Annotated in this window: 106 protein-coding genes, 7 tRNA genes and 1 pseudogene (1 of these 114 running past the window's edge); 36 read left to right on the plus strand and 78 right to left on the minus strand. The window is 71.6% G+C overall.

Features of this window, described 5'->3' with window-relative positions; genetic code table 11:
• Positions 1-149 precede the first annotated feature (149 nt).
• The 7 genes from ACFY0K_RS25770 to pgsA form a co-directional block, all read right to left on the minus strand.
• A complete protein-coding gene (locus ACFY0K_RS25770) occupies positions 150-902 on the minus strand; it encodes a YebC/PmpR family DNA-binding transcriptional regulator (RefSeq protein WP_351960527.1) in 753 nt (250 codons plus the stop codon).
• 52 nt (positions 903-954) lie between these two features.
• Positions 955-1557: a pyridoxal 5'-phosphate synthase glutaminase subunit PdxT gene (pdxT, locus tag ACFY0K_RS25775; RefSeq protein WP_390641845.1), complete on the minus strand. Its 603-nt coding sequence runs from the start codon at positions 1555-1557 to the stop codon at positions 955-957.
• A 3-nt stretch (positions 1558-1560) separates the two neighbouring features.
• Positions 1561-2466, minus strand: coding sequence for a pyridoxal 5'-phosphate synthase lyase subunit PdxS (gene pdxS, locus ACFY0K_RS25780; protein WP_382724190.1), 906 nt, complete (start codon positions 2464-2466; stop codon positions 1561-1563).
• Positions 2467-2571: 105 nt separating this feature from the next.
• Entirely contained in the window at positions 2572-3123 is a 552-nt protein-coding gene (locus ACFY0K_RS25785; RefSeq protein WP_390641846.1) for a hypothetical protein, read from the minus strand.
• A gap of 150 nt (positions 3124-3273) precedes the next feature.
• Positions 3274-4482 (minus strand): glycosyltransferase family 4 protein, encoded by a 1209-nt coding sequence (locus ACFY0K_RS25790; RefSeq protein WP_390641847.1) that lies wholly within the window; start codon positions 4480-4482, stop codon positions 3274-3276.
• Positions 4479-5387: a phosphatidylinositol mannoside acyltransferase gene (locus tag ACFY0K_RS25795; protein WP_390641848.1), complete on the minus strand. Its 909-nt coding sequence runs from the start codon at positions 5385-5387 to the stop codon at positions 4479-4481. The genes ACFY0K_RS25790 and ACFY0K_RS25795 overlap by 4 nt, the downstream gene beginning before the upstream one ends.
• Positions 5384-6061: a phosphatidylinositol phosphate synthase gene (gene pgsA, locus ACFY0K_RS25800; protein ID WP_093505310.1), complete on the minus strand. Its 678-nt coding sequence runs from the start codon at positions 6059-6061 to the stop codon at positions 5384-5386. The genes ACFY0K_RS25795 and pgsA overlap by 4 nt, the downstream gene beginning before the upstream one ends.
• A gap of 280 nt (positions 6062-6341) precedes the next feature.
• Here pgsA and ACFY0K_RS25805 point away from each other — a divergent pair, with 280 nt between their 5' ends.
• Positions 6342-8540, plus strand: coding sequence for an elongation factor G-like protein EF-G2 (locus ACFY0K_RS25805; RefSeq protein ID WP_390641849.1), 2199 nt, complete (start codon positions 6342-6344; stop codon positions 8538-8540).
• Positions 8541-8692: 152 nt separating this feature from the next.
• On the plus strand, positions 8693-10336 hold the full coding sequence (locus tag ACFY0K_RS25810; RefSeq protein ID WP_390641850.1) for a hypothetical protein: 1644 nt from the start codon (positions 8693-8695) through the stop codon (positions 10334-10336).
• 121 nt (positions 10337-10457) lie between these two features.
• On the opposite strand, the gene ACFY0K_RS25815 is transcribed toward ACFY0K_RS25810, so the two are convergent.
• Positions 10458-11021, minus strand: coding sequence for an HIT domain-containing protein (locus tag ACFY0K_RS25815; RefSeq protein ID WP_351960534.1), 564 nt, complete (start codon positions 11019-11021; stop codon positions 10458-10460).
• A gap of 67 nt (positions 11022-11088) precedes the next feature.
• On the opposite strand from ACFY0K_RS25815, the gene ACFY0K_RS25820 reads away from it, so the two are divergent.
• Entirely contained in the window at positions 11089-11760 is a 672-nt protein-coding gene (locus ACFY0K_RS25820; RefSeq protein WP_390641851.1) for a potassium channel family protein, read from the plus strand.
• 24 nt (positions 11761-11784) lie between these two features.
• Here the strand turns inward: ACFY0K_RS25820 and thrS are convergent, their stop codons facing one another.
• The 3 genes from thrS to ACFY0K_RS25835 all read right to left on the minus strand — a co-directional run bounded on the left by thrS (position 11785) and on the right by ACFY0K_RS25835 (position 15671).
• The gene (gene thrS / locus ACFY0K_RS25825) at positions 11785-13761 is read right to left on the minus strand and encodes a threonine--tRNA ligase (RefSeq protein ID WP_390641852.1); all 1977 of its coding nucleotides are present in this window, start codon (positions 13759-13761) and stop codon (positions 11785-11787) included.
• A gap of 111 nt (positions 13762-13872) precedes the next feature.
• Complete coding sequence (locus ACFY0K_RS25830; protein ID WP_390641853.1) at positions 13873-15108, minus strand: hypothetical protein; 1236 nt, start codon at positions 15106-15108, stop codon at positions 13873-13875.
• Complete coding sequence (locus tag ACFY0K_RS25835) at positions 15105-15671, minus strand: DUF4365 domain-containing protein (RefSeq protein ID WP_390641854.1); 567 nt, start codon at positions 15669-15671, stop codon at positions 15105-15107. The genes ACFY0K_RS25830 and ACFY0K_RS25835 overlap by 4 nt, the downstream gene beginning before the upstream one ends.
• Before the next feature lie 169 nt (positions 15672-15840).
• Here ACFY0K_RS25835 and ACFY0K_RS25840 point away from each other — a divergent pair, with 169 nt between their 5' ends.
• On the plus strand, positions 15841-16566 hold the full coding sequence (locus ACFY0K_RS25840) for a 3'-5' exonuclease (protein ID WP_390641855.1): 726 nt from the start codon (positions 15841-15843) through the stop codon (positions 16564-16566).
• Between the two features lie 126 nt (positions 16567-16692).
• On the opposite strand, the gene ACFY0K_RS25845 is transcribed toward ACFY0K_RS25840, so the two are convergent.
• The 9 genes from ACFY0K_RS25845 to ACFY0K_RS25885 all read right to left on the minus strand — a co-directional run bounded on the left by ACFY0K_RS25845 (position 16693) and on the right by ACFY0K_RS25885 (position 25477).
• A tRNA-Val gene (locus ACFY0K_RS25845) sits at positions 16693-16767 on the minus strand.
• Positions 16768-16806: 39 nt separating this feature from the next.
• Positions 16807-17253 carry an SRPBCC family protein gene (locus ACFY0K_RS25850; RefSeq protein WP_390641856.1) on the minus strand — a complete coding sequence of 149 codons (447 nt, stop codon included), beginning with the start codon at positions 17251-17253 and terminating at the stop codon, positions 16807-16809.
• A 120-nt stretch (positions 17254-17373) separates the two neighbouring features.
• Complete coding sequence (locus ACFY0K_RS25855; RefSeq protein ID WP_390641857.1) at positions 17374-20112, minus strand: Tat pathway signal sequence domain protein; 2739 nt, start codon at positions 20110-20112, stop codon at positions 17374-17376.
• 113 nt (positions 20113-20225) lie between these two features.
• Complete coding sequence (locus ACFY0K_RS25860; RefSeq protein ID WP_390642066.1) at positions 20226-20804, minus strand: hypothetical protein; 579 nt, start codon at positions 20802-20804, stop codon at positions 20226-20228.
• A 16-nt stretch (positions 20805-20820) separates the two neighbouring features.
• Positions 20821-21708, minus strand: a complete 888-nt coding sequence (locus ACFY0K_RS25865; protein ID WP_390641858.1) for a carbohydrate ABC transporter permease — start codon at positions 21706-21708, stop codon at positions 20821-20823.
• Entirely contained in the window at positions 21705-22679 is a 975-nt protein-coding gene (locus tag ACFY0K_RS25870) for a carbohydrate ABC transporter permease (RefSeq protein WP_390641859.1), read from the minus strand. The genes ACFY0K_RS25865 and ACFY0K_RS25870 overlap by 4 nt, the downstream gene beginning before the upstream one ends.
• The gene (locus ACFY0K_RS25875) at positions 22679-23965 is read right to left on the minus strand and encodes an ABC transporter substrate-binding protein (protein WP_390641860.1); all 1287 of its coding nucleotides are present in this window, start codon (positions 23963-23965) and stop codon (positions 22679-22681) included. The genes ACFY0K_RS25870 and ACFY0K_RS25875 overlap by 1 nt, the downstream gene beginning before the upstream one ends.
• 894 nt (positions 23966-24859) lie before the next feature.
• A tRNA-Val gene (locus ACFY0K_RS25880) sits at positions 24860-24931 on the minus strand.
• An 81-nt stretch (positions 24932-25012) separates the two neighbouring features.
• Positions 25013-25477, minus strand: coding sequence for a TIGR02611 family protein (locus ACFY0K_RS25885; RefSeq protein ID WP_390641861.1), 465 nt, complete (start codon positions 25475-25477; stop codon positions 25013-25015).
• Positions 25478-25668: 191 nt separating this feature from the next.
• Here ACFY0K_RS25885 and ACFY0K_RS25890 point away from each other — a divergent pair, with 191 nt between their 5' ends.
• Together ACFY0K_RS25890 and ACFY0K_RS25895 are read left to right on the plus strand one after the other, a co-directional pair.
• Positions 25669-26082 (plus strand): SsgA family sporulation/cell division regulator, encoded by a 414-nt coding sequence (locus ACFY0K_RS25890; RefSeq protein ID WP_004002642.1) that lies wholly within the window; start codon positions 25669-25671, stop codon positions 26080-26082.
• 271 nt (positions 26083-26353) lie between these two features.
• A complete protein-coding gene (locus ACFY0K_RS25895; RefSeq protein WP_352366749.1) occupies positions 26354-26914 on the plus strand; it encodes a CGNR zinc finger domain-containing protein in 561 nt (186 codons plus the stop codon).
• A gap of 108 nt (positions 26915-27022) precedes the next feature.
• Here the strand turns inward: ACFY0K_RS25895 and ACFY0K_RS25900 are convergent, their stop codons facing one another.
• Positions 27023-27175, minus strand: a complete 153-nt coding sequence (locus ACFY0K_RS25900; protein ID WP_167450005.1) for a hypothetical protein — start codon at positions 27173-27175, stop codon at positions 27023-27025.
• Positions 27176-27435: 260 nt separating this feature from the next.
• On the minus strand, positions 27436-27891 hold the full coding sequence (locus tag ACFY0K_RS25905) for a hypothetical protein (RefSeq protein ID WP_390641862.1): 456 nt from the start codon (positions 27889-27891) through the stop codon (positions 27436-27438).
• A 234-nt stretch (positions 27892-28125) separates the two neighbouring features.
• Here ACFY0K_RS25905 and ACFY0K_RS25910 point away from each other — a divergent pair, with 234 nt between their 5' ends.
• Positions 28126-28644 (plus strand): DsbA family protein, encoded by a 519-nt coding sequence (locus tag ACFY0K_RS25910; RefSeq protein WP_382724173.1) that lies wholly within the window; start codon positions 28126-28128, stop codon positions 28642-28644.
• A gap of 49 nt (positions 28645-28693) precedes the next feature.
• On the opposite strand, the gene ACFY0K_RS25915 is transcribed toward ACFY0K_RS25910, so the two are convergent.
• From ACFY0K_RS25915 to ACFY0K_RS25925, 3 genes are all read right to left on the minus strand, one after another.
• On the minus strand, positions 28694-29518 hold the full coding sequence (locus tag ACFY0K_RS25915; RefSeq protein ID WP_390641863.1) for a GNAT family N-acetyltransferase: 825 nt from the start codon (positions 29516-29518) through the stop codon (positions 28694-28696).
• A 90-nt stretch (positions 29519-29608) separates the two neighbouring features.
• Positions 29609-30430 (minus strand): aminotransferase class IV, encoded by an 822-nt coding sequence (locus ACFY0K_RS25920; RefSeq protein ID WP_390641864.1) that lies wholly within the window; start codon positions 30428-30430, stop codon positions 29609-29611.
• 101 nt (positions 30431-30531) lie between these two features.
• Positions 30532-31596 (minus strand): chorismate-binding protein, encoded by a 1065-nt coding sequence (locus ACFY0K_RS25925; protein ID WP_390641865.1) that lies wholly within the window; start codon positions 31594-31596, stop codon positions 30532-30534.
• A gap of 178 nt (positions 31597-31774) precedes the next feature.
• Between ACFY0K_RS25925 and ACFY0K_RS25930 the strand changes: the two genes are divergently transcribed.
• The 5 genes from ACFY0K_RS25930 (at position 31775) to ACFY0K_RS25950 (ending at position 32244) form a co-directional block, all read left to right on the plus strand.
• Positions 31775-31847 (plus strand) — tRNA-Gly (locus tag ACFY0K_RS25930).
• A 38-nt stretch (positions 31848-31885) separates the two neighbouring features.
• Positions 31886-31959: transfer RNA gene (locus tag ACFY0K_RS25935), tRNA-Cys, on the plus strand.
• A gap of 1 nt (position 31960) precedes the next feature.
• Positions 31961-32032, plus strand: a tRNA-Val gene (locus ACFY0K_RS25940).
• A gap of 34 nt (positions 32033-32066) precedes the next feature.
• Positions 32067-32138 (plus strand) — tRNA-Val (locus ACFY0K_RS25945).
• Positions 32139-32172: 34 nt separating this feature from the next.
• Positions 32173-32244: transfer RNA gene (locus ACFY0K_RS25950), tRNA-Val, on the plus strand.
• Between the two features lie 50 nt (positions 32245-32294).
• Here ACFY0K_RS25950 and ACFY0K_RS25955 read toward each other — a convergent pair.
• The 4 genes from ACFY0K_RS25955 to ACFY0K_RS25970 form a co-directional block, all read right to left on the minus strand.
• The gene (locus ACFY0K_RS25955; RefSeq protein WP_390641866.1) at positions 32295-32600 is read right to left on the minus strand and encodes a zf-TFIIB domain-containing protein; all 306 of its coding nucleotides are present in this window, start codon (positions 32598-32600) and stop codon (positions 32295-32297) included.
• 121 nt (positions 32601-32721) lie between these two features.
• On the minus strand, positions 32722-33657 hold the full coding sequence (locus ACFY0K_RS25960) for a phosphotransferase family protein (RefSeq protein WP_390641867.1): 936 nt from the start codon (positions 33655-33657) through the stop codon (positions 32722-32724).
• A gap of 332 nt (positions 33658-33989) precedes the next feature.
• Positions 33990-34166, minus strand: coding sequence for a hypothetical protein (locus ACFY0K_RS25965; RefSeq protein ID WP_123978469.1), 177 nt, complete (start codon positions 34164-34166; stop codon positions 33990-33992).
• A gap of 207 nt (positions 34167-34373) precedes the next feature.
• Positions 34374-34649, minus strand: coding sequence for a hypothetical protein (locus ACFY0K_RS25970; protein ID WP_390641868.1), 276 nt, complete (start codon positions 34647-34649; stop codon positions 34374-34376).
• Between the two features lie 196 nt (positions 34650-34845).
• Between ACFY0K_RS25970 and ACFY0K_RS25975 the strand changes: the two genes are divergently transcribed.
• Positions 34846-36198: a protein kinase gene (locus tag ACFY0K_RS25975; protein WP_390642067.1), complete on the plus strand. Its 1353-nt coding sequence runs from the start codon at positions 34846-34848 to the stop codon at positions 36196-36198.
• A 15-nt stretch (positions 36199-36213) separates the two neighbouring features.
• On the opposite strand, the gene ACFY0K_RS25980 is transcribed toward ACFY0K_RS25975, so the two are convergent.
• The 9 genes from ACFY0K_RS25980 to ACFY0K_RS26020 form a co-directional block, all read right to left on the minus strand.
• A complete protein-coding gene (locus ACFY0K_RS25980; RefSeq protein WP_093505269.1) occupies positions 36214-37032 on the minus strand; it encodes an RNA methyltransferase in 819 nt (272 codons plus the stop codon).
• Positions 37033-37111: 79 nt separating this feature from the next.
• Positions 37112-38344, minus strand: a complete 1233-nt coding sequence (cobA, locus tag ACFY0K_RS25985) for a uroporphyrinogen-III C-methyltransferase (RefSeq protein ID WP_390641869.1) — start codon at positions 38342-38344, stop codon at positions 37112-37114.
• A 775-nt stretch (positions 38345-39119) separates the two neighbouring features.
• The gene (gene cobT / locus ACFY0K_RS25990) at positions 39120-42866 is read right to left on the minus strand and encodes a nicotinate-nucleotide--dimethylbenzimidazole phosphoribosyltransferase (RefSeq protein ID WP_390641870.1); all 3747 of its coding nucleotides are present in this window, start codon (positions 42864-42866) and stop codon (positions 39120-39122) included.
• A 344-nt stretch (positions 42867-43210) separates the two neighbouring features.
• Complete coding sequence (gene cbiE / locus ACFY0K_RS25995) at positions 43211-44437, minus strand: precorrin-6y C5,15-methyltransferase (decarboxylating) subunit CbiE (RefSeq protein WP_390641871.1); 1227 nt, start codon at positions 44435-44437, stop codon at positions 43211-43213.
• A 114-nt stretch (positions 44438-44551) separates the two neighbouring features.
• Positions 44552-45181 carry a GNAT family N-acetyltransferase gene (locus ACFY0K_RS26000; RefSeq protein ID WP_351958822.1) on the minus strand — a complete coding sequence of 210 codons (630 nt, stop codon included), beginning with the start codon at positions 45179-45181 and terminating at the stop codon, positions 44552-44554.
• Positions 45182-45322: 141 nt separating this feature from the next.
• On the minus strand, positions 45323-46159 hold the full coding sequence (locus ACFY0K_RS26005; RefSeq protein ID WP_390641872.1) for a MetQ/NlpA family ABC transporter substrate-binding protein: 837 nt from the start codon (positions 46157-46159) through the stop codon (positions 45323-45325).
• Positions 46160-46230: 71 nt separating this feature from the next.
• Positions 46231-46956 carry a methionine ABC transporter permease gene (locus tag ACFY0K_RS26010; protein WP_382724163.1) on the minus strand — a complete coding sequence of 242 codons (726 nt, stop codon included), beginning with the start codon at positions 46954-46956 and terminating at the stop codon, positions 46231-46233.
• Complete coding sequence (locus ACFY0K_RS26015; RefSeq protein ID WP_390641873.1) at positions 46953-47987, minus strand: methionine ABC transporter ATP-binding protein; 1035 nt, start codon at positions 47985-47987, stop codon at positions 46953-46955. The genes ACFY0K_RS26010 and ACFY0K_RS26015 overlap by 4 nt, the downstream gene beginning before the upstream one ends.
• A 325-nt stretch (positions 47988-48312) precedes the next feature.
• Positions 48313-48960 (minus strand): HAD family hydrolase, encoded by a 648-nt coding sequence (locus ACFY0K_RS26020; protein WP_390641874.1) that lies wholly within the window; start codon positions 48958-48960, stop codon positions 48313-48315.
• Positions 48961-49029: 69 nt separating this feature from the next.
• Here ACFY0K_RS26020 and ACFY0K_RS26025 point away from each other — a divergent pair, with 69 nt between their 5' ends.
• Both ACFY0K_RS26025 and ACFY0K_RS26030 read left to right on the plus strand, forming a co-directional pair.
• Entirely contained in the window at positions 49030-49389 is a 360-nt protein-coding gene (locus ACFY0K_RS26025) for a hypothetical protein (RefSeq protein ID WP_390641875.1), read from the plus strand.
• A 1-nt stretch (position 49390) separates the two neighbouring features.
• Positions 49391-49810: a hypothetical protein gene (locus ACFY0K_RS26030; RefSeq protein WP_352366016.1), complete on the plus strand. Its 420-nt coding sequence runs from the start codon at positions 49391-49393 to the stop codon at positions 49808-49810.
• A gap of 66 nt (positions 49811-49876) precedes the next feature.
• Here ACFY0K_RS26030 and ACFY0K_RS26035 read toward each other — a convergent pair whose 3' ends face one another.
• From ACFY0K_RS26035 to ACFY0K_RS26045, 3 genes are all read right to left on the minus strand, one after another.
• Entirely contained in the window at positions 49877-50374 is a 498-nt protein-coding gene (locus ACFY0K_RS26035; RefSeq protein ID WP_351958829.1) for a GNAT family N-acetyltransferase, read from the minus strand.
• 44 nt (positions 50375-50418) lie between these two features.
• Positions 50419-50925 (minus strand): sigma-70 family RNA polymerase sigma factor, encoded by a 507-nt coding sequence (locus ACFY0K_RS26040; protein ID WP_388715912.1) that lies wholly within the window; start codon positions 50923-50925, stop codon positions 50419-50421.
• A gap of 74 nt (positions 50926-50999) precedes the next feature.
• Entirely contained in the window at positions 51000-52181 is a 1182-nt protein-coding gene (locus ACFY0K_RS26045; protein ID WP_390641876.1) for a glycerophosphodiester phosphodiesterase, read from the minus strand.
• Positions 52182-52500: 319 nt separating this feature from the next.
• Here ACFY0K_RS26045 and ACFY0K_RS26050 point away from each other — a divergent pair, with 319 nt between their 5' ends.
• Positions 52501-53172 carry a 1-acyl-sn-glycerol-3-phosphate acyltransferase gene (locus tag ACFY0K_RS26050; protein WP_089103180.1) on the plus strand — a complete coding sequence of 224 codons (672 nt, stop codon included), beginning with the start codon at positions 52501-52503 and terminating at the stop codon, positions 53170-53172.
• A 179-nt stretch (positions 53173-53351) separates the two neighbouring features.
• Positions 53352-55016 carry a multicopper oxidase family protein gene (locus tag ACFY0K_RS26055; RefSeq protein WP_390641877.1) on the plus strand — a complete coding sequence of 555 codons (1665 nt, stop codon included), beginning with the start codon at positions 53352-53354 and terminating at the stop codon, positions 55014-55016.
• 72 nt (positions 55017-55088) lie between these two features.
• Here ACFY0K_RS26055 and ACFY0K_RS26060 read toward each other — a convergent pair whose 3' ends face one another.
• The 5 genes from ACFY0K_RS26060 to ACFY0K_RS26080 form a co-directional block, all read right to left on the minus strand.
• A complete protein-coding gene (locus tag ACFY0K_RS26060; protein ID WP_390641878.1) occupies positions 55089-56615 on the minus strand; it encodes an MFS transporter in 1527 nt (508 codons plus the stop codon).
• Positions 56612-57163 carry a TetR/AcrR family transcriptional regulator gene (locus tag ACFY0K_RS26065; protein ID WP_390641879.1) on the minus strand — a complete coding sequence of 184 codons (552 nt, stop codon included), beginning with the start codon at positions 57161-57163 and terminating at the stop codon, positions 56612-56614. Before ACFY0K_RS26065 ends, ACFY0K_RS26060 begins: the two co-directional genes overlap by 4 nt.
• Before the next feature lie 125 nt (positions 57164-57288).
• Positions 57289-58260: an aldo/keto reductase gene (locus tag ACFY0K_RS26070; RefSeq protein WP_390641880.1), complete on the minus strand. Its 972-nt coding sequence runs from the start codon at positions 58258-58260 to the stop codon at positions 57289-57291.
• Positions 58261-58521: 261 nt separating this feature from the next.
• The gene (gene argH, locus ACFY0K_RS26075; RefSeq protein WP_390641881.1) at positions 58522-59949 is read right to left on the minus strand and encodes an argininosuccinate lyase; all 1428 of its coding nucleotides are present in this window, start codon (positions 59947-59949) and stop codon (positions 58522-58524) included.
• A gap of 49 nt (positions 59950-59998) precedes the next feature.
• Positions 59999-61216 (minus strand): argininosuccinate synthase, encoded by a 1218-nt coding sequence (locus ACFY0K_RS26080; RefSeq protein WP_390641882.1) that lies wholly within the window; start codon positions 61214-61216, stop codon positions 59999-60001.
• 189 nt (positions 61217-61405) lie between these two features.
• Between ACFY0K_RS26080 and ACFY0K_RS26085 the strand changes: the two genes are divergently transcribed.
• The 3 genes from ACFY0K_RS26085 to ACFY0K_RS26095 all read left to right on the plus strand — a co-directional run bounded on the left by ACFY0K_RS26085 (position 61406) and on the right by ACFY0K_RS26095 (position 63634).
• Entirely contained in the window at positions 61406-62275 is an 870-nt protein-coding gene (locus tag ACFY0K_RS26085) for a hypothetical protein (protein WP_390641883.1), read from the plus strand.
• Positions 62276-62338: 63 nt separating this feature from the next.
• A complete protein-coding gene (locus ACFY0K_RS26090; protein ID WP_351958839.1) occupies positions 62339-62926 on the plus strand; it encodes a pyridoxamine 5'-phosphate oxidase family protein in 588 nt (195 codons plus the stop codon).
• A gap of 3 nt (positions 62927-62929) precedes the next feature.
• Entirely contained in the window at positions 62930-63634 is a 705-nt protein-coding gene (locus ACFY0K_RS26095; RefSeq protein WP_390641884.1) for a L,D-transpeptidase, read from the plus strand.
• 73 nt (positions 63635-63707) lie between these two features.
• On the opposite strand, the gene ACFY0K_RS26100 is transcribed toward ACFY0K_RS26095, so the two are convergent.
• From ACFY0K_RS26100 to ACFY0K_RS26115, 4 genes are all read right to left on the minus strand, one after another.
• Entirely contained in the window at positions 63708-64094 is a 387-nt protein-coding gene (locus tag ACFY0K_RS26100) for a TraR/DksA family transcriptional regulator (RefSeq protein WP_390642068.1), read from the minus strand.
• A gap of 58 nt (positions 64095-64152) precedes the next feature.
• The gene (locus ACFY0K_RS26105) at positions 64153-65223 is read right to left on the minus strand and encodes an NADH:flavin oxidoreductase/NADH oxidase (protein ID WP_390641885.1); all 1071 of its coding nucleotides are present in this window, start codon (positions 65221-65223) and stop codon (positions 64153-64155) included.
• A 199-nt stretch (positions 65224-65422) separates the two neighbouring features.
• Positions 65423-66904, minus strand: coding sequence for a sensor histidine kinase (locus ACFY0K_RS26110; protein WP_390641886.1), 1482 nt, complete (start codon positions 66902-66904; stop codon positions 65423-65425).
• A 4-nt stretch (positions 66905-66908) separates the two neighbouring features.
• Entirely contained in the window at positions 66909-67649 is a 741-nt protein-coding gene (locus tag ACFY0K_RS26115; protein WP_351959006.1) for a response regulator transcription factor, read from the minus strand.
• Between the two features lie 149 nt (positions 67650-67798).
• Between ACFY0K_RS26115 and ACFY0K_RS26120 the strand changes: the two genes are divergently transcribed.
• The 7 genes from ACFY0K_RS26120 to ACFY0K_RS26150 all read left to right on the plus strand — a co-directional run bounded on the left by ACFY0K_RS26120 (position 67799) and on the right by ACFY0K_RS26150 (position 74949).
• The gene (locus ACFY0K_RS26120; RefSeq protein WP_390641887.1) at positions 67799-69157 is read left to right on the plus strand and encodes a ferric reductase-like transmembrane domain-containing protein; all 1359 of its coding nucleotides are present in this window, start codon (positions 67799-67801) and stop codon (positions 69155-69157) included.
• Positions 69158-69176: 19 nt separating this feature from the next.
• Entirely contained in the window at positions 69177-69671 is a 495-nt protein-coding gene (locus ACFY0K_RS26125) for an FMN-binding protein (RefSeq protein WP_390641888.1), read from the plus strand.
• Between the two features lie 59 nt (positions 69672-69730).
• Entirely contained in the window at positions 69731-71113 is a 1383-nt protein-coding gene (locus ACFY0K_RS26130) for a ferric reductase-like transmembrane domain-containing protein (RefSeq protein ID WP_390641889.1), read from the plus strand.
• 46 nt (positions 71114-71159) lie between these two features.
• Entirely contained in the window at positions 71160-71954 is a 795-nt protein-coding gene (locus ACFY0K_RS26135) for an FMN-binding protein (protein ID WP_390641890.1), read from the plus strand.
• A 55-nt stretch (positions 71955-72009) separates the two neighbouring features.
• Positions 72010-72750: an FAD:protein FMN transferase gene (locus ACFY0K_RS26140; RefSeq protein ID WP_390642069.1), complete on the plus strand. Its 741-nt coding sequence runs from the start codon at positions 72010-72012 to the stop codon at positions 72748-72750.
• A gap of 182 nt (positions 72751-72932) precedes the next feature.
• Positions 72933-73100 carry a hypothetical protein gene (locus ACFY0K_RS26145; RefSeq protein ID WP_390641891.1) on the plus strand — a complete coding sequence of 56 codons (168 nt, stop codon included), beginning with the start codon at positions 72933-72935 and terminating at the stop codon, positions 73098-73100.
• A gap of 76 nt (positions 73101-73176) precedes the next feature.
• Entirely contained in the window at positions 73177-74949 is a 1773-nt protein-coding gene (locus ACFY0K_RS26150) for an ABC transporter ATP-binding protein (protein ID WP_390641892.1), read from the plus strand.
• On the opposite strand, the gene ACFY0K_RS26155 is transcribed toward ACFY0K_RS26150, so the two are convergent.
• From ACFY0K_RS26155 to ACFY0K_RS26205, 11 genes are all read right to left on the minus strand, one after another.
• Positions 74944-75702, minus strand: a complete 759-nt coding sequence (locus ACFY0K_RS26155; RefSeq protein ID WP_390641893.1) for a zf-HC2 domain-containing protein — start codon at positions 75700-75702, stop codon at positions 74944-74946. The genes ACFY0K_RS26150 and ACFY0K_RS26155 overlap by 6 nt on opposite strands.
• Positions 75692-76279, minus strand: coding sequence for an RNA polymerase sigma factor (locus ACFY0K_RS26160; RefSeq protein WP_390641894.1), 588 nt, complete (start codon positions 76277-76279; stop codon positions 75692-75694). The genes ACFY0K_RS26155 and ACFY0K_RS26160 overlap by 11 nt, the downstream gene beginning before the upstream one ends.
• A 151-nt stretch (positions 76280-76430) precedes the next feature.
• Positions 76431-76976 (minus strand): arginine repressor, encoded by a 546-nt coding sequence (locus tag ACFY0K_RS26165; protein ID WP_351704256.1) that lies wholly within the window; start codon positions 76974-76976, stop codon positions 76431-76433.
• A gap of 7 nt (positions 76977-76983) precedes the next feature.
• A complete protein-coding gene (locus tag ACFY0K_RS26170) occupies positions 76984-78180 on the minus strand; it encodes an acetylornithine transaminase (protein WP_390641895.1) in 1197 nt (398 codons plus the stop codon).
• Positions 78177-79079 (minus strand): acetylglutamate kinase, encoded by a 903-nt coding sequence (argB, locus tag ACFY0K_RS26175; RefSeq protein ID WP_390641896.1) that lies wholly within the window; start codon positions 79077-79079, stop codon positions 78177-78179. Before argB ends, ACFY0K_RS26170 begins: the two co-directional genes overlap by 4 nt.
• Positions 79076-80227 carry a bifunctional glutamate N-acetyltransferase/amino-acid acetyltransferase ArgJ gene (gene argJ, locus ACFY0K_RS26180; protein ID WP_390641897.1) on the minus strand — a complete coding sequence of 384 codons (1152 nt, stop codon included), beginning with the start codon at positions 80225-80227 and terminating at the stop codon, positions 79076-79078. The genes argB and argJ overlap by 4 nt, the downstream gene beginning before the upstream one ends.
• Positions 80224-81252 (minus strand): N-acetyl-gamma-glutamyl-phosphate reductase, encoded by a 1029-nt coding sequence (gene argC / locus ACFY0K_RS26185; RefSeq protein WP_390641898.1) that lies wholly within the window; start codon positions 81250-81252, stop codon positions 80224-80226. Before argC ends, argJ begins: the two co-directional genes overlap by 4 nt.
• A 45-nt stretch (positions 81253-81297) precedes the next feature.
• Positions 81298-81771 (minus strand): GtrA family protein, encoded by a 474-nt coding sequence (locus ACFY0K_RS26190; RefSeq protein ID WP_390641899.1) that lies wholly within the window; start codon positions 81769-81771, stop codon positions 81298-81300.
• Positions 81771-82745, minus strand: a complete 975-nt coding sequence (locus tag ACFY0K_RS26195; RefSeq protein ID WP_351958857.1) for a glycosyltransferase family 2 protein — start codon at positions 82743-82745, stop codon at positions 81771-81773. The genes ACFY0K_RS26190 and ACFY0K_RS26195 overlap by 1 nt, the downstream gene beginning before the upstream one ends.
• Positions 82746-82769: 24 nt before the next feature.
• A complete protein-coding gene (locus tag ACFY0K_RS26200) occupies positions 82770-85394 on the minus strand; it encodes a YfhO family protein (RefSeq protein WP_390641900.1) in 2625 nt (874 codons plus the stop codon).
• Positions 85395-85590: 196 nt separating this feature from the next.
• Positions 85591-86526, minus strand: coding sequence for a DMT family transporter (locus tag ACFY0K_RS26205; protein WP_390642070.1), 936 nt, complete (start codon positions 86524-86526; stop codon positions 85591-85593).
• Positions 86527-86607: 81 nt separating this feature from the next.
• Between ACFY0K_RS26205 and ACFY0K_RS26210 the strand changes: the two genes are divergently transcribed.
• Positions 86608-87516, plus strand: coding sequence for a LysR family transcriptional regulator (locus ACFY0K_RS26210; RefSeq protein WP_390641901.1), 909 nt, complete (start codon positions 86608-86610; stop codon positions 87514-87516).
• Between the two features lie 161 nt (positions 87517-87677).
• On the plus strand, positions 87678-88112 hold the full coding sequence (locus ACFY0K_RS26215) for a carboxymuconolactone decarboxylase family protein (RefSeq protein ID WP_352366363.1): 435 nt from the start codon (positions 87678-87680) through the stop codon (positions 88110-88112).
• Here the strand turns inward: ACFY0K_RS26215 and ACFY0K_RS26220 are convergent.
• Positions 88099-88794 (minus strand): annotated as a pseudogene (locus tag ACFY0K_RS26220) (alpha-N-arabinofuranosidase); the annotation flags it as partial. The gene ACFY0K_RS26215 and the pseudogene ACFY0K_RS26220 overlap by 14 nt on opposite strands.
• A 289-nt stretch (positions 88795-89083) precedes the next feature.
• On the opposite strand from ACFY0K_RS26220, the gene ACFY0K_RS26225 reads away from it, so the two are divergent.
• The gene (locus tag ACFY0K_RS26225; RefSeq protein WP_390641902.1) at positions 89084-89524 is read left to right on the plus strand and encodes a DUF6314 family protein; all 441 of its coding nucleotides are present in this window, start codon (positions 89084-89086) and stop codon (positions 89522-89524) included.
• A gap of 164 nt (positions 89525-89688) precedes the next feature.
• Here the strand turns inward: ACFY0K_RS26225 and ACFY0K_RS26230 are convergent, their stop codons facing one another.
• The 3 genes from ACFY0K_RS26230 to ACFY0K_RS26240 all read right to left on the minus strand — a co-directional run bounded on the left by ACFY0K_RS26230 (position 89689) and on the right by ACFY0K_RS26240 (position 92334).
• The gene (locus ACFY0K_RS26230; protein ID WP_390641903.1) at positions 89689-90282 is read right to left on the minus strand and encodes a histidine phosphatase family protein; all 594 of its coding nucleotides are present in this window, start codon (positions 90280-90282) and stop codon (positions 89689-89691) included.
• Positions 90283-90386: 104 nt separating this feature from the next.
• A complete protein-coding gene (locus ACFY0K_RS26235; protein WP_351958863.1) occupies positions 90387-90845 on the minus strand; it encodes a GNAT family N-acetyltransferase in 459 nt (152 codons plus the stop codon).
• A gap of 43 nt (positions 90846-90888) precedes the next feature.
• Positions 90889-92334 carry a PLP-dependent aminotransferase family protein gene (locus ACFY0K_RS26240; protein ID WP_390641904.1) on the minus strand — a complete coding sequence of 482 codons (1446 nt, stop codon included), beginning with the start codon at positions 92332-92334 and terminating at the stop codon, positions 90889-90891.
• Here ACFY0K_RS26240 and ACFY0K_RS26245 point away from each other — a divergent pair.
• The gene (locus tag ACFY0K_RS26245) at positions 92333-93295 is read left to right on the plus strand and encodes a DMT family transporter (RefSeq protein ID WP_390641905.1); all 963 of its coding nucleotides are present in this window, start codon (positions 92333-92335) and stop codon (positions 93293-93295) included. The genes ACFY0K_RS26240 and ACFY0K_RS26245 overlap by 2 nt on opposite strands.
• A gap of 13 nt (positions 93296-93308) precedes the next feature.
• Complete coding sequence (locus ACFY0K_RS26250) at positions 93309-93509, plus strand: DUF1918 domain-containing protein (RefSeq protein ID WP_351958866.1); 201 nt, start codon at positions 93309-93311, stop codon at positions 93507-93509.
• A 128-nt stretch (positions 93510-93637) separates the two neighbouring features.
• Here ACFY0K_RS26250 and ACFY0K_RS26255 read toward each other — a convergent pair whose 3' ends face one another.
• On the minus strand, positions 93638-94870 hold the full coding sequence (locus ACFY0K_RS26255; protein ID WP_390641906.1) for a glycoside hydrolase family 10 protein: 1233 nt from the start codon (positions 94868-94870) through the stop codon (positions 93638-93640).
• A 170-nt stretch (positions 94871-95040) separates the two neighbouring features.
• On the opposite strand from ACFY0K_RS26255, the gene ACFY0K_RS26260 reads away from it, so the two are divergent.
• Entirely contained in the window at positions 95041-95901 is an 861-nt protein-coding gene (locus ACFY0K_RS26260; RefSeq protein WP_390641907.1) for a 3-hydroxybutyryl-CoA dehydrogenase, read from the plus strand.
• Positions 95902-96122: 221 nt separating this feature from the next.
• Positions 96123-96380, plus strand: a complete 258-nt coding sequence (locus ACFY0K_RS26265; protein WP_390641908.1) for a hypothetical protein — start codon at positions 96123-96125, stop codon at positions 96378-96380.
• On the opposite strand, the gene ACFY0K_RS26270 is transcribed toward ACFY0K_RS26265, so the two are convergent.
• The 10 genes from ACFY0K_RS26270 to infC form a co-directional block, all read right to left on the minus strand.
• Positions 96352-96927: an NUDIX hydrolase gene (locus ACFY0K_RS26270; RefSeq protein ID WP_390641909.1), complete on the minus strand. Its 576-nt coding sequence runs from the start codon at positions 96925-96927 to the stop codon at positions 96352-96354. The genes ACFY0K_RS26265 and ACFY0K_RS26270 overlap by 29 nt on opposite strands.
• Before the next feature lie 65 nt (positions 96928-96992).
• Positions 96993-98333, minus strand: a complete 1341-nt coding sequence (locus ACFY0K_RS26275) for a transcriptional regulator (RefSeq protein ID WP_390641910.1) — start codon at positions 98331-98333, stop codon at positions 96993-96995.
• A 219-nt stretch (positions 98334-98552) separates the two neighbouring features.
• On the minus strand, positions 98553-99659 hold the full coding sequence (locus ACFY0K_RS26280) for a PP2C family protein-serine/threonine phosphatase (protein ID WP_390641911.1): 1107 nt from the start codon (positions 99657-99659) through the stop codon (positions 98553-98555).
• A gap of 292 nt (positions 99660-99951) precedes the next feature.
• Positions 99952-102465 carry a phenylalanine--tRNA ligase subunit beta gene (gene pheT, locus ACFY0K_RS26285; RefSeq protein ID WP_390641912.1) on the minus strand — a complete coding sequence of 838 codons (2514 nt, stop codon included), beginning with the start codon at positions 102463-102465 and terminating at the stop codon, positions 99952-99954.
• Positions 102465-103586, minus strand: coding sequence for a phenylalanine--tRNA ligase subunit alpha (gene pheS / locus ACFY0K_RS26290; protein ID WP_352366386.1), 1122 nt, complete (start codon positions 103584-103586; stop codon positions 102465-102467). Before pheS ends, pheT begins: the two co-directional genes overlap by 1 nt.
• A 126-nt stretch (positions 103587-103712) precedes the next feature.
• The gene (locus tag ACFY0K_RS26295) at positions 103713-104849 is read right to left on the minus strand and encodes a sensor histidine kinase (RefSeq protein ID WP_390641913.1); all 1137 of its coding nucleotides are present in this window, start codon (positions 104847-104849) and stop codon (positions 103713-103715) included.
• 54 nt (positions 104850-104903) lie between these two features.
• The gene (locus ACFY0K_RS26300) at positions 104904-105758 is read right to left on the minus strand and encodes a TrmH family RNA methyltransferase (protein WP_390641914.1); all 855 of its coding nucleotides are present in this window, start codon (positions 105756-105758) and stop codon (positions 104904-104906) included.
• Between the two features lie 425 nt (positions 105759-106183).
• Positions 106184-106567 carry a 50S ribosomal protein L20 gene (gene rplT / locus ACFY0K_RS26305; RefSeq protein WP_006141703.1) on the minus strand — a complete coding sequence of 128 codons (384 nt, stop codon included), beginning with the start codon at positions 106565-106567 and terminating at the stop codon, positions 106184-106186.
• A 99-nt stretch (positions 106568-106666) separates the two neighbouring features.
• On the minus strand, positions 106667-106861 hold the full coding sequence (gene rpmI / locus ACFY0K_RS26310) for a 50S ribosomal protein L35 (protein ID WP_046726698.1): 195 nt from the start codon (positions 106859-106861) through the stop codon (positions 106667-106669).
• Between the two features lie 133 nt (positions 106862-106994).
• Entirely contained in the window at positions 106995-107666 is a 672-nt protein-coding gene (infC, locus tag ACFY0K_RS26315) for a translation initiation factor IF-3 (RefSeq protein ID WP_351704168.1), read from the minus strand.
• A 376-nt stretch (positions 107667-108042) separates the two neighbouring features.
• On the opposite strand from infC, the gene ACFY0K_RS26320 reads away from it, so the two are divergent.
• A complete protein-coding gene (locus ACFY0K_RS26320; RefSeq protein ID WP_352366393.1) occupies positions 108043-108417 on the plus strand; it encodes a DUF1844 domain-containing protein in 375 nt (124 codons plus the stop codon).
• A gap of 7 nt (positions 108418-108424) precedes the next feature.
• Here the strand turns inward: ACFY0K_RS26320 and ACFY0K_RS26325 are convergent, their stop codons facing one another.
• A complete protein-coding gene (locus tag ACFY0K_RS26325) occupies positions 108425-109168 on the minus strand; it encodes an SseB family protein (RefSeq protein WP_390641915.1) in 744 nt (247 codons plus the stop codon).
• 150 nt (positions 109169-109318) lie between these two features.
• Here ACFY0K_RS26325 and ACFY0K_RS26330 point away from each other — a divergent pair, with 150 nt between their 5' ends.
• On the plus strand, positions 109319-110332 hold the full coding sequence (locus tag ACFY0K_RS26330) for a serine hydrolase (protein ID WP_390641916.1): 1014 nt from the start codon (positions 109319-109321) through the stop codon (positions 110330-110332).
• Positions 110333-110446: 114 nt separating this feature from the next.
• Here the strand turns inward: ACFY0K_RS26330 and mycP are convergent, their stop codons facing one another.
• Positions 110447-110648, minus strand: partial view of a type VII secretion-associated serine protease mycosin gene (gene mycP, locus ACFY0K_RS26335; protein ID WP_390641917.1) — the 3' portion only. Its footprint extends 962 nt past the window's final position; only the last 202 of its 1164 coding nucleotides appear in the window; its start codon lies off the right edge, out of view; it ends in the stop codon at positions 110447-110449.

A 110648-nucleotide genomic window follows, 5' to 3' on the forward strand; every position in this document is an offset into this window, starting at 1 on the left:
CCCGCCTGGGTTTTGTACACAGGGGGGGGGGGGGGGGGGGGGGGTGTTTGGGGGGGCGGGGGCCCCCCCCCCCCCCCCCGCCCCCCGGGGGGGGGGGGGGGGGGGCGCCCCCCCCCCCCCCCCCCGACTCGGCTCAGCCCGCGGCAGCGCTACGCGTCGACCTTCTCCATGACCTCGTCGCTGACGTCGAAGTTGGCGAAGACGTTCTGGACGTCGTCGCTGTCCTCCAGGGCGTCGATCAGCTTGAAGATCTTCTTGGCGCCCTCCTCGTCCAGCTCGACCTGCATGGTCGGGACGAAGTTGGCCTCGGCGGAGTCGTAGTCGATGCCGGCTTCCTGGAGGGCGGTACGGACCGCGACCAGGTCGGTGGCCTCGCTCAGCACCTCGAACGACTCGCCCAGGTCGTTGACTTCCTCGGCACCCGCGTCCAGGACGGCGCCCAGGACGTCGTCCTCGGACAGCTCGCCCTTGGGGACGATCACGACGCCCTTGCGGTTGAACAGGTACGACACCGAGCCCGGGTCGGCCATCGAGCCGCCGTTGCGGGTCATGGCGACGCGCACGTCGGAGGCGGCGCGGTTGCGGTTGTCGGTGAGGCACTCGATGAGCACCGCGACGCCGTTCGGGCCGTAGCCCTCGTACATGATCGTCTCGTAGTCGGCGCCGCCGGCCTCGAGGCCGCCACCGCGCTTGACCGCGGAGTCGATGTTCTTGTTCGGGACCGACTGCTTCTTCGCCTTCTGGATGGCGTCGTAGAGGGTCGGGTTACCGTCGATGTCGACGCCGCCCATCCGGGCCGCGACCTCGATGTTCTTGATCAGCTTCGCGAAGAGCTTGCCGCGCTTGGCATCGATCACGGCCTTCTTGTGCTTCGTCGTAGCCCATTTAGAGTGGCCGGACATCTGCCTGTCTCCTTCGCGTAACCCATCCAAACAACGAACGCCAGAGATCCTACTAGGACTCCGCCGCCCGGTTCTCGTGCACCATGTCGACGAACAGGGAGTGCACGCGGTGGTCGCCGGTGAGTTCCGGGTGGAACGACGTGGCGAGCGCGTTGCCCTGGCGGACCGCGACGATGTGGCCCTCGTGCTCGGCGAGCACCTCGGCCTCCGCGCCGACGGACTCGACCCAGGGGGCGCGGATGAAGACGCCCTCTACAGGATCGCCGCCGATCCCGCGGACGTCGACCGCCGCCTCGAACGACTCGTTCTGCCGCCCGAAGGCGTTGCGGCGCACGATCATGTCGATGCCGCCGATGGTCTCCTGGCCCGAGCGCGGGTCGAGGATCTTGTCGGCGAGCATGATCATGCCGGCGCAGGTGCCGTAGACGGGCATGCCGTCGCGCACGCGCGCGCGGAGGGGTTCCATCACGCCGAACAGGACGGCGAGCTTGGAGATGGTGGTGGACTCGCCGCCGGGGATGACGAGGCCGTCCACCTCGGCGAGCTCCTCGGGGCGCCGGACCGGCCTGGCCACGGCGTCCGCCGCGGCCAGGGCGATGAGGTGCTCCCGTACGTCGCCCTGGAGGGCCAGGACGCCTATGACAGGAGTGTTCATGGGTTACCAGCCGCGGTTGGCGTAGCGCTCGGTCTCGGGGAGGGTGTCGCAGTTGATGCCGACCATGGCCTCGCCGAGGTCGCGGGACGCGTCCGCGATGATCTTCGGGTCGTCGTAGAAGGTGGTCGCCTTGACGATGGCGGCGGCGCGCTTGGCCGGGTCGCCGGACTTGAAGATGCCCGATCCGACGAAGACGCCCTCGGCGCCGAGCTGGCGCATCAGGGCCGCGTCGGCCGGGGTGGCGACGCCACCGGCGGAGAACAGCACGACCGGCAGCTTGCCGAGCTCGGCGACCTCCTTGACCAGCTCGTAGGGGGCGCGCAGCTCCTTGGCGGCGGCGTACAGCTCGTTGTTGTCGCAGCCGCGCAGCTTGGCGATCTCGCCCTTGATCTGGCGCAGGTGACGGACGGCCTCGACGACGTTGCCGGTGCCGGCCTCGCCCTTGGAGCGGATCATGGCCGCGCCCTCGGCGATCCGGCGCAGGGCCTCGCCGAGGTTGGTGGCACCGCAGACGAAGGGGGTGGTGAAGGCCCACTTGTCGGAGTGGTTGACCTCGTCGGCCGGGGTGAGGACCTCGGACTCGTCGATGTAGTCGACGCCGAGCGACTGCAGGACCTGGGCCTCGACGAAGTGGCCGATGCGGGACTTCGCCATCACCGGGATCGACACGGCCTCGATGATGCCCTCGATCATGTCCGGGTCGGACATCCGGGCCACGCCGCCGTCCTTGCGGATGTCGGCCGGGACCCGCTCCAGGGCCATGACGGCGACGGCGCCCGCGTCCTCGGCGATCTTCGCCTGCTCCGGCGTGACGACGTCCATGATCACGCCGCCCTTGAGCTGCTCGGCCATGCCGCGCTTCACACGGGCGGTGCCGGTCTCGGGGGTCTGGTTCTCACTGGTGGACACGGGTGACCTCACTCGCTGAAAAGAGGGTTTCTGCAAACACCGAGGAAACGCGAGTGGACCAGTCCACAGCAAGGGCCAATGGGAAGGCGGTGGATCGTTTTCCGCTCAGGCCGTGCGCTCGACCAGCGCGGCGGGCGGTTCGTCGTCCATCTCGAAGGCCAGCGGGAAGGGGGCGTGCCCGGCCAGCCGGAACCAGCGGACCTTGCGGTGCTCGCGCAGCCGGCGGGCCGCGCCGACGGCGTCGTTGTGGAAGCGGCGGGCCATCGGGACCCGGCGTACGGCCTCGGCCAGCTCGCTCGCGGCTGCGTCGCCGCCGGGGGCCACCCGGACCTCCTCGACCTGCTGCGGGTGCTCGAAGACGGCCCGCAGAGCCTGGCTCAGCTCGCTCTCCGCGACCTCCCGCTGCTCCTCCTCGGCCTGCCGGGCGGCGTGCGCGGCCTCGTACAGCACGATCGAGGAGGCGGGATCCAGCACCCCCGAGGTCGCCAGTTCCTGGGCCACCGAGGCCCGCCGCAGCAACTGCGCGTCGAGCGCGGCCCGCGCCGCGTCGATGCGCGCGTGCAGCCGGTCGAGCCGGCCGGCGGTCCAGCTCAGGTAGAGGCCGATCACCACGAGGGCGGCGAGGATCCAGAGCGTCCAGACGAGCGTTGCGGTCACGGACGGAACGCTATAGGAACCGCCTACCACAGCGCCCCGTCAGGGGCGCTGGGGGCACCCCCGGCCGAAGGCTGGGGGAGGAACTGCGCGACCAGCCACGACGGCGCCGCAGCCGACCGACGACCTATCCCGGCCCTCCCAGCGAAGCGCTCAGTCCCGCGCCAGCCCGAACCGCGCCCGCAGCCCCGACCGCTCGTCGGCCGCCACCGCCGCCGCGCCCGCGGTCACCGTCTCGTAGACGGACAGGATGTCCGCACCCACGGTGGACCAGTCGAAGCGCCGCACGTGCGCGCTGCCGCGCTCGCGCAGCCCGGCCCGGCGCTCCGGGTCCTCCAGGAGCCGTACCGCCGCCTCCGCCAGCGCGTCCGCGTCCTCGTTGGCGAACAGCTCGCCCGCCGCCCCCTGGTCCAGGACCTGGGCGAAGGCGTCGAGGTCGGAGGCGAGGACGGGGGCGCCCGCGGACAGGGCCTCGACCAGGATTATCCCGAAGCTCTCGCCGCCCGTGTTGGGCGCGATGTACAGGTCGAGGCTGCGCAGGAAGCGGGCCTTGTCCGCGTCGCTGATCATGCCGAGGAACTCGACGCGGGGGCGCAGCTCGGCGGGGAGGGACTCGACCGCGGCCTCCTCGTCGCCCCGGCCGGCCACCAGGAGCCGGGTCTGCGGGCGGGCGGCGAGGATCCTGGGCAGCGCCTTCATCAGGACCGGGAGGCCCTTGCGGGGCTCGTCGATGCGGCCGATGAAGCCGATGGTGTGGCCCTCCCGTCTCCCACCACCACCCTCAACCGAGCTTCGCGCCCCTCCCGATTGCCACTCGGGGCGCGGCTCGGCCTTGGCGAAGAAGTCGACGTCGACGCCGTTGGGGATCACGACGGCGTCGCCGCCGAGGTGCTCGACCAGGGTGCGGCGGGCGTACTCGCTGACCGCGATCCGGGCGCTGATCTTCTCCAGGGCCGCCTGGAGGATCGAGTACGCGGCGATCATCGCGCGGGAGCGCGGGTTGGAGGTGTGGAAGGTGGCCACCATCGGGCCCTGCGCCGCCCAGCAGGTCAGCAGGCCGAGGGACGGGGAGGTCGGCTCGTGGATGTGGACCACGTCGAACGCGCCGTCGTGCAGCCAGCGGCGCACCCGCGCGGCGGACAGGAAGCCGAAGTTGAGGCGGGCCACCGAGCCGTTGTACGGCACCGGGACCGCGCGGCCGGCCGAGACGACGTAGGGCGGCAGCGGGGTGTCGTCGTCGGCGGGGGCGAGGACGGAGACGTCGTGGCCGAGGCGGATGAAGTACTCGGCGAGGTCGCGGATGTGGAACTGGACGCCACCCGGGACGTCCCAGGAGTAGGGGCAGACGATGCCGATCCTCACGACGGTCCCTTCGCGGGGTCGAGGTCGGCGAGCCACAAGCGCTGGAGCATGTGCCAGTCCTCCGGATGGTCGGCGATCCCGGTGGCGAAGGCGTCGGCCAGCGCCTGTGTCATGACAGACGTCTTCGCGGCCCGGTCACCTGACTCGGGTACCTCGATCGGGGCGTGCACCCGGCCCTGCAGGACGGGGGTGTCGTCGTACCAGAGCGTCACGGGCAGCAGTATCGCGCCGGTCTGCTGGGCCAGCAGGGCCGGTCCGGCGGGCATCCGCGCGGTGTCGCCGAAGAAGCCGACCTCGATGCCGGAGGCGGACAGGTCGCGGTCGGCGACCAGGCAGACCAGGCCGCCGTCGCGCAGCCTGCGGGCCAGGGTGCCGAAGGCGGAGCCGCCGCTGTGCGGCAGGACCTCCATGCCGAGGCCCTCCCGGTAGGCGACGAAGCGGTCGTACAGCGTCTCGGGCTTGAGGCGCTCGGCGACCGTGGTGAACGGCGTCCGCAGCTCGGTGGTGACCCAGGCGCCGGCCAGGTCCCAGTTGGCCAGGTGCGGCAGCGCGAGGATCACGCCGCGGCCGGAGGCGAGGCCGTCGGTGAGGTGGTGGACGTCCTTGGGGACGAAGCCGCCGCGGATCCGCTCCTCGCTCCATGACGGCAGCCGGAAGGACTCCATCCAGTAGCGCAGGTACGAGCGCATGCCCGCGCGGGAGAGTTCGCGCAGCCGCTCGGGGCTCGCGTCGGGCCGCACCCGTGCGTAGTTGGATTCGAGCCGCTGGACGCCCTTGCCGCGCTGCTTCCAGACGAGGTCCGCGATGGAGTTGCCGAGGCGCACGGCGACCGGCTCGGGGAGCTTCTTGACGGTGCTCCAGCCGAGACCGTACAGAGCGTCGGTGATCCGGTCGGCGGCGGTCACTGCCCGGCCTCGCTCCCGTGCGGGGCCTTCTCGCGCTCGGCCGCGGCCTCCGCCTCGGCGGACTCACGGCGGACCGTGACGACCCGCTGGACCAGGGTGACCAGGCTGCCCACGGCGACGATCCACAGCGCGATCGGGAGCAGGATCTGGATGCCCGGCACGCCGAACTTGTGGAAGCCGGCCAGACCGGCCGCCACCAGCGAGATCACCAGGCGCTCGGCGCGCTCCACGAGACCGTTGACGGCCACCGGCAGCCCGATCGACTCGCCGCGCGCCTTGGTGTACGACACCACCTGGCCGCTGGCCAGGCAGAAGATGGAGACCGCGCACAGGACGTCGTTGTTCCCGTTGCCCGCGTACCAGAGGGCGAAGCCGCCGAAGATCGCGCCGTCCGCGACCCGGTCCAGGGTGGAGTCGAGGAAGGCGCCCCAGCGGCTGGTGCGGCCCAGCTGGCGGGCCATGTTCCCGTCCACCAGGTCCGAGAACACGAACAGCGTGATCACGATCGTGCCCCAGAAGAACTCGCCCCGGGGGAAGAAGACCAGCGCGCCCGCGACCACTCCGGCCGTGCCGAGGAGCGTGACCGTGTCCGGGCTCACGCCCCGGCGGATGAGAAACGCGGCGAACGGTGTGAGGACACGCGTGAAGAATGCACGCGCGTACTTGTTCAGCATGGCCTTCCCGACGGTCGTTGCGCCGTGCGGCCCCTGCTGGCCACCCCGGCTGGCCCATCGTAGCCACGCGCGCGTGCGGGCGACGGGTGGGCACTCTCAGTCGGGACCGGCGGCCCGGCTGGACAGGTCCCGGGGGCGCGATCACGTCCTTCGTATGGACGCACCGTGACGGGAGTGGAAAGCTCGAATAACCGCGGGCGTCATCGGAGCCGCCACCGCACGCGGCCCGCCATGCTCGCCCGCGCCCACAGAGACCTCACCGTGCACGGGAGGCAAAACCATGGGCGACAAGGTCAAGGAACACCCCGGAGCCGCCGGCAGGGCAAGGGCGGCCGACCACCCCGCGTCTGTACGGAATGTGGTGCTGGTCGGCCACTCCGGATCGGGCAAGACCACCTTGGTGGAGGCGCTCGCGCTGACCGCGGGGGCGGTGAACCGGGCGGGCCGGGTGGAGGACGGCGGGACCGTCTCGGACTACGACGACATCGAGCACCGGCAGCAGCGCTCCGTACAGCTGTCGCTGGTACCGGTCGAATGGAACGGAATCAAGATCAACATCCTGGACACCCCGGGATACGCCGACTTCGTCGGTGAGCTGAGGGCCGGTCTGCGCGCGGCGGACGCGGCCCTCTTCGTCGTCTCGGCCTCGGACGGGGTGGACGGCTCGACCCGGATGGTGTGGGAGGAGTGCGCGGCCGTCGGCATGCCGCGGGCGATCGTCGTCACGCACCTGGAGGCCGCCCGCGCGGACTTCCAGGAGATGACCCGGGTCTGCGCCGAGGCGTTCGGCGCCGACGACCCGGACGCCGTGCTCCCCCTCTACCTGCCGCTGCACGGCCCGCAGGGTCCGGACGGGCACGCGCCCGTGACCGGCCTGGTCGGGCTGCTCACGCAGAAGCTGTTCGACTACTCCACCGGGGAGCGCAAGGAGTCCGAGCCGGGCCCCGACCAGCTGCCGGACATCGAGGACGCCCGCAACCGGCTGATCGAGGGGATCATCTCGGAGAGCGAGGACGAGACGCTCATGGACCGCTACCTGGGCGGCGAGCAGATCGACCTCAAGACGCTGATCGAGGACCTGGAGCGGGCCGTGGCACGCGGGGCCTTCTTCCCCGTCCTGGCCGCCGCACCGGCCGCCGACGGCGCCCGCCAGGGCCTCGGCACGGTCGAGCTGCTGGAACTGGTCACCGGCGGCTTCCCGACGCCGTTCGAGCACCCCACTCCGGGTGTCACCACCATCGACGGCACACCGCGCGACATCAAGCCGTGCGACACCGACGGCCCGCTGGTCGCGGAGGTCGTGAAGACCGCGTCCGACCCGTACGTCGGCCGGGTCTCCCTGGTCCGGGTCTTCTCCGGGACGCTGCGCCCCGACGAGACCGTCCACGTCTCCGGGCACGGCCTCGCCGACCGCGGCCACGAGGACCACGACGTCGACGAGAAGATCGGCGCGCTGTCCACCCCGTTCGGCAAGCAGCAGCGTCCGGTCACGCATGTCATCGCCGGTGACCTGGCGTGCGTGGCGAAGCTCGGCCGCGCGGAGACCGGCGACACGCTCTCGGGCCGGGACGATCCGCTGCTCATGGAGCCGTGGGAGATGCCCGACCCGCTGCTGCCGCTCGCCATCGAGGCGCACAGCAAGGCCGACGAGGACAAGCTCTCCCAGGGTCTCGCCCGCCTGGTCGCCGAGGACCCGACCATGCGGCTCGAACAGAACCAGGACACCCACCAGGTGGTGCTGTGGTGCCTCGGCGAGGCGCACGCGGACGTCGCCCTGGAACGGCTGCGCAGCCGGTACGGCGTCCAGGTCGACGTCGTCCCGCACAAGGTGTCCCTGCGGGAGACGTTCGCCGGGAAGTCCGCCGGGCGCGGCCGGCACGTCAAGCAGTCCGGCGGGCACGGGCAGTTCGCGATCTGCGAGATCGAGGTGGAGCCCCTGCCGGGCGGCTCCGGCATCGAGTTCGTCGACAAGGTGGTCGGCGGCGCGGTGCCCCGGCAGTTCATCCCCTCGGTCGAGAAGGGCATCAGGGCCCAGGCCGTCAAGGGGGTCGCCGCCGGCTACCAGCTGGTCGACGTGCGGGTCACCCTGCTCGACGGCAAGGCGCACTCGGTGGACTCCTCCGACGCCGCCTTCCAGACGGCGGGCGCGCTGGCGCTGCGGGAGGCCGCGGCGGACGCGAAGATCCACCTCCTGGAACCGGTGGCCGAGGTGTCCGTGCTGGTCGGCGACGAGTACGTGGGCGCGGTGATGAGCGACCTGTCCGGGCGGCGCGGCCGGGTGCTCGGCACCGAGCAGACCAGCGGCGGCCGCACCCTGATCAAGGCCGAGGTACCGGAGTTCGAGATCGGCCGGTACGCGGTCGACCTGCGCTCACTGTCGCACGGTACGGCGCGTTTCAGCCGGTCCTACGCCCGGCACGAGCCGATGCCGCCGCAGATCGCCGAGAGGATTCGCGAACAGGCCAAAGACACCTCCTGACCGGTGTCACCGGGAGTGTCCGGCGGGCGGCTTCGGCCGTCCGCCGACGGTTGTCGGTGGCTGGGGATACTCTGACTACTTGATCAACAGGTGTGCGGAGTACGGAAGTCGGGAAGGCCGCAGAAGCGGGACGGCGGCAAGTGGGGGCGGGAATGAGCTTCGAGGACTTCTTCGGGCCACAGGTGCCCAGGCCGGGCGGCGAGGCGCAGGCACCGACCTACGCCCTGGCCTCGGCGGCCTACCGGGACACGCCGATGGAGGAGATCAAGAAGGCCGACAACGAGTGGCACCGGTCCGAGGTCAAGGAAGGCCGCAAGTGGGCCAAGATATTCCGGCCCAACTTCGGTGAGGCGTACTCCCAGGCGGTCATCGACCGCATGCTGGGCGTCGGCCGCAAACCCCTCGTCCAGTCCTTCGGCAGCGAGCCCCAGGTGGTCGTCGAGCACTGCCTCGCCGCCAACCGCATCCGCCGGGAGCGCGACAACCGGCTCAGCGCCGTCATGTTCCTGTTCGGCGTGCTCTTCCTGCCCGGCCTGCTGGTCTGGCTGGGCGTCTTCCAGCTCCGGGCCACCATGCTGAAGGCCGGGAACAGGCGGGTCTCCGGGTTCGGCAGCGCCCTGCTGGCCGCCGTCGGCGTCCTCGCCGTCATCTTCCTGATCCGGATGCCCCTCGCCGGGTTCTGGGGCTGGTACGCGCGCGGCTGCGTCGTGCTCCCCGTCGTCGGCTGGTACCTGGCCAAGCGGCTGTGCGAGCGCACCGCTCGGGACCTGCGCGAGGCCTGGGACGGCCTGCTCTCCGGGGGCAGCGTCGGGGCGAAGGTCCCCGAGGCGGTGCCGACCAGCCCCGACCAGGCCGCCGCCGAGCAGCTGCGCCAGTCCCTGGCCCGGCTCAGCGCCGAGCAGCAGTCCAACTCGGTCTTCTACGCGGGCCCCAAGGGCATACTCGGCATGGGCACCCGCTGGGGCTCCTGGCACCTCGCCGAGGAGCTGGTCCCGCTCGATCCGGTCAAGGGCATCCACGAGTTCCGCGCCTGGACGGTCGTCCGGGAGATCGAGAAGGAGCTGAGCGTGCTGCACCGGCAGCACCTGAAGACCGGCGGCTTCCCGACACCGCAGGTCAAGCACTGGATCGTCACCCATGTCGGAGAGGGCGCCAAGGAGGTGTCCCGGCCCGAGGGGACCGACTACCAGGTGGGGCCCGCCGACGTGGAGCGGATCTGCAACAACAACCACTTCGACAAGGGCGAGCGGCACTACCTGGGCGTGCAGTGGCCGCACCTGTGGGACGGCGGCCTGATCATCACGATGATGACCACCGTGACCGTGCTGAAGGAGACCCTGCGGATCGAGGTCACCGGACACGCCCTCGGCCCGGTCAACGGCCTGTTCAGCGGCAAGCCCGAGGCCCCCACCAAGACGGTCGCCAAGACCGTACGGTTCTGGGAGACGCGCACGGTCAAGCTGCCCCTGGTCACCCCGGACGAGGTGGTCCGGCTCGCCGCGCGGGCGTCGATCAGCTGGTATCCGCCGCTGCTGAAGTGGCTCGGCGGCTCCATAGGCCTGCCCGAGCCGTTCGGCCTCCGGCACGCCTGGGCCGACCAGCCGTGGAAGCACCGCTTCATGGCCGACGACGCGCTGCGCGCGGCCACGCCGGTGCTCCGGGCGGTGCACCGGGCCGCGTTCACCGTGCTCAAGGAGCACGACGTCAACATGGACAAGTTCAACGCACGGGCGGGAGCGCTCAGCGGGTCGGTCCAGGAGGCGTCGCCGAAGAAGGCCGACACGTACGACGCGTGAGCCTCCGGCGGTTCGGCCGAAGGGGCGGGTGCGGGCACCGGCCCCTGGGCGCTGCCACGCCCGGACCCCGGACCCCCGCTTCGGCCTGAACGGCCTCGTCCTCAGTCGCCGGACGGGCTGCTCAATGCGACGTCGGCCAGGCCTCGGCCAGCATCTTGCGGGTGTCCGCCAGGAGCTGCGGCAGTACCCGGGTGTGGCCCACCACCGGCATGAAGTTCGTGTCGCCGCCCCAGCGCGGCACGATGTGCTGGTGGAGGTGGGCCGCGATGCCGGCGCCCGCCACCGTGCCCTGGTTCATGCCGATGTTGAAGCCGTGGGCGCCGGACGCCGTGCGCAGCGCGGTCATCGCCTGCTTGGTCAGCTCGGCCAGCTCGACCGTCTCCGGCCCGGTCAGGTCCGTGTAGTCGGCGACGTGCCGGTACGGGACCGTCATCAGGTGACCGCCGTTGTACGGGTAGAGGTTGAGCACCGCGTAGACGTGCTCGCCGCGCCGGACGATCAGCCCGTCCTCGTCGGACTTGGCCGGGATCGAGCAGAAGGGACAGCCGTCGTCGGCGCCCGGACCGGTCGGCTTGTTCTCACCCTGGATGTAGGCCATCCGGTGGGGCGTCCACAGGCGCTGGAACGCGTCCTGCGTCCCCACTCCGATCTGCTGCTCCGGCTCACTCGTCATGCTAGGCAGCATATGGCTTCGCCCGTTCGCGGCGTGTCGCCGGGGCCGCGGGAAAGCTCCCGGCGGCGAAGCTGGGCGGATGGACGACGACAGCCGGCTGAACCGCTGGGACCGCAGGACCGACCTGGTACTCGGCGTCGCGTCGCTGGTCTTCCTCGGCTCGTACGCGGTGCACGTGCTGCTGCCCCGGCTGCCCCACGCGGCACACGTCGTCTTCCTGTCGCTGATGTACACGGCCTGGGGGATGTTCGCCGTCGACTACGCGGTGCGCTGGCGGCTCAGCGGTGAGGGACCGGGGTTCGTCCGACGGCGCTGGCTGGACACGCTCGTCCTGGTGCTGCCCCTGCTGCGGCCGGTGCGGGTGGTGCGGACCTACGAGTCGATCCAGCGGCGGCGCGGGGAGCCCCGGCTCGCGTTGCACGCGCGCGTGGCCGCCTACTCGGCCCTGTCGATCTCACTGCTGGGCTTCTCCGGCGCCCTCGCCGTCTACCAGGTCGAACGCTCGGCCCCGAACGCGAACATCCGCACCTTCGGGGACTCCCTCTGGTGGACCTGTTCGACCCTCTCCACGGTCGGTTACGGAGACTACGTCCCGGTGACCACCCTGGGCCGGTTCATCGCCGCGGGGTTGATGGCCTGCGGTCTGGCACTGCTGGGCACGGTGACCGGATCTTTCTCGTCCTGGATGCTGCAACGGTTCTCGGTGAGCGAGGACGGCAGCAGGCCCCCGGGGGACTCCCCGGGGGCCTGAAACCCCGCGGTGGCGGGGAGCACCTCACACCTGTACGCGGCGCTCCACCACATCAACGATCTTCGCGATCGCTTCGTCACGCGGAATGCCGTTCTCCTGCGAACCGTCGCGGTAGCGGAACGACACCGTGCCGGCGTTCATGTCCTCGTCGCCGACGATGATCATGAACGGCACCTTCTGCTTCTGCGCGGTCCTGATCTTCTTCTGCATGCGGTCCGAGGACGCGTCCACCTCGACCCGCAGGCCCTTCTTCTTCGCCTCGGCGGCGAACTGCTGCAGGTACTCGACGTGCCCGTCGCCGATCGGGATGCCGACCGCCTGGACCGGCGCCAGCCACGCCGGGAAGGCGCCCGCGTAGTGCTCAAGGAGCACCGCGAAGAACCGCTCGATGGAGCCGAACAGGGCGCGGTGGATCATCACCGGGCGCTGCTTGGTGCCGTCGGCGGCGGTGTACTCCAGGTCGAAGCGCTCGGGCAGGTTGAAGTCGAGCTGGACGGTCGACATCTGCCAGGTGCGGCCGATCGCGTCCCGGGTCTGCACGGAGATCTTCGGGCCGTAGAAGGCGGCGCCGCCCGGGTCGGGGACGAGCGGGAGGCCCTGCTTCTCGGCCACCGCGCGGAGCGTCTCGGTCGCCTCCTCCCAGACCTCGTCGGAGCCGACGAACTTCTCCGGGTCCTTGGTGGACAGCTCCAGGTAGAAGTCGGTGAGGCCGTAGTCGCGCAGCAGGTTCAGGACGAAAGTGAGCGTCTTGTCGAGCTCCTCCGCCATCTGCTCCTTGGTGCAGTAGATGTGCGCGTCGTCCTGGGTGAAGCCGCGGGCCCGGGTCAGGCCGTGCACGACGCCCGACTTCTCGTACCGGTACACGGTCCCGAACTCGAAGAGGCGCAGGGGCAGTTCACGGTAGGACCGGCCGCGCGCGTCGAAGATCAGGTTGTGCATCGGGCAGTTCATGGGCTTGAGGTAGTAGTCCACGCCCTCGTCGAGCTGCATGGGCGGGTACATGCCGTCGGCGTACCAGTCCAGGTGCCCGGAGGTCTCGAAGAGCTTCCCCTTCGTGGCGTGCGGGGTGTAGACGAACTCGTAGCCCTCCTCCTCGTGCCGGCGGCGCGAGTAGTCCTCCATGACCCGGCGGATCACGCCGCCCTTGGGGTGGAAGACGGCGAGGCCGGAGCCGATCTGCTCCGGGATGGAGAACAGGTCGAGCTCGCTGCCCAGCTTGCGGTGGTCGCGCTTCTCGGCCTCGACGAGGAAGTCGAGGTACTCCTTCAGCTCGTCCTTGGACGGCCAGGCGGTGCCGTAGATGCGCTGGAGCATCGGGTTCTTCTCGCTGCCGCGCCAGTAGGCGGCCGCGTTGCGCATCAGCTTGAACGCCGGGATCAGGCGGGTGGAGGGCAGGTGGGGACCGCGGCAGAGGTCCTTCCAGCACAGTTCGCCGGTCTTGGCGTCCAGGTTGTCGTAGATCGTCAGCTCGCCGGCGCCGACCTCGACGTCCGCGCCGTCGTCGCTGGACGCGGAGCCCTTGAGGCCGATCAGCTCCAGCTTGTACGGCTCGTCGGCCAGCTCGGCGCGGGCCTCCTCGTCCGTGACGACCCGGCGCGCGAACTTCTGCCCGCGCTTCTGGATCTCCTGCATCTTCTTCTCGATGGCCTTGAGGTCATCGGGGTGGAAGGGCTTCTCGACGTCGAAGTCGTAGTAGAAGCCGTCCTTGACCGGCGGGCCGATGCCCAGCTTGGCCTCGGGGAAGAGCTCCTGGACGGCCTGGGCCATGACGTGGGCGGTGGAGTGGCGCAGGATGTTGAGGCCGTCCTCGGAGGAGATCTCGACACCCTCGACGGTCTCGCCGTCCTTCAGCTCGTACGCGAGGTCCCTGAGCTCGCCGCCCACCCGCGCGGCGATGATCGAGCGCTCGCCGGCGAAGAGCTCGGCGGCCGTAGTGCCCGTCGTCACCACGCGCTCTTCCCGCTCGGAATCGCGTTGGATGATCACACGGACGTCTGACACCGGTCTCTCCTGACTGAAGACGAATGCGGGCGCCGTACCAGGAGCGCACGCCATACCGGATCGTACCGACCCGGCACCGTCGATCGCTAAACGGTTACCCGCCGTCCCCGCTCAGTCGCAGTCGTCGCCGGTGCACGCCTCCTCGAAGAAGTCGAGGTTCTCCTGGAGGGACTTCATCAGCCGGTCCCGCTCGGCCTCGTCCACCTGGACCGGTGCGACCCCGAAGGCGCCGGACAGCCGCCGGAAGCCGCCCCGGCTCTCCAGCCGCCCGTGCACCCGCACCGGGAGTCCGACGAGGTGGGCCTGCCCGGCGATCCGGTAGTCCTCCTCGTCGAGGGTGACCCGGACGTACGGCACCTCGGCCCCGGCGATCACCCGCAGCCGTACGGCGCCCTCGCCGCGCGGCTCGGAGCGGCGCATGCGGACGACGGTGCCGGTGACCCGGACCGCGACCGAGGGCTCGTCGCGCAGGTAGCGGGCGCCGGCCTCGCGCAGCACGGGCAGGTCGCCGGGTGAGAACTCGATGGGCTCGGGGGTGGCCGCGCAGTCGTCGGGGACGCCGGCGCCCGGCGCCCACGCCACCGAGACGCGGGCGCCCTCCGTGCCGCGTACGAGCGTGGCGAGGGCGTCGGTCAGCTCCCGGCTCACGCCCGCCTCGACGGCGCCGTCGAAGGCGTCCATGCCGCCGGTGGCCCGCTGGTAGTCGATGGCCTCACGGGCGGCGTACAGGGCCTGGTGGAGGCGTACGGCGAGGGGCCGTCCGGTGGCGACGGGCACGAAGGCGGCGAGGCCGCGCCCGCCGTCCGCCGAGCCGACGAGGACGGACTCCAGCATCGCGGCGGCGGCGCGCTTGTGCCGGGCGCCGTAGTAACCGGCACGCGCGCGCGTGGCGAGCGCGCCGGCCAGCAGGGTCTGCCGGGCGGCGGTGCGCAGTTGCTCCTCGACCGTCCAGGGCGCGGCGTCCGCCGGTCCGCCGGGCACGTCCCGCAACCAGCGGATCTCGTCGCTGGGCACGGCGAGCCCGACCAGTACCTCACGCGCGGCGGGGGTGCCGCTGCGCACGAGAGCGGTGAGTGCCTCCCCGAGCAGGTCGTCACTGTCCGGGAAGGCGCGGCTCTCGGGTACCAGCAGGCTGGTGCCGGTGCTGCCCGGCCCGGGTGGGGTCCAGCGGCCGTAGCGCCCGGGTGCTCCCCCGCGCCGCTGCCAGCCGTGCCGGCGCAGCAGGGCGCCCAGCACGGCCGGGTCGACCTCGGCGGGCTCGGGGGGACGGTTCCAGTGCGGACCGTGGAGATCGTCGGGATGCGGCCGGACCTCCCGCAGCTGCTCCTCGTACGGACGGTGCCTCATGGCCTGCCTCCCGTCCCGACCCGCGTCATGATCTCGCAGAGCGCCCGGTCGTCGAAGATGCGCGCGGTCGGAACCCGCACGGTGGTCCGGTGCCGGCCGGTGACCGGGTGCCCTGCCAGGTTGACCCAGTAGCAGCAGTGGCGCAGATCGAGCCGGTCGTGGCTGGCGCGCAGCCAGTCGTCCTGGGAGCGCGGTACCAGCATCACCACCAGGATCTTGTGCACCGACACCGGTGTGCGGGCGAGCTTGCGCAGGTGGTCGTTGTCCAGCGTGAAGGAGAAGAAACGTCCCGGCGGGTTGGGGGCGATCTGGTACGTGCACTTGAGCTGCACCTTTATCGTCACCTCGTCGTCGACGGTGTGACCGGGCGAGCCGTGGCTGACGTGCCAGTCGATGCCGTTGTCCGGGAACGGCTGGGACAGCGAGCAGCCGGCCGCCGCCGCGACGGCATGCAGATAGCCCACCTGCAGTGTCTCCATGCAGGCGGTGGTCGCGAGTGTGCCGCGATGGGGGCCCGTACGTTCGGGCAGCAGCCCGCCCCGTTCGGGCTGCGCTATCGCCATGACCAACAGCCTTCCCAGCCAAAGAGTTTCCCCGTGGCGGGCCGCTGAACTGCAAAGACCCGCACTCCTGTTGTGTCCTTCCGGCGTACGCCGCAAACGGCCCGGGTATCACCAAACGGGCAGAAGACGGAACGTCATCTGCCGTGGGTGAACGAGGAGTTGTATTGGCATGACGTGCTGGTACGAGGGGCCCCTGGCGGCCTTCGACACGGAGACCACGGGCGTGGACGTGGAGACCGACCGCATCGTGTCCGCCGCGGTCGTCGTCCAGGACGCCCCGGGCACCCGCCCCCGGGTGACCCGCTGGCTGGTCAACCCGGGTGTGCCGGTGCCGGAAGCGGCGACGGCGGTGCACGGGCTGACGGAGGAACACCTGCAGCGCAACGGCCGCTGGCCGGCGCCGGTGATGCACGAGATAGCCGAGGAACTGGCCGAGCACGCGGCGATGCACCGCCCGCTGGTGGTGATGAACGCGCCGTTCGATCTGACGCTGCTGGACCGGGAGTTGCGCCGGCACCGGGCGTCCTCGCTGGACCGCTGGTTCGAGGCGAGCCCCCTGCTCGTCCTCGATCCCCGGGTCCTGGACAAGCATCTGGACCGCTACCGCAAGGGCCGCCGGACCCTGACCGACCTGTGCGCGCACTACGAGGTCAGCCTCGAAGGCGCGCACGACGCGGGCGCGGACGCGCTCGCGTCCCTGGAGCTCGTACGGGCGCTGGGCCGCCGTTTCGCGGCCCGCCTGGAGCGCCTGACCCCGGCCGAGCTGCACACCCTGCAGACGACCTGGCACGCGGCGCAGGCGCGTGGCCTCCAGGCGTGGTTCACCCGCAGCGGCACACCGGAGACGGTGAGCCAGGACTGGCCGCTGCGGCCGGAGCTGCCGACGGCGGCGTGACGGGCGGGGCGCCACCACCGGCGCGCGACCGGCCGCGAGACAGCTGGGCCCGGGCCGCGGAGTCCAGCGGTCGGCCGGGGACGGAACGAACAAGGCCGGTCCGCTGGTGCGGACCGGCCTTCCGGGTGGTGGGCGATACTGGGTTCGAACCAGTGACCTCTTCGGTGTGAACGAAGCGCTCTCCCACTGAGCTAATCGCCCGGGAACGGAGAGAACGATACAGGTACCGGCGGGTTTCGTTCAAACCGCTTGGAGGTGCCTGAGCAGTCCGCGCCGTCCCGCCCGCATCATCAACCGGTGGTTGGCGCGGAAGAAGGGCCGTCCGGGGACGGCGAGTCGGCGCAGCAGCGGTTTGTTCACGTCGACGACCTGGTCGTAGCGGGCGAGGGTGCCGGCGCCGTCGGCGGTGACCGTCCAGCGGGACCAGCCCTCGATGTCACCGGTCATCGCGGCCTCCAGCAGGCCGGCCCCCGGATCGCGTCGCGTCTCCCGCGCCGTGAACGTCATGTCGTACGGAAGGACGGAACGGATCGTGATGACCCCCGTCGTGTCGTTCAGCCGGATCACCGACCGCACCTGCGGCCACCAGCCCGGATAGTCCTCGACCCGCTCCAGCGCGTCGTAGACGACGGCGCACGGCACCGGCAGGGACCACAGGCTGCGGAAACGGTAGTGGGTCCAGTCCATGAGCGGAGTCTGCCCGGCCCGCCGAACTGAGTACGCGTACTCATGCCCCCATGGAGTGACCTGGACCACACTCACCGGTACGAGCGCCGCCGCCCGTGCGACGGCGCTCCCCCACCCCTCCTACGAGGGCATCCTGTCGCCGAGCAGGGCCAGGTTCTCGATGGCGGCGAGGCCGTAGAGCGCGGTGTCGTTGGAGGACACCCAGCTCGCCTCGCTGCCCGCGACGAGCGTGACCGGACCGGAGAGCGGCTCGGTCTTCCACGGCGAGGACTCCGTGTAGCCGTCCGAGCTGTAGAACTTCGTCCACGCGCGCTTGGCGAGCGTCGCGTCGCCGGTCTGTACGGCGGCGTAGGCGTCGAGGCGCGAGTGGCCCTGGAACAGCAGCAGGGTGCCGAAGTCGGAGCCGTAGCGTGCCGCCTGTTCCGCCTTGGTGGCGTCGAAGTAGCGGCAGTAGTCGAAGTACGCCTCGTTGAACTTCGGCATGTCGACCAGGTGGATGAGTTCGGCGCAGAGTTCGTTGAGGCCGAAGACGGCCGAGAGGTGGGAGACCGATACGACCGGGGTGGCCGCCGTCGCGAACGTGCCGGTGTCGAGGTCGTACAGGCCGCTGCCCTGGACGAATCCGTTGGGCTGGGCGGCGATGCCTTCCATGGTCGACAGGACGCGGGCCCTGGCCTTCTCCCACTTGGGGCCCTTGCGTTCCCACTCGGTCAGCCAGGCCGAGACCAGCCCGCTCCAGTCGGTGCCGAAGCCGATGGACAGGGCGTGCCGGTCGGGGGTGTAGGGGTCGGTGCGGACCTTGCGCTGCGGGTCGAGGACGAGGAACGTCTCGTCGGAGTCGACGTTGGCGGCCATGAGGTCGCCGACGCGTTCGTCGGCGGTGAGGAAGTAGTAGAAGCGCCGGTAGGTGGTGTTGGAGATGCGCTGCTGCTTGGCGCTGTCCGCGTAGTGCTGGATGCCGTGCCGGGTGCCGAGGCCCGCCCACTGGCCGATGTGGTAGACGTCCACCTCGCCGGTGTGCCGGGTGAGCGCCTCGGCGAACCGGAAGATGTCCGAGCGGCCGCTCCTGAGGTACGCGTACCAGAGCCAGAGGTCGGGCGAGAGCTCGGAGTTGTCCCAGGCGTAGCCTCCGACGTCGTACCGCCACTGGTGGCGCACGGTGTCGTAGGTGTGCATGAAGTCCCCGTAGTCCCAGAAGCCGTACCAACGGCGTTGCTCCACCTGGTCCTTGTAGTAGGTGAAGAGGAAGTCGAGGTGGTCCTCGATCTTCGCCTTGGCGGCGGTGGAGCGGTCGGGCTCGGAGTAGAGGCCGGGGCCGAAGACCTTGGCCTTGATGAGCTGCCGGGGCGGGGCGGTGAGTTGCGGCAGCGTCCGTACGGCCGCCGCCTGTTCGGCCAGCGCGTCCGCCGAGGGGGTCGACTCGTTGGCCCAGAAGAGGAGTTCGGAGGTGCGGGCGATGCCGTAGGGGGTGCCGAACTCGGGCTCGTAGTCCTCGTAGGTGATGTTGAGGCCTTCTAGCTGTTCGGCATACGTGTCCTGGCCCATGCCGTCGTGGTAGAAGCGCAGGTCCATCGGCTGGGCCTCGGGCGACCAGAGCCAGAGGGTGACCTCGGCCGTGTCGGTGTGGGCGTCGCGGATGTCGAGCTGGGCCGGGAACTTCTCCCAGAAGTCCCTGAGGCCGAAGGAGAGTCCGCCGCTCGCCCCGCCGACGTAGCCGAACCCGGAGGCCCGCCTGCCGCCGCCGGCCGCGATCCAGCCGTACCCCTTCTTCGTGCGCTTGCGCAGGGTGAAGCCGTCGGCGGAGAGCTGGGCGAGGGTGTAGTCGCCCCAGTGCGGGATGTACTGGAGGCGGGTGGTGACGCGCTGGTCCCAGGTGGACGGGTCGGCGAGCTTCTGCCCGGCGTACTGGGCCGCCTGGACGGTGGCACCAGGGTCGCGGCGCAGGCCGGTGATGCCCTGGACGGCCTCGCGCAGCAGGCCGGTGCCCTCGCCGCCGATCCGCACGTGCCGGTCGTACGCCTCGTCGCGCATCGGCACGCTGAAGCGGACGCCGAGCCCGCGGATGAAGTCGCCGCTCGCCCTGCCCGGCTCCTGGGTGCCGTCGTAGGTGATCGTGTGGACCATGCGGAAGGAGTCGGCGCCCGCGTAGAAGTAGAGCCGGATCGAGAACGGCAGCCGGCTCCGCTTTCCCTTGCGGTGCTTGCCGTCGACGCGGACGACGGCCCGGACCGGGCCGTCCTGTTCGACGGTGACGGAGTCGATCGCGCCGTCGAAGCGCTCGGTCCTGACCGTGCCCTGGTCCTCGTCCTCGATCTCCGGCTGGCGGACGAGGACGAGCCGTCCGTTCCTGGCGATCTCCGTCGAGCCCCGGGTGACGGACCTGACGATCGTCGGGCCGTTCTTGCCGATCTTCACGGCGATCACGCCGGTGGAGACGTCGATCGTGCCGCCGTGCTCGTCGACGGTGACCCGCTGCGCCGGGGCGGCCGGGGCGCCCGCCGCGAGGGTGAGCTTGCCGTTGCCCGAACTCACCGCGTGGGCGGTCCACTTGAGGGAACCGTCGGGCCAGTAGGCGAGCGGCCAGGACTGGACGGCCACGTCCTTGCCGTCCTCGTCGGCCAGCGCGAAGGTCTGGTCCTCCTGGAAGGCGCCCATCGGCCAGGGCACGCCGACGGTCGAGCCGGGCGCGGCACCGAGGCCGCCGTCCTCCAGCCAGTCAAGGGTCACCGGGTCCGCGTCGGCGGCCTCGGCAGCGGGCGCGGCCTGCGCGTCCTTCGCGCCCAGCGCCCAGCTGAACTGGGCGGCGGCGCCGGCCACGGCGGCCGCCTTGAGGAGGGACCTGCGGGGGATGGGAGACATGGTCCGCCTTTCCGTGCGGGTGCGGGGGAATGGAGCGTCACGAGTGGTAAGGCGATCAGGTGCATGACAGAGGAAGGTGCGGCGCCGGGGCGCCGCACCTGGTGCGTGGCCGGTCAGCCGTGCCGGCGCCGGTGCCGTTCCTCGACCGCGACGGCCGCCGCCGCCACGGCGCCCAGCACGGGTACCGCCAGCGGCGCGATGAGCAGGGCGGAACAGACCACGAGGACCGCTCCCCCGACGAGCAGGAGGGAACCGCCGGGGTCCAGGACGGTACGGCGGCCGGCCGCCGTGAGCAGCGCGCGCCAGCGGTCGCCGGGCGCCCAGACGGCGGCCGCGCGCAGCCCCGCGACCACGAGGCCGATCACCGCGAACAGACCCACGGCACCGACGAGCGGCCCGCCGGGCAGCCCGGCGCGCACCGCCTGGACGTCCATCCAGGCGGCGGCGACCGCACCCCAGCCGGCGAGCCCGAGAAGCCAGCCCCGGCGGACGGCGAGGCGGAAGTCCGCGACGAACTCCCGCCAGCCGCCCCGCACCTGACCGGTACGGCGGCGCAGGTGCCGGGCGCCGGCGGCGAAGGCGGCCGGGTAGGTGACCACTCCCAGGGACGCGACCGCGATCCACACCCCGGTGAGCAGGCACTCGGCGAAGATCCCGAACCGCTCCGCGAAGACGGACGGCCTTGCGCGCACGTCGGCCACGACGTCATCAGCCCTTCAGTCCGGAGGTCGCCATTCCGTCGATCAGATAGCGCTGGAAGGCGAGGAAGAACAGCAGCACGGGCAGCAGCGCGACGAGGGACATGGCGATCATCCCGCCGTAGTTGGCGGCGACGCCGTCGGAGTCGCGGAACATCATCAGGCCGAGCGAGACCGTGTACTTGCCGGGCTCGTTGAGATAGATCAGCGGGCCCATGAAGTCGTTCCAGGCGTTGATGAAGGTGAAGATCGCGCTGGTGATGAGGGCGGGCCTGCACAGCGGCAGCACGATCGACCAGTAGATGCGGAAGTGCCCGCAGCCGTCGAGCCTGGCCGCCTCGTCGAGTTCCCGGGGCAGGTTCCGCATGAACTGCACCATCAGGAAGACGAAGAACGCCTCGGTGGCCAGGTACTTGCCGATCAGCAGCGGGGTGTAGGTGTTGATCCAGCCCAGCTTCTGGAACATCACGTACTGCGGGATCAGCAGCACGTGGTACGGCAGGAGCAGGGTGCCGATCATCAGGGAGAAGAGCAGGTTGCGGCCGGCGAACCGGATGCGGGCGAAGGCATAGGCGGTGAGGGAACAGGAGACCAGCACGCCGACGACGGCGCCGACGGCGTAGAAGAGGGAGTTCTGGAAGAACGTCCAGATGCTGATGTCCGCTATGCCGTCGGCGAGGCCCTCGAAGTTGGACAGGATGGGGTGGGCCGGGAACAGCTGGAGGCTGTTGATGACGTCCTTGCTGGGCTTGAAGGACGCGCCGATCACCCAGACCACCGGGTAGAGGATGACCGCGAGGACCAGCAGGGCGCCGAGGTGCCAGCCGAGGGAGCCGGCCCGGCGACGGCTCGGCAGGGAGCGGCGCAGCGGGGACGGCTTGGTGGTGGTCGCGCTCATCGGGGGCCCTCCTCGTAGTGCACCCACTTCTTCTGGGACCAGAAGAGGACGGCCGTCACCAGGGCCACGGCCAGCAGCAGCATCCAGGCCATCGCGGCGGCGAAGCCCATCTGGGCGTTCTTGAAGCCCTGCTCGTAGAGGTAGCAGGTGTAGACGAGCGTGGCGTCGGCCGGTCCGCAGGCGCCGTTGGAGACGACGTACGCCGAGCCGAAGATCTGGAAGGAGTGGATGGTCTCCAGGAGCACGTTGAAGAACAGCACCGGGGAGATCATCGGCAGGGTGATGTTCCAGAACCTGCGCAGCGGTCCGGCGCCGTCCATCTCGGCCGCCTCGTAGAGCTCCTTCGGCACCTGCTTCAGGCCCGCCAGGAAGATGACCATGGGCGCGCCGAACTGCCACACGGTCAGGGCGACCAGGCTGTACAGCACCCAGTCGGCGTTGCCGACCCAGCCGCCGACGTGCCATCCGAAGAAGGACTGGGTGCGGTCCACGATTGCGTCGTCGGAGAACAGCGACCGCCAGACGAAGCCGACCGAGACGCTCGCGCCGATGAGCGAGGGGGCGTAGAAGGCGGCCCGGTAGAAGGCCTGCCCGCGGCGGCTCTGGGCGAGGAGCAGCGCCACCCCGAGGGCGAGCAGCAGCTTCAGCGGGGTGCCGATGACCACGTACTTCGCGGTCACCTCCACCGACTTCTGCCAGCGCGGGTCGTCGAACATCTTGGTGAAGTTGTCGAGCCCGACCCACTTCGGGGTGTTGAAGAGGTTGTAGTCGGTGAACGCGAAGTAGAGGGAGGCGGCCATCGGGCCCGCGGTCAGCAGCAGGAAGCCCGCGATCCACGGGGACATGAAGAGGTAGCCGGCGAGGTTCTCGCGTCGGCGGCCGGGCCGCCGCCCCGCGGAGGCGGAGGCGGCCGGACGCGCCTTGCGGGCGGCGGTCAGGGAGTCCTTGACGAGCGTCACGGCAGGTCCCATCAGGCCTGGAAGGCGGCCTCGGACTCGGTGAAGAACTGCTTCACCGCGTCGGAGACCTTGGTCTTGCCCTGGCCGAGGTCGCCGCCGATGCGCAGGAAGGCGGCCTCGATGGTGTCGGCACCGGAGGGGTGCGGGGTGATCGTGCCGAGGACGCCGGCCTTGGCGGTGCCGTCCTCGTACTGCGCGATCTCCTTGTTCACGGCGTCTGTCGGCCGGTACGCCGTGTACTGCTCGGTGCTCGCGAGGATTCCCCGGTCGTAGCCCATGATCTTGCCGACCTCGGGGTCGTGGACCATGAAGTCGATGAACTGCGCGACCTCCTTGGGGTGGGCGGTGCGGGTGGAGGCGCTCAGCATCAGGGAGGCGAGGTACTGCCCGGTGTGCTTGCCGTCCATGGTCGGGATCGGGGCGAGGCCGTAGGTGCTGTCGCCCTCGGCGGAGTAGCGGACGGTGAAGTTGTCCCAGGTGAACTCCGAGGCGCCGTGACCGGCGGAGAGGGAGGACTTGGGCGTGTCCTGCTGGACGACCTTGGGGTCGGTGACGAGGCCCGCCTTGACGCGGTTGTAGCCGTCGGTCCACCACTCCGTCAGGTCGGCCTTGTCGAAACCGAGTCCGTCGGCGGTGTAGAAGGCCTTGCCGTTCTGGCGGAGGTAGAGGTCGTACAGGTACATGATGGTGAAGTAGCCGGTGTCCCCCGCGACCTTCGTCCTGTCGTGGATGGTCTTCAACGCCTTGAAGTAGTCGTCCCAGGTCCAGCCCGTGTGCGGCTCGACGCCGGCCTTCTCGTAGACCTTCTTGTCGATGACCAGCGCCATGGTGTTGGAGCCGACGGGGATTCCGAGCTGCTTTCCGTCGACCTCGCCGACCTTGGTCACCCCGGCCCGGAAGTGATCCAGGCTCAGATTTCCTGCCTGGACCTGTGACTTGAGGTCGAGCAGAATTCCGCGCTTGTCGTACTTCCGGAGAAAGGTGACGGCATTTTGGAAAACGTCCGGGGGATTTCCGCCGGCCGCCTGGGTCTGGAACTTCTCCCAGAACGATGCATACGTCTGGAAGTCGGTCTTGACCTTGATCTTCGGGTACTTCTTCTCGAAGAGCGCGATAGTCTTGTTGATCTTCTGTGCGCGCTCCTCGGCGCCCCACCACGAGTAACGGATCGTCACGGTCCCGTCTCCGGAGCCGGTGCCGCCTCCGCACCCGGCCGTCGCGGCGAGCCCGAGCGCCGCCGCCGAGGCCCCGGCCGCCTTCAGGATGGTCCGTCTCTCCACATTCCTGCTGGTTCCCACAGTCGGGCCCCTCCCCGCAGCGTCGCCGACGCTTGCATGAATCGTTTCAAGTAAGCGCTTGCTGGCACAAGTTACGGAGGGGCCGGTGAGGCGTCAATGATTCGGACAGGAATTTCTTGCGGGCGGGGCCTGCGGGACGGGGCCGGGCGGTACGGCCGCGGGAGGGCGGAGGCCGACGACGTCGCAGGTGAGCGGCGCGTGATCGAGGGGCCGAACGTGAACTGGCGCACGGGAGGCGGCGGTTACTGGTTGGCTTCGGTGGGGGGCAGGAGGGGTGGCGGGGTGGGGTGGGCCGAGGCGAGGCGGGGCAGTGGTCGGAGGTATGAGACCTCGGCGGACGGCGCCGATGCCCCGCCGCGCGACACACGAGGGGGCCGACCGTCCACGCCCTCGCCGCACCGTCGCCCCTCGCCGTCGCCCTCGCCGTCGCCCTCGCCCTCCCCCTCGCCCGCATCGACAGCCGTCGCGCGCGCCAGGGCCGGGGACGGGACGGGTGGAGTTCCAGGAAGCCGACGGCCCGGAGGCTCGCTGGGCGGCTGCACCGCAGGCCCGTACACGCGCGGCTCCGCAGGCCTGAAAACGCGGGGCACTGCAGGCCCGCAGACCGGGGCACCGCATGCCCGCAGACCAGGGCACCGCAGGTCCGCGGACAAGGGCACCCTAAGCCCGAAAACGCAGGACTCGCAGGTGGGTGCGCCCTCACGCCCGGCCGCTCGCGGAGCCTCGCAGGGGCATCGCGCCCTCGCACGCCATGCCACCCGCCCCCGCACGGCCCTGGCCGCAGCCGCCGCCGGAGGTGGCCGCGCCGTCGCCGCCGTGAACGCAGCAGCCCTCCCCGAGGCACAGAACGACCGCGGCCCACCTGCTGTCTCGCAGGTGGGCCGCGGTTCCGGGTGGGCGATACTGGGTTCGAACCAGTGACCTCTTCGGTGTGAACGAAGCGCTCTCCCACTGAGCTAATCGCCCGGGCGCAGGAAGAACATTACCGCATGTCAGGGGGTGCCCCCGACCAGTCGCCGGGGGCCTGGGCCCGGGCCTGCGACCGGATCACTCCTCGATCTTCCAGGGCATCACGATCCCGAACCTGGAGAGGTAGACGCCGGCCCCGGCGGCCACGACCGCCAGGCCGATCGTCGTGAGCGTGATGTTGCGGCGGCGCACCTTGGGGTCGAGGGCCTTCTGGGCCGCCTCCGTGACCTTGCGCTTCGTCCAGCGCAGCACCAGCTGGGCCCAGACGAACTCGGTGGCCCATATCGCCATGCCGGCGAAGATGATCACCCAGCCGGGGCCGGGCAGCGGCAGCAGGACGATGCCCACGGCCACCACCGCCAGGCCGATCGCGAAGACCCCGACCTGCCAGCTCAGGTGCAGCATCCGGCGCGCCCTGACGAACTCGGGTGCCCGTGATCCGAGCCCGCTCTCGTCGCGCGCCCGGTCCGCCGCCGTCCCCTCCGCCCCGCTGCCGTCCGAGGCCACGGCGGTCTCGCCCGGATCGTTACTCCCCGTATTCATACGACCAAACCCTACCCGAGCGATTCCCGTCACCGGAATGGTCGTAGATCGCGTCCAGGTTTTCGGCCGGAAGAGTTACGTAAACACACGCAAAACACTCAGAGGGGTTTACAACGGCACCGTAGGTGGCATGTCGATTTCGCCGACGTGCGAATCCCCGAGCGCACACTGAGCGAAAGGCCCTGGCGCTTATGAACACCACGGTCAGCTGCGAGCTGCACCTGCGCCTCGTTGTGTCGAGCGAGTCATCCCTGCCTGTCCCCGCAGGCCTGCGGTACGACACGGCCGACCCCTACGCCGTGCACGCCACCTTCCACACCGGAGCCGAGGAAACCGTCGAGTGGGTGTTCGCCCGCGACCTCCTCGCCGAGGGACTGCACCGCCCCACCGGCACCGGAGACGTCCGCGTCTGGCCGTCCCGCAGTCACGGTCAGGGCGTCGTGTGCATCGCCCTGAGCTCCCCGGAGGGAGAAGCCCTGCTGGAAGCCCCGGCGCGGGCCCTGGAGTCCTTCCTGAAGCGGACGGACGCCGCCGTGCCCCCGGGCACGGAACACCGCCATTTCGATCTCGATCAGGAGCTCTCCCACATCCTGGCAGAGAGCTGAGGGCACGCCCCCTGCAAGCCGCCCGGCGCCGTCCACTCGGGGAGACGGCTCGGGCCTAGACAACCGCATACGGCAGCACCGGCGCCCGCCACCGTGTTCGGTCACGGGGCGGCGCCGGTGTGTCCGCGTTCCCGTGGAACCGCCGGGAGGCGGTGTGCGTGGCACCGGTCAGTCACGAGTGGGACAGGGCCCGGTGCGGGGCCGCCGTATGTCGCTACCATCGGCCACCATCGGCGGGCGCCCGCCCGACCCTCAGGCCAGGGAGCGAAACGTGCTGATCACCCACGACACCCGGTGTTCTCTCGACGCCGTGGTGGATCTGGTGAACACCGTGCCGGAGGACGACGCGGCGGCGGACGGCCTGCCCGATGTCGCGGCCCTCCAGGATTTCGTACGAAACCACGACATCAGCGATGTGGGTGTGCTGTCGGAGTTCGACCTGTCGGCGGTGCGCAAGATCCGCGGTCGGTTCGCGGGCATCTTCGCCGCCCCGGACGCCAGGACCGCCGCCGGGATGATCAACGAGCTGGTCGCGGCCGCAGGGACCACTCCCCGGCTCACGGACCACGACGGCTACGACTGGCATGTGCACTACTTCGCGCCCGGCGCCTCGGTGGCCGACCACCTCGCCGCCGACTGCGGGATGGCGCTCGCGTTCTTCGTCGTCGCCGGGGAGGAGGAGCGGCTGCGGCGCTGCGAGGCCCCGGACTGCCGACGCGCCTTCGTCGACCTTTCCCGTAACCGCTCGCGCCGTTACTGCGACAGCCGGACCTGCGGAAACCGTCTGCATGTCGCCGCGTACCGGGCACGCCGCAAGGAGGCGGCGGGCTGATCGGGCATCCGTCGGCGGCAGGGTGCCCGTGGCGGGAGTACCGACGGGGGCGCGGGGCGGATGCCGACGCCGGTCCCGGCGGGTGGCGCCGGGACGGGCGGGTACGGCTCACAGCCACAGCAGGTCGTGCAGCGCAGCCATGAGGAGCAGACACCCGATCACCGCTAGGAAGATCATCAGCGGTGGCTGGGAAAGGGCGAAGAGGCACCCGCGGGGCTCGTCCTTCGGCGGCGCGGCCTCGCTCTGTTTCGTGTCCAGCATCTCGCGGCGATGATGTCCCAGTGGGCACCCGCCACGCGATCAACACGCCCGGAATGGGCGGGAGTTCGCTGAATTCCGCGATGTCCGTTTCGCTTCCGCTCACCCTCTGAACACTTCCGCGCGGACCGTGGGCGCACCGTGTCGTTTCAATGCCTCATGCGATTGTCATATGCATGCGCCCGCAACCCGGCTGAACTGCGCCGCGCCCGGCGGGCTGCCGGGCCCCGCCCCCGGGCCCGGTCGGCCGCCGCCGCGGTGTGTCATATCCCGTGCTTCTTGAGGATGGCCTCGATGTCGCTGAAGTCGTCACCGGAGCCGGTGCCGCGGGGCGCCGCCGCGGGCCTGGACGCCGGGCGGGCGGCCGGACTCAGGGACGGCGCCGAGCCGGCGGGTGCGACGGCGTCACGCTCCGCGCCCCGCGCGGCCGCCTTCCGCTCTGCGCGGGTGGCACGGGTGCCGCCGCGCCGGCGCTCCACGGCGCGGGTCGTGGCGAACAGAGCCCAGGCCGCGCCGAGCACGCCGAAGCCCGCCCAGGCCGTGGGGCTGAAGGCGGTGTCGGCGAGCCAGCCGACCACGCCCGTCATCACCAGGCCGACGGGAACGAGGGAGTAGGCGGCGATACGGGCCGCTGCCAGGAACCGCTTGCGATAGGCGGTGACCACGGCGATGCCCAGGCCTGCCGCGGACACGGCGGAACAGACTGTCTCGGCGATCATCCGGTCCTCCTGCGGGCTGGGTCGGGCGGGCGGAGTGCGTGCGCTGCTCCGCCCCTTCCATCGTGCACCGCCCGGCCCGTGCGATCCATGTCCAGGCCCGACAATCAGGGGCATCTCGGGGTCCGCTCCGGGGCACCTCCACCCCAGGGACGAGCCGCGGCCACGCCCGGCGTCGCCGGCCGACCCCACCGTCTCGATTGGGTGGACCGAGCACGGCCTGGAAGACTGGCCGGCATGAACGACTCCCCCGCGCGCGCCGACGCCCCGGTCCTCGACGTCTGGTGTGAACTCCAGTGCTCCGACTGCCGCAGCGCCCTGGACGACCTCCGTGCCCTGCGTGCCCGGTACGGTGACCGGCTGGAGCTGCGGCTGCGGCACTTCCCGCTGGAGAAGCACAAGCACGCCTTCGCCGCCGCGCAGGCCGCCGAGGAGGCCCTGGTGCAGGGCAAGGGCTGGGAGTACGTCGAGGCGGTCCTCGGCCGGGTCGAGCGGCTGGACCGCGAGGGCGAGCCGTTCCTGGTCGAGGTGGCCGGCGAACTGGGCCTGGACGCCGAGGAGTTCGACACCGCGCTGATCGACGGCCGGCACATCCTGATCGTGGACGCCGACCAGGCCGAGGGCAAGGCCATCGGCGTGACCGGCACCCCGACGTACGTCATCGGCGGCGAACGCCTCGACGGCGGCAAGAGCCAGGAGGGCCTGCGCGAGCGCGTGACGGAGATCGCCGACCGGTTGCTGGCCGAGCAGGAGTGAACCGGCAGGACTGACCGGGCCGAAGTGACCGCGCCGCAGTGACCGGGCCTCAGATCAGGTTCTTGTAGAGGATGCAGGAGGCGGTGACGTACCCCAGCGACTCGTAGAGCCGCTCGGCCGGGGTGTTGCCGGCGAACACGTTGAGGCCGAGGACGGGTCTGCGGGCGGCGATCGCCTGCTGCTCCGCCAGCAGCATGAGGGTGCGGCCGTGTACCCGGCCGCTGTGGGCGGCGCCGGCCTCCACGTCGTACACCCAGGCCAGGTCCTTCCGGAAGGCCATCCACAGGGTGCCGACGCGTGTCCCCTCGTGTTCGAGGACGCTGAGCCGCACGTCCTCCGTGGCGAGGCCGCCCGGCAACAGCCGCTCGTGGTCGCGCCGCGACTTCTCGTGTGCCTCGGCCTCGGGCAGGCCCCGCTCCATCCACGTGCGCGCGTACGCCTCGGACTCGCGGGCGAGCCACTCCTCGAACTCGGCCTCGGTCATGGCGCGGCCGACGCTGCCCGCCGGCAGGGCCGGCGGGGTGTCGCCGAGGTGCTTCTCCATCCTGCGGTTGCGCGGGACGTACCCGAGCGCTGTGACGAGCCGCAGCGCAGGCTCCGCGACGGCCGGGACACTCACCTCGATCTGCCGGCAGCCCCAGCCCCGCGCCACCTCCTCCGCGGCCAGCGCGGCCACGGTGCCCCGGCCCCGGTGGCGGTCGGGCTCCTCGATGCGCAGGTCGGCGATCCGGGCCACGCGGGCCCCGAGATCCGGCGAGGTGCCGAGGCGGAGGGTGCCGACGGGCCTGCCGTTCACGCACACCTGGAAGTGGCGGGACGGCGCCCCGTCGGCGCCGTGCTGAAGCGGCTCGGTCGGCCGCAGGGTCGTGGTCATCAGCCGTGTTCTACCCGCCCGGGAGGGTGACGTCGGCCCAACATGGCCCCGCCGCCCAAAGCCCAGCCCGGCAAGGCCCCGTGGGGGCTCTCAGGGATCCAGATCCTCACCCGAGCGCTCGTCGAAGATGCGCATGGCCTTGGCGGTCACCGGGCCCGGGGCGCCGGGGAGTGCACGGTCGTCGACGCGGTGCACGGCCTGGACGTCGCGCAGGGTGGAGGTGAGGAAGATCTCGTCGGCCCGCTCCAGGACGTCCATGGGCAGGTCGGTCTCGCGGGCGCCGGTCCACTCGACGGTCAGGGCGCGGGTGATGCCGGCCAGGCAGCCGGAGGAGACCGGCGGGGTGTGGATCTCTCCGTCGAGGACGACGAAGACGTTGGAGCCGGTGCCCTCGCAGAGCTGCCCGACCGTGTTGGCGAACAGGGCCTCGGAGGCGTCGTTTCGGTGGGCGCGGGCCAGGGCGACGACGTTCTCGGCGTAGGAGGTGGTCTTCAGGCCGGTGAGCGCGCCGCGCTCGTTCCGGGTCCAGGGGACCGTGATCACGGCGGTGGAGTCGGGGCGGCGGCCGGTCTCGCCGAGGGCGACCACGAGGGTCGGGCCGCGGTCGCCGCGGTCGGAACCGAGGGGACCGTGGCCGCCGGTGTAGGTGATGCGCAGCCGGCCCAGCTCCATCGGGTTGGCCGCGAGGACCGCCTCGCAGGCCCGGCGGACCTCGTCGTGGTCGGGGTCGGGCAGGCCGAGGCCACGCGCCGAGCGGGTCAGCCGGTCGAGGTGGCGGGTGAGCGCGAAGGGCCGGCCCCCGGTCGCCTTCACCGTCTCGAAGATGCCGTCCCCCACGGTCAGCCCGTGGTCGAAGACGGAGACACGCGCGGACTCCACGTCCTGCAACCCACCGTCCAGCCAGATCTTCACTGCTCACTACCTCTACAAGTCAGCGTCCGGTGCGTCGGAGGCACCAGGTGCGTCCGACGCGGCGGACCGGCCGGGGTCCGAAGGTCGTCGGCCGGGCCGGCTCAGCACCCGGGATCCCCTTCGTTCACGTCGTACGTACCCGACGCTATCGCGAGCAGCCGGGCGGCCTTCAGTTCGGTCTCCCGCCACTCGCCCTCCGGGTCGGAGCCCCAGGTGATCCCGGCGCCGGTACCGAACCGGAGCACGTCACCGTCGTCGGACCGGTCGATCCAGAAGGTCCGGATGCCCACGGCCAGCTCGCCGACGCCCCGGTCCGCGTCCACCCAGCCGATGCCGCCGCAGTACGGGCCGCGCGGCGCGCTCTCCAGGGCCTCGATGATCCGCAGGGCGCTCGACTTGGGCGCGCCGGTGACCGAGCCGGGCGGGAAGGCCGCGGCGAGCAGGTCGGGCCAGCCGGCGTCGGCGCGCAGCTCGCCCCGGACCGTGGAGACGAGGTGGACCAGCCCCGGGTGTTTCTCCACGGCGCACAGGTCGGGGACGGTCACGGTGCCGGTGGCGCAGACCCGCCCGATGTCGTTGCGGACCAGGTCCACGATCATCACGTTCTCGGCGTAGTCCTTCTCCAGGAGGTCCGCCTCGGTACGGCCGGTCCCCTTGATGGGCCCGCTCTCGACGGTCCGCCCGGTCCGGCGCAGGAACAGCTCGGGCGAGGCGGTGGCTGTCTCCACCCCGTGCGCCGGGAGGCGAATCGTTCCGGCGTACGGCGCCGGGTTGCCGCGGGCCAGCAGTGCGGTCAGGGCGTCCACGTCGGCGTCCGGGTCGGCCGGCGCGGACAGCACGCGGCAGAGGTTGGCCTGGTAGACCTCGCCGGCCGCGATGTGCGCACGGATCCGCCGCACCGCCGCCGTGTACGCGGCGCGGTCGAGGGACGACGTCCAGTCACCGGCCGCCGGCCCCCGCCACCGCCCCGGGACCGGTGCGGGCACCGGCTCCTCCCGTACGTCACCGAAGCGGGCGCAGGTCAGCCGGCCCTCGAAGTCCGCGCAGACGGCCCAGAAACCGGACGAGTCGAGGGCCGCGGGATCGCTGGTCACGTCAAGGAGACCGGTGGCGACACGGCCGCCGAACCGGGCGAGAGGAGGGTGATGAGCAGGACGACGAAGCACGTGGTCGAGTCTATGGCGGGTGTCCTGGGGGTGACCCGGGCATGTCGTCAAGGGTGCCCTGACCACCACATCCGCCGGGACCGGCGCAGCACGCTGCGCAAACGCGTTTTTGTGCTGGCCCGGGAATCCGCTAGAGTTCAACACGTCGCCGGGACGCGAGAGCGGACCGAAACGACAGGCGGACGTAGCTCAGTTGGTAGAGCGCAACCTTGCCAAGGTTGAGGTCGCGAGTTCGAGCCTCGTCGTCCGCTCGAAGGAACCAGGGGTCTTCCCGATCCCCTACACTCCTGGTGGAGTGGCCGAGAGGCGAGGCAACGGCCTGCAAAGCCGTCTACACGGGTTCAAATCCCGTCTCCACCTCCAAGGACGATTAGCTCAGCGGGAGAGCGCTTCCCTGACACGGAAGAGGTCACTGGTTCAATCCCAGTATCGTCCACTGGATCTTGGCCGGAAGGCCGTGGATCTGTCCCGCGCGATTAGCTCAGCGGGAGAGCGCTTCCCTGACACGGAAGAGGTCACTGGTTCAATCCCAGTATCGCGCACGCAGTGCCCGTGATCCTCGGATCATGGACCCGAGGACGATTAGCTCAGCGGGAGAGCGCTTCCCTGACACGGAAGAGGTCACTGGTTCAATCCCAGTATCGTCCACACAGCAAAGAGCCCCGGCCGTCTCGTACGGCCGGGGCTTCTTCGTGGGTTCAGCTGGAGAAGAGCATGTGCGCCCAGCTCTTGTGGCCTTGGTGACCGTGGCCGCCGTAGTGCCCGCCGTGACCGCCGCCGTGGTGGCCGCCGCCGTGCGGGGCGCCCCAGGCGGGCGCGGGCGGGGCCGGGTACGCCTGCGGAGCCGGCGGCGGCACGGGCTTGGACCACTGCGCCTCCAGCTGGGTCAGCGCCTCCAGCTCGCCGTAGTCGAGGAAGATGCCCCGGCAGCCGCTGCACTGCTCGATCTGGACGCCGTTGCGGTTGTAGGTGTGCATCGGCGCATGGCACTTCGGACACTGCATGGTCGGCTCAACTCCTCGCCGGTAAAAACTGCTTCACGTTCTTCCAGGACAGACTCCGTCCGACCCCGGCCGGTTGCAGCCCACTTCGGGAAATCGTGCGCCAACCGGGCCGGACGAAGGGTCATTCCGGTGCCATCCGGGCACAAGCGTCGATCAGGGACTGCTCCACCTCGTCCAGGGGGCGGTCCGCCGCGATCGCCTTCGCGAGGTAGCGCGCGGCGGTCTGGACGGTGAGGGCGCGGGCCGGGACGTCCAGGGCGGGCCAGGGGTCGCCGTCCTCCGGTACGGCCGGACCGCCGGCCGCGCGGTAGGCACCGAGGAAGCGGGCCCACTCGTCGGGCGGGAGGAGGCCGCAGGCGTACCAGGACGCGGGGCGGGCGAGGTCCCAGGCGGGGTCGCCCACACCGAGATCGTCCACGTCGATGAGGCGCCACGGGCCGTCCGGCGCCGGGTACCGGACCAGCTGGCCGAGGTGCAGGTCGCCGTGGCAGAGGGCGCGGGGGCGGCCGGGCGCGGACGGCGCCTCCGCGCGGGCCCAGGCGGGCAGGACGGACCAGGCACGCAGGACGGGCGGGGCGGCGGGGTGGGCGCCCGCGGCGGCGACCGCCTGCCTGAGCCGCGCCAGCGCCTGGGCCGCCTTGGCGGGGCCGCGCATCGGGGGCGCGGCGGCGAGGGCGGGCGGCGCGCGGTGGAGCAGGGCGAGGAGGGTGGCGGCGGCTTCCCAGGGGGCGGCCTCCGGAGCGCCGGGGTCGACGGGGGCGCCGTACGGCCAGAGGGTGACGGGGCGGTCGTCGACGAAGGCGGCGGGAGCCGGGGTGAGGGGCGGAAGAAAGATCTCGGGGAGGCGGGCGGCGATGATTAGGCGGCGGGTCAGGGCGGTGGGGTCGGTGCCGGGGGCGTGGGCCTTGGCGACGGTTGCCGCGTGGCGGAGGACCGTGGTGTCGGGGCGGCGGGCGAGGGTGGTGGTGCCGCCGGTGCACTGGCAGAGGGCCGCCGGGTCGGGGTGGGCGGCGGCTATGACCTTGGCGGTCAGCTGGGGCAGTACGTCTGCGGTCATGGGGTCCCCCGGGGGTGCGGCTGCAGGGGTGAGGGTACGTGGGTGTGGAGGGCGGGGGTTCCCGGCCGGCCGGGGTCGGGCTGGGGCACCGGGGTGCCGCTCGCCCGCGCTTGCGGGGTGCCTCCCCCAGCCTTCGGCCGGAGGAGGAACTGCGCGAGCAACCCCCACCGGCCCGCAGCCGGCGACGCACGCCGTCGCCCCGCAGAAAAAGCAATGCCGGCGCAGCTCCCCAGCTGCGCCGGCATTTTGCCGTCCGCCGCACCCCCGTCCCCACGGGGTTTCATGGGTGGATGTCCCCGCCCGGACCGCTCTTCCGGGCCTGGGGTCGCCGCTCAGCGCCCCAGCATCACTCCCACGGACGACGCCTGTGTGGCCACTGTCTCCCAGCCGTCGAAGACGACGAGGAGCAGGACCGCCAGGGGAAGGGCCATCAGCGTCGCCACCAGCGGGTGGCGGCGGCCCTGTCGGCGGGGGCGGGTGGTGTGTGTCCGCTGTGCCGTAAGAGCCATGGTCCCTCTCCTGACCGTTCAGTTGTCGTTGGCAGCGGCGGGTGTCTGACCTCGGGGGACGAGTGCTGCACCCGCCGCTTGACCTCAAATCTAGGCGCGTGGCACCTCGCGGACGTCATGCCCTCGTACCGAATCGCGGGCCTCCGAGAGGATGAGCCGTGACCTGCGGTCTACTCCCCTGGGTGGAGACAGGCCCCAGGTCTCGTCCTACCCCTCGGGGTCTTCCCGGAGGGGGTGCCCGGTCCTTCCCGGATTTTCCGAACTGTCCTCTCGGGGCACCGGCTGCTCCACGAGGGCCAGGACCCGGGTCGCCATGAAGCGCGCGGTCCGGACGACGGTGCCGTTCCGCGTGACTTCGCTCACTTCCACCACCCCTCGCCGTACCGCTGTCTCCACCCGGCGGCCCGCCCGGCTCGCCACCACCTCGTACGTACGGGTCGTGTCGCCGGCGTCCACGACTATCTCCACGCGGTCACCCTTCACAGCATCAATCCCCCTTCTGTGACGGCTTGTTGGAGCAGACGGGTGCTCAAAGGCGCCGATAACGGCGCCTTCCTGACCACTCCTCAAGTCTCGCACCCGGCACTGACAATCCATCGGGCCGAGAGGGCGCGGCCTCTGCGCACGGGCGGCCCGGTAAACGTAAGCTGTGCCACGTCAGACGGACCGGGCAGCGGGGATGAACATGGCGATGATGCGCCTGAGGCGCGAGGACCCGCGCGTCGTCGGCTCGTTCAGGCTTCACAGAAGGCTCGGCGCCGGCGGCATGGGCGTGGTCTACCTCGGTTCCGACAAGAAGGGGCAGCGGGTCGCCCTGAAGGTGATCCGGCCCGATCTGGCGGAGGACCAGGAGTTCCGGTCCCGCTTCGCCCGTGAGGTCTCGGCGGCCCGGCGGATCAGGGGCGGCTGTACCGCGCGGCTGGTCGCGGCGGATCTGGACGCCGAGCGGCCTTGGTTCGCCACCCAGTACGTGCCCGGCCCCTCGCTCCACGACAAGGTCGCCGACGACGGCCCGCTGGTCGCGGCGGACGCGGCGGCGGTCGGCGCGGCGCTCTCCGAGGGCCTGGTCGCCGTACACGAGGCCGGGGTCGTGCACCGGGACCTCAAGCCTTCGAACATCCTGCTGTCCCCGAAGGGGCCGCGGATCATCGACTTCGGCATCGCCTGGGCCACCGGGGCCTCCACCCTCACCCACGTGGGTACGGCGGTGGGCTCCCCCGGGTTCCTCGCGCCCGAGCAGGTGCGCGGCGCGGCCGTCACTCCGGCGACGGACGTCTTCTCGCTCGGCGCCACCCTCGCCTACGCCTCGACCGGCGACTCGCCCTTCGGGCACGGCAGTTCCGAGGTGATGCTCTACCGGGTCGTCCACGAGGAGCCGCAGCTGCACGGCGTGCCGGACGCGCTCGCGCCGCTGGTGCGGGCCTGTCTGGCCAAGGACCCGGAGGAGCGGCCGAGCACGCTGCAGCTGTCGCTCCGGCTGAAGGAGATCGCCGCGCGCGAGGCGCAGGGGCTGGCCGACGTACGGCCGCCCGCGCCGCGTGCGGCGGAGGCGGACCGGCCCACCGGGCGGCTCGCCGACACCTACTCGACCTACCCGGATCCGCAGCGCACCCAGCGCCGGCCGCAGTCCTCGCCGGGTGCGTCGGGCGCGCAGGCGCGGGGCAACGCTCCCTCGCGCGGCGGCAGCGGTCCGCGCCCGGCGGGCGGAGTGCCGTCCCGGCCGAACGGCGCGCGCCCCACGCCCGCCCCGCGCGGCAACGGCACCCGGCCCGGGAACGGGAACGGAAGCGGGAACCGGCCCGCGTCACGGGGTGGCAACGGGCGTCCGGCGCCGCGTCCCACGGGGGTCGGACGGCGGCCGGCCAATCCCCGGCTGCTGCGCCAGCGGCTGTTCGTGTTCGTCGTGGTGACCCTGCTGGTGGCGCTGGGGATCGCGCTGGCCCAGGGCTGCTCCGGGCCCGCCCGCGGGATGGACGCGCCCGGCGCCGGCAGCGGTGCCGTGGCCGCGCAGGCCGTAGCCCTCAGGGAGTAGCGGGAGCAGCTGGTCCTACGCCTCGGGGCGGCCGGCGGTCACCGCGTAGAAGGCGACCGCGGCCGCCGCGCCCACGTTGAGGGAGTCGACGCCGTGGGACATCGGGATGCGCACCCATTCGTCGGCGGCGACCAGCGCCTGGGTGGAGAGACCGTCGCCCTCCGCGCCGAGCATCAGGGCGACCCTGTCCATCCGGTGCGGGGCGGCCTCGTCCAGGCTGCGGGCCTTCTCGTCCGGGGTGAGGGCGAGCAGCGTGAACCCTGCCTCGCGCACCGAGTCCAGCCCCTTCGGCCAGGTGTCGAGACGGGCGTACGGCACGGAGAAGACCGCTCCCATGGACACCTTCACGCTGCGCCGGTAGAGCGGGTCGGCGCAGTCCGGGGACAGCAGCACCGCGTCCATGCCGAGGGCGGCCGCCGAGCGGAAGATCGCACCGATGTTGGTGTGGTCGTTGACCGACTCCATGACGACGACCCGGCGGGTGGTGCGCAGCAGCTCGGTCGCCGTCGGCAGCGGCTTGCGCTGCATGGAGGCGAGGGCGCCGCGGTGCACGTGGTAGCCCGTGACCTTCTCGGCGAGCTCCGGGCTGACCGCGTAGACGGGGGCCGGCAGTTCGTCTATGACGTCGCGCATGACGTCGACCCACTTGGCGGACAGCAGCATCGAACGCATCTCGTAGCCCGCGTCCTTCGCCCTGCGGATGACCTTCTCGCCCTCGGCGATGAACAGTCCCTCGGCCGGTTCGCGCTTGCGGCGCAACTCGACGTCGGTCAGGCCCGTGTAGTCACGCAGGCGCGGGTCGTCGGGATCCTCAACGGTGATGAGATCGGCCACAGGGTGATACTGCCTTGTCCTGGGTGGGGTGCCAATGGTCTGGAGCGGGTTGTGTTACCCGGGGTTACGCCGATGTCCTTCAGGGCGCCGCCGACGGGCCGACGTTCACGACCTCGCCGATCACGATGACCGCGGGCGGTTTCACCTCCTCCGCGCGGACCACCTCCGCCACCGTGGCGAGGGTCGCGTCGACCCGGCGTTGAGCGGCCGTCGTGCCTTCCTGGACCAGGGCGACAGGGGTCTCCGGGGACTTCCCGTGCGCGACCAGGGTCTCGGCGATCTTCCCGATCTTGTCGACGCCCATGAGGACGACGAGGGTCCCGGTCAGCTTCGCCAGGGACGGCCAGTCGGCCAGCGAGCGCTCGTCGTCCGGGGCGACGTGGCCGCTGACCACCGTGAACTCGTGTGCGACGCCCCGGTGGGTGACCGGGATGCCCGCGGCGGACGGTACGGAGATCGAGCTGGAGATGCCCGGGACGACCGTGCAGGGGATGCCGGACTCGGCGAGCGCCTGGACCTCCTCCATGCCCCGGCCGAACACGTAGGGGTCGCCGCCCTTCAGTCGTACGACCGACTTGCCCTGCTTGGCGTGTTCGATCAGGGCGTTGTTGATGGCCTCCTGGGCCATGTAACGGCCGTACGGGATCTTCGCGGCGTCGATCACCTCGACGTGCGGCGGGAGTTCGGCGAGGAGGTCACGGGGGCCGAGGCGGTCGGCGATGACGACGTCGGCGGCGGCCAGGAGGCGGCGGCCGCGGACCGTGATCAGGTCGGGGTCGCCGGGGCCGCCGCCGACCAGGGCGACGCCGGGGGTGCGGGTGCGGTGGTGGGGGGCGACGAGGGTGCCGTCGCGCAGACCCTCGACGACGGCGTCCCTGATGGCGGCGGTGTGGCGGGGGTCGCGGCCACGGGCGTCGGTGGTGAGGACGGCGACCGTGACGCCCTCGCTGTGGCCGGTCGCCGGGGTCCAGGCGGTGGCCTGGTCGGCGTCGTCGGAACGCACGCACCAGACGCGGTGGCGCTCCGCTTCCGCGGAGGCGGCGGTGTTGGCGGCGGGGTCGCTGGTGGCGATCAGCGCGTACCAGGCTTCGCCGAGGTCGCCGTCCTGGTAGGGGCGCCTTATCCAGGTGATCTCGCCGGCGTCGGCCATGGCCTCGACGGAGGGGGTGGCCGCCGGGGAGACGAGGGTGATGTCGGCGCCTGCCGCGATGAGGGCGGGCAGACGGCGCTGGGCCACCTGGCCGCCGCCGAGGACGACCACGCGGCGGCCTGAGAGGCGGAGGCCTACGGGGTAGGCGGGGTGTTCGGCCATGAGGGGGCGGCTCCTCTTTCGGCGGCGGTGGGTGGCCCTGACGTGCAGATTTTACGGGGCGGGGGTTTTGGGCGGCTCAGGTGTCCGGTGGCTGGGCTGCGGGGCCGGGTGCAGGGTTGTGGGTGGTTGTGCCCACCCGTTCCGCCCCAGCGGAACGACTGCCCACAACCACCGGGTCGGCCGCCAGGGAACCCGGCGCAGCGGACCCGCTGCCGACAGCCGCCACAGCCGCCACAGCCAGCAGCCAGCAGCCAGCAGCCAGCAGCCAGCAGCCAGCAGCCAGCAGCCAAGGAAACACAGCCACCTCGCGGCCACCGGCAACCAGTCCGGCCACCCGCTCCCGGCCCCAGGCTGTCGGCTCCCAACCTCCGGCGATCATTCCCAGCCACCGCTCCCGGCTCCAACCAACCGCCGGTGATTGACGGCCGACCAGCGACGGCAGGCGACTCACGACTTCCGGCCGACGGCCAACTACTTCCGGTCGGGAACCGGCCACCAGCCTCCGACGACCAGCGGCCGACCAACCGCACCCGGCGACAGGCAGCCGACGACCGACCATCGGCAACCAGCAACCAACCGCCGACTTCCAGCGGCCGACCAACAGCGCCCGACGACAGGCAGCCAGCGACCGACCATCGGCAACCAGCAACCAACCGCCGACTTCCAGCGGCCGGCCGGCGGTGCCTGACGACAGGCAGTCGGCGACCGGCCGGCGGGGAACCGCGAGCGGTGGCAGGCGGCACGCGGTCGGTCGGCTGTCGTGGGAACGCCGCTCCTACTTCTCCGTGACGCCCGCCGAGTCGAAGGTCGCCACCTCGTGCATGGCCCTTGCCGTGCTCTGGACCAGGGGGAGGGCCAGCAGGGCGCCCGTGCCCTCGCCCAGGCGGAGGTCGAGGTCGACCAGGGGACGCAGGCCCAGTTTGTTCAGGGCTGCCACGTGGCCCGGTTCCGCGCTGCGGTGGCCGGCGATGCAGGCGGCGAGGACCTCGGGGGCGATGGCGCGGGCCACGAGGGCGGCGGCGCCCGCGCTGACGCCGTCGAGGATCACCGGCGTACGCAGGGACGCGCCGCCCAGCAACAGGCCGACCATCGCCGCGTGTTCGAAGCCACCGATCGCGGCCAGGACGCCGATCGGGTCGGCCGGATCCGGCTGGTGGAGTTCCAGGGCACGGCGGACCACCTCGGTCTTGCGGGCGAGGGTCTCGTCGTTGATGCCGGTGCCGCGGCCGGTGACCTCGGCGGGATCGGCGCCCGTGAAGACGGAGATCAGGGCCGCGGACGCGGTCGTGTTCGCGATGCCCATCTCGCCGGTGAGGAGCGCCTTGTTGCCGGCGGCCACCAGGTCGCGGGCCGTCTCGATGCCCACCTCGATGGCCTGCTTGGCCTCCTCGCGGGTCATCGCGGGGCCGGTGGTCATGTCGGAGGTGCCCGCACGGACCTTGCGAGGCAGCAGACCCGGCGTGGCGGGCAGTTCGGACGCGACGCCGACGTCGACCACGCACACCTCGGCGCCCACCTGGCCGGCGAACGCGTTGCAGACCGCTCCCCCGCCGAGGAAGTTCGCCACCATCTGGGCGGTGACCTCCTGCGGCCACGGCGTGACGCCCTGGGCGTGCACCCCGTGGTCGCCGGCGAAGATCGCGACGGCCGCGGGCTCCGGGATCGGCGGCGGGCACTGCCGGGACAGGCCGGAGAGCTGCGCGGAGATGATCTCCAGCATGCCGAGCGCACCGGCCGGCTTGGTCATCCGCTTCTGCCGCTCCCAGGCCTCGCCGAGCGCCTTGGCGTCCAGCGGGCGGACACTGGCGACGGTCTCGGCGAGCAGGTCGTGCGGGTCCTCGCCGGGCAGCGCACGGCGGCCGTACGTCTCCTCGTGGACGACCCACGACAGCGGGCGGCGCTTGGACCAGCCGGCCTGCATCAGCTCGGGCTCGTCCGGGAACTCGTCGACGTACCCGACGCACAGGTAGGCGATGACCTCCAGGTGCTCGGGCAGGCCGAGGGCGCGGACCATCTCGCGCTCGTCGAAGAAGCTGACCCAGCCGACGCCGAGGCCCTCGGCGCGGGCGGCGAGCCAGAGGTTCTCGACGGCGAGCGCGGCGGAGTAGGGCGCCATCTGCGGCTGGGTGTGCCGGCCGAGGGTGTGGCGTCCACCGCGGGTGGGGTCGGCGGTGACGACGATGTTCACCGGGGTGTCGAGGATGGCCTCGATCTTCAGTTCCTTGAACTGCTTCGCGCGACCCTTGGGGAGGGACTTGGCGTACGCGTCGCGCTGGCGCATGGCCAGTTCGTGCATCGAGCGGCGGGTGTCGGCCGAGCGGATGACGACGAAGTCCCAGGGCTGGGAGTGGCCGACGGAGGGCGCGGTGTGGGCGGCCTCCAGGACGCGCAGCAGCACCTCGTGCGGGATGGGGTCGCTGCGGAAGCCGTTGCGGATGTCACGGCGTTCGCGCATGACCTTGAGGACGGCCTCGCGCTCGGCGTCGTCGTAGGCGGGCGCGGCCGGGCCGGTGGACTGACGTGCTTCTGCCACGGGGGCCGTGCTCTCTTCCTGGTCGGCGGCCCTGGTGTCCAGGTCCTCCGCTTGCTGTACGACATCGGGGTGCTCCGGCAGCGGAGCGGGCTCGGCCTCACGCGGGGCGGGGACCGTCGCGGCCTGTTCGGGCAGGGACGGCCCGCCCTGGTCCTGGGTGGGGAGGACCAGCGGGTGGGGCGGGGTGGGGGCGAGGTACGGGGTGGTCGGCACCTGGCCGTCGACGGGGACGAACTCGCCGAGCGGGTGGTCCGCGGCCGGTTCCGCCAGGGCCTCCTCGGGCGCGGGCGCCGAGCCCTGGGTCTGCGGGCCCGCGAGGGGGGCGTCGACCGGCTGGACGGACTCGGCGGGGTGCGCCTCGGGCGTCTCGAACGGCGGCGGTGCGGCAGCCGCCGCGGGTGCGTCGGTGGCGGCGGCCGGGGTGACCTGTTCGCCCTCCGGGACCGCGGGCGTGGGGACCTCCGCAGGCTGGGGCGGCTGGGGGGCCTGGGTGGCGACGGCGGGCGCGGGGGGCACCGGGGCGAACCCCTGGGCTGCGGCCTCCTCGGGCTGTACCGGCACGGCGGCCACCGGCTGGACGGCCTGGACGGGCTCGGCCACGACGGGTTCGGCCACGCCGGCCTCCGCAGCCGGGACGGTCCCAGGCACAGCGGCTTCCGGTACGCCAACTTCCGGTGCGGCAGTCTCTGAGAGGACCGTCTCCGGCACGACCGCTTCGTGTACGACTGCTTCCGGTACGACCGCTTCCGGCACCACTGCCTCCGGCGCCGGACCCGCCTCGGGCACCCCGGCCTCCATGGCCTGCTCCACCCCGGCCGGCGCCACGGCCTGCTGCTCCGGCGCGGCCACCACGGCCTCGGCGACCGTCTCCGGCTCCACGAGCCGGTGCCCTGCCTGCTCCGGTACCGGCGGGACACCGCCGCCCACGGTCGCGTCGGCGGCGCCGGGAGCCTGCGCGGCCTCCGGACCCACCGCCGGCACCGGAGGCGCCACGACCGGAGCCGCCTGTACCGGCACCGCGTCCGGCCCCTGAGGAGCCTGCGCGACCTCGGCGGTCCCGGGAGCGTCCGGGAACTGCGGGACCTGCGGGACCTGGGCCGTCTGAGAACCGTCCGGCGCCTGCACGGCCTGCGGCGCCACCGGTGCGGCCACCGACGCCGGAACGCCGACGGCGACCGGCTGGACGGCGCCCTGTGGCTCGCCCGCGGTGCCCGTGGCCGTGGCCGTGGCCTCCGTGGCGAGGCGGGCGACTGCCGCCTGGGCGGCGCCGGCCGGGTCGTGAGTACCGGGTTCGTGGGCGGCCACGGGCTGCGGCTGCGGCTCGGGTTCCGCAGCAACGGGAGCGGCGGGAGCCGCGACAGCGACCGGCTCCGGTGCCGTGCCGACCGGAGCAACCGTTTCGGCAGCCGGGGCCTCTGCGGCCACCTGTGCCACCGGAGCGGCCTGCGGGACCGCCTGCGGCGCACCCCAGGGCGCGGCGGACGGCGGTACCGACTCGTGGAGCGACTGGACGTCGAGGTACTCGGGACCTGCCGCAGGCACCCCCGGCTGCCGTACCGGTGCGCCGGCCGGGCCTCGGTCGGCGAGGGAGCGGACGGGGCTGGTGGAGGCGTCGGGGATCGGCGGGCCGAGGTGCAGCGGGCGGCGCGGGGCCGGGGCGGCCGCCGGGTCGTGCGGCACGGAGAGGATCGGGGACGCCGGTACCGAGCTCGGCAGCCGGACGGCACTGAGGTCGACCGAGCCGCTGTCCCGGCCGCCCGTCTCGTGCGGGCCGGGCTCGTGGACGGTCTCGACGACCGGCTCCGGGGCCGGCGGCGGCACTTCGTTCCCCCAGGCGCCCTGGGCGCCGGGGAGCAGCAGGTCCTCTTCGTCCTCGGCAGGCGCCTCGGAGAGGTAGGTGTACGCGCCGTGCGCGGTGACGCCCGGCTGTTCCACCATGCCTGCGCTCTCCGGCAGTCCCTCGCCCGGGACCTGGCCGGTGTCCGTCATGCGTACCCCTCGCCCATCGGTTAGTGCCTTCTACGACCAGCTCGCCCGGGGCGGCGCACCGACCGCCCCACAGTGAAGAACGAGCGTGCGTGCCCAGCGGCACGAACGACCCGCCGGAAAAGGCGACAAAGCCATTCAGTGGCATTGTCCCGGCCGTTCGACCGTCGCGACAGCGTGATCCGCGACAGCCCGCTGTGGACTGCGCCACGTTGCGCGTCCCCGGTTCTGCCGTACCACACCCGCCCCAAAAGGGGCGCGTTTTCCGGACATTGACGAACAGATTTCCGGGCCACCGGTGCGGTGCAGCGATCGGCCAGCCTACCGCGCGCAGTATGACAACAGGATCACGGGGCGCGCTCGGGCAGAACACCGCTGAGCAGGAACGCGACGTTCCGCTCGGTCTCCGTCCAGGCCCTGGTGTCCAGTTCGACGGACTGCAGCAGGGCGCACTCGACCTGGTATCCGTGCTCGGTCAGGTCGCGTCCGACGAGTTCGGCCGCGTCGCGGGTGGCGGCGTGGGTGACGATGCGCTGCGGACGGCGGTCGGCGACGGCGTTGACCACGGCCGCTCCCCCGCCGCCGACCCGTACGACGTCGGGCTCGGGCAGGTTCTCCAGCACGTGCGGGGCGGCGCCGTGCACGATCTGGAGCTGCACGCCGAACTTCCTGGCGGCCGCGTCGCTGCGCACGCAGGCCGCGAGGTCCCGGTCGACGGCGATGACGGCGGCTCCGGCGCGCGCGGCCTCGGTGGCGAACGCGCCGCTGCCGCAGCCGATGTCCCAGACGAGGTCGCCGACCCGGGGCCCCAGCCGGGCGAGTTGGGCGGCCCGCAGCAGATCCGTTTCCCCTTCGCCGAGCGGGGCACCGTCGCCGTACTCCGCGTCGGGCAGCACCCAGCCGCGCGGGCCGGCGGCCGGATCGCGGCCGGCGATCCAGCCGCCGCCCTCGGGCGCCGGCACCGCTCCGGTCGTGCCGCCGATGACGATGACGACGTTGGGGTCGCGCCAGGCGTGGTCGGCGGCCTTGTCGGAGGTGACGACGTGGACCTGCTCGCGTTCGGTGCCGAGTTCCTCGCAGATGACGAAGGTGCGGTGGACGCCCTCCATGAGGAGGCCGAGTTCGGCGGGTCCGGCGCCGGGCGAGGTGAGGACGGCGACCTTGGTGTGGGCGCGGCACACATTCACCGCGCGTCGCAGGGTTCGCCGGTGTGCGACGACCACCTGTGCGTCGTCCCAGGGCATTCCGGCGCGGGCGAAGGCGGCGGCCACCGAGGAGACGGCGGGGACGACCTCGACCTCCAGGCCGAACTCGGGGGCGCGCAGGGTCCGTACGACGCCGAAGAAGCCGGGGTCGCCGTCGGCGAGCACCACGGCGGTGCCGCGGTGGCCGGCGATGCGGCGGGCGGCGAGGGCGACGCTGCCGAGGCGGATGCGTTCCGCGCCGGGCGGCACTTCGGGGAGGGCGAGGTGGTGGGCCGCGCCCGCGACGAGCGTGGCGGCGCCGAGTGCGCCGCGCCCAGCGGCGGTCAGGGGCGAGCCGTCCCAGCCGATCACCGTGACCCGGTCGGCCATCGTCGTCAGTCTCCAGGGTTTTCGCAGGTCGTCAGGGTCCGGGCCCGGAGGACGGGCACCGTGAGGGTACCTGGTGGAGGTGTACGGCGCGCGACGGGGCGAGTCCCGCCGCCGTCAGTTCCAGGAGGTGAAGCCGTCGCTGCCGGCGAGTTCCTCACCCGCGCCCTCCAGGTCCTCCGGGAGCAGGCTCCATACGATGTAGTCGCTGCGCACGTCCGCCCAGGTGCCGTCCTCGGTGCGGACGTGGACTATGCAGGCGTTGCGCAGCACGCCCTCGCTGATACAGCCGATCTTCTGTGCCACCTGCTGGGCGGCGGCGTTGTCGGCGGCGGTGCGCAGTTCGATGCGCTCCAGCTTCTGGTCGCCGAGCAGCCACTGGGCGGTGGCGAGCGCGGCCTCGGAGGCGTAGCCCTCGCCCCGGGCCCAGGGGGCGATGATGTACGACAACTCGGTCGACCGGATGTGCCAGTTGGTCCTGGCGAGCCGGACGACGCCGACCAGCCGCTGGGTGAGGAACTCCGTGACGGCGAGGTCCAGGCCCCGGCCGGCGAGCCGTTCGGCCGACGCGTGCTCGGTGATCCAGCGCCGGGCGGCATCCTCGCTGTACGGCTGCGGGACGCTGGTCCAGGCCGCCACCTGCTCGTCGTTCATCATCTCGGCCAGCGCGGGCACGTCGTCCTCGTCGAGGGGACGCAGCACCAACCGCTCCGTGCTGATGGAGATGTTGGGGAAGGTGCTAGTCATGCGCCGCTCCGTAACCTTCGGAAATCCTTCAGGGCCTGCGAACTGCCCAGCATGCAGCATGAAACCACTGAACCGCACGACGGGGTCCACCCGTGGTGACCGAGTGGACCCCGTGCGTGGCGATACGCCGTATACGTGCCGTCAGAAGGACGGGATGACCGAGCCCTGGTACTTGTCCTCGATGAACTTCTTCACCTCGGGCGAGGTGAGCAGCTTGGCGAGCTTCTTCACCCGCGGGTCCTTCTCGTTGCCCTTCTTCACCGCGAGGAAGTTGCCGTAGGGGCTGTTCTTCGCGGACTCCAGGACGAGGGCGTCCTTGGCGGGCTTGATGCCGGCCGAGATGGCGTAGTTGCCGTTGATGACCGCAGCGTCCACGTCGTCCAGGGAGCGCGCGGTCTGGGCCGCCTCGACCTCCTTGAACTGGAGGTTCTTGGGGTTCTTGGCAATGTCCTGCGGGGTCGCCTCGCTGCCGGCGCCGTCCTTGAGGGTGATGAGTCCGTTGGCGGCGAGCAGCTTGAGGGCGCGCGCCTCGTTCACGGAGTCGTTGGGGACGGCGACGGTCGCACCGCTCTTCAGCGCGTCGACGCTCTTGACCTTGTGGGAGTAGAGGCCGAGCGGCTCCAGGTGCACCGTGACGACGGGCACGATGTGAGTGCCGCGCTTCTTGTTGAAGTCGTCGAGGTACGGCTTGTTCTGGAAGTAGTTGGCGTCCACCGAGCCGTCCTCGGTCGCCGTGTTCGGCGTGATGTAGTCGGTGAACTCCTTGACCTCCAGGTCGAGTCCGGCCTTCTTCGCCAGGTTGTCCTTGATGTAGTCGAGGATCTCGGCATGCGGGGTCGGGCTCGCGGCGACGACCAGCGGTCCGCTGTAGTCGCCGGAGCCGGCGGCGGAGTCCTTGTCCGAGCCGCAGGCGGTGAGCCCGAAGGTGAGGGCTCCGGCGGCGAGGACGGCGGTGGTGAGCTTGGCGGTGTTACGCACGAAAAGTGCCTTTCCTTAAGGGTGGAGCGGCCCCGCGGTGGGTGGTGCGGGGAGTTCTGGGGGGGGTTGGCTCAGACGGTCTTGCTCGTCGCGGTGGACGCCTTGAGCAGCCGGAGCTTCGGCACCGGGCCCGACTGGCCGCCTCGGCGGTGCAGCGAGCGGGCCGCGTAGTCGCCGGCGAACTGGATGACCGAGATGACGACGGCGAGGATGGCGACCGTGATCCACATCAGTTCGGTCTCGAACCGCTGGTAGCCGTAGCGGATGGCGATGTCGCCGAGCCCGCCGGCGCCGACCGTGCCGGCCATCGCGGAGTAGCCGATGAGCGCGACGATCGTGGTCGTGGTGGAGGAGATGAGCGAGGGCAGCGACTCGGGTACGAGGACCTTCCGTACGACGGTCCAGGTGTTGCCGCCCATCGCCTGCACGGCCTCCACGAGCCCGCCGTCCACTTCGCGGACAGCCGTCTCGACGAGGCGGGCGAAGAAGGGGATCGCGCCGATGGCGAGGGGCACGATGGCGGCCTCGCGGCCGATGGTCGTCCCGGTGATCCAGCGGGTGAAGTTCATCAGCGCGACCATCAGGATGATGAACGGCATCGAGCGGGCGACGTTCACGATCTGCCCGATGACCTTGTTGGCCAGCACGTTCTGGAGCAGGCCGCCCCGGTCGGTGAGGACCAGCAGGACGCCCAGCGGAAGTCCGCCGACGACGGCGATCAGCGTGGACCAGCCGACCATGTAGAGGGTGTCCCAACACGCCTGGGACAGCAGGGGCTGCATCTCGGACCAGGTCACTTGGCACCGTCCTTCACCAGCGCGGGCTCCTGGCCCAGTACGTCGATCTGCAGGCCCTGCTCGCGCAGGAAGCCGATGGGCACCACGTTGTCCTCGTAGCGGCCGGGCAGTTCGATGCGCATCCGGCCGATCTGGAGGCCGCCGACGGTGTCGATGGCGGCACCGAGGATCGATATGTCGATGTTGTAGGTGCGGGAGAGCTGGGAGATGACCGGCCGGGTGGCGGCCTCGCCGTGGAAGGTGACGTCGAGGACGGTCCGGTCGTCGCCGGACGCCTCACCGCCCACCGGGAAGAGTGCGGCGGCCAGTTCGGAGCCGGGGGTCGCGAGCAGTTCGCTGACGGTCCCGTGCTCGACGATGCGGCCGCGTTCCATCAGCGCGGCGGAGTCGCAGACGGCCTTCACGACGTCCATCTCGTGCGTGATGAGCAGGACGGTCAGGCCCAGCTGCCGGTTCAGGTCGCGCAGCAGCTGGAGGATGGAGCGGGTGGTCTCCGGGTCGAGGGCGCTGGTGGCCTCGTCGGAGAGCAGCACCTTGGGGTCGCCGGCCAGGGCGCGGGCGATGCCGACGCGCTGCTTCTGGCCGCCGGAGAGCTGGGCGGGGTAGGACTTCGCCTTGTCGGCGAGCCCGACCAGGTCGAGCAGCTCGAGCGCCTTGCGGGAACGTTCCTTCCCCGACTTTCCGAGGATTTCCAGCGGCAGTTCGACGTTGTCCTGGACGGTCCGGGAGGACAGCAGGTTGAAGTGCTGGAACACCATGCCGATCCGGCTGCGCGCGTGCCGCAGCTCCCGGCCGGCCCGGGGGCCGCGTCCGACGAGGGCGGTGAGGTCCCGTCCGTCGACCGTCACGGTGCCGGTGGTGGGGCGTTCCAGCAGGTTGACGCAGCGGATGAGCGAGGACTTGCCGGCGCCGGACTGGCCGATGACGCCGTACACCTCGCCTTCGCGGACGTGCAGGTCGACGCCGTCGAGGGCGGTGACCTCGCGGCCGCGGGTGCGGTAGACCTTGGTCAGGCCCGATGTGGTGATCACTGGGATTCCATCGCTGTTGAGTACGCGGGCGTGGGTGTGCCCTGGTACGGGAGGAAGAATGTGCGCGGGGCAGCCGGGTCACATACGGCTCAGGGCGTACGGACATACCAACAGGCCACGGCGGCTCGCTTCGGGGCGCGAGGCTCTGGGGTGGTGCGGGGGCCCTCTAGAAGGCGCACATTCGACACATACAACGAGCACCGGGCGTCATGGTCGCCTCGGTCGCAGGGGTGCGGTCGCTCGTCGTGGTCATGCGATCAGTAAACCAGACCTACGGTCCTGACAGGCCGCCGCTGTCCGCATGCTGGACAGCGGCGGACACGTTTCAGCCGCGGGGCGATATCGCGACGCCGCGGTCGGTGACCAGCGCGGACAAGGCCGAGAGGTCCTTGACCACGAGGTCCGCGTCCAGCTCGTGCGCCTGGTGGGTTGTGGCCAACGCCACGGTGGTCATACCGGCCGCGCGGCCCGCCTGGAGGCCGGCGGGGGCGTCCTCGAAGACCACGCAGTGGGCCGGGTCGACGCCGAGCTGCCGCGCGGCGAGGAGATACGGCTCGGGGTCGGGCTTGCCGCGGGTGATGTCGTCGGCGCAGACCAGCGTCTTCGGCCGGATCCCGACCGCTTCCAGGCGGGCCTCGGCCAGGCGGCGGGTGGCGGAGGTGACGACGGCCCAGCGGTCGGCGGGGAGCGAGTCCAGGAAGGCGGCGGTGCCGGGGAGCAGGTGGACGCCGTCGTTGGGGACGTCCTCCACCTCCAGCTGTTCGACCCGGGCGACGGCTTCCGGCACGAGGTCCGCCGGGAGCAGGTCGGCGACGATGTCCGCGGCGGGCCGTCCGTGCAGTTCGACCCGGGCGAACTCCTCGGTGACGCCGTACTCCGCGGCCCAGCGCGTCCAGCAGCGCTCGACCGAGTCGAGGGAGGAGACCAGGGTGCCGTCGTTGTCGAACAGGAGGGCTCGTGCGTGGATCGTCATGGTCTAGACCCTACGGCGTACGGCAGGGGCGACGGCATCGGGCCGTTTCGGCCGTAATAAGGTCGCCGCATGCTCAATGCCCTGCTGACGGTGACCGGAGTCGCCGCGCTGCTGCTCGCCGCGTGGTGCGGCTGGGCGGCGTACCGGGACCAGCCGACGAAGGACTGGCACTTCATCGGGATGGCCGTGGTCTCGGTGCTGGCGGTGGTCCAGCTGATCGCCGGGATCGTGCTGCTGGCGCGGGGCGAGAAGCCGGACCAGGGGACGACGATCTTCGTCGCCTATCTGCTGGGTGCGTTCGCGTGCGTGCCGGCCGCGGGGTTCATGTCGCTCGCCGAGCGGACCCGGTGGGGTTCCGTGACGGTCGCCGCGGGCGGTGTGGTGCTGGCCGTGCTGGAGGTGCGGCTCTATGACATCTGGGGAGGGTGAGATGACGGCCGTGGAAGAGAGGCCGAAGCGGCTGACCAGTGGGCCGGGGACGCTGCTGGTGTGGTTCTACGGCGTGATGGTCGTCGGGGCGGTGTCGCGGTCTGCTTACCAGATCGCGACCGAGTTCGACCGGGCGCCGCTCGCGTACTCGTTGTCCGCCGTTGCCGGGGTGGTGTACGCGTTCATCACGTACACGCTGGTGCGGGGCGGCGAGACCGCGCGCAGGGTGGCGCAGGTGTGCTGCGCCGCCGAGCTTGCGGGGGTGTTGATCGTGGGTACGTGGACCGTCGTGGACTCTTCCGCGTTCCCGGATGCGACCGTGTGGTCGGATTACGGGATGGGGTACGTGTTCATTCCGGTGCTGTTGCCGATCTCCGCGTTGTACTGGTTGCGGAAGGGCGCCCAGGGGGCAGCCACTTGAGGAGCGTGCGCGACCGCGGGTAGTCCTTGGCTGGTCGCGCAGTTCCCCGCGCCCCTCGGTCAGTTGTCAGGCCGTCGTTGCATAAGTGCTGGCCGGCTTCTCCAGGACGATCATCGGGACGCCGTCCGCGCCCTTGGAGGTGCCCACCGTCTCGTAGCCGACACGGCGGTAAAGGCGGAGGTTGCCCTCGCTGCGGTGGCCGGTGAAGAGGCGGAACCGCTTGGCGCCGCGCTCCTCCTCCAACGCGGCCTCGGCCGCGCGGAGCAGGCGGGCGCCGATGCCGTGGCCCTGGAGGCGGGGGTGGACGCAGAGCTTGCCGATGGCGGCGGCGCCGTCCTCGGTGACCGACCCGCGGACCGAGCCGACGACCTCCTCGCCGAGGCGGGCGACGAAGACGCAGTCGGTGGCGAGCTCCTGGCGGACCGAGTCGAGGCTCTGGACGAGCGGGTCGATCCGGTAGTTGCCGTACAGCGCCGCCTCACTCTGGAAGCACAGGTACTGCAGCCTGAAGATCTGCTCTGCATCCTGCTCGGTCGCCACCGAGATGGTCACGCTCATGCCCATGTGCGCACGCCTCCCGCTCACCTGATCGCCTGTCGCTCTCACTCCTATCCCCGCGCTTCGCGGGGCGCAACCTCCGGCGTCAACAATCGCCGCAGACAACCCAGACATCTGGAACGTTCCGGGCCGAGACTGCCCTGTGAGATACCCAACTCCCCCGCGATTTCCCGGTATGTCAGGTCCCTCGGGGAGAGCAGGGCCTGCAGGAGGCGGGGGCAGCGGCCGGGGAGACGGGCGACCGCCTCGCGCAGGGCGTGGTGGCCGGCGGTGGTGACGACGCGCTGTTCGGGGTTGGGGTCGGCGGGGTCGGCGGGGTCGGTGGTGTAGGGGTGTTCCCGGCGGGCGGTGCGGCGGGTGCGGCGGGACTCGGTGCGCACGGCACGGCGCAGCCAGTCCTCCGGAGCCCTGGGCGGGCCGTGGGTCTCCAGGCGCTCCAGGAGGCGGAGCCAGACGGTCTGCTCCAGGTCGCGGGGGTCGCCGCCGCAGGCATGTGCCTCGGCGGCGGCCTCGGCGGTGAGCAGCGGGCGCAGGGCGGCGACCAGGTCGTTCGTCATGTGCGGAACGACGCGGCCGCCCCGGCACGGGTTGCCGGGGCGGCCGGGAGACACCCCGAACGGGGTGCGGGGGCTCAGCCGTTGACGAAGTCGGCGCGGGCCAGCAGGGCGGTGTCGGCGTTGTCGGTGAAGACGCCGTCGATGCCGGTCTCGAAGTACTTCCGGAAGACCGGGAAGACGTTGCCGTAGGCGTCCGGGGCGCTGCCGATGCGGTAGGCCGGCGGCAGGAAGGGGTTCTCGTTGCGCATGGTGTAGGGGTGCAGGATCAGGCCCACCTTGTGCGCGTCGGCGACCAGCGTGCTCGGCGTGGTGAAGTTGCCGCTCGCGTCCTTCGGGATGATCAGGTCCACGGTCGGGCCGATGCCCTGCGCGTAGCCGGCGATCTCCCGCAGGCCCTTCGGCGTGATCAGGTCGGCCACCGTGCGCGGGTCGCCCGTCGCGACGAAGTCGTAGGGCTGCGTGCCGGCGCCGGAGAGCAGCACGACCAGCGGGTTGTCTATCAGCTTGTTGAGACGCTGGATGCTGGTCGGCTCGAAGGACTGGACGATGACCGGCGAGTTCCGCTTGTCCTTGCCGTACTTGCGCAACAGCTTGGCGATCCGCTCCTCGACACCGAGGCCGAGCCTGCGGAAGTACGTGGGGTGCTTGGCCTCCGGGTAGATCCAGACCTGCTTGCCGCGCCTGCGGGTCTGCTCGTCCTGCCACTTGAGGACTTCCTCGAAGGTGGGGATCTCCCAGCGGCCGTTGTAGAGCGTGTTGTGCGGGCGGTTGGCCGGGATGCGCTCGATCGCGCGCAGCGTCTTCAGCTCGGCGAGCGTGAAGTCCTCGGTGAACCAGCCGGTGGTGGGGACGCCGTCCAGCGTCTTGGTGGTCTTGCGGTCGGCGAACTCGGGGTGGTCGGCGACGTTCGTGGTGCCGCCGATCTCCGGCTCGTGGCGGCAGACCAGGTGGCCGTCCCTGGTGGGGACGAGGTCGCCGGCCTCGACGACGTCGGCGCCGAGGTCGAGGGCGAGGTTGTAGGAGCCGAAGGTGTGCTCCGGGCGGTAGCCGCTGGTGCCGCGGTGGCCGATGATCGTCGGCTTCGGCAGGCTCTTCAGGCCGCCGCCTTGACCGGCCCGACCGGCCTCGGCCGCTCTGGCCGCACCCGGCAGCCCGAGGACCGCGCCACCGGCGCCGAGCACCGCCGCGCCGAGCAGCGCCCGTCGTCCGGTCGTACCGTTCATCTGCGTCCGCTCGTTCGAGTCATGCGCGTCCATGAGCGCCCTCCTGACCTTCGCCCTTTGATGCCGGCTGATCGTAGGACTGCACATGTGACCGAAGGGAGACGGCCGGCCCAACGGGCGGGTGACGCCGTATGGCTGATGTACGGCGAGTCATGACGGTCCGTCGGCGACATCCGTCACACCGCCCGAGCCGGTGACGACCTGGCTTCGGGGCGTCACCGCAGGTAAACCAGCGTCAACAGTACGTAAGACCTCGGTGAACCGGGCACTCCCGATGTGCGCTTCCCGTGGAGCCGCGAGTAATGTCCTCACCTGCACAGACTCATACCGCCCCTCGACATCGGAGGACCCGTTGTCCCGCTTCGCGCTCATCAAGGCAGTGCTCGGACCGATCATGCGCCTGATGTTCCGCCCCCAGGTGGAGGGCGTGGAGCACATTCCGGGGGACGGGCCGGTCATCCTCGCCGGCAATCACCTCACGTTCATCGACTCGATGATCCTGCCGCTGGTGAGCAAGCGGCAGGTGTTCTTCATCGGCAAGGACGAGTACGTCACCGGGAAGGGCTTCAAGGGCCGGCTGATGGCCTGGTTCTTCACCGGTGTCGGCATGATCCCGGTGGACCGGGACGGCGCCAGCGGCGGCGTCGCCGCGCTGATGACCGGCAAGCGGGTCCTGGACGAGGGCCGGATCTTCGGGATCTACCCGGAGGGCACCCGCTCCCCCGACGGCCGGCTGTACCGGGGCCGTACCGGCATCGCCCGGCTGACCCTGATGACCGGGGCGCCGGTGGTCCCCTTCGCGATGATCGGCACGGACAAGCTGCAGCCGGGCGGCGCGGGCATCCCGCGGCCCGGCAAGGTCACCGTCCGGTTCGGCGAGGCCATGGAGTTCTCGCGGTACGAGGGGATGGACCGGGACCGCTACGTGCTGCGGGCGGTGACCGACTCGGTGATGGCCGAGGTGATGCGGCTGTCCGGGCAGGAGTACGTGGACATGTACGCCACGAAGGCGAAGGCCGCCTGACGGGGGAACGGCGCGGCACTCGTTCGGCGCAAGGGCGTGGACCGGTGGTCCGCGCCCTTCTGTCTGCCATCCGCCTGACACCCGTTCGGCGTCCGCCTGCCGGTGGAATCTGCCCCGACACATCGTCCGTTCATCCACATTTACCGGCCATATGAGCACACAGCATGTCTTATTCAGACATGCAGAAACCTTCTCGGCGTACCCTGCTCCGTGCTCCGTTCGCTGCCGCCGGCGCCGGACTCCTCGCGGCATGTACCGACTCGGGCTCAGAACCCCGTTCCGGCCCGCAACACACGGCCGGCAGCTCGGCGTTCGTCCCGCAGGGGCCCAAGGGGTTCGTCAACCCGTCGGACCCGGAGGTCCTCGCGGCCGAGCGGAGACGCGGGTCCGGCCCCGTCCGCATGATCCGGTTCACGGCGGCCAGGAGCATGCTGGACCTGGGTGGGCGAACGGTCCACAGCTGGGCGTACAACGAGTCGGTCCCCGGGCCGCTGGTGCGCGTCACCGCCGGTGACGTCCTCAGCCTGACCCTCTCGAACCAGCTGGCCGAGAAGACCTCGCTGCACGCGCACGGGGTGCGCCTGCGCTGCGACATGGACGGCGTCCCCGACCTGACCCAGCCGGCCATCGCGCCGGGCACGGACTTCATCTACCGCTTCGTCGCCGCCCACCCGGGCACGTACCTGCTCCACTCGCACGTCGGCATGCAGCCCGACCGGGCCCTCTACGCGCCGTTCATCGTCGACGACCCGAAGGAGCCGCTCGCCTACGACCAGGAGTGGGTCGTCGTCCTGGACGACTGGGTCGACGACGTCGACGGCTCCAACCCCGATCACGTGCTCGACCAGCTCAAGCCGGGCGGGTCCATGGCGATGCACATGGGGATGGGCATGGGTCCCGGCCCCGGCAGCCCGAGCCCGCACGGCTCGGCGCACGGCTCGGCGCATGCCTCCGCGTCGCCGTCCAAGTCCGCGGCCAGGACCAAGTCGAAGTCACCGACGGGTCCCGACCGGGTGCTGCGCAACTCCCACAGCCAACTGCTGCACGGCGAGGGCGGCAACGTCGCCTACCCGTACTACCTGGCCAACGGGCGGCTGCGCACCGACCCCTCGGTCTTCCGCTGCCGTCCCGGCGACCGGGTCCGGATCCGGATCATCAACGCGGGCTCCGAGACGGCGTTCCGGGTGGCGCTCGGCGGCCACGAGATGACCGTCACCCACACCGACGGCTACCCCGTGCAGCACAAGAGGACCGACGCGCTCCTCATCGGCATGGCCGAGCGGTACGACGTCCTCGTCACCGCCAAGGACGGCGTCTTCCCGCTCGTCGCGCTCGCCGAGGGCAAGAAGGGCAAGGCGCTCGCGATCCTCCGCACCGACAAGGGGAGAAACCTTCCGGCGTCGGATGTCCGGCCGGACGAGCTGGACCGCGAGATCGTGCCGGCGCGCCGCCTGCTGCCGGCCGAGTCCGTCGCCATGGACGACCGGGTCCCCGACCGTGACCTGCTCATCCGGATCACGGGCACGATGCAGAGGTACGACTGGGGGTTCGACCACAAGCAGTACGACGTGCGGCAGCGGCATGCGGTGCGGGCCGGTGAGCGGGTGCGGCTGACGCTCGTCAACGCGACCGACATGTGGCATCCGATGCATCTGCACGGGCACACGTTCTCGGTCACCGGGATCAGCTCGGCGGGGGCGCGCAAGGACACGACGATCGTGCTGCCGCACCGCAAACTGGTGCTCGACTTCGATGCCGACAACCCCGGGTTGTGGATGCTGCACTGTCACAACCAGTACCACTCGGAGAGCGGGATGATGACGGTGCTCGGTTACCAGAAGTGATGCGGGGTGCTTCGGCGGTCCTTCGGGCGCGGGTACGTCGTGGTTGCTCGCGCAGTTCCTCCCCCAGCGCCCCTACGGGGCGCTCTCCAACCGTTGATTCCGGAGCAGGAACCAGGCTGCCGCCGCCGTTGCCAGGAGGACCACGGCGCCTGCGCCCGAGGCCAGGTGGAGGCCGTGGGTGAAGGAGTCGCGGGCCGCTGTCAGCATGTCGGCCGCCGAGGGTGCGGGCATGGTCTTCGAGGCCTCCAGGGCCGCACCCAGTGATTCGTGGGCGGCGGCCGGGGTGCCCGGCGGAGCCGTGAAGCCGCGGTAGACGCCCGTCACGATCGAGCCCAGCAGGGCGATGCCCAGCGCCGCGCCCAGTTCGTACGCCGTCTCGGAGACCGCCGAGGCGGCACCGGCCTGGTCCTTGGGGACGCTGGAGAGGATGACGTCGGCCGTGACCGTGAAGGAGAAGCCCGCGCCGACGCCGACCACCAGGAGGGCGGCGCCGAGGACCGGGTAGCCGGTGGACTGCGAGAGGGTGGTCAGGGCCGCGAGGGCTACGCCCACGGCCGCCAGGCCACCGGAGACCACCGCCCGTACCGAGTAACGGCGGGCCGCCCGGCCCGCCACCAGGCCCGCCGCCACCGCGCCGACCGCGGCCGGGACCTCGGCGAGGCCGGCCTCGAACGGGTGCCTGCCCTGGACCAGTTGCAGGAACTGGGAGAGGAAGAACACCAGCCCCGACATGCCGAGCACGGTCAGCAGGTCGGCCAGGACCGCACCGCTGAACCCACGGTTGCGGAACAGCCGCATGTCCAGCAGGGGCCTGGGCATGGTGAGCTGGCGGCGGACGAAGCCGTAGAGGGCCACGACGCCGAGGAGGGCGGCGGCCGCGGTCACGCCGGTGAGGCCGTGGGTCGCGGCCTCCTTCACCGCGTACACGACGGCGATCATGCCGACCAGTGACAGGACGACGCTGCTCAGGTCCCAGGGGCCCGGGGCCGGGTTGCGGGACTCCGGGAGCGTCCGGAGTCCGACGAGGACCAGGACCACCATCACCGGCAGGTTGATCAGGAAGACCGAGCCCCACCAGAAGTGTTCGAGCAGGAAGCCGCCCGCGATCGGGCCGACGGCCGTGCCGGCGGAGGCCGCCGCGCCCCAGATGCCGACGGCGAGGCTGCGCTCGCGCGGGTCGTGGAAGAGGTTGCGGATCAGGGCGAGGGTGGCCGGCATCAGGGTCGCGCCCGCGACGCCCAACAGGGCGCGGGCCGCGATCAGCATTCCGGGGGTGGTCGCGTACGCGTTCAGTACGGATATCGCGCCGAACGCCGCCGCGCCGACGAGCAGGGTCCGCTTGCGGCCGACGCGGTCGCCGAGGCTGCCCATCGAGACCAGCAGGCCGGCGATGACGAACGAGTAGACGTCGCCGATCCAGAGCAGCTGGGTGCCCGAGGGGCTGAGGTCTTCGCTGATGTAGGGGGTCGCCAGGCCGAGGACGGTCGCGTCGACGGCCACCAGCAGCACGGCGAGCACGAGGGCGGAGAGGGCGAGCCAGCGGCCCGGCCGCTTCTCTTCCGTCTCCGCTTCGCGCGCCGGCTGCACGGTGCTGGTCATGATTCCTCTCTTCGTCGTGCGCCGCCGAGCAACAGCTCGACGATCATGTGGGTGAAGTCCTTGGGGGCGACGCGGCCTTCGGAGACCGCCCAGGCGGCGGAGGCCAGCAGGCCGTACAGCGCCTCGGTGAGCCAGGCGGGCGTGAGATCGATACGGAACTCGCCGGTCTGCTGGCCACGTCGGAAGAGGGCCGCGATGCGGTCGTCGATCCGCGTCCAGCCCTGGTTCTGCCCGTCGCCCTCGAACAGCTGGTTCTCGGTGTAGAGGAAGGCGAGCAGACCGGCGGCCGGCTCGATCTCGCGGACCAGGCGGTGTACGGCGTCGGCCGCCGGGCCCTCGGCCAGGCGGGCCGCGTCCAGGGCCGCCTCGCACTCGGCGATGCCGAGCGCCTCCAGCGCGCGGACGAGCGCGTCCCGCCCGGCGAAGTGCCGGTGCAGGGTGGCCCGGCTGATACCGGCGGCCTTGGCGACCTCGTCCATGGTCGCGGTGGATTTCCGGGTCAGCAGGGCGGCTGCGCTGCGCAGGACGTGGTCGCGATCGAGGGCCATGAGACGAGAGTAGACCATGTGAGACACATTTGTCTCACGCGCAGCGTACACGTATCGAGAGAGGTGTCTTGTGTGCTACTTTGTGTCTTTAAGTGCATTTCTGTGAGGTTACGCCCGCTTTTGCGTCAGTGCCACGGCAGACTGCCGCGGTGCTCCCAGTAGGCGCGCGGCTCCTCGGCCAGGGTGGCGAGACGGCTCAGCTGGTCCGTGTCGAGGTCGACCACGGCCGCGTGCAGGTTGGAGGCGAGCTGGGCGACCGTCGCCGCGCCGGAGAGGACGACCCCGGCCCAGGGCTGGCGGAGTACGACCGCGAGGGCGACGGCGTCGCAGCCCAGGCCGGTCTCCTCGGCCACGGCTCGCAGGGCGTCGGGGGCGTGCGGGGCGGCCAGCCTGCCGTTGGCCATGCCCTCCTTCACGATCACCGTGAGCCCGGCGTCGCGCGCCTCGGCGAGGGCCGGGCCCGCCGAGGTCTCCAGGACGTTGTACGTCGACTGGACGGTACCGAAGAGGGGATCGCCGTCGACCGTCACGGCGAGGGCGGCGCGGATCGCGTCGGCCTGGGCGGGGCCGCTGGTGGAGAAGCCGACGGTGAGGCCGCCGGCCGCCGCTTCGGCGAGGCGGGCGTGGAGTTCCTTGTCGGTGAGAGCGGGGCTGTCCGGAGTCACCGAGTGGATCTGGTAGAGGTCGAGCCGGTCGCCGAGGAGTTCGGCGGTCTCGGCGCGCTGCCGGTCGTACGTCTGCGGGCTGTGGTCCTTGACCTCGTGCGTCTCGGCGTCCGCCGACCAGCCGGCGGTGTAGGTGTAGCCCCACTTGCTGCCTACGACGACGTCCTGGATGTCCGGGTGGGCGGTCAGCCAGCCGGCCAGGAACTCCTCGCTGCGGCCGTAGGAGCGGGCCACGTCGAAGTAGCGGACGCCCTGGGCGTAGGCGGCGTCGAGGAGTTCGTGCGTGCGCGTGCGGAGGGCGCCGACGCTGCGGTCCTCGCCGAGGTCGGTTTCACGGCCGAGGTTGATGTAGCCGGGGCGGCCGACTGCGGCCAGGCCGAGGCCGATGTGGGAGGTCGGCGTCGTTGCGGTCGCCAGGCGGGCGAAGGGCATCGCGGGCTCCGTTGGGGTCGGCTGCGTCGGGCTATTGACCAACGTAACCCGCGACGACCTCTGGTTCGCCGTTCAGCTCGGGGGGTGAGGTGCGTCGGCGGGTGCGGGTGAGCGGGGGTTGCTCGCGCAGTTCCCCACGCCCCTGAAGGGGGCGCTCCATGCCGTGGTTTTCTGCGGCGCCGTCATGGCCGGTCGCACAGTTCCTCCCCCAGCCTTTGGCCGGAGGTACCCCCAGCGCCCCTGCAGGGGCGCGGGGACGTTCTACTTCCTCGCGTCGGCCCACTCGTGCTGCCGGGCCACGTCCGCCTTGACCTCGGTCAGTTGTACCGCGACCGCGCTCGGGGCCGTGCCGCCCCTGCCGTTGCGGGAGGCGAGGGCGCCGGGGACGTTGAGGACCGTGCGGACCTCCGGGGTCAGGTGGGCGGAGATCTTGGCGAACTGGTCGTCCGTCAGCTCGTCGAGTTCCTTGTTCTCGGCCTCGGCCGCCTTGACGCACTCGCCGGCCACCTCGTGGGCGACGCGGAACGGCACCCCCTGCTTGACCAGCCACTCGGCGATGTCGGTGGCGAGGGAGAAGCCGGCCGGGGCCAGTTCCTCCATGCGCTCGCGGTTGACGGTGAGGGTGGCCATCATGCCGGTGAAGGCGGGGAGCAGGACCTCCAGCTGGTCGCAGGAGTCGAAGACCGGCTCCTTGTCCTCCTGGAGGTCGCGGTTGTAGGCGAGCGGGAGCGCCTTGAGGGTGGCCATCAGTCCGGTGAGGTTGCCGATCAGCCGGCCGGACTTGCCACGGGCCAGCTCCGCGATGTCGGGGTTCTTCTTCTGCGGCATGATCGACGAGCCCGTGGAGAACGCGTCGTGCAGGGTCACGAAGGAGAACTCCTTCGTGTTCCAGATGATGACCTCCTCGGCGATCCGGGAGAGGTTGACCCCGATCATCGCGGTGATGAAGGCGAACTCGGCGACGAAGTCGCGGGAGGCCGTGCCGTCGATGGAGTTCGCGGAGCTGCCGTGCTCGAAGCCGAGGTCCTTCGCGACCGCCTCCGGGTCCAGGCCGAGCGAGGAGCCGGCGAGGGCGCCGGAGCCGTACGGGGAGACGGCCGTGCGCTCGTCCCACTGCCGCAGCCGCTCGGCGTCCCGGGTGAGGGACTGGACGTGCGCGAGGACGTGGTGGGCGAAGAGGACCGGCTGGGCGTGCTGGAGGTGGGTACGGCCGGGCATCGCCACGTCCGGGTGGGCCTCGGCCAGGCCGATCAGGGCGTCCTGGAGGTCGGCGATCAGGCCGCCGATGATGCGGGCGTGGTCCCGCAGGTACATCCGGAAGAGGGTCGCCACCTGGTCGTTGCGGGAGCGGCCGGCGCGCAGCTTGCCCCCGAGGTCGGGGCCGAGGCGCTCCAGGAGGCCGCGCTCCAGGGCGGTGTGGACGTCCTCGTCGGCGATCGTGCCGACGAAGGAGCCGTCGGCGACGTCGGCTTCGAGCTGGTCCAGGCCGGCGATCATGCGCTGGAGTTCGTCCTCGGTGAGCAGGCCCGCCTTGTGCAGCACGCGCGCGTGGGCACGCGAACCGGCGATGTCGTAGGGCGCGAGCCGCCAGTCGAAGTGGACGGACGCGGACAGCTTCGCCAGGGCCTCGGCGGGACCGTCGGCGAAACGGCCGCCCCAGAGCCGTACGTCACCGCTGTTGCTGCTCACTTGCGTTGCTCCTAGGAAGGGTTGACGGGTAGCGCAGATCCTTGCAGATCTATGCCTGGTCTGCGTCGGGCTGTGCCCGCAGATGGCGCTGCGCGGCGATCTTCGACGACAGGCTGTAGATGTCGATGAAGCCCTTGGCCGCGGCCTGGTCGAAGGTGTCGCCGGTGTCGTAGGTGGCGAGGTTGAAGTCGTAGAGGGAGGAGCCGGAGCGGCGGCCGGTGACGACCGCGCGGCCGCCGTGGAGCGTCATGCGGATGTCTCCGGTGACGTGCTGGCTCGCCTCGTCGACGAAACCGTCCAGGGCGCGCTTGAGCGGGGAGAACCACAGGCCGTCGTAGACGAGTTCGCCCCAGCGCTGTTCCACCTGCCGCTTGTAGCGGGCGAGTTCGCGCTCGACGGTGACGTTCTCCAGCTCCTGGTGGGCCGTGATGAGCGCGATCGCGCCCGGCGCCTCGTACACCTCGCGGGACTTGATGCCGACGAGACGGTCCTCGACCATGTCGATGCGGCCCACGCCCTGGGCGCCCGCGCGCTCGTTCAGTTCCTGGACGGCCTGGAGGACGGTGACGGGCCTGCCGTCGATCGCCACCGGGGCGCCCGCCTCGAAGGTGATGACCACCTCGTCGGGTTCGCGCGGGACGGCCGGGTTCTTGGTGTACTCGTAGATGTCCTCGATCGGGCCGTTCCAGATGTCCTCGAGGAAGCCGGTCTCGACGGCGCGGCCGAAGACGTTCTGGTCGATGGAGTACGGGGACTTCTTGGTGGTCGCGATCGGGAGGTTCTTCGCCTCGCAGAAGGCGATCGCCCTGTCCCGGGTCATCGCGTAGTCACGGACCGGGGCGATGCAGGTCAGGTCGGGGGCGAGGGCGACGATGCCGGCCTCGAAGCGGACCTGGTCGTTGCCCTTGCCGGTGCAGCCGTGGGCGACCGTGCCGGCGCCGTGCTTGCGGGCGGCCGCCACCAGGTGCTTGACGATCACCGGACGGGAGAGGGCGGAGACCAGCGGGTAGCGGTCCATGTAGAGGGCGTTGGCTTTGATCGCCGGGAGGCAGTACTCGTCGGCGAACTCGTCCCTGGCGTCGGCGACCTCCGCCTCGACCGCGCCGCAGGCCAGGGCGCGCTTGCGGATGACGTCCAGGTCCTCGCCGCCCTGGCCGACGTCCACCGCGACGGCGATGACCTCGGCGCCCGTCTCCTCGGCGATCCAGCCGATGGCGACGGAGGTGTCAAGACCGCCGGAGTAGGCGAGTACGACGCGCTCGGTCATGGGTCCCTCCTCACGTACATCCGCTCGCTATGCATGAGTATGCAGAGCTCTGCATGATTCGTCAATCTGCCGGGGTTCGGCCGACCGATAGGAAAAAGGGTTGAACAAACGAAACCGCTTACCCGTACCCATCCCTGAACGTCGGCGCCGCGTTTGTAAACCCACCCCTGACCCAAGTGAGGCATCCGCATGTCCAGGGCTCTTCCGAAGTACAACAAGCGTCGTGTCGCGCTCATCGGCGGTGCCACCGCCGTGGCACTCTCCGGCGCGGTCATCGCCGGTACGGCCCTCGCCGGTACGCCCGACAAGAGCAGCGGCACGAACAACGCGCGCACCCTCGCCGCCTCCCCCGGCACCATCACCTGCCCGGACGTCGCCTCGAAGCTGCCGGCGATCCCCGCCTCCGCGAAGGCCGAGGTCGACAGAAACCTCACGCTCCTCCAGACGCAGATCCAGGAGGCCAACAAGCGGCTGGTCGACACGGTGGGCCAGGGCGGGCCGAACTTCGTGAACAACGCGATCCTCGGCCCCCTCAAGGACAAGCGGGTGGCGACCGTCAACCGGATCGCGACCGCGATCGGCCGTACGGCCGCCAAGCCGACCGGCCTGGACTCGCTGGCGCCGTGCACCCTGAACGCGAGCGGGACCGGCACGAACACCGGCAGCGGTACGGCGACGGGCGCCGCCTCGGCCACGCCGAGCACGGCGGCGACCCAGCAGCAGTCGACGGGCAGCACCGGCAGCACGAACACGAACACCGGTGCCGTCGGCACGATCACCTGCCCGGACGTCGCCTCCCGGCTCCCGGCGGTCCCCGCCTCCGCGCAGGCCGAGGTGGACCGCAACCTCACCCTGCTCCAGACTCAGATCTCCGAGGCCAACAACCGGCTCCGGACCACGGTCGGCCAGGGCGGCCCGAACTTCGTCCAGAACGCGATCCTCGGCCCCCTGGCGGACAAGCGGAAGTCGACCATCGACCGGATCGCCATCGCGATCGGCCGGACCGCGGCCAAGCCCACCGGTCTCGACTCCCTGGCCGCCTGCACGCTCACCAAGTGACGTGACAGGCAGCTGTGGCCGCCCCGTGTACAGCGCCGGCCGGGGCGGCCACAGTGGGGCCTCATGGGAAAGACCTACGAACGCATCGACGGCAGGCTCCGCACGTTCATCGAGGAACAGCCGCTGTTCTTCACCGCCACCGCCCCGCTCGCGGGCGACGGCACCGTCAACCTCTCCCCCAAGGGCCTGAAGGGCTCCTTCGCCGTACTCGACGAACTCACCCTCGCCTACCTGGACTTCGCCGGCTCGAACGCCGAGACCATCGCCCATCTGCGGGAGAACGGCCGCATCACCCTGATGTGGTGCGCGTTCCAGGGCCCGCCGAACATCGTGCGGGTGCACGGGCACGGGGAGGCGGTCTTCCGCGACGACCCGCGCTTCGCGGAACTCCTCACCCGTTTCCCGGACATCGACCCGTCCCTGCACGGCCTGCGCGCCGTCATCGTCGTCCACGCCGAACTCATTCGCGACAGCTGTGGCTACGCGGTCCCCTACATGGCCTACGAGGCCGACCGTGACCTGCACGGGAAGCGCTTCGCGCGCGAGGACGACGCCACGCTGAGCGCGTACTTCGAGAAGAAGGACCACATCGCGGTGAGCCTGGACGGCCTACCCGGGCTGCCGTTGCCGCTGCCTCCGTCTAGCGTCTGAGCCATGCGTCGAGGCGTCGTCATCACCTTTGTGTCCACGTCCCTGCTGCTGCTCGGTGCGGCGCCGGGAACCACGGATCCGCAGCCGCTGCCCGCCCAGATGGCCGACACGGGCGGCGGCAGCCAGCTGATCACCGCGGAGGCGTCCGCGCCGAGCTCGACCTCGGGGACTCTCACCTGGTGGGAGCGCAGGGACGGGCAGTGGACGCAGGTGGGGTCGGCCGCCGCGCGGTTCGGGGCGAAGGGACTGGTGGAGGGGGCCGAACGGCAGCAGGGTACGAACACGACTCCGACGGGGCTGTACGACCTTCCGTTCGGGTTCGGGCTGCAGGCGGCGCCGGCCGGGACCGCGGTCGAGTACCGGCCGGTGACGGCGAACTCGTGGTGGTGCCAGGACAACGACTCGGCCTCCTACAACCGCTGGGTCGAGCCGCTGCCGTCCGACTGCCGGGCCGCGGAGTCGGAGAAGCTGTCGTCGTACACGACGCAGTACGGGTACGCGCTGGTGATCGGGTTCAACTACGCGCAGCCGGTGCGGGGGCGGGGGGCCGGGATCTTTCTGCATGTCGACGGGGCGGGGGCCACGGCGGGGTGCGTGTCGGTGCCGGAGGATGCGATGCGGCGGATCCTTCAGTGGGCGGATCCGAAGAAGGGGCCGCACATCGCCATCGGGACGGTGGGCGGGGACACGGCTCTTACCCGGTACTGAGGTTGCCGGCACTGCTCGTGCAAGCGAGGAGGTGGTCGGGTGAGGGTCTGTCGCGCCCTCAGCTGTGCGCCCTTCAACGGGCTGCGGACGCGCAGCGCACACAGGTTTCCGCCGCCGGGCGAACTTCGAGGCGCTCCGTCGGGATCGGCTCACCGCATTGCTCGCAGCGCCCGTAGTCGCCTCGCTCCAAACGTTCCAGGGCGCGATCGAGATCGTTCAGATGCTCGCGCGCCTGGGAAAGCAGGGCGGCGACGTGTGCCCGTTCGAAGGCCGTGCTCGCCCCCTCCGGGTCGTGTTCGTCGTCAATGGCCACCAGAGCGTTCGCCTCGACGATCCCTTCGAACTCACGGCTGAGGGCGGATATCTGCTGCAGCGTGCCGACACGGTCGGCCGCGAGCAGCGCCCGCATCGACTCGCCCTGGGGTGCGGGAAAAGCGGCATTGCTGCACTGATCGCTCATATCGGGGAAAACCTCATTGTCGTGGGCCGAATTCCCGGGTGCTCGGACGGCGACGGCCTCAGCGATGATGTGGGCGGCCACGCTGGTACTGCTTCGGCCACGGGACGTCGTCACCGAGTACGCGGGCCGCGCGGAGCGGCCAGGTCGGGTTGCGCAGCAGTTCGCGCGCGAGCATGATCGCGTCGGCCGAGCGGTCCACGAGGATCTGGTCGGCCTGCTCCGGTGCGGTGATCAGGCCGACCGCGGAGACGGGCAGGGCCGCGCCCTCGCGGACGGTTCGGGCGAAGGGCACCTGGTAGCCGGGCTCCGCTTCGATACGGGCGTTGTGGACGAGGCCGCCGCTGGTGACGTCCACCAGATCGACACCGTGGGCCACCAGGTGCCGCGACACCTCGACCGTCTCCTGCGGGGTCCAGCCGCCGTCGGCCCAGTCCGTGGCCGAGAAGCGTACGAACAGGGGGCGGTCCTGCGGCCACTGCGCCCGCACGGCGTCGGTGACCTGGACCAGGAAACGGCTGCGCCCGTCGAGATCGCCGCCGTACTCGTCGCTGCGGTGGTTGGACAGCGGTGACAGGAACTGGTGCAGCAGATAGCCGTGCGCGGCGTGGATCTCCAGGACCTCGAAGCCGGCGGACAGCGCCCGCGCGGCGGCCTGGCCGAAGGCCCGGACCAGAGCGCGGATGTCGTCCGCGCCGAGCTCCCGCGGGGCCGGCCAGTCGCCGAACGGCAGCGGTGACGGCGCGACCGTCTGCCATCCTCCGGCCTCCGGTTCGACGTACACGTCACCCTCCCAGGGCGGTGCCGTCGACGCCTTGCGGCCGGCATGGGAGATCTGGATGCCGGCGATGGCTCCCTGCCCGTGGACGAAGTCGGTGATCCGCTTGTACGCGGCGGCCTGCCCGTCATCCCAGATGCCGGCGTCGGAAGGGGTGATCCGGCCCTCGGGTTCCACTGCCGTGGCCTCCTGCATGACCAGGCCGGACCCGCCGCGTGCCAGGGAGCCGAGATGGACCAGATGCCAGTCCTGCGGATAGCCGTCGACCGAGCTGTACTGGCACATGGGTGCCACCCAGGCCCGGTTCGGGAAGGTCGTGCCGCGGAGGGTGAGCGGCGAGAAGAGACGGCTCATCGGAGGCCTCGCAGGGGGGATGGGGGACGCCGAGTGCCCCGCAGCCGTCGAGCCGCGGCCTGGGTTCCTGCGGGGCGCCCCGCACAGGGTCCCCGAGTACCCCAGCCGCTCGTGGCACACACCAAGGTGTCGGGAACCAGCCGCTCCACCATGGCCCTCACGACGGTCAGCCCAGCGATCAAGCCAGTTGAGACGACCTCTAGGTGTCTCCGCCGGTCGCGAGTTCGACTGTGAACGTCGTTGATCCTGGCGTGCTCTCCAAGGCGACTGTTCCTCCGTGCGCCTCCACCACCGCCGCCACGATCGAGAGGCCCAGGCCCGCTCCGCTGCCGGAGGCGTCCGGGCGGCGGCGGTGTTCTGCCCTGGTGAAGCGTTCGAAGACGCCCGGCTGGATGTCCTTCGGGACGCCGGGGCCTTCGTCGTGGACCTGGAGGACCGCCGCCGTGCCGTCCGTCTCCAGGGTCACCGTGACCTTTGTGCCGACGGGTGTATGCAAACGGGCGTTGGCCAGCAGGTTGGCCAGCACCTGCTGGAGGCGGTGGGTGTCGCCGGTGACCGTCACCGGGTCCTCGGGGAGGTCGAGGGTCCAGCGGTGGCCGGGGCCGGCGGCGCGGGCGTCCGTGACGGCGTCCAGGACCAGGTGGGTGAGGTCGACCGGGTGCCTCTCCAGGGGGCGGCCCGCGTCCAGGCGGGCCAGGAGGAGGAGGTCGTCGACCATCTCGCCCATCCGGGAGGACTCGGCGGTGATGCGTTCCAGGGCGCGGGTGACCTCGCGGGGCACCGGGCCCGGGTGCAGCAGCGCCAGTTCCGCGTGGCCGCGGACCGAGGCGACCGGGGTCCGCAGCTCGTGGCTGGCGTCGGCCGCGAAGGTGCGCAGGCGCTCCTCGCTGGCGTGGCGCTTGGTGAGCGCGTCCTCGACGTGACCGAGCATGCGGTTGAAGGCGGTGGCCATCCGGCCGACCTCGCTGCGGGGGTCGGACTCGGGGGCGCGGGAGGGCAGGGCCACCTCGCCGCTGGCGAGCGGGAGTTCGCTGACCCGGGTGGCGGTGTCCGCGACGCGGCTCAGGGGGCGCAGGGACCAGCGGACCCAGAGCGCGCCGGCCACTCCGGCCGCGGCCAGGGCGAGGCCGAAGACGGCGGCGGCGACCAGTTCCAGGCGGTGCACGGTGGCCCGTACCGGTTCCAGGGACAGGCCGGTGACCAGGACGTCGCCGTCGCGGCCCGGCCAGGCCAGCAGCCGGTAGGCGCCGATCGAGGCGAGGTGGACCGTGTGCCCCCGGCCGTCCACCGGCAGCGCGGCGAGGGCCGTGCGGTCGCGGTTGGTGAGGGCGACGGTCAGGTCCGGGTCGGCTCCGGAGGGGATCAGGGCCGCGTTGGTGACCTGGCCCTTCAGCAGGCGGGCGCCGAAGGTGCCGGGGGCCTGGCGGCGGGTGTCGCCGTGTTCGTCGCCGTCCCGGTCGCTGGGCTTGTACGTGCCGTGTTCGAGGGACTGCGGGAAGCTCGGGCCGGTCTGCTGGAGCTGCTGGTCCAGCCGGCCGGTGAGGAAACCGTCCAGTTCCACCACGGCCGCGACGCCGACGGCCGCGCAGCTCACCGCGAGCAGCACGACCAGGCCTGCGGTGAGGCGGGCGCGGAGGGTGCGGAAGCGGGGCAGGTGCCGTAGCCGGCGTAGCAGGTTCATCCGGTCACCTGGTCACGGGTTTGAGGACGTAGCCCGCCCCGCGGACCGTGTGGATCATGGGCTCGCGGCCCGCGTCCACCTTCTTGCGCAGGTAGGAGATGTACAGCTCGACGACGTGGGCGCGGCCGCCGAAGTCGTACGACCAGACCCGGTCGAGGATCTGCGCCTTGCTGAGGACGCGGCGCGGGTTGCGCATCAGGAAGCGCAGGAGTTCGAACTCGGTCGGGGAGAGCTCGATCAGCTCGCCCGCCCGGGTCACCTCACGGGCCTCCTCGTCCATGGTGAGGTCGCCGACGACGAGGCGCGGGCCGTCCTCCTGCTGGCGGGCCATGCCGGCCCGGCGCAGCAGGCCGCGCAGCCGGGCCACCACCTCCTCCAGGCTGAAGGGCTTGGTGACGTAGTCGTCGCCGCCCGCGGTGATGCCGGCGATCCGGTCCTCGACGGCGTCGCGGGCGGTGAGGAAGAGCACACAGACGTCCGGCTTGACCCGGTGCAGCGAGCGGAGCACGGCGAAGCCGTCGGTGTCCGGGAGCATCACGTCCAGGATCACCGCGTCCGGCAGCAGCTCCCGGGCCGCGGCCAGCGCGCTCGCACCGTCGCCGGCCGCGCGGACCTCCCAGCCCTCGTAGCGCAGGGCACCGGTGAGGACCTCCGCGAGGTCGGGGTCGTCGTCGACGACGAGGACGCGGAGCTGGGTGCCGTCGGGTCTGGTGAGGGCGGGGCGGCCGGAGCGGGTCGTGTTCATCGCGTCTACCAGCATCCCTCCTCCCGGCGACGACGGGTGACCGCCGGTGCTCTGAGTTTCCTCTGAGCGGGCTCGGCGGGCCCGGTTCAGAAGGTGCTCAGAGGTTCGGGTCGCACAGTGGCGTCCTGACCGGAGAAAGGACCCGCCTCATGACGACCGTGGACGAACGGCGCACGGCCCGGGCCGCACCCGCCGTGGCCACGCGCCGCTCCCCCGCCGCCGCGGTGCTCGCCGCGCTGTGGGCCGGCGCCGGGGCCGTGCTCCTGCTGTGGTGGTCGGACACCGGCTCGGTCGTGGGCGCGGCGGGCTGGCTGACCGGGGCCGGGCGGATCGCCGGCCTGCTGTGCGGCTACTCCTGCGCGGTGCTCGTCGGCCTGATGGCCCGGGTGCCGCTGCTGGAGGTGCGGGTCGGCTCGGACCGGGTGGCCCGCTGGCACGCGATGGCCGGCCGGTACACGGTCTGCCTGCTGGTCGCGCACGTCGTGCTGATCCTCACCGGGTACGCGGCCCAGGACCACGCCTCCCTCGTCCACGAGACGCTGAACGTCGTCCTGAACTATCCCGACATGCTCAAGGCGACCGCCGGCACGGTGATCCTCTTCGCCGTCGGCATCACGTCGGTGCGCGCCGCACGCCGCCGGACCAGCTACGAGTTCTGGTACTACGTCCACCTGCTCACCTACGCGGCCGTCTTCCTCGCCTTCTTCCACCAGCTGACGCTGGGCAACGACCTCAACGGCAAGCCGGTCGCCACCGCCTTCTGGTACGCGCTGTACCTCGGGGTCGCCGCCCTGGTGATGTGGTTCCGGATCCTGGCGCCGGTGCGGCTCAACCTCCGGCACCGGCTGCGGGTGCACTCCGTGCAGCAGGAGGCGCCGGGCGTGTACTCGGTGGTCGTCCAGGGCCGGCGGATCGGGGAACTGGGCGCACAGGCCGGGCAGTTCTTCCGCTGGCGGTTCTTCGGCGGCGACGGCATGGGCTGGACCTCGACCCCGTACTCGCTCTCGGCACCGCCGCGCGGCGACCTGCTGCGGATCACGGTCAAGTCGCTCGGTGACCACAGCGCGGCCGTGTCGCTGCTGCGCTCCGGCACCAGGGTGTGGGCGGAGGGCCCGTACGGCGGCCTCACCGCGGACCGGGCCACCAGCCACCGGACCCTGCTGATCGCGGCGGGCGTCGGCGTCACCCCCCTGCGGGCGCTCTTCGAGACGCTGCCCGGAGACGTCACCCTGCTCTACCGGGCACGCACGGCCGAGGACCTGGCGCTCGGCGGCGAGCTGGAGGCGATCGCGCGCTGGCGCGGCGCCCAGCTGCTGTACGCCCTCAACGGCCCGCGGGGCGAGCGCCCCGCCCTCACGGCGGAGTCGCTGCGGGCGACCTTCCCGGGCCTCGCCGGTTACGACGTGTACATCTGCGGTCCGCACGGCTTCGCCCAGGAGCTGTACGGGGCGCTGCGCGCGGCCGGGGTGCCCGACCGCCGCATCCACCACGAGTCGTTCGAACTGTGAGAGCTGTGAGGCCCCTGTCGTGCACGCACTGAACAAGAACCGGCCACTGCGCCGCATCATGCTCGCGAGTGCCACCACCGTCTCCGGCGTGGTGATGCTGCTGGCGCTGAAGCCGCACACCGCCCCGACCGTGGTCACCGACTCCGCGGCCCCCGCCCCGTCGGTGTCCGCGAGCGCCTCCCCGGGCGCGACCGGTCACTCCGGCAAGTCCGGCACGTCCGGGAGCAGCAGCACCGGCACCAGGACCGTCACCGGGGACACCGTCCAGACCCGCTGGGGCCCGGTCCAGGTGAAGGTGACCATCAAGAACGGCAAGATCACCGACGTCACGGCGGTCCAGTACCCGTCGGACAACCCACGGGACCAGGAGATCAACCAGTACGCCCTTCCGCAGCTGCGCACCGAGGCGCTGGCGGCACAGAGCGCGAGCATCGACACCGTCTCCGGGGCCACCTACACCAGCCAGGGTTACCAGCAGTCGCTCCAGTCCGCACTGGACTCCGCGGGACTCTGAACGCTCTGGCGGTACGGCACGTACCTGTGGGCCAAGGGTCAAGTCCCTACGGAGGAACCGTGACCACCACGCTCGCAGGCGGACGTGCCGCCCGCCGCCAGACGATGCGCCGCATCCGCCCGCGCCGCTCACCGGCCGTACCGCTGCTGCTCGCCGTATGGGCGGGCGCGGCGGCCGTGCTCTGGCTGTGGTGGCACAACACCCCGTCCATCGCCGACCAGAACGGCAAGATCCTCAACGCGGGCCGGATCACCGGCCTGCTGGCCGGCTATCTGATGGCACTCGTGGTGCTCCAGATGGCCCGGGTGCCCGCGCTGGAGCGGCGGGTCGGCTCCGACCGCGTCGCCCGCTGGCACGCGATGAGCGGCCGCTACACGCTCTGCCTGGTCTTCGCGCACGTCTTCCTCATCATGTGGGGCTACGCGCTGCAGGCCGGCAAGACGCTGAACGACATCGTCCAGCAGACCATCGACTCCGTGAACCAGCTCCCCGACATGGGCAAGGCGGCCATCGGGACCGGCCTGTTCGTCGTCATCGGCCTGACCTCGATCGGACCGGTGCGGCGCCGGATGCCGTACGACACCTGGTACCACGTGCACCTGCTGACCTACGCGGCGGTGTTCCTGACGTTCTGGCACCAGATCACCACCGGCAACGACTTCGCCCTCACCCCGATGGCCAAGACCTTCTGGTACGGGCTGTACGGCGCCGTCACCGCGCTGGTGGTCTGGTACCGGATCCTCACCCCGATCCGGCTCAACCTGCGGCACCGGATGCGGGTCGAGGCGGTCATCGAGGAGACGCCGGGCATCGTGTCCGTGCTGATCGGCGGGCGCAAGCTGCACCGGATGGGCGCGGAGGCCGGCCAGTTCTTCCGCTGGCGGTTCATGGCCCCCGGGATGCGGTTCAGCTCGCACCCGTACTCCCTGTCGGCGGCTCCGCGCCCCGACATGCTGCGGATCACCGTCAAGGCGATCGGCGACCACAGCGCGCGGCTGCGCGAACTACGGCCCGGGACCAAGGTGTGGGCCGAAGGGCCGTACGGGGCGATGACCGCGTCCCGGCGCAGCCGCGGCAAGGTCCTGCTGGTGGCGGGCGGCGTCGGGATCACGCCCATGCGGGCGCTGTTCGAGACGCTGCCCGGTGCCGCGGGCGACCTGACCCTGCTCTACCGGGCCAACACCACGCAGGACCTCGCCCTGTGGGACGAGCTGGCCAAGATCGCCAAGGAGCGCGGGGCCCGGTTGATGTACGCGGTCAACAGCCCGGACGGCGAGCGTCCTGACATCTCCGCCGAGAACCTCCAGCGGAAGATCCCGGACATCGTCGACCACGACGTCTTCATGTGCGGCCCGCCCGGGTTCGCGCAGGGCGTGTACGAAGCACTGCGCGGCGCGGGGGTTCCCGCCCGCCGCATCCATCACGAGTCGTTCGAGATGTGAGCGACGGGACCACACGGGAATCCAGGGAATCGGGAGTTCGTAAGCGATGAGGAAGAGTCACCCCATCAGGCGTGTGGTGCTGGCCACCGCGGCGACCGTGTCCGGTGTCGTGCTGCTGCTGTCGCTGAAGCCGTCGTCGGACCCGGCGTCCGCGTCGGCGGCGGGCGCGGCCCCGTCGGCCGCGGCGGCCGGGCAGGAGTCGCCACAGGGCGGCACCGGGGCCGCCGGCAGCACCACGGTGGACGGGGACGCGACCCAGACGCAGTACGGGGTCGTCCAGGTCCGGCTGACCGTCGCGGGCGGCAAGATCACCCAGGCCCAGGCGATCCAGGCACCCAAGGGCGGCACCAGCGACCAGAAGACCGCGCTGTCGGTGCCGCAGCTCAACAAGGAGACGGTGGCGGCGCAGAGCGCGAACATCGACTCCGTCTCCGGGGCGACGTACACGAGCACCGGCTACAAGCAGTCGCTGCAGTCGGCGCTGGACAAGCTGAAGGCGGCGAGTGCGTCGAGCTCTGCGGGCTCCTCCGCGGGGTCCTCGTCCTCCTCCGGGTCCGCGCAGGCGCAGGCCAAGACGGTGACCGGGCAGGTCGCGCAGACCCAGTACGGGCCGGTCCAGGTCCGGATCACCGTCTCCGGCGGGAAGATCACCAAGGCGGAGGCGGTGCAGGCGCCCAAGGGCGGCACCAGCGACCAGAAGACGGCGCTCTCCGTCCCGAAGCTCAACCAGGAGGCGGTGGCGGCCCAGAGCGCCAACATCGACTCCGTCTCCGGGGCCACCTACACCAGTACCGGCTACAAGCAGTCCCTGCAGTCGGCGCTGGACCAGGCCGGTGGCTGAGGCGGTGGCCGAGTCCGCGGAGGCTCCCGCCGCGGTGCGTCATGCGGAGGAGGTCATGGGGACCGTCTTCTCCTTCGACGTCCGCGGCGGGGATCCGGGTGCCGTACGGGCGGCCCTGGACGAGGCGGTCGCCGGGCTGCACCGGGTCGACGAGGTGTTCAGCACGTACCGCGAGGACAGCCAGGTGTCCCGGCTCGCGCGGGAGGAGATCGGCGTCGGCGACTGCGATCCCGAGGTGGCCGAGGTGCTGGAACTGGCGGCCGAGGCGGAGCGGGTGAGCGACGGCTGGTTCAGCACGCGCTACCGGGGGCGGCTCGATCCCACCGGGATCGTGAAGGGCTGGTCCGCGGAGCGGGCGGCGCAGACGCTGGCGCGGGTGGCCGGGGTGCGGGGCGTGAGCGTGAACGGCGGCGGAGACGTCCAGATGTTCGGCGCGCCCGAGCCGACGCGGGCGTGGCGGGTGGGCATCGCCGATCCGTTGCGGCCCGGCGGGCTGGCGGCGGTGATCTCGGCGACGGGGGTGCCGGAACTGGCGGTCGCCACGTCCGGTACGGCGGAGCGGGGCGCCCACATCGTCGATCCGCGGACCGGGAAGTCGGCGGTGACGGATCTGGTGGCGGTGACGGTGGTGGGACCGCGGCTGACGTGGGTGGACTGCTGGGCGACGGCGGCGTTCGCGATGGGGTCGCGGGCCGGGTTGGCCTGGCTGGAGTCGCTGCCGGACGTGGAGGGGCTGTTGATCACGGCGGGGGACGAGGTGCGGTGCACCGGGGGGCTGGCCGCGCGTCTGGGCTGAGGCGGGGGGACGCTTACCGGCGCTTGCAGGGTTCCTCCCCCGGCCTTCGGCCGGGGGAGGAACTGCGCGACCAGCTCCCACCGGCCCGCAGCCGAAAATTTCTTGGGATTTGTCCGTAAAGAGCCATCCCGATCCCCTCCCCGGCCGTACCCCCTGTGACGCAAGTTTCGGGAGGAAACACCATGGCCGTCTTCAGCAACCTGATGCCGTTCAAGCACGACCACGACCACGACCACGACCACGGCGACCGGCACGGTCACCGACACGACCACGGTCACGACCACGACCGGCACGACCACGGTCACGACCACGACCGCGACCGGCACGACCACGGTCACGACCACTACTGACCACACCGAATGACGGAGCGGACCGGCTACGGGTCAGCCGGGCCGCTCCGCCGGTGTTCTCCGAGGACCCCCTCTCATGGCGCAAGTGGTCACGGCCGCTCCCCCGGTCCCCCCACGCGAGGTCTTCCGGCGGTTCTGGCCCTACACGCGAGGCGGCCGCCGCTGGCTCGTGCCGCTCGTCGTGCTGAGCCTGACCGGCCCGGCCGTCGACGCCGCGGAGCTCTGGCTCTTCAAGTTCGTCGTCGACGACGTGCTCGTCGGCCGGGAGTTGCGCCCCTTCCTGTGGATCGCGCCCGCCTACCTCGGCCTCGTCCTCTGCTCCGGCGTCCTCGGTTACGCCGACGACGTGACCTCCACCTGGGTCGGCGAACGCTTCCTGCTCGCCCTGCGCGCCGACGTCTTCCGGCATGTCCAGGGGCTCTCGCTCGGCTTCTTCGAGCGCCGGCGGCTCGGGGACGTCCTGTCGAGGGTGACGGGTGACGTCGACGCGGTGGAGACGTTCCTGCTCTCGGGTGTCGCGGACGCCCTGTACTACGTGATCAGCCTGGGCGTCTACCTCGGCATGCTGCTCTACCTGCGCTGGGACCTGACCCTGCTCGCCCTCGTCGTCGTACCGCTGTTCTGGGGCGCGGCCCGGTACTTCTCGCGGCTGGTCAGGGAGGCTTCGCGGGAGCGCAGGCGGCGCGGCGGGGCGCTCGGCGCGATCGCCGAGGAATCGCTCGGCAACGCCGTACTCGTGCAGGCGTACAACCGGCAGGCGTGGGAGGCACGCCGCTTCGAGCAGGAGAACACCGGCCGGTTCCGGGCGGCGATGGCCTCGGCGCGTATCCGCGCCGCGTACGCGCCCGCGGTCGAGTTCGTGGAGGTGACCGGCGGCCTCGCGGTGCTGGCCCTCGGCACCTGGAAGCTGGCCCAGGGTCAGCTCACGCTCGGCGGACTGCTGGTCTTCCTCGCGCTGATCGGCAAGCTGTACAGCCCGGTCCACGGGCTGTCCGGGCTCGGCACCACCTTCTACACGGCCTCCGCCGCCGCGGAACGGATCATCGAGCTGCTCGACGAGCGGCCCCAGGTGACCGAGGCGGCCGGCGCGCGCCGGCTCCGCCGGGCGCGCGGCACCCTGGAGTTCGACGGGGTGTGGTTCCGCTATCCCGGCACCGAGGCCTGGGCGCTGTCCGACGTGTCGTTCCGGGCGGCTCCCGGGGAGACGGTGGCGCTGGTCGGGGCGAGCGGGTCGGGCAAGTCCACGCTCGCGAAGCTGCAGTTGCGGTTCTACGACCCCGACCGGGGCGCGGTCCGCCTCGACGGGACCGATCTGCGCGAGCTCAGCCTGACCGACGTCCGGGAGAACGTCGCGGTGGTGCTGCAGGAGACCCTCGTCTTCCACGGCACCGTGCGCGAGAACATCGCCTACGGCCGGCCGTCGGCGACGGAGGCGGAGATCGTCGCGGCGGCGCGGGCCGCGGACGCCCACGAGTTCGTCGAGCGGCTCCCGGACGGCTACGACACGCTCGTCGGGCAGCGCGGCCGGACGCTCTCCGGGGGCCAGTGCCGTCGGCTGGCGATCGCCCGCGCGATGATCCGGGACGCCCCGGTGCTCCTGCTGGACGAGCCCACCGCCGGGCTGGACGTCCGCTCGGCGCGGCGGGTCATGGAGCCGCTGCGCAGGCTCATGGCCGGGCGGACCACCGTCGTCGTCTCGCACCAGCTGCCGACCGTCCGCGACGCCACCCGGATCGTGGTGCTCGACCACGGCCGCGTCGTCGAGTACGGCGCGCCCGCGGACCTGCTCGGGCGGCAGGGGCCGTACGCCCTGCTGCACCGGCTCGGCTCGGGAGCCGTGCTGTCATGACCCCTCCGGCGTCACCATCTCGCCCTTCTGCAGCTCGGCGGTGGCGAGGAGGGTGCCGTCGGCGGAGGTGAGTCGGGCAGCCGAGTACCTGGTGAGGTCCACGGGGACCGCCACGCCCCAGTTGCCGCGTCCGCCCCGCAGGGGGAAGTCGCCGACCCGCGTGGTCGTACCGTCGGCGCGTGCCAGGAGGCAGGTGACCCTGTCCTTGTAGGGGGTGCCGGGGAGGGCGACGGAGACGAACATCCAGGCGGGGATGCCGGGGTGGGCGTAGATCTCGCCGACGGGCTCTCCGCCGCCTGCCGGGATCATGTCCCCGGCCAGCATGGGCTCGGACGCCACCGCGGGCGGCGAGGCGGTGACTGCGCCCTCGACGGCGCTGCCGATCGCCCAGCCGGCGAAGCCGACCGCGACCGCGGCGGTGGCGGCGACCGCGGCGAGCCGCAGCCGCAGGCGCCGGACGCGGCCGCGCCGGACCTGGGCGGCGTAGGCGGGCCGCCGGGCCCCCTCGGTCCCTGCCGCCTGCTCGGCCAGGCTGCGCGCCACCCGGGTCTCGAAGCCGGGCGGCGGATCGCTCTCCGGCAGCAGGCCGATCAACCGGTCGCCGATCCCGGTGAGCCGGCGCACGTACTCCCGGCAGTCCGCGCACCCGTCCAGATGGGCGACCGCCTCGGCCCGCTCGCGGCCGGGCAGGACGCCCAGCGCCAGTTCGGCGCCGGCCTCGCGCAGCTTCGCGCAGTGCGCGTCACCGGACATGGTCGCCTCCCTTCGGGCACGCGAGCGCGGCGCGGAGTTTCTCCATCGCCGCTCTGATCCGTGTCTTGGCCGTGCCCAGCGGGATCCGCTCCGCGTCGGCGATCTGCTGGGCCGTCATGCCGTAGATGCCGGCCATCATCAGGGCCCTGGCCTGTTCCCTCGGCAGCCGGGCCAGCGCGGCCCGGAGCTGGGTGGAGGCCTCGTCGGCCAGCGCCCACCGCTCGGGGGTCTCGGTGACCGCGTCGAGCAGGGGGTCGAGGTCCTCGGGTGCCATCGGTTCCGTCCGCCGGGCCCGGACGGCGTCGACGGCGAGGTTGTGGGCGATGGTGGTGAGCCAGGTCCCGACCGAGCCGCGGCGCGAGTCGTAGATCTGGGCATGCCGCCATGCGCGCTCGAACGTCTGCTGGGCGACGTCCTCGGCAAGCTGCTGGTCCCGGGTGACGGCCATCGCGACCCCGAAGACCCGGTGCTGAAATCTCCGTACGAAGACCTCGGCGAGCTCCGGGTCTCCGGTGGCCAGCCCGGACAGCAGAGCCTCGTCCGGGAGACGGCCGACAGGGAACCGGAATCCCGACACACCCCTGTGTACGTTCGACGGCCGCCAGGGGATTGCCCACCCGCCTGACCGCTCGCCGCGGAACCTCACACGGTCATTGTCCGTCGCCGCACCGGGCCCCGCACGCGGGTCGGCCGGCGGCTCCCGGCGCCCGGCGCCCGGCGAGTGGCCGTCAGTGGCCGTTCTGGGCGAGCCGCAGCAGGTGGTCCGCGAGGGCCTGGCCGCCGGTCGGCTCCCTGCTGATCAGCAGCACCGTGTCGTCCCCGGCGATGGTGCCGAGGATGTCGTGCAGCTCGGCCTGGTCGATCGAGGACGCGAGGAACTGGGCCGCGCCGGGCGGGGTGCGCAGGACGACCAGGTTGGCCGAGGCCTCGGCCGAGATCAGGAGCTCCTGGGAGAGGCGGCGCATCCGCTCCTCCTTCGCCGACTCCCCGAGCGGGGCGCGCGGGGTGCGGAATCCGCCCTCGCTGGGTACCGCGTAGATCAGCTCGCCGTCGGTGTTGCGGATCTTCACCGCGTTCAGCTCGTCGAGGTCCCGGGAGAGCGTCGCCTGGGTCACCGTCAGCCCGTCGTCGGACAGCAGTTTCGCGAGCTGGCTCTGCGAGCGCACCGGCTGCCGGTTGAGGATGTCCACGATCCGGCGGTGCCGGGCGGTCCGGGTCTGCGGCACCGCGGGCCCCGCCCCGCCCGACTGGTCGAACTCCTGCGCCTGGCTCATCGTCGTCTCATTCTCCGGATCGTCCGTCCCCGCTCGCTGCGTCGAGGATGCCGGGCAGGGCACGCAGCAGCGCGTCCGCATCGGCGTCGCGGAGATTCAGCGGCGGCATCAGCCGTACGACGTCGGGAGCGGGCGCGTTCACCAGGAACCCGGCCTCCTGAGCCGCCTGCTGCACCTGCGCTGCCAGCGGCTCGGTGAGCACGATACCCAGGAGGAGGCCCGCGCCCCGGACATAATCGATCAACCGGTGGCCGAGACCCTCGATTCCGTCCCGCAGCCTCCCGCTCTGCCGCTTGACGTTCTCCAGCAACCCCTCGTTCTCGATGGTGTCGAGGACGGCGAGGCCGGCGGCGCAGGCGACCGGGTTGCCGCCGAAGGTGGTGCCGTGGTGGCCGGGCTGGAGCAGTTCGGCGGCGCGGCCGAAGGCCACGGTCGCGCCGAGCGGCAGCCCGCCGCCGAGCTGCTTGGCGAGGGTGACGACGTCGGGCAGCACGCCCTCGTGGGCCTGGTACTCGAACCAGGTGCCGGTGCGGCCGATCCCGGTCTGCACCTCGTCGAGGACGAGCAGCGCGCCGGTGGCGGCGGTGATCGCGCGGGCCGCCTTGAGGTAGCCGGCCGGGGGCACGACCACGCCGTTCTCACCCTGGACCGGCTCGATGACGACGAGGGCGGTCTCCTCGGTGACGGCGGCGGCCAGCGCCTGCGCGTCGCCGTAGGGCACGTGGGTGACGTCGGCGGGCAGCGGGCGGAACGGGTCCTGCTTGGCGGGCTGCCCGGTGAGCGCGAGGGCGCCCATCGTCCGGCCGTGGAAGCCGCCGTCGGTGGCGACCATGTGGGTCCGCCCGGTCAGCCGGCCGATCTTGAAGGCGGCCTCGTTGGCCTCGGCGCCGGAGTTGCAGAAGAAGACCCGGCCGTCCCGGCCGAAGAGCTGGATCAGGCGTTCGGCGAGGGCGACGGTGGGCTCGGCCATGAAGAAGTTGGAGATGTGGCCGAGGGACGCGATCTGCCCGCTGACGGCCTCGACGATCGCGGGGTGGGCGTGGCCGAGCGCGTTGGTGGCGATGCCGCCGACGAAGTCGAGGTACTCGTGGCCCTCGGTGTCCCAGACCCTGACACCCTCGCCGCGGACGAGCGGCAGGCGCGGGGTGCCGTAGTTGTTCATGAGGGCGCCCTGCCAGCGCGTGGTCAGTTCCTGGTTGCTCATGACTCCCCCTCCTGGTCCGGCACGACCATCGTGCCGATGCCTTCGTCCGTGAAGATCTCCAGCAGGATCGAGTGCTGGACCCGGCCGTCGATGACGCGGGCGGTGGTGACGCCGTTGCGTACGGCGTGCAGGCAGCCCTCCATCTTCGGCACCATGCCGGAGCTGAGGTCCGGCAGCAGCTTCTCCAGCTGGGAAGCGGTGAGGCGGCTGATCACCTCGTCGGAGTTCGGCCAGTCCTCGTAGAGGCCCTCCACGTCGGTGAGGACCATGAGGGTTTCGGCGCCCAGAGCAGCAGCGAGTGCCGCAGCCGCCGTATCAGCATTGACGTTGTAGACATGTCCGTCGTCCTGGGAGCGGGCGATCGAGGAGACGACCGGGATCCGGCCGTCGGCGAGCAGGGCCTCGATCGCGCCCGTGTCGATCGAGGTGATCTCGCCGACCCGTCCGATGTCGATCAGCTCGCCGTCGATCTCGGGCCGGTGCTTGGTGGCGGTGATGGTGTGGGCGTCCTCGCCGGTCAGTCCGACGGCGAGCGGGCCGTGCTGGTTGAGCAGGTTGACCAGCTCGCGCTGGACCTGCCCGGCGAGCACCATCCGTACGACGTCCATGGCGTCCTCGGTGGTGACCCGGAGGCCGGCCTTGAACTCGCTGACGATGCCGTGCCTGTCCAGTGCGGCGCTGATCTGCGGGCCGCCGCCGTGCACGACGACCGGCTTGAGGCCGGCGTGGTGCAGGAAGACGACGTCCTGGGCGAAGGCCGCCTTCAGGTCCTCGTCGATCATGGCGTTGCCGCCGAACTTGATCACGACGGTCTTGCCGTTGTGACGGACCAGCCAGGGCAGGGCCTCGATGAGGGTCTGGGCCTTGGGCAGCGCGGTGTGCTTGCGCGTGGTGCTCATGACGAGTACGCGCTGTTCTCGTGGACGTAGTCCGCGGTCAGGTCGTTGGTCCAGATGGTGGCGGTCTCGGAGCCGGCGGCGAGGTCGGCGACGATGTGCACCTCGCGGTAGCGCATGTCGACCTTCTCGCGGTCCTCGCCCACTCCGCCGTTCTTGCAGACCCAGACGCCGTTGATGGCGACGTTCAGCCGGTCCGGTTCGAAGGCGGCCTTCGTCGTGCCGATGGCGGACAGGACGCGGCCCCAGTTGGGGTCCTCGCCGTGGATGGCGCACTTGAGGAGGTTGTTGCGGGCGATGGAGCGGCCCACCTCGACGGCGTCGTCCTCGGAGGCGGCGTTGACCACCTCCACCTTGATGTCCTTGCTGGCGCCCTCGGCGTCCCGGATCAGCTGCTGGCCCAGGTCGTCGCAGACGGCGCGGACGGCCTCGGCGAACTCCTCGTACTCCGGGGTGACGTCTGCCGCGCCCGAGGCGAGCAGCAGCACGGTGTCGTTGGTGGACATGCAGCCGTCGGAGTCGACACGGTCGAAGGTGGTCCGGGTCGCGGCCCGCAGCGCCTTGTCGAGCACCTCGCTGTCGACGACCGCGTCCGTGGTGAGGACGACCAGCATGGTGGCGAGGCCGGGCGCGAGCATGCCGGCGCCCTTGGCCATCCCGCCGACGGTCCAGCCGTCCCTGGTGACCACGGCCGTCTTGTGCACGGTGTCGGTGGTCTTGATGGCGATGGCGGCCTTCTCCCCGCCGTGCTCGGAGAGCTGGGCGGCGGCGGTCTCGACGCCTGGAAACAGCTTGTCCATGGGGAGCAGAACACCGATCAGGCCCGTCGAGCAGACGGCGACCTCGATCGCGCCCCGCCCCAGCACCTCGGCGACCTTCTCGGCGGTCGCGTGGGTGTCCTGGAAGCCCTTGGGGCCGGTGCAGGCGTTGGCGCCGCCGGAGTTGAGGACGACGGCCGAGACCTGGCCGCTCTTGAGGACCTGCTCGGACCACAGCACCGGCGCGGCCTTCACGCGGTTGGAGGTGAAGACGCCCGCGGCGGCACGGCGGGGCCCGGTGTTGACCACGAGGGCCAGGTCCGGGTTGCCGTTCTCCTTGATCCCGGCCGCGATGCCCGCGGCCGTGAATCCCTTCGCTGCCGTCACGCTCACGGCGCAACTCCGATCGTGGTCAGCCCGGTGGTCTCGGCGAGACCCAGGGCGAGGTTCATGCTCTGGACGGCACCGCCGGCGGTGCCCTTGGTCAGGTTGTCGATGGCGCTGATCGCGATGATGCGGCCCACCGCCTCGTCGTATGCGACCTGCACCTGAACGGCGTTGGAACCGTGGACGGACGCCGTGGCGGGCCACTGCCCCTCGGGGAGCAGGTGGACGAAGGGTTCGTCGGCGTAGGCCTTCTCGTAGGCGGCACGCACGGACTCCGCCGTCACACCCGGTACGGCCTTGGCGCTGCAGGTGGCGAGGATGCCCCGGGGCATCGGCGCGAGCGTCGGCGTGAAGGAGACGGCGACCCGCTCCCCCGCCACCGCGCTCAGGTTCTGGATCATCTCGGGGGTGTGCCGGTGGCCGCCGCCGACGCCGTACGGCGACATGGAGCCCATGACCTCGCTGCCCAGCAGGTGCGGCTTGGGCGCCTTGCCCGCGCCGGAGGTGCCGGACGCGGCGACGATCAGCGCCTCGGGCTCGGCGATCTGGCCGGCGTAGGCCGGGTACAGGGCGAGGGAGACCGCGGTGGGGTAGCAACCGGGTACCGCGATGCGCTTGGACCCCTCCAGCGCGGCGCGGGCACCCGGAAGTTCGGGGAGGCCGTAGGGCCAGGTGCCGGCGTGCGGGGAGCCGTAGAAGCGCTCCCAGTCGGCCGGGTCGGCCAGCCGGAAGTCGGCGCCCATGTCGACGACGAGGACGTCCGGGCCGAGCTGCTCGGCGACGGCGGCGGACTGCCCGTGCGGGAGCGCGAGGAAGACCACGTCGTGCCCGGCGAGGGCCTCGGGGGTCGTCTCCGCCAGCACCCGGTCGGCCAGCGGGAGCAGATGGGGCTGGAGCGCGCCGAGGCGCTGGCCCGCGTTGGAGTTGCCGGTCAGGGTGCCGATCTCGACCTCGGGGTGCGCGAGGAGCAGCCGCAGGACCTCTCCGCCCGCGTATCCGCTCGCCCCGGCCACCGCCGCACGTACCGCCATGTCCATCCTCCTCCAGATGGCATGACTATACGGTCCGTTGCACTTTTATGCAACGGGATCGTTCGCGCGCGGCACCGGCGCGGCCGGCCCAGCCGTTCCTGGCGCACCTTCGGGGCGCTGCAGCATGACCCAGCGGGAGACGACGAACGTCACCGGAATCGCCGCCGCCGACGCCATCAGCGGAGCGAACCTGCTTCCCGCGTGCAGGACGTCGACGATCACGTACACCCCCACGGTGGTGATCACGAAATTCGTGGCGTTGGTCAGCGGGAACAGCAGGAATTTCCGCCAGGTGGGACGCGTCCGGTAAGTGAACTTCGCATTGAGAAAAAAGGAGCCGATCATGCTCAGGAAAAACGCGAGAATATGCGCCGCCAGATAAGGCAAACTCCTCAGAAGAAGCAGGTAAAGGCCGTAGTACGTCGCGGTGTTGACGACGCCGACCACCGCGAAGGTGATGATCTGCCCGGATATCGGGCGGGCCGGTCCGGTGGCGGTCGGCAGGGTGGCGTTCGGCATCAGGGGATGAGGTCCTTCGTCGTGCCGCGGCTGCGGTCTTCCGTTCGGTCCACGTTCGTCGCCTTCACCAGGAAGTGCGGGCGCCCCTTGACCTCGTAGTAGATCCGGCCGGTGTACTCGCCGATGACCCCGAGCATGATCATCTGTACGCCGGCCAGGGCGGTGACGGCTGTAATGATGGTGACATAGCCGGGCGTCTGGACACCGTTGATCATCGCGCCGCCGACGATCCACGCCGTGTACGCGCCGGCCAGGGCCAGCAGGGTCAGGCCGAGGTAGAGCGCGGCGCGCAGCGGGCGGTTGTTGAAGGAGAGCAGTCCGTCGAGGCCGTAGTTGAGCAGGCTGCGGAACGACCAGGAGCTGCTGCCGTGTTCGCGCACCGCGTTCTCGTACTCGAAGGTGGTGCTGGGGAAGCCGACCCAGGCGAACAGGCCCTTGGAGAAACGGTTGTACTCGGTGAGGTTCACGATCGCGTCCACCACCCGGCGCGACATCAGCCGGAAGTCGCCCACGCCGTCGACGAGTTCGACGTCGACCATGCGGTTGATGAGCCGGTAGTAGAGGCGGGCGGTGAGGGTGCGGGTGACGCGGTCGCCCTGCCGGGTGCGCTTGGCGATGACCTGGTCGTAGCCCTCGCCGCGCAGTTCGACCATGCGCTTGATCAGCGCCGGCGGGTGCTGCAGGTCGGCGTCCATGACGATCACGGCGTCGCCGGTGGCGTGCTTCAGGCCCGCCAGCAGGGCCGCTTCCTTGCCGAAGTTGCGGCTGAAGGAGACGTACCGGACGCGCGAGTCACCGTCGGCGATCTTGCTGAGGAGGGGCAGGGTGCGGTCGCGGCTGCCGTCGTCGACGTACACGAACTCCATGTCGTGGCCGAGCGGCAGCAGTTCGTTGGCGATCTTCTGGACCTGCTCGTGGAAGCGCTCTATGACGTCTTCCTCGTTGTAACAGGGCGCGACGATCGATATCAGCATGGGTTTCTTCCCCCTGGGGACGGGTCAGTGAGCGGTGGTCGTGCGCTCGCCGGGACGGGCGGCGGCTCTGCGGCGTACGGCCGAGACGGTGCCGATGAGGATCAGGGTCAGCAGCGAGGCGCCGCCGACGGCGGTGCCCAGGCGCAGGCCGGGCGGGTGGAAGGTGCAGGTCAGGCTGGTGGCGGAGGCGCCGAGCGGGACGGCGATCAGGCCGTGGAACTCACCCGCCGGGACCTCGTCGCCGCCGGCGGAGCAGCGCCAGCCGGCGATCCGCGGGGCGGCCACCACGGCGGTTCCCCTGCTCCCTGCGGGCAGTTGCGCGTGCAGGGTGCCGTCGGAGACGGTCACCTTGGTCGCGCCGGTGGACTTCAGGTGCTGTACGGCGGTGCGCAGTCTCGCGGTGTCGAGGCAGCCGACCGCGCCCTGTGCCGGGACGCGGCTGAGCGTGTTGGGCTTGAGGTCGATCCGGATCAGCCCGGTGCCGCCCACCGTGCCGAGCGGCTGCATCGCGGCGATCTTCGCGTTTTCGGCGTCGGACCGGAACAGCTTCTGCGCGCCGCCGCCGGCGAGTCGGGCGGTACCCGAGTAGTGCGGTGCCCACAGGAAGACCGAACTCCCGGGCCGGCACTGCGCGGTGATCGTCTGCGCTCCGTCGACCAGCAGGCCCCGCGCCGCGTCGCCCTTGCGCACACCGCTGAGGGTGGTGCGGGGCAGGGTGTAGACGCGGGCGCCGAGCAGGAGTTCCTGGTTGCGGTAGGGGGACGGGCCGAAGGCGGCCGGGGTGGAGTGCGCGGCGGTGGGCCGTACCGTGACCAGCGGCGGGACGTCCTCGCGGGTGACGGTGGAGGGGCCGCCGCTCTGGGGCAGCCACTTCTGGTGCGGGTCGGGCGGGTTGTGCACCCGGGCGCCCACGGCGAAGACCGCGTCGGTGACCGGGTTGTCGAGGCTCTGCAGGCTGCGGCCGCGCGAGGTCCAGCCGTCGCCGAGCGCGGTGAGGGTGCGGCTGAGGACGTCGGCGGTGAGGCTGCTGTAGTACTGGGAGCCCTGGCCGCCGACCATCATGGGGTCGTTGGACACGGTCTGGTCGCGGCCGGGTTCGGTGCGGTACGCGGGCCAGGCGTCGGCGCTCGCGACCGCTTCCGCCTCTTTCTGCTGGCGGTCGCCCCAGGGCGCGTAGTCGTCCATGTGGCCGAGCCGCATCCGGGTGGCCACGGCCGAGGTGGCGGCGGCCTCGCCGAACTGGGCGCCGATCAGCAGCGCCACGGCCAGCCCGGCCAGCACCGGCCTGCCGTGCCGCAGGCCGAGCAGGGCGAGCCCGCCGAACGTGCCCGCGGCCGCGAGCACCACCACCGGCCAGGTGTGGTGGCCGTGCTGCCGGGTCAGGGCGCTGCGGCTCGCGGCGGCGGCGACCAGGACCAGCAGGACGGCGGCCGCGCCGAGTGCCCGCCGGCCGGGCAGCCCGTAGGCGAGTGCGTGCCAGGCGGCGATGACCAGCAGGGCACAGAGCACGAAGGCCTGCCGGTAGGAACTGCCGTTCGGGGCGGCGAAGGCGTGCCAGGCCAGGCTGGTCGGCGCCCACTGGAGGGAGAGGGCGACCGCGAGCACCAGGACCGTCCAGCCGGCCCGCACCCGGACCGGGACCTTCCGGTGGAAGGGCAGCGCGAGGGCGAGCACCAGCGCGGTGATGCCGACGTAGAGGGCCGGGGAGCCGTAGCTGTAGGTCGTCGGCAGCAGCCGGGCGAGCAGGTCCTCGGTGCCGGCCGGGGCGAAGTGGCCGTCGCGGCCCGGGTACGCGTGCTTGGTGCCGGAGTACACGACGATCACCAGGGGCGCGGCCAGGCCGATGCCCAGCCCGACGGTCACCGCGGCCCGGCCCACCACCGCGAGGGCGCGCCGCCAGGGCAGCTCGGCGAGCACCAGCCGGAGCAGCAGCACCAGGGCGGCGCCGAGGGTGGCCATGTAGGCGGTGTAGAAGTTGGCGATCCAGGCGAGCGCCACGATCAGCACGCTCGGCAGCGGGCGCCGGCCGGTCATCGCCCACTCGCCGACCAGGCAGAACAGCGGCAGCGCGATCAGGCCGTCGAGCCACATCGGGTTGTACGAGGCGAGGGCGAGGCTCCAGCCGCACAGGGCGTAGGAGGCGCCCAGGACGCCCGCCGCCCACCAGCGGCCCCGGCGCAGGCTCATCAGCAGCCAGGCCATGGCGGCACCGGCGACCGCCGTCTTCAGCACGGTGACCGTGTACACCGCGAGGTCGATCTCGTCACGCGGGAAGAGGGCGACGAGGAGCGCGAACGGGCTGCTCACATAGGTGCCGAGGTCCGGCAGGAAGCTGGAGCCGTAGCCGGACTGCCAGTTGACGAGAAGCCCGCCGTCGGCCCTGCCGTGCAGCAGGTCCCAGAGGTGGGCGTGGAAGGGCACGTACTGGTTGCCGAGGTCGTTGACGCTGCGGGTTCGGGGCCCGAACGGGTAGCTGCGGGCGATCACGTCGGCGGCACAGAACGCCACGGTGGTGAGAAGTGCCGCGAGCAGCGCGGCGGCCGCTCCCGGATCGGCTCTCCGCCATTTCACCGGGCCGTTTTCCCGTCCCTCCTCGCCTCCCGCCGGTTTCGCCTCCTGTTCGCGCCCGGCCAGGACGGTGCGATTCATTCTGCGCGGCCCCCAGATAAAAAACGGGGTCGTCACTCCCCGCAGGTCGGTGTTTCGCCGACTTAGACGGGTAGAGGTTCCGGATGGTTGTGTCACGCCTGTGAAGTAATAAGCCGAATTCCGAATCCGCGTGCGCTATGGGAAAGAATTCACGACCTCAAAGGAAACAATAGCTTTCCGGAATATGTTTCGCAGGTTAACTCGCCTGTGTGACGCCTGTACCGGCGCGGTGCGGGGCCGCGTCACGAGCCGCGGCCGAGGAGCGTCCGCGATGTGTGCGTTCGAGGGCTTGACCCCAGTACGTTCCCGAGACGACGAGGGTGGCTCCGAGGACGGACAGGACGGTGAGCCGCTCACCGCCGAGGGCGGTGCCGGCCAGCAGGGCCCACACCGGTTCGGTGCCCAGCAGGAGCCCGGCCCGGGTCGCGGAGGTGCGCTGGACCGCCCAGGTCTGGGCGAGGAAGGCGAACAGACCGCAGAAGAGGGCCAGGTAGAGGAGCTGGGCCCAGGTGGCGGCGCCGGTCCGGGCGAGCGTGGGCAGTCCGGAGGCCGCGGGCAACAGGAACAGGACGGCGCCGACGGCGCACTGCACGGCGGTCAGCTGCAGCGGGCGCAGGGCCCGGCCCGTGGTCACCCGGCCGACCAGCGCCACGTGACCGGCGCGCACCACGGCCGCCGCGAGCATCAGCAGGTCACCGGCTCCGGGGGCACGCAGCCCGTTTCCCGAGACGAGCAGCCCGACACCCGCCAGACACACCCCGGCGGCGAGGAAGAACCGTCCCGGCAGACCGACTCGGTCCAGGACCGGGGTGAGGACGAGGGTGAGGCTGATGATCAGGCCCGCGTTCCCGGCGCTGGTGTGCGCGACGCCGTACGTCTCCAGGACGAGGACGGCGGCCTGTGTGAGGCCGAGCAGCCCCCCGTAGACCTTCTCGTCCCGCGTGAGGCGGCCGGTCGCACCGCGGAACCGGAGCAGCAGGGCCGCGCACGCGAGCGCGGCGACGGCGTAGCGCACGAAGAGGACGGTCGGCACGGGCAGGGCGTCCGTGGCCGTCTTCGCCGTCAGGTAGCTGGAGCCCCAGACGACGGCGACGGCCAGGAGCACCACGTCGATACGGCGGGTGGTCGGCATGCCGTTCACGATCCACGCCACGGACGTTGAAGTAAACGACGACCTTCTCAACCGATCCTTTAGCAGCGCTACACTCACGCCGTGGACGAACGTCAGCTGCGGGTCCTGCGGGAGCTGGGCGAACTGGGCAGTGTCACGGCGGTCGCCGAGGCGCTGCGGGTCACGCCCTCGGCGATCTCGCAGCAGCTGCGGCTGCTCCAGCGCTCGGTCCCGGTCCCGCTCACCGAGCGGGCGGGCCGCCGGCTGGTCCTCACACCGGCCGGGCAGGCCCTGGCGGACGCGGCGATCGGCGTGGAGGCGGCACTGGCCCGGGCCCGGCACACCATCGACGCGTACGTCGACGAACCCGCCGGCACGGTGTCGCTGGCCGCCTTCCACAGCGGAGCCGCCGCGTTCTTCCCCCTGCTGCTACGGCGGCTGCGCGGGCCGGGATCCCCCCGGCTCGCCCTCCACGACGAGGACGTGGCCCAGGCCGGCTTCCCGCCCCTGACCCGCGGCTACGACCTGGTCCTGGCCCACCGTCTGGACCACGCCCCGCCCTGGCCCCGGACCGCCACGGCCACCCCGCTGCTGCGCGAACCGCTCGACATCGCCCTGCCGGCCGGCCACCCGCTGGCCGCACGGGACGCCCTGACCGCGCACGACGTCGCCGACCAGCCCTGGATCACCGTGCACGACGGCTTCCCGCTGCTGGCTACGGTCGAGGCGATCGCTGCCGCGGCGGGGCGCCGGGTCGACGTGGTGCACCGGGTCAACGAGATCGCCGTGGTCGCCGAGGTGGTCGCCGCGGGCGGCGGCGTCGCCCTGATGCCCCGCTGGACCTCCCGACCGCACCCGGACGTCACCCTCCGCCCCCTCGCGGGCATCGAGGCCCACCGCCACATCGACGTCCTCCACCGCCCCGAGCGCACGGCCCGCAGGGCGGTGCGCACCGTTCTCGGCGAGCTCGTCGCGGCCGCGGAGGTCATCCGAAGCAGGGGTCAGGGCTGACGCCCTGTACGGCCGCTACCGACTACAGTCGGACCCACCTCGACGAACGGGCCGCCGTGCCGCGCGCGTTGGGCTGATGCCGGCACCGGCTTGACCTGGAGCACACTCCAGCTCCTAGCGTTCTTCCCGCGACCGGTTCCGAGGAGAACGGAAGAGCTGACATGACCGAGAACAGCACCCGCGAAGAGCGTTTCGCCCACGGCCTCGAGGTCCTGCGGACGGTCGACGGCGAGGCCGGGCAGCGGGTCATCGACTCGCTCTCCGACATCAGTCCCGAGCTGGGCCACCAGATCGTCGCGTGGGGCTTCGGCGAGATCTACAGCCGCCCCCAGCTGGCGCCCCGGGATCGGCAGTTGGTGACCCTGGGCATGCTCACCGCGCTGGGCGGCTGCGAGCCCCAGCTGGAGGTGCACATCAACGCGTCCCTGAACGTGGGTCTCACACCGGAGCAGATCGTCGAGACCCTGATGCACGCGGCCGGGTACTGCGGCTTCCCCAAGGCGCTGAACGCGACCTTCGTCGCCAAGAAGGTGTTCGCCGAGCGCGGGCTGCTGCCGGTCGGCGAGCAGCCCGCGCCGGACGCTACTTCCGCCTGATCCGCAGGAAGGCGACGGAGTCCGCCGGGAAGGTGTAGGTGAACCGGTCGGCGACGCCGGTGAAGGTGGACGTGACCGGGGCGAGCGCGGTGGACGTCTCGGTGTTCACCGCGCCGGGCGCCGCCGCGAGCGTGGTCACCCTGGCCTTCTTCGCGACCTCGGCGCCGCCGAGGTCGATCGCCGTACGGGCCACGGCGGACTGGGCGTTGACGACCTTCACGATCAGGTCGCCGGTCTTCCCGTCCGTGGTGACGACCTGCCGGAACGGCTCGGCCGGCTTGTCGTCGGTGAAGCCGCCCCATTCCTGCCCGTCGAGGTACAAGGTCACCTGCCGGCCCCGCACCCTGATGTCGATGCCGTGGGCGCGGCCGGTGTCGACCGAGCCGGGCTTGGCGATCAGCGTCGACTTGTTGCCGTCGACGGCCTGTTCGACCGCGGTCTGGGTGTTGTTCCAGCCGCCGATGTTCCACCAGTAGTAGTCGCCGGTGTCCTTGACGCCTAAGGCGACGAGGAAGCCCTCCTTGCCGGACTTCTTGGTGGCCTTCACCTGCAGGTCGTAGTCGTGCCAGGACGGGTCGCCGGCCTGGACCATGGTGTTCTCGGCGGTGTCGGAGGTCTCGGCGTACTGCCCGTCCTGGACCGCCCAGCTGCCGCCGCCGGTGTGCGTCCACTCTTGTCGATCCTGGCGCCCTGGCCCGCCGGGTCGACGGTGATCGTGTAGTCGGTGGTGTCGGCGGCGTGGGCGGGGGCCGGGAGAAGACCGGCGGCGAGCAGGAAGGCGCCTGCCCCCAGGCCGGGTCTCAGCCGGGTGCGCGTGGTGCGTGACATGGATATTCCGCGGCTCGTTCGACATATCGGACTACGGCCAGCACTTCGAACGGCAAGATAAAGAGGGCGTCGTGAGCGCGTCAATGGGGCGGGGGGCCTCGGACCCGGGCGGCGTAGGGTGGTGGGCCGACGAAGGGATGACCGTGGGCGAGTTCTGGCCGGTGGCGGACGTGCTGGCCCATCTGGCCGGGCGGTGGCGGGTGGACCGGACCGTGCGCGATCTGGCGGGCGGTGGCGAGGGCCGCTTCGAGGGGGCCACGCTCTTCAGCCCCCTGGACGGCGGCGGCCTGCTGTACCAGGAGGCGGGCACGTTCACCTGGCAGGGCGTGGCCCGCCCCGCCGAACGCACCCTGCGCTTCCTGCCCGGCCCGCACCCCGGCACGGCGGACGTGCGCTTCGCCGACGGCCGCCCCTTCCACGACCTGGACCTGGCATCGGGCCACCACATCGCCGACCACCCCTGCTCGGCCGACCTCTACCGCGGCGAGTTCACCGTCCAGGACGCCGACCACTGGCGCACGGCGTGGCGCGTGGCCGGCCCGGCAAAGGACCTGCTTTTGACCACCGACTACGTACGCCAGTAGCGCCCCCTAGGGGCGCGAGGAACCGCGCGACCAGCCACGACAACGCCACACCAGAACGACGACCCGCCGCACCGCACCCCGTCAGGGGCGCGGGGAACTGCGCGACCAGCCACGACGGAGCCGCAGCCGACCGGCGACCCAGGTCGGCCCTCCCAGCGGAGCGGCTACGCGCGGGAGGTCTGAGCCGACGACGGGTCGAACCGCAGGTTCCAGCGGCCGCCCCGGCCCGTCACCGTGGTCGTCGAGAGCGGGCGTACGTCGATGTTCCAGTAGGTCGCGGGCGGCGCCTTGAGGGCGTAGACGAGGGCGGCCCGGATCACCGAGGGCTCCGCGACGGCGACGATACGGTCGCCGTCGCCCACGGGGCGGGTGTCGAGCCAGCCGCCGACCCGGGTGATGAACGCCAGGAGCGACTCGCCGCCGTGCGGGGCGCCGAGCGGGTCGGAGAGCCAGGCGTCCACCTGGTCCGGCTCCCTGGCCATCGCCTCGCCCAGTGTCAGCCCGCGCCAGCGGCCCATGTCGCAGTCGCGCAGCGCGAGCTGGACCAGCGGGGCATAGCCCAGGGCGTCGCCGGTCGCGCGGCTGCGCGGCGTCGGCGAGCAGTAGCGCAGCTCGGCCGCCGCGAGGGGCAGGAGCTCACCGGCGACACGCTGCACCTCGTCCCAGCCCGCCTGGTCCAGCGGGCGGTCGTCCTGGAAGCGCTCCGCGAGCAGCGGTGAGCTGCGCGCGGCCGCGACGAACGTGACCCGAAGTGGCATGCGGCGATGGTGTGACGCACATGTGCGCAGGTCAAGGGCGATCGGGCGGTGAGTTGGCGGACGTGGAGGAAACGTTACCCAAAGGTCAGGAGGAGTCCGACAAGTCAGCCGGAATGTCCCTCGGGCGACGTGTAGTAGAGCGCCATCCACTGGTCCGGGTGTTCGAGCGGGGCAAATCCGAGCTTCGCGTAGACCCCGTGGGCGTCGTGGGTCGCCAGCAGCACGCGCCGCACGCCGGACGGCCGCAGGTGCTCGCGGACCGCGCCGACCATCGCGGTGCCGACACCCTTGCCGCGCACCGACGGGTCGACGTAGACGTCGCAGAGCCACGCGAACAGCGCCTGGTCGGTCACCACGCGCGCGTACGCCACCTGCTCCCCGGTGACGGTGTCGTAGACCCCGAAGTTCAGCGAGCCCGCCATCGCGCGCTCGTGCTGGTCCAGCGGGCGGCCGGTCGCCCAGTAGGCGTCGGTCGACAGCCAGCGGTGGACGCGCTCGACGTCCACGCGGTCGGTGTCGGCGGAGAACTCGTAGCCCTCGGGCAGGCCTGGTGTGTCGGTCATGCGGGGATCCTCACCGGTCGGCTGCCGCGGCGTCGATCGGATTTCAGGACCTGGGACGCAGCACCTCGTCGCACGCGGCCCGCAGCCGTCGTACCCCCTCCAGGATCTCCCCCGTCCCCGCGACCGCGGCGAAGCTCAGCCGGACGTGGGCGGCCGGTGCCTCGGCGCTGAAGTACGGGCGGCCCGGGGTGATGGCGACTCCGGCGCGGAGGGCGGCGGCGGTCAGGGTGGTGTCGTCGGTGCCTTCGGGCAGGCGCGGCCAGAGGTGGTAGCCGCCGGAGGGGATGTGCGGCAGGGCGAGTTCGGGGATGTGGTGGGCGAGGGCTCCGGTGAGGGCGTCGCGGCGGGTCTTCAGCTCGGCGGCGAGGTTGCGCAGGTGGCGGGGCCAGGCGGGGGAGCCGACGAGTTCGAGGGCCGCCTCCTGGAGGGGGCGGGGAACGAAGAAGGTGTCGACGATCTGGATGGCCCGCAGCCGTTCCAGGACCGGGCCGCGGGCGGCCAGGGCGGCCACCCGGAAGCTCGGCGAGGTGGCCTTGGTGAGCGAGCCGACGTGGACGACGACTCCGTCGGGGTCGTCGGCGGCCAGCGGGCGGGGCAGCGGGCCCGCGTCGGCGTGCACCAGGCGTCGTACGTAGTCGTCCTCGATCACGAACGCGCCGGCCGCGCGGGCGATGCGCAGCACCTCGGCGCGGCGGTCCGGGGCGAGGACGGCGCCGGTCGGGTTCTGGAAGAGGGGCTGGCAGACGAACACCCGGGCGCCGGTGGCCCTGAAGGCGTCGGCGAGGAGGGCGGGCCTGACGCCCTCGGGGTCGACCGGGACCGGGACCGGGCGGAGGCCGGCCGCGCGGGCGATGGCGAGCATGCCGGGGTAGGTGGGCGACTCGACCAGGACCGGGGCGCCCGGCGGGGCGAGTGCGCGCAGGGCGGTGGCCAGGGCGGACTGGCCGCCGGACGCGATCAGTACCTCGGCGGCGGTGACCGCGCCGCCGATGTCCCGTGCGAACCACTCGCGCAGCTCGGGCAGGCCTTCGAGCGGCGGCCGGCCCCAGGCGCCGGGGCGGCGGCCGGCCCGCGCCAGGGCCGCCGCCATCGCACGCTCGGGCTCCAGGGAGGCGTGCAGGTAGCCACCGCTGAGCTCCAGCACGCCGGGCGGCGGGGCGGCGAGGCACACGGTGACCCCGGACGCGTCGACGGTGCGCGGGACCACGTCGAGGGCACCGTCGGCGCTGAGCGCCACCTCCTGCCAGGAGGTGTCCCCGACGGGCTCGGCCGCGGGACGCGGCGGGGCCTTGAAGGCGCCGGCGCCGGGCCGGGTGACGACCAGCCCCTCCGCGACCAGCTGGGCCAGCGCCCGGGAGACGGTCACCGGGGACACCCGGAACCGCTCGACGAGGGCTCGGCTCGACGGGAGCTTTCCACCTACCGAGTAGCGGTCGAGGTCCCGCCGTAGCTGTTCCACCAGTTCCACGACACTGCTACGCTCATGCATGAGAACACAGAGTAGCGCTACCAGCCCGACTTCGATAGCGGTGGGCACGCCACCGGCCGACACCGCGGTCCCTTCCCCGGCCGCTTCCCCCGCCGCCGGCTCCGCCCACCGGCTCGGCACTCTCCAGGCCGCGCTCGGTGTCGTCGCCTTCTCCCTCACCTTCCCGGCCACGGCCTGGGGGCTGGAGGGCTTCGGGCCGTGGGCGCTGGTGGCGGTGCGCAGCGTGCTCGCGGCGGCCATGGCGGGCTGCTGCCTGCTGTTCCTTCGGGTACGGCTGCCCGAGCGGCGGCACTGGGCGGGGCTGGCGGTCGTCGCGGCCGGGGTCGTGCTCGGCTTCCCGCTGCTGACCACGCTCGCCCTGGAGACCTCCACCACCTCGCACGCGGCCGTCGTGGTGGGCCTGCTCCCGCTGACCACCGCCCTCTTCTCGGCCCTGCGCATGGGCATCCGCCCGTCCCGCACCTTCTGGGCGGCGGCCCTGGCGGGGGCGGTGGCCGTGCTGGCGTTCACGGTCGCCCAGAGCGGCGGGGCGCTCACGGCGGCCGACGGCTACCTGTTCGCGGCCCTGGTGGTGTGCGCGGCCGGGTACACCGAGGGCGGCCGGCTGGCCCGGATCATGCCGGGCTGGCAGGTCATCGGCTGGGCGCTGGTGGGCTGCCTGCCGCTGACCGTGCCGGCCGCCGTGCTCGCGCTGTCGTACGAGCCGGTGGTCTGGAACGCGCACGGGGTGGCCGGTGTGCTGTGGGTGGCGGCGGGCTCGCAGTTCCTCGGCCTGGTGGTCTGGTACCGGGGAATGGCGGCCGTCGGCATTCCGAAGGCCAGCCAGTTGCAGTTGGCCCAGCCGCTGCTCACACTGGTGTGGTCGGTGCTGCTGCTGGGCGAGCACCTCACCGCGGCCGCTCCACTCACGGCCGCCGCCGTGCTCGTGTGCATCGCCGTCACCCAACGATCGCGATCGTGAGGAGGCCCTGGAGATGCGTGCATCCGAGGGCGACCAGCTTGTCCAGCACGGCAGGGTGGTCGGACAGCACGACCAGGTCTCGGAAGTCGTCCAGGTACTCGGCCCCGAGGGCAACCCGCCCTACCGGGTCCGCTTCGAGGACGGCCACGAGGCCATCATGTCCCCCGGTCCCGACTGCCAGGTCAGGCACCGGGAGATCCACGAACAGCACTAGGCGCTCCGCTGGTCGGCCCGTTCGTCCGCCGCGGGCCGGTGGGGGGCTGATCGCGCAGTTCCTCCCCCGGCCTTCGGCCGGGGGTACCCCCAGCGCCCCTGGCGGGCACGGGAACCGTGACGGACCTGTCAGCTCGGTGCGGTCGCCGGCTGCTCGTAGTGGTCGGCGACCACCCGGGCGAGCGCCCCGATCCGGTCGGCGGAAACGTCCTTCGCGGAGAAGTACACATGCCCGCCGACCTGTGCGTACCGGCCGACCAGGGTGAGGTGCCGGGAGAGCTCGGCCGGGTCCTGCCAGGCCGCGGCGGCGCCGGAGGCTCCTGCCTGGTAGAGGGCCTCGCCGATGTAGAGCCGGGTCCCGGACCCCTTGGCCACGCCCGCCCACCAGTCGACCACCTTGGCGTAGTCGGCGGCGGCGTTGCCGATCTGCCAGTACACCTGCGGGACGACGTAGTCGATCCAGTTCTTCTGCACCCATTTCCGGGTGTCCGCGTACAGGTCGTCGTACGTCTCGACGCCCGCGGTGGTGTCGGAGCCGCGGGAGTCGGTGGCGGCGTTGCGCCACACCGCGAACGGGCTGATCCCGAACCGGGTGCCGGGCCGCAGCTTCCGCACCGCGGCGGCGGTCTCGGCGACGAGCTTGTCGATGTTGTCCCGCCGCCAGGCCGATCGGGACGAGAAGCCGCCGCCGTGGGTGTCGTACGCGTCGTCGTCGTCGAAGGTCTGGCCGGCCACCGGGTACGGGTAGAAGTAGTCGTCGAAGTGGACCGCGTCCACGGGGTACTTGGCGACCGCGTCGAGGATCGCCTGCTCCACGAAGGCGCGGACGGCCGGGATGCCCGGGTTGTAGTAGAGCCTGCCGCCGTACGGCACCACCCAGTCCGGGTGCTTGCGGGCCGGATGGGAGGCCACCAGCTTGCCCGGGTCGGTTTGGTTGGCGATCCGGTACGGGTTGAACCAGGCGTGCAGCTGCAGGCCCCTGGCGTGGGCCTCCTCGACGGCGGTGCCCAGCGGGTCCCAGCCGGGGTCCTTGCCCTGGGTGCCGGTGAGGTACTCCGACCAGGGTTCGTGGGGCGAGGGCCAGAAGGCGTCGGCGGTGGGCCGTACCTGGAACATCACGGCGTTGAGGCGGTGGTCGACGGCCTTGTCGAGGAGGGTGGTCAGCTCCTTGCGCTGGGCGGACGCCGACAGTCCGGTGCGCGAGGGCCAGTCATGGTTGGAGACGGTCGCGAGCCACATGCCGCGCATCTCGGTGACCGCCCGGCGGGGCGGCCGTCCCGCCGGCGCGGCCACGCCGGGTGCGGCCGACGCCAGGACGGCCAGGGCCGCCGACGCGAACGCCCTGCGAGACACTCGTGCCATCGTAAGACCCTCTCACTCTCCGGATCCGCGCGAGCACGGATCGCCTCCGCGGCACAGGATGCCCGCACCCGGACGATCGATCATCGATACTTACGGGTAACGTGCTCGAACGGAGCAGGCGCCGGATCCGGAGTCCTGCCGGCCGCTCGTAGATCAGCGAAGGGGACGATGTGACCGACATCGAGAAGGTCGGAGTCGTGGGCTGCGGCCAGATGGGAGCGGGCATCGCCGAGGTCGCCGCCCGCGCCGGTCTGGACGTGCGGGTCGCCGAGACCACCGGCGAGGCCCTGGAGATCGGCCGCACCCGGCTGCACAACTCCCTGGCCAAGGCCGCCGAGCGCGGCAAGATCAGCGAGGCGGAGCGGGACGCCACGCTCGACCGGCTCAGCTTCACCACGGACCTCGGCGAGTTCGCCGACCGGGACCTGGTGATCGAGGCCGTCGTCGAGAACGAGCAGGTGAAGACGGAGATCTTCCAGGTGCTCGACCAGGTGGTGACCCGCCCGGACGCGATCCTGGCCTCCAACACCTCCTCCATCCCGCTGGTGAAGCTGGCCGTCGCCACCTCCCGGCCGGACCACGTCATCGGCATCCACTTCTTCAACCCGGCCCCGGTGCAGAAGCTGGTCGAGCTGATCCCGGCGCTCACCACGTCCGAGGGCACCCTCAGCCGCGCCCAGATGTTCGCCGAGAAGGTGCTCGACAAGCACGCGATCCGCGCCCAGGACCGCTCCGGCTTCGTGGTCAACGCGCTGCTGGTGCCGTACCTGCTCTCGTCCATCCGGATGTTCGAGTCCGGCATCGCGAGCCGCGAGGACATCGACAACGGCATGGAGATGGGCTGCGCCCACCCGATGGGCCCGCTGAAGCTGTCGGACCTGATCGGCCTGGACACCATCGTCTCCATCGCGAACAGCATGTACGCCGAGTACAAGGAGCCGCTGTACGCCGCTCCCCCGCTGCTCCAGCGCATGGTCGAGGCGGGCCGGCTGGGGCGGAAGACCGGGTCGGGGTTCTACACGTACGGCTGATCACACGCGGCTGTCGCATCCCGCCGACTACAGGGAGCGATGCGCCACGGGCCCGGCACCTGCTTCGGTGCCGGGCCCGCGTGTTTCACACTCCGTGTGCGCCCCGGGCACGCATATGCCCTTCGCACACTCTCCCCACGCGCTCACCAGGCGAGTTCACTCTTCATGCGCATGCAAAGGGATGCGGAACCACACCCTCGATCACGCAAAGGAGCGGACTCGTGACCACCGAACCGGAGCATCCCGTGGTCCAAGGAGAACTCGCAGAGTTACGTCGTCGCCTCGATGTGGCCTACGCCCAGGTCGAGGGAGGGCTGAACCTGCTCAGCCACCGCACGAAGGAGACCGCCAAGGAACTGGCCGAGCTCAACACCCGTCTGGCGTCGCTGGAACACGCCCGCTGGCCCCTGCCCTCCCTCGCGGCGCTCACCGCACTGGGCGCACTCGTCGTCACGGTCTGGCAGGCGCTGGCCCACTAGAGAGCCCGTCCTGGTCGTCGGCGAGCCTCATGTGGTGCAGCAGGAGTAACGCGGCCGCCATGTTGGCGGCCGGGACCTCCCCACGGGCGATCATGTCCGGGACGAGCTTGAGCGGGACCCACTCCCGGCGGTCCGACTCGAAGTCGTCCACGGGGTGTCCGACGTACTCGCCCTCGTCGGACCAGTAGATGTGGTGCCGGGCGTCGGTGAGGCCGTTGGACGGCTCCACGGTCATGAGATGGCGCAGGGTTCCCGGCCGCCAGCCGGTCTCCTCCTCCAGTTCCCTGGCGGCCGCGACGGCGATGTCCTCGCCGTCCTCGACGACTCCCGCCGCGAGTTCCCAGCCCCAGCTGCCGGTGATGAAACGGTGGCGCCACAGGAGGAGGACCTCGTCCGCCTCGTTGACCACCGTCGCCACGGCCACGGGCCGCAGCCGTATCAGGAAGTGGTCGAGGTGCCGGCCGTCCGGCAGCTCGACATCAGCGAGATTCACGCTGAACCAGCGGTTTTCATACACGGTTTGTTCGTTCTGTTTCGTCCACTGCACGGTTCTGCCACCTTCCGCCGAGTAAGTGGCAATATCGCAGCAGTGGCTTCGAAGGCCTACCGCGCCTAGAGCGGTACGCGCAGTGCGCCGTCGATCAGCTCGGCGGCCTCGGCGGTTCCGGCACCGCCGCTGCGCACCAGGTGCTCGCGTACCGCGCGGAGTCTGTCGCGCAGGCGCTGCGACTCCATCCCGCGGGCCTGCTCGGCCATCTGCACGGCCGTGGCCACCGCGTTCTCGGCGTTTCCCTGGCGCAGTTCGATGGTGCTCAGCATGGCGAGCCGGTGCACCCGCCCCCGGTCGTGGGCGGGGTTGTCGACGGCGGCCGCGGCATGCTCCCGAGCCGCGGCGAGTTCGCCGAGGCTGAGCAGCGCCTCGGCCACCTGCACGTTGACCAGGCCGGGCTGGACATAGCCGGTCTCGTCAGGCTCGTGGCCGCGCCGGATGCGTTCGGCGGCCGACTCGGCCCGCCGGATGCAGGACAGCGCGCTCGTGCCGTCGCCGAGGTGGGCGTACGCCTTGGCCTGCATCGCGTACAGGTCGGAGGCGAGGGCGGGGGTGATGTGCTTGCCCGCGGTGCGCAGCGCGGCCTCCGCGAAGGCCACGGCCTGCCGGAACTCCCGCATGAACAGCGCCTGGTTGACGAGGAGCGCGATGACGTACGCGCCGAGTCCACGGTCACCGCTGGCCTTCGACAGGCGCAGCGCCTGGTGGAAGTAGCGCTGTGCTAGGCCGTGGGCGTCGGAGTCGTAGGCGCAGATGCCGGCGATCGCCACCAGTCCCCCGGTGGCGCGGTGCAGTTGACGGCCCGTGGCATCCGTGTAGCTGCCGCGCAGCAGCGGTGCCGCCTCGGCGTTGAGGAAGCCGACGATCCGGGTGCGGGTGGCCATGCCGCCGGCCTTGCGGTACATCTGCTCGTAGTGCGCCCGGGCGGCGCGCAGCATCTCCAGGTCGGCCGGGGTGACCCGGTGCCGCCCGCCCCGCGAGACGTCGACGTCCTCCGGGGGGTTCTCCCACTCCCACACCGGCATCACGGCGGGCGTGCCGGTGACGGCGGGGGCGCCGAGTATGTGCGGGCGCTGCTGTTCGTCGGAGCGCCACAGCGCGGTGGCCCGTTCGACGAAGCCGGAGAGCGAGGTGGCGTGCGGGACGCTGGGCTCGCCGGGTACGCCGAGGCCGATGTCGTCGAGGGTGACCGGCCGGTGCAGCCGGGCCGCGAGCACCTCGCAGATCAGGTCGGGCACCTGGCCGCGCGGCCGCTGGCCCTTCAACCACCGGGCGACGGCGGTGTGTTCGTAGCGCAGCGAGAGTCCACGGGCCCGGCCCGCCTGGTTGACGTGGGCGGCGAGACCGGCGTGCGAGATCCCCGCCTCGTCCAGGATCGCGTCGAGCAGAGAGTTGGGCTGCATGGATGCCCCCCGAGTGGCCTGGTCCCGTCAGCGTAGTGCGGGTGCGTTCACACGGGGTGTGAACGGAGTGCGCGAATCCGTAGCGTGCGCGCACTGTCGCGGAGCGTGGCGGGCCGGTTGACTGAACTGCCTCGCAAGAGGCCGGCCGGGCCGCCGGCTCCCCCTCGTACAGTGCGGTGGCCTGGCCGTTGGCTCGGCCGACGGGACTGAAGGGGGCCGTTAGAGGTGATTCGTCGGCTGCGGGTGCGTGGGGGTTGTTCGCGCAGTTCCCCGCGCCCCCAGGAGGGGGCGTTGGTGCTGTCGTTCGTTGCGAAGTACCAGGAGCGCGATGTCGTCGGTGGGGCGGCCGTTGGTGTGGTGGAGCAGGGCGGTGAAGACCGCGCGGAGGATGGCCTGAGGGGAGACCGGGTGGTCCCGGACCGCTCTCCCGAGCGCTTCCGGCAGGGAGAAGAAGTGGCCTCTCGCGTCTCTCGCGTCCTCCGCGCCGTCCGTGAAGAGGACGAGCGACTCACCGTCGAGCAACTGGCCGCAGTCGGTCGCGGTCAGGTCGGTCGGCAGTGGGAAGGGCCCGAGCGGCGGCAGCGGATCGGCCGTCGACAGGGGCGCCACCCGCGTACCGCTCAGCACGTACGGCCAGGGATGACCGCAGTTGATCGCCCGAACCCCGCCGTCCGTCGCGATCTCCAGGAGCAGCAGGGTGACGAACTCCTCGGCGACCGGGCTGTCCGGGTCCTGGCCGCTGGCCGGGTGTTCGGCCTTGGCTCGTTCTCGCAGGTGTCTGGCGAGGGCGCGGTCCAGGCGGCCGAGTACCCGGCCCAGTTCGGGTTCGTCGTGGGCGGCCTCGCGGAAGCTGCCGAGGACGGCGGCGACCGTACCGATCGCCGACAGTCCGTGCCCGCGTACGTCGCCCATCACGACCCGTACGCCGTGCTCGGTGGCGACGGCCTCGTAGAGATCGCCGCCGATGCTCGCGCCCCGGTCGGCGGAGAGCTGGGCGGCCGCCACGTTCAGCCCCGCGAGCCGGGGCGGCAACGGGCGCAACAGCACGCTCTGCGCGGCGCCGGCGACCATGCGGGCCTGCCGCAGCTCCCTGAGCAGGGCCCGGCGGACATGGACTATCAGCCCGGTGCCGACGGCGAAGAACACGGCGCTGGTGACGATCCGCGCGCCGAGCCCGTGCTGCTCGGCCAGCGGGCAGCCGAATTTGTAGCCGACGGCGACGGCGCCCCACACCGTGGGCAACCCCAGGGCGAGGGCACGGCGCCTGGGCCGTGAGGTCGTCCGGGGCCGCCTGCTGCGGGGAACCCCAGCCTTGATGCGGATCATGCCGATGGCCCCCATGTAGGCCCTGACAGAACAGACGGACCGACCCCGAAAGGCCGGTCCGATTCTGTCGACGGCATGCCCCGAAAAGGCCATGTCCGGGTTGGATCTCACCCAAATGAGTGACGATCAACGAGGCTCCCGCATTTATGCAGGTGGCAGCACTTGTAAGCGCCGATCAGGGACGCGCCCCTTCAGGGGCGCTGGGGGCACCCCCGGCCGAAGGCTGGGGGAGGAACTGCGCGACCAGCCACACACAACCCGCAGCCGGCCGACAACAGTCCCCCTTCGGCGACTAGCCCCGAAGCACCGCTCCCGTACGCTCCCCCGCCAGGGCAACGGCCGCATCCCGCGCAGCCGACGCCTCGTCCACGGTCAGTGTCCGGTCCCCCGCGCGGAAGCGGAGCGCGTACGCCAGCGACTTCTTCCCGTCGCCGAGCTGCTCGTCGTTGACATACACGTCGAACAGCCGAATGGCCTCGAGGAGTTCACCGGCACCCTCGCGCAGCGCCGCCTCGACCTCCGCCGCCGGCACCGGCTTGTCGACCACGAGGGCGACATCCTGCGTGGCCACCGGGAAGGTGGAGATGCTCGGCGCCTGCGGCGTACCGTCGCCCACCTGCTCCAGCGCGTCGAGGTTCAGCTCCATCGCGCAGGTCCGCGCGGGCAGTCCCAGCGCCTTGACGACGCGCGGGTGCAGCTCACCGGCGTGTCCGACGACCCGCTCCGCGCCGTCGGCGACGACGACCAGCTCGGCGCACCGGCCGGGGTGCCAGGGCCCGTACTGCCCGGACCGCACGATCAGCTCGGCCCCGGCCTCGCGTGCGACCGCGCGCCCCGCCTCGACCGCGTCGGCCCAGTCGGCCGGACGGCCCTTGCCCCACCAGCCGGCCTGCTCGCGGGCGCCCGCGAGGACGACGGCGACGTGGCGCGGCTGCTCGGGCAGTACGGCGTCGAGCGCGGCGAGTTCCGCGTCGGTCGGACGGCGGTCGACCGGCAGGTGACCGGCGACGCCCTGCTCCGCGCGCGGGAGGAAGACCAGGCCGGTCTCGAACAGCGCCAGGTCGTGCGAACCACGACCGTCGTTGCGGCGCAGCGCGCCGAGCAGCCCCGGCAGCAGCGACGTGCGGAGCGCGGGCTCCTCGTCGTTGAGCGGGTTGACCAGCCGGACGACGCGGCGGGCCGGGTCGTCGGTGGCCAGGCCCAGCTGGTCGAAGACCTGCTCGCTGACGAACGGGTAGTTCGGCGCCTCGACGTAGCCGGCCCCGGCGAGCGCGCGGCCCACCCGGCGGTGCAGGCGCTGCCGGTGGGTCAGGCCCCGGCCGGACGGCGGCTTGGGCAGCGTGGAGGGCAGGTTCTCGTAGCCCTCCAGGCGGATGACCTCTTCGGCCAGGTCGTTCTGTTCGAGCAGGTCGGGCCGCCAGGACGGGACGGTGACGAGCAGCTCGTCCTGCCCGTAGACGTCGCAGCCGACCTCCTGGAGGCGGCGGACGACGGTCTCCCGGCCGTACTCGACACCCGCGACCTTGTCCGGGTGGTCCGCCGCGACCGTGATGGTGTGCGGCGCGGACGGCGCGATGGCCTCGGTGACACCGGCCTCTGCGGTGCCGCCGGCGAGCAGCACCAGCAGGTCGACCGTGCGCTGCGCGGCGGCGGCCGCGGCCTGCGGGTCGACCCCGCGCTCGAAGCGGCGCGACGCCTCCGAGGACAGCTTGTGCCGGCGGGCGGTGCGGGCGATCGCGACGGCGTCGAAGTGGGCCGCCTCGATCACCACGTCGGTCGTGGAGTTCTCCACGTCGTCGTGGTCGGCGATCTCGGTGTTGGCGCCGCCCATGACGCCCGCGAGGCCGATCGGGCCGCGGTCGTCGGTGATGACCAGGTCCTCGGCGTGCAGCTTCCGCTCGGTGCCGTCGAGGGTGACGATCTTCTCGCCCTCGGCCGCGCGGCGGACGCCGATGGTGCCCTGGACCAGCTTGCGGTCGTAGGCGTGCAGCGGCTGGCCGATCTCCATCATGACGTAGTTGGTGACGTCGACGGCGAGGGAGATCGGGCGCATGCCGACCTTCTGCAGGCGGCGCTGGAGCCAGATCGGGGAGCGGGCCTCGGGGCTCAGGCCGCTGACGGTGCGCGCGGTGAAGCGGTCGCAGCCGAGCGGGTCGGAGACCTGGACCGGGTAGCCGAAGGCGTTCGGTCCGGGCACGTCGATCAGGGCGGGGTCGCGCAGCGGCAGGCCGTAGGCGATGGCGGCCTCGCGGGCCACGCCGCGGATGGACAGGCAGTCGCCGCGGTTGGCGGTGACGGCGATGTCCAGGACCTCGTCGACCAGCTCCAGGAGCTCGATGGCGTCCTTGCCGACCTCGGTCTCCGGCGGCAGCACGATGATGCCGTGGGTGCCGTCGTCGCCCATGCCCAGCTCGCCGCTGGAGCAGATCATGCCGTGGGAGGTCCTGCCGTACGTCTTGCGCGCGGCGATGGCGAAGTCGCCGGGGAGCACCGCGCCCGGGAGCACGACCACGACCTTGTCGCCGACGGCGAAGTTGCGGGCGCCGCAGACGATCTCCTGGGGCTCGCCGGTGCCGTTGGCGGTGCCGACGTCGACGGTGCAGAAGCGGATCGGCTTCTTGAAGCCCTCCAGCTCCTCGATGGTCAGCACCTGGCCGACCACCAGGGGGCCCTTGAGGCCCTCGCCGAGCTGCTCGACGGTCTCGACCTCGAGACCGCCCGAAATGAGCTTGGCCTGCACGTCGCGGCCGGTCTCGGTGGCCGGCAGGTCGACGTACTCCCGCAGCCAGGAAAGCGGGACCCGCATCAGATCTCCATCCCGAACGGCCGGGTGAACCGGACGTCACCCTCGACCATGTCTCGCATGTCCTCGACGTTGTGGCGGAACATCAGCATCCGCTCGATGCCGAACCCGAAGGCGAAGCCGCTGTACTTCTCCGGGTCGACGCCGCAGGCGGTGAGCACCCGCGGGTTGACCATGCCGCAGCCGCCCAGCTCGATCCAGCCCTCGGAGGAGCAGGTACGGCAGGGGCGGTCGGGGTTGCCGACGGACTCGCCCTTGCAGACGTAGCACAGCATGTCCATCTCGGCGCTGGGCTCGGTGAAGGGGAAGAAGTTCGGCCGCAGCCGGGTCTTCATGCCGGGGCCGAAGAGCGACTGGACCATGTGGTCCAGGGTGCCCTTGAGGTCCGACATGGTCAGGCCCTCGTCCACGGCGAGCAGCTCGACCTGGTGGAAGACCGGCGTGTGGGTGGCGTCCAGCTCGTCGGTGCGGTAGACGCGGCCGGGGCAGATCACGTACACCGGCAGCTCGCGGTCGAGCAGGGAGCGGATCTGGACCGGGGAGGTGTGGGTGCGCAGCACGACACCGGACTCGGTGCCGCCCTCGGGGCCCTGCACGAAGAAGGTGTCCGCCTCGCCGCGGGCCGGGTGGTCCGGGCCGATGTTGAGGGCGTCGAAGTTGAACCACTCGGCCTCGACCTGCGGGCCCTCGGCGACCTCGTAGCCCATGGCCACGAAGATGTCCTCGATGCGGTCGGACAGGGTGGTCAGCGGGTGGCGGGCGCCGGCCGGGACGCGGTCGTACGGCAGTGTGACGTCCACCGCCTCCTCGACCAGTACCCGGGCGTCACGCTCGGCCTCCAGCTCCTCCTGACGGCCCGCGAGGGCCTTGTTCACCGCGCCGCGGGCCTGGCCGACCAGCTTTCCGGCGGCCGCCTTGGCGTGCGGGGGCAGGGCGCCGATCTCGCGGTTGGCGAGGGCCAGCGGGGAGGTGCCGCCGGTGTGGGCGACCTTCGCCTCCTGGAGCGCGTCGAGGGAGTCCGCGGCGGCGAAGGCGGCGAGCGCCTCGTCCCGCATGCGCTCGATCTCTTCCGGTTTCAAGGCCTCGACCTCTACAGGGTCGTACGACTTATTCGGTGCCGACATCTCTTCCCGTGCTTCCGATTTGGCTGGCGGTGGGTCCCCGAGACCGTTGGTGGGCCGTGAGAAGGACACAAAGGTGCCAAAGGCCGAGTCTAACGGGGTGGAGGTATACGAAGAGCCCGTGGGCCGTCAGGCGAGATACGCCGGCGTGCTCACGGGCAACGTAAATCGGAACTCGGCGCCGCCGCCGGGGGCGCGTCCGACGGTGATGGCGCCGCCGTGGGCCTCGACGATGCCCTTGACGATGTACAGCCCGAGGCCGGTGCCGCCGCGCTTGCTGCCCCGCCAGAAGCGGGTGAAGACGCGGTTCATGGACTCCTCCGGGATGCCGGGCCCCTCGTCGCTCACCGTGACCGACGTGCCGGCTTCCTCGCCTTCGCGCGGGGACGCCGTGGCCGTGATGTCAATGGTGACGGTTCCCTCGCCGTGCCGCACGGCATTTTCGATGAGGTTGCTGAGGACCTGGTCGATCTTGTCGGGGTCGGCCCAGAGCGCGGGCAGCGGCTGCTCGACCCGGAGCAGGAACCGGTCGGCCGGCTGCCCGGCGGCGACGTAGGCCTGGATGTGCCGTCCGACGGCCGCGCCTATGTCGACGGGCTGCCGGCGCACCTCGAGCCGCCCGCTGTCGATCCGCGAGATGTCCAGCAGCTCGGCGATGAGCCGGGTGACCCGGTCGGCGTCGGCGTCGACCGTCTCCAGCATCAGCCGTTTCTGGTCGTCGGTGAACCGTTCCCACTTGGCGAGCAGGGTGGCCGTGAACCCCTTGACGGAGGTCAGCGGCGACCGCAGCTCGTGCGCGACGGTGGCGATCAGCTCGGCGTGACTGCGTTCGGTACGGCGCCGGGCCTCGGTGTCCCGCAGCGACACGACGACACGGCGGACGGGCCCGGTGGGCTCGGCGCGCACGTAGCGGGCCGACACCAGCACCTCACGTCCGCCGGGCAGCAGCAGGTTGCGCTCGGGCTGGCCGACCCGGATGGCGAGACCGCCGTACGGATCGGTGAGCTGCCACCAGCGCCGCCCCTCCAGGTCCTCTAAAGGGAGGGCCTTCTCCAGGCGCTGCCCGAGGGCGTCGGCGGGGGTGGTGGCGGTGATGCGGGCGGCGGCCGCGTTGAAGCAGACGACCAGACCGCGTTCGTCGGCGACCACCAGGCCGTCGGGCAGCTCGTCGGGGTCGATGCCGAGCCCGGTGAGGTCGCCGTGCCGGGGCGCCGGCACACGGCCGGTACCGCGGCCCCCCGGCGCGTTGCTGGTGCCGACACTCATACCCCGTACTCCACCTCTCAGACGGCGCAGCAGGCCCCCGAGCTGGTCACCCTACTAGCTCAGGGTGACGGAACGGCACCCTCCGGAGGCGCGCTGTGCACGGGCCGACGCGTAGAGACATACGGCGGCGGCGGTGGCGAGGTTCAGGCTCTCGGCCTTCCCGTGGATGGGGACGCGCACGACGGCGTCCGCCAGCGCGCGGGTCTCCTCCGGGAGCCCCCAGGCCTCGTTCCCGAACACCCAGGCCGTGGGCCCGCCCATGGTCCCCTTGTCCAGCTCGTCGTCGAGGTCGTCGGTCCCGGCCCCGTCGGCGGCGAGGATCCGCACGCCGGCGCCCTTCAGCCCGGCGACGGCCTGCTCGACGGGGACGCCGACGGCGACGGGGAGATGGAAGTGCGAGCCGACGGAGGCCCGCACCGCCTTCGGGTTGTACAGATCCACGGAGGCGTCGGTGAGTACGACGGCCTCCGCACCCGCGGCGTCGGCACACCGCAGCACGGTGCCGGCGTTGCCGGGGTCGCGGACGTTGGCGAGCACGGCGACGAGCCTGGGGCGGGCGGCGAGGATGTCCTCGAACGGGGCGTCCAGAAACCGGCAGACCCCGACGAGCCCCTGGGGCGTCACGGTGGTGGAGATGTCGGCGATGACGTCCTCGGCGGCGAGGTGGATCCGGGCGCCGGCGGTCCGCGCCTCTCCGATGATGTCGGCGTACCGCTCCGCGGCCTCGACGGTCGCGAACAGCTCGACGAGCGTCGCCGTGTCCCCGACCCGATGCCCGGCCGCCTCCCGCACGGCCTGCGGCCCCTCGGCGAGAAACAGCCGCTCCTTCCCCCGGAAGTTCCGCCGCCCCAGCCGCCGGGCAGCGACGACACGTGCGGAACGGGGGGAGATCAGCTCGGGGGTGGGCATCTTGTCGTTCACCTTCGGAGAGATCGGTAGCTTTCTTACCCGCAGCTGCAGCCGGTTCTCCGGCCGCGGGCCGGTGGGGGCTGGTCGCGCAGTTCCTCCCCCAGCCTTCGCCCGGGGGTACCCCCAGCGCCCCTTACGGGGCGCTTCCCGGCCGTGGCTCTCACAGCTGCGGGCAGTCGTGCCTCCCCCAGAGCCCGAAAGGCCTGGGGGGACCTCCAGGCGGCACGGGTGGGCGCAGCGGCACCCGTCAACGCGGGCGAGTGAAACCGTTGCGCCAACCCAAGGCTCGGCACCGCCGAAATCCGCCGTACCGGCTGAGCGCCGTCGCGGCGGAGAAGAACGAAGTGAGCGGGCGGCAACAGCAGGACCCGCAAGCCATTCAGCCTGCGGGTCCTCAAGTCACGTCGGCCGAAGCCAGCGCAGCGTCACGCCGCCTTGGGGGCGTTGACATCCGACGGCAGCGCCTTCTGGGCCACCTCGACGAGCGCGGCGAAGGCGTTGGCGTCGTTGACGGCCAGCTCCGCGAGGATCTTGCGGTCGACCTCGACGTTCGCCGCCTTCAGACCCTGGATGAAGCGGTTGTAGGTGATGCCGTTGGCGCGGGCAGCGGCGTTGATGCGCTGGATCCACAGCTGACGGAAGTCGCCCTTGCGCTTCTTGCGGTCGTTGTAGTTGTAGACCAGCGAGTGGGTGACCTGCTCCTTGGCCTTGCGGTAGAGGCGCGAACGCTGACCGCGGTAGCCGGAGGCCTGCTCGAGGATCGCCCGGCGCTTCTTGTGGGCGTTGACTGCCCGCTTGACGCGTGCCACTTGTTAACTCCTTGTAGCGGGGCCGCGGTTGGACTCACGCGGCCCGGAAACGACTGGGTCCCGGTACTGCTGACTCAGGCGCCGGCCGGCGCCCGTGTGTCACTTACCGAGAAGCTTCTTGATCTTCGCGGTGTCACCCGGGGCCATCTCGGCGTTGCCGGTGAGGCGACGCGTCACACGGGACGACTTGTGCTCGAGCAGGTGGCGCTTGCCGGCGCGCTCACGCAGGACCTTGCCGGAGCCGGTGACCTTGAAGCGCTTGCTGGCACCGCTGTGCGTCTTGTTCTTCGGCATAGCGCCGTTATCTCCTCGTCGGTGGCGTTCCGGTGCCCGGTCGTGAAACCGGGCACGATGGAACGTCGCTCTTGTATCGGTTACATCCTGGGACTCGCGCCCCTGGTGCTGACCTGGGGCGTTGACCCCGGGATCACGCCTCGGCGGGCTCCTCGGCAGGCGCCTCGGCCGCGTCGACCTCAGCGGCGTTCTGCGAACGGCCGGGGTTGGCCTTCGCATCCGCCTTGCGGGCCTCCTGCGCCTGACGGGCCTCGGCCATCGCCTCGGTCTTCTTCTTGTGCGGACCGAGAACCATGATCATGTTCCGGCCGTCCTGCTTCGGGTTCGACTCGACGAAACCGAGGTCCTGGACGTCCTCCGCGAGCCGCTGCAGCAGTCGGTAGCCCAGCTCGGGCCGGGACTGCTCGCGACCACGGAACATGATCGTGATCTTGACCTTGTCGCCCTGCTTGAGGAACCGGACGACGTGACCCTTCTTGGTGTCATAGTCGTGCGGGTCGATCTTCGGCCGGAGCTTCATTTCCTTGATGACCGTGTGCGCCTGGTTCTTGCGCGCCTCACGGGCCTTCATGGCCGACTCGTACTTGAACTTCCCGTAGTCCATGAGCTTGCACACGGGCGGACGGGCGTTCGCCGCGACCTCGACCAGGTCCAGGTCGTACTCCTGCGCAAGCTCCAGCGCCTTGGCAAGCGGGACAATCCCGACCTGCTCGCCGCTGGGACCGACAAGTCGCACCTCGGGAACGCGAATCCGGTCGTTGATGCGGGGCTCGGTGCTGATGGATCCTCCTCGGTAGCACCACACGGCAGCCTGGCGGGCAGCCGCGTAACGTCTGTTTCCGTAAGACCTAACCGCACCGAAGCAGAAAAAATGCCCCGGACGATCACAGGCGGGGCTCCTCGAACTACCGGAACACCGCCACGAGGATCGCGGGGCGCAGAATCGGACGGAACGCCGTCGCCGTGAACGGCGAAGCGACCGCCTGACCGGTGACCCGCCGCCCGTGGGGCAGTCAGGTGGGAGTTCGAAGCCTCCACTTGTGGGCCGGTTCAGCTAGCTGTGAGGCATACCTGTCCGGCCGGTCGTCACACCAGGCTAGCAGCAAAGCCGGGGCAGGGCTAATTGAGACGACCTGGGGCTAAGTAAGAGGCTCCGCACCCCTGCGCCTATCGTGTGGGGCATGAGTGAGACGCCCCTTCCCGGCCCCGGTGACGCCGGGCAGCCCGACTTCGACGAGATGACCCGCGACATCGCGGAGGTCCCCGCGGTCGAGGTGATCGTGACGGTCGCCGTCAACCTGATGAGCGCCGCGGCCGTGAAGCTCGGTCTGACCGAGGAGGGGGACAAGTACAAGGACCTGGACGAGGCCCGCAAGCTGGTCGCCGCCCTCGCCGGGCTGCTCGACGCGTCCGCGACCGAGATCAGCTCGTTCCACGCGGCCCCGCTGCGGGACGGCCTGAAGTCGCTCCAGCTGGCCTTCCGCGAGGCCTCGATCGTCCCCGACGAGCCCGGCCAGGGCCCCGGCGAGAAGTACACCGGCCCGGTCTACGGCTAGCCGCCGCTCAGTCTCTTCCGTCTCTTACGTACAAGGGCTCGCCCGGAGGCGTGGTCCCGGCCGGCAGCAGTGCCAGGTCGAGGCCGCGCACCAGGCGGGCCCGCAGTGTCCCGTCGGCGGCGAGCCGCTCGGCGACGGCCCGGGCGGCCTCGGCGGGCGGCGCCGCGGCCGGGTCGAGGACCAGCGCCAGCGTCCCGTCGGCCGCCCCGGGCCCGAGGTGGGCGCGGAGCACGGCGGGCTCGGCGGCCACCGCGGCCCGGACGGCCCCGACCACGGCCGGGTCGGCGAGCGGGTCGGTGGTCGTACGCCCCTCGGCGACGGCGAGCAGCGCGGCACCGCTCAGCTCGAACGGCACCGGCCCCGACAGGTCGAGCACCACCGTGTCGGCCTTCTCGTGCGCGGCGGCCTGCAGCGCCTGGTGCAGGGGGACGGCGACGGGCCGGGCCGCCGGGTCCCAGCGGGCCAGCGACTCGGTGGAGGTGAAGGCCGGCAGCGCGGTGCGGTGCCCCGCCTTCAGGGTGGGGACGGCCATGTCGCTGGTCTTCTCGCGGCGCAGTCCGTTCTCGTCCTCCTCGGCCTCGCCGAGCACGGCGACCACCGGGACCAGGAGCCGGGCGCCCCGCAGCGCCTCCAGAACCGGTCCGACGGCGCCGCGGTCCTCGGCCCAGGCGGCCAGCGCGGCGGCCAGCCGGGGGTCGGCCGAGCCGTCGTCGTCGGAGTAGCCGGAGTCGGGAATGTTCTTGTTCGCCACGGTCCCCGACCCTATCGGTGGGATGCTGTTGCGGTTGTGCGGCCCCCGAAACCGGCCCGACACGACTTTCACCGGAATCTCAGATTTCCCTGACCTGCTTCTAACGTCCGACAAACGGCTCGCACAGTCCCCGGCCCGAGCATCGCGGGCATGGAGTCCTCCAGAGCCACCTCAGGATCCCGTCGGGCCCGCCGCCGCGCCCGGCCCCGGCGCCGGGGCCTTCTCTACGTCACCCTCGCCACGGTGGCCGTGGTCGGGGTCACCGCGGCGGGAACCGTGTACGTGAAGGCGCACGCCCGCGGCAGGGCCGTATCCTCGGCGGCGTCGTCGGCGCCGTCCTCCTCGGCCTCGGCGCGTGGGGAGGCATCGGTGGAACCCGTGACGGAGCCGGTCGTGGACCGGGACGCGCTGCTGGGTTCGGCGCTGGGGAAGGTGACCGTGCCGTCCGGGGCGAAGGTCTCGGCGGCCGTCCTCGACCTGGACTCCGGCGACAGCGCGGCCCACGGGGACTCGGCCTTCGACACCGCGAGCATCGTCAAGGTCGACATCCTGGCGACGCTGCTGCTGCAGGCGCAGGACGCCGGACGGCATCTGACGGCGACGGAGAAGGCGTACGCCACGAAGATGATCGAGAACAGCGACAACACCTCGGCGTCCCAGCTGTGGGACGTCATCGGAAAGGCGGCGGGGCTGGACGCCGCGAACAAGCGGTTCGGGCTGACGTCGACGGAGGGTGGCGACGGGGCGCTGTGGGGGCTGACGCAGACCACCGCCGCCGATCAGCTCACCCTGCTGCAGCAGGTGTTCGGGGGCGACTCGAAGCTGAGCGAGGCCTCGCGGGCGTACATCCAGGGGCTGATGAAGACGGTCGAGTCGGACCAGCGGTGGGGGGTCTCGGCCGCCGCCGACGGTTCGCAGTACGCGCTGAAGAACGGGTGGCTGGCGCGGAGCACGACAGGGTTGTGGGACGTCAACAGCATCGGGCGGGTGACGGTGGGCGGGACCGACTACCTGGTGGCCGTGCTGTCGAAGGGGACCGTGAGCCAGGCCAAGGGGATCTCCCTGGTGGAGGCGGCGGCGAAGGCGGCGGTGGGGTCGTTCACGGAGTCCGCGGAGTCTTCTGAGCCGGCCTCTGCTTCGGCTTCGGCTTCGGCTTCGCAGTAGGGGGAGGGTGCGCGGGCTCGCGGGCGGGTGTGGGTGCGTGGGGGTTGATCGCGCAGTTCCCCGCGCCCCTATCGGGGCGCTTCCCCTCGGGGTGTGACAAGAGCTGAGGGTTCTTCAGACAGCTCTGCGGCGGCCTCGCCACAGAACAACCGCCGCCACCAGCAGAACGCCGCCCGAGCCGCCGGCCAGCGGTGCTGCCCAGTCCGTCGCGCTGGTGGTCCCCTGCTCCGGGTCCGGGCCGGAACCGAAGTACTTCTTGCTGTAGGAAGCCGACGTCAGGTTCTGCGTCTTCAGCCTTGCCGCGGCCTTGATGGCG

The sequence above is a fragment of the Streptomyces sp. NPDC001507 genome, from assembly GCF_042894765.1.
Taxonomy (GTDB): Bacteria; Actinomycetota; Actinomycetes; order Streptomycetales; family Streptomycetaceae; genus Streptomyces.

Bases quoted from the DNA above. Each gene is read 5' to 3' on its own strand.
- ACFY0K_RS25835 (WP_390641854.1), bottom strand. From the start codon at position 15,671: ATGGCGATAGCGCAGCCCGAACGGGGCGGGCTGCTGCCCGAACGTACG.
- ACFY0K_RS25810 (WP_390641850.1), top strand. From the start codon at position 8,693: ATGAGCTTCGAGGACTTCTTCGGGCCACAGGTGCCCAGGCCGGGCGGC.
- ACFY0K_RS26035 (WP_351958829.1), bottom strand. From the start codon at position 50,374: ATGGGCATGAGCGTGACCATCTCGGTGGCGACCGAGCAGGATGCAGAG.
- ACFY0K_RS25885 (WP_390641861.1), bottom strand. From the start codon at position 25,477: ATGAATACGGGGAGTAACGATCCGGGCGAGACCGCCGTGGCCTCGGAC.
- ACFY0K_RS25870 (WP_390641859.1), bottom strand. From the start codon at position 22,679: ATGGGACCTGCCGTGACGCTCGTCAAGGACTCCCTGACCGCCGCCCGC.
- ACFY0K_RS26115 (WP_351959006.1), bottom strand. From the start codon at position 67,649: ATGAACACGACCCGCTCCGGCCGCCCCGCCCTCACCAGACCCGACGGC.
- ACFY0K_RS26020 (WP_390641874.1), bottom strand. From the start codon at position 48,960: ATGACGATCCACGCACGAGCCCTCCTGTTCGACAACGACGGCACCCTG.
- ACFY0K_RS25965 (WP_123978469.1), bottom strand. From the start codon at position 34,166: ATGGCTCTTACGGCACAGCGGACACACACCACCCGCCCCCGCCGACAG.
- ACFY0K_RS26110 (WP_390641886.1), bottom strand. From the start codon at position 66,904: ATGAACCTGCTACGCCGGCTACGGCACCTGCCCCGCTTCCGCACCCTC.
- pgsA (WP_093505310.1), bottom strand. From the start codon at position 6,061: ATGCTGAACAAGTACGCGCGTGCATTCTTCACGCGTGTCCTCACACCG.
- ACFY0K_RS26200 (WP_390641900.1), bottom strand. From the start codon at position 85,394: ATGAATCGCACCGTCCTGGCCGGGCGCGAACAGGAGGCGAAACCGGCG.
- ACFY0K_RS26300 (WP_390641914.1), bottom strand. From the start codon at position 105,758: ATGCCCACCCCCGAGCTGATCTCCCCCCGTTCCGCACGTGTCGTCGCT.
- ACFY0K_RS25865 (WP_390641858.1), bottom strand. From the start codon at position 21,708: ATGAGCGCGACCACCACCAAGCCGTCCCCGCTGCGCCGCTCCCTGCCG.
- ACFY0K_RS25955 (WP_390641866.1), bottom strand. From the start codon at position 32,600: ATGCAGTGTCCGAAGTGCCATGCGCCGATGCACACCTACAACCGCAAC.
- ACFY0K_RS25960 (WP_390641867.1), bottom strand. From the start codon at position 33,657: ATGACCGCAGACGTACTGCCCCAGCTGACCGCCAAGGTCATAGCCGCC.
- ACFY0K_RS26040 (WP_388715912.1), bottom strand. From the start codon at position 50,925: ATGACGAACGACCTGGTCGCCGCCCTGCGCCCGCTGCTCACCGCCGAG.
- ACFY0K_RS25855 (WP_390641857.1), bottom strand. From the start codon at position 20,112: ATGTCTCCCATCCCCCGCAGGTCCCTCCTCAAGGCGGCCGCCGTGGCC.
- ACFY0K_RS26105 (WP_390641885.1), bottom strand. From the start codon at position 65,223: ATGAGCCGTCTCTTCTCGCCGCTCACCCTCCGCGGCACGACCTTCCCG.
- argC (WP_390641898.1), bottom strand. From the start codon at position 81,252: ATGGCGGTACGTGCGGCGGTGGCCGGGGCGAGCGGATACGCGGGCGGA.
- ACFY0K_RS26195 (WP_351958857.1), bottom strand. From the start codon at position 82,745: ATGCTGATATCGATCGTCGCGCCCTGTTACAACGAGGAAGACGTCATA.
- ACFY0K_RS25820 (WP_390641851.1), top strand. From the start codon at position 11,089: ATGGACGACGACAGCCGGCTGAACCGCTGGGACCGCAGGACCGACCTG.
- ACFY0K_RS26060 (WP_390641878.1), bottom strand. From the start codon at position 56,615: ATGACCAGCACCGTGCAGCCGGCGCGCGAAGCGGAGACGGAAGAGAAG.
- ACFY0K_RS25770 (WP_351960527.1), bottom strand. From the start codon at position 902: ATGTCCGGCCACTCTAAATGGGCTACGACGAAGCACAAGAAGGCCGTG.
- pheS (WP_352366386.1), bottom strand. From the start codon at position 103,586: ATGTCGGCACCGAATAAGTCGTACGACCCTGTAGAGGTCGAGGCCTTG.
- cobA (WP_390641869.1), bottom strand. From the start codon at position 38,344: ATGGCCGAACACCCCGCCTACCCCGTAGGCCTCCGCCTCTCAGGCCGC.
- ACFY0K_RS26070 (WP_390641880.1), bottom strand. From the start codon at position 58,260: ATGCCCTTCGCCCGCCTGGCGACCGCAACGACGCCGACCTCCCACATC.
- ACFY0K_RS26080 (WP_390641882.1), bottom strand. From the start codon at position 61,216: ATGACCGAGCGCGTCGTACTCGCCTACTCCGGCGGTCTTGACACCTCC.
- ACFY0K_RS25915 (WP_390641863.1), bottom strand. From the start codon at position 29,518: ATGACCACGACCCTGCGGCCGACCGAGCCGCTTCAGCACGGCGCCGAC.
- ACFY0K_RS25815 (WP_351960534.1), bottom strand. From the start codon at position 11,021: ATGCTGCCTAGCATGACGAGTGAGCCGGAGCAGCAGATCGGAGTGGGG.
- ACFY0K_RS25805 (WP_390641849.1), top strand. From the start codon at position 6,342: ATGGGCGACAAGGTCAAGGAACACCCCGGAGCCGCCGGCAGGGCAAGG.
- ACFY0K_RS26095 (WP_390641884.1), top strand. From the start codon at position 62,930: ATGCGTCGAGGCGTCGTCATCACCTTTGTGTCCACGTCCCTGCTGCTG.
- ACFY0K_RS26255 (WP_390641906.1), bottom strand. From the start codon at position 94,870: ATGGCACGAGTGTCTCGCAGGGCGTTCGCGTCGGCGGCCCTGGCCGTC.
- ACFY0K_RS26295 (WP_390641913.1), bottom strand. From the start codon at position 104,849: ATGAGTGTCGGCACCAGCAACGCGCCGGGGGGCCGCGGTACCGGCCGT.
- ACFY0K_RS25905 (WP_390641862.1), bottom strand. From the start codon at position 27,891: ATGATCGCCGAGACAGTCTGTTCCGCCGTGTCCGCGGCAGGCCTGGGC.
- ACFY0K_RS26235 (WP_351958863.1), bottom strand. From the start codon at position 90,845: ATGACCGACACACCAGGCCTGCCCGAGGGCTACGAGTTCTCCGCCGAC.
- ACFY0K_RS26085 (WP_390641883.1), top strand. From the start codon at position 61,406: ATGTCCAGGGCTCTTCCGAAGTACAACAAGCGTCGTGTCGCGCTCATC.
- ACFY0K_RS26100 (WP_390642068.1), bottom strand. From the start codon at position 64,094: ATGAGCGATCAGTGCAGCAATGCCGCTTTTCCCGCACCCCAGGGCGAG.
- pdxT (WP_390641845.1), bottom strand. From the start codon at position 1,557: ATGAACACTCCTGTCATAGGCGTCCTGGCCCTCCAGGGCGACGTACGG.
- ACFY0K_RS26145 (WP_390641891.1), top strand. From the start codon at position 72,933: ATGGCCGTCTTCAGCAACCTGATGCCGTTCAAGCACGACCACGACCAC.
- ACFY0K_RS26155 (WP_390641893.1), bottom strand. From the start codon at position 75,702: ATGTCCGGTGACGCGCACTGCGCGAAGCTGCGCGAGGCCGGCGCCGAA.
- cbiE (WP_390641871.1), bottom strand. From the start codon at position 44,437: ATGGCCGACCGGGTCACGGTGATCGGCTGGGACGGCTCGCCCCTGACC.
- ACFY0K_RS26165 (WP_351704256.1), bottom strand. From the start codon at position 76,976: ATGAGCCAGGCGCAGGAGTTCGACCAGTCGGGCGGGGCGGGGCCCGCG.
- ACFY0K_RS26320 (WP_352366393.1), top strand. From the start codon at position 108,043: ATGAGTGAGACGCCCCTTCCCGGCCCCGGTGACGCCGGGCAGCCCGAC.
- ACFY0K_RS25890 (WP_004002642.1), top strand. From the start codon at position 25,669: ATGAACACCACGGTCAGCTGCGAGCTGCACCTGCGCCTCGTTGTGTCG.
- ACFY0K_RS26090 (WP_351958839.1), top strand. From the start codon at position 62,339: ATGGGAAAGACCTACGAACGCATCGACGGCAGGCTCCGCACGTTCATC.
- pheT (WP_390641912.1), bottom strand. From the start codon at position 102,465: ATGCGGGTCCCGCTTTCCTGGCTGCGGGAGTACGTCGACCTGCCGGCC.
- ACFY0K_RS26245 (WP_390641905.1), top strand. From the start codon at position 92,333: ATGAGAACACAGAGTAGCGCTACCAGCCCGACTTCGATAGCGGTGGGC.
- ACFY0K_RS25975 (WP_390642067.1), top strand. From the start codon at position 34,846: ATGAACATGGCGATGATGCGCCTGAGGCGCGAGGACCCGCGCGTCGTC.
- ACFY0K_RS26140 (WP_390642069.1), top strand. From the start codon at position 72,010: ATGGGGACCGTCTTCTCCTTCGACGTCCGCGGCGGGGATCCGGGTGCC.
- cobT (WP_390641870.1), bottom strand. From the start codon at position 42,866: ATGACGGACACCGGCCAGGTCCCGGGCGAGGGACTGCCGGAGAGCGCA.
- ACFY0K_RS26170 (WP_390641895.1), bottom strand. From the start codon at position 78,180: ATGAGCAACCAGGAACTGACCACGCGCTGGCAGGGCGCCCTCATGAAC.
- ACFY0K_RS25910 (WP_382724173.1), top strand. From the start codon at position 28,126: ATGAACGACTCCCCCGCGCGCGCCGACGCCCCGGTCCTCGACGTCTGG.
- ACFY0K_RS26230 (WP_390641903.1), bottom strand. From the start codon at position 90,282: ATGCCACTTCGGGTCACGTTCGTCGCGGCCGCGCGCAGCTCACCGCTG.
- ACFY0K_RS26135 (WP_390641890.1), top strand. From the start codon at position 71,160: ATGAGGAAGAGTCACCCCATCAGGCGTGTGGTGCTGGCCACCGCGGCG.
- ACFY0K_RS26205 (WP_390642070.1), bottom strand. From the start codon at position 86,526: ATGCCGACCACCCGCCGTATCGACGTGGTGCTCCTGGCCGTCGCCGTC.
- ACFY0K_RS26150 (WP_390641892.1), top strand. From the start codon at position 73,177: ATGGCGCAAGTGGTCACGGCCGCTCCCCCGGTCCCCCCACGCGAGGTC.
- ACFY0K_RS26250 (WP_351958866.1), top strand. From the start codon at position 93,309: ATGCGTGCATCCGAGGGCGACCAGCTTGTCCAGCACGGCAGGGTGGTC.
- ACFY0K_RS26030 (WP_352366016.1), top strand. From the start codon at position 49,391: ATGACGGCCGTGGAAGAGAGGCCGAAGCGGCTGACCAGTGGGCCGGGG.
- ACFY0K_RS25850 (WP_390641856.1), bottom strand. From the start codon at position 17,253: ATGGACTGGACCCACTACCGTTTCCGCAGCCTGTGGTCCCTGCCGGTG.
- ACFY0K_RS25900 (WP_167450005.1), bottom strand. From the start codon at position 27,175: ATGCTGGACACGAAACAGAGCGAGGCCGCGCCGCCGAAGGACGAGCCC.
- ACFY0K_RS26065 (WP_390641879.1), bottom strand. From the start codon at position 57,163: ATGGCCCTCGATCGCGACCACGTCCTGCGCAGCGCAGCCGCCCTGCTG.
- ACFY0K_RS26025 (WP_390641875.1), top strand. From the start codon at position 49,030: ATGCTCAATGCCCTGCTGACGGTGACCGGAGTCGCCGCGCTGCTGCTC.
- ACFY0K_RS26000 (WP_351958822.1), bottom strand. From the start codon at position 45,181: ATGACTAGCACCTTCCCCAACATCTCCATCAGCACGGAGCGGTTGGTG.
- argB (WP_390641896.1), bottom strand. From the start codon at position 79,079: ATGAGCACCACGCGCAAGCACACCGCGCTGCCCAAGGCCCAGACCCTC.
- ACFY0K_RS25840 (WP_390641855.1), top strand. From the start codon at position 15,841: ATGACGTGCTGGTACGAGGGGCCCCTGGCGGCCTTCGACACGGAGACC.
- ACFY0K_RS26280 (WP_390641911.1), bottom strand. From the start codon at position 99,659: ATGATCCGCATCAAGGCTGGGGTTCCCCGCAGCAGGCGGCCCCGGACG.
- ACFY0K_RS26045 (WP_390641876.1), bottom strand. From the start codon at position 52,181: ATGGACGCGCATGACTCGAACGAGCGGACGCAGATGAACGGTACGACC.
- ACFY0K_RS26190 (WP_390641899.1), bottom strand. From the start codon at position 81,771: ATGCCGAACGCCACCCTGCCGACCGCCACCGGACCGGCCCGCCCGATA.
- ACFY0K_RS26330 (WP_390641916.1), top strand. From the start codon at position 109,319: ATGGAGTCCTCCAGAGCCACCTCAGGATCCCGTCGGGCCCGCCGCCGC.
- rpmI (WP_046726698.1), bottom strand. From the start codon at position 106,861: ATGCCGAAGAACAAGACGCACAGCGGTGCCAGCAAGCGCTTCAAGGTC.
- ACFY0K_RS25830 (WP_390641853.1), bottom strand. From the start codon at position 15,108: ATGAGGCACCGTCCGTACGAGGAGCAGCTGCGGGAGGTCCGGCCGCAT.
- ACFY0K_RS26275 (WP_390641910.1), bottom strand. From the start codon at position 98,333: ATGCAGCCCAACTCTCTGCTCGACGCGATCCTGGACGAGGCGGGGATC.
- ACFY0K_RS26240 (WP_390641904.1), bottom strand. From the start codon at position 92,334: ATGCATGAGCGTAGCAGTGTCGTGGAACTGGTGGAACAGCTACGGCGG.
- ACFY0K_RS26055 (WP_390641877.1), top strand. From the start codon at position 53,352: ATGCAGAAACCTTCTCGGCGTACCCTGCTCCGTGCTCCGTTCGCTGCC.
- ACFY0K_RS26215 (WP_352366363.1), top strand. From the start codon at position 87,678: ATGACCGAGAACAGCACCCGCGAAGAGCGTTTCGCCCACGGCCTCGAG.
- ACFY0K_RS26120 (WP_390641887.1), top strand. From the start codon at position 67,799: ATGACGACCGTGGACGAACGGCGCACGGCCCGGGCCGCACCCGCCGTG.